This window comes from Desulfosporosinus cupriresistens, from assembly GCF_001707885.1.
In the GTDB taxonomy this organism is placed as follows: domain Bacteria; phylum Bacillota; class Desulfitobacteriia; order Desulfitobacteriales; family Desulfitobacteriaceae; genus Desulfosporosinus.
The window spans coordinates 1-99248 of the sequence record NZ_MASS01000012.1; the positions used below are offsets into that span (position 1 = coordinate 1).

109 protein-coding genes are annotated in these 99248 nt (G+C 44.8%); 10 read left to right on the forward strand and 99 right to left on the reverse strand.

Going from position 1 to position 99248, the window contains the following annotated elements; translation table 11 throughout:
- The 3 genes from DSBG_RS06690 to DSBG_RS06700 form a co-directional block, all read right to left on the reverse strand.
- A partial coding sequence (locus DSBG_RS06690) for an exodeoxyribonuclease VII large subunit (RefSeq protein WP_176716202.1) occupies positions 1-417 on the reverse strand: 417 nt, incomplete at its 3' end.
- A 251-nt stretch (positions 418-668) separates the two neighbouring features.
- Positions 669-1304 (reverse strand): cyclodeaminase/cyclohydrolase family protein, encoded by a 636-nt coding sequence (locus DSBG_RS06695; RefSeq protein ID WP_068963409.1) that lies wholly within the window; start codon positions 1302-1304, stop codon positions 669-671.
- Complete coding sequence (locus DSBG_RS06700; protein ID WP_009624077.1) at positions 1304-2155, reverse strand: bifunctional 5,10-methylenetetrahydrofolate dehydrogenase/5,10-methenyltetrahydrofolate cyclohydrolase; 852 nt, start codon at positions 2153-2155, stop codon at positions 1304-1306. Before DSBG_RS06700 ends, DSBG_RS06695 begins: the two co-directional genes overlap by 1 nt.
- Positions 2156-2347: 192 nt before the next feature.
- Between DSBG_RS06700 and DSBG_RS22960 the strand changes: the two genes are divergently transcribed.
- Complete coding sequence (locus tag DSBG_RS22960) at positions 2348-2521, forward strand: hypothetical protein (RefSeq protein ID WP_176716203.1); 174 nt, start codon at positions 2348-2350, stop codon at positions 2519-2521.
- A gap of 446 nt (positions 2522-2967) precedes the next feature.
- Here DSBG_RS22960 and nusB read toward each other — a convergent pair whose 3' ends face one another.
- From nusB to DSBG_RS06910, 42 genes are all read right to left on the reverse strand, one after another.
- Positions 2968-3390, reverse strand: coding sequence for a transcription antitermination factor NusB (gene nusB, locus DSBG_RS06705; RefSeq protein WP_068963410.1), 423 nt, complete (start codon positions 3388-3390; stop codon positions 2968-2970).
- A gap of 11 nt (positions 3391-3401) precedes the next feature.
- Positions 3402-3650: a DUF2273 domain-containing protein gene (locus DSBG_RS06710; RefSeq protein ID WP_040413377.1), complete on the reverse strand. Its 249-nt coding sequence runs from the start codon at positions 3648-3650 to the stop codon at positions 3402-3404.
- The gene (gene amaP / locus DSBG_RS06715) at positions 3647-4162 is read right to left on the reverse strand and encodes an alkaline shock response membrane anchor protein AmaP (RefSeq protein WP_068963411.1); all 516 of its coding nucleotides are present in this window, start codon (positions 4160-4162) and stop codon (positions 3647-3649) included. Before amaP ends, DSBG_RS06710 begins: the two co-directional genes overlap by 4 nt.
- Positions 4163-4215: 53 nt before the next feature.
- Positions 4216-4611, reverse strand: a complete 396-nt coding sequence (locus tag DSBG_RS06720; RefSeq protein WP_009624073.1) for an Asp23/Gls24 family envelope stress response protein — start codon at positions 4609-4611, stop codon at positions 4216-4218.
- Between the two features lie 270 nt (positions 4612-4881).
- Positions 4882-6228, reverse strand: coding sequence for an acetyl-CoA carboxylase biotin carboxylase subunit (accC, locus tag DSBG_RS06725; protein ID WP_068963412.1), 1347 nt, complete (start codon positions 6226-6228; stop codon positions 4882-4884).
- Positions 6229-6239: 11 nt separating this feature from the next.
- A complete protein-coding gene (gene accB, locus DSBG_RS06730; protein ID WP_068963413.1) occupies positions 6240-8171 on the reverse strand; it encodes an acetyl-CoA carboxylase biotin carboxyl carrier protein in 1932 nt (643 codons plus the stop codon).
- Positions 8172-8430: 259 nt separating this feature from the next.
- Positions 8431-8790, reverse strand: coding sequence for a response regulator (locus tag DSBG_RS06735; protein ID WP_009624070.1), 360 nt, complete (start codon positions 8788-8790; stop codon positions 8431-8433).
- A 151-nt stretch (positions 8791-8941) separates the two neighbouring features.
- A complete protein-coding gene (locus DSBG_RS06740; RefSeq protein ID WP_068963414.1) occupies positions 8942-9520 on the reverse strand; it encodes a SpoIIIAH-like family protein in 579 nt (192 codons plus the stop codon).
- The gene (locus DSBG_RS06745; protein ID WP_083236760.1) at positions 9520-10083 is read right to left on the reverse strand and encodes a SpoIIIAG-related protein; all 564 of its coding nucleotides are present in this window, start codon (positions 10081-10083) and stop codon (positions 9520-9522) included. The genes DSBG_RS06740 and DSBG_RS06745 overlap by 1 nt, the downstream gene beginning before the upstream one ends.
- Before the next feature lie 32 nt (positions 10084-10115).
- On the reverse strand, positions 10116-10697 hold the full coding sequence (locus DSBG_RS06750; protein WP_068963415.1) for a stage III sporulation protein AF: 582 nt from the start codon (positions 10695-10697) through the stop codon (positions 10116-10118).
- A gap of 13 nt (positions 10698-10710) precedes the next feature.
- The gene (spoIIIAE, locus tag DSBG_RS06755) at positions 10711-11883 is read right to left on the reverse strand and encodes a stage III sporulation protein AE (RefSeq protein WP_068963416.1); all 1173 of its coding nucleotides are present in this window, start codon (positions 11881-11883) and stop codon (positions 10711-10713) included.
- Positions 11884-11893: 10 nt separating this feature from the next.
- Entirely contained in the window at positions 11894-12280 is a 387-nt protein-coding gene (gene spoIIIAD, locus DSBG_RS06760) for a stage III sporulation protein AD (protein WP_068963417.1), read from the reverse strand.
- An 11-nt stretch (positions 12281-12291) separates the two neighbouring features.
- A complete protein-coding gene (gene spoIIIAC, locus DSBG_RS06765) occupies positions 12292-12489 on the reverse strand; it encodes a stage III sporulation protein AC (protein ID WP_009624064.1) in 198 nt (65 codons plus the stop codon).
- Between the two features lie 20 nt (positions 12490-12509).
- Positions 12510-13019 carry a stage III sporulation protein AB gene (locus tag DSBG_RS06770; protein ID WP_068963418.1) on the reverse strand — a complete coding sequence of 170 codons (510 nt, stop codon included), beginning with the start codon at positions 13017-13019 and terminating at the stop codon, positions 12510-12512.
- The gene (spoIIIAA, locus tag DSBG_RS06775) at positions 13019-14083 is read right to left on the reverse strand and encodes a stage III sporulation protein AA (protein ID WP_068963419.1); all 1065 of its coding nucleotides are present in this window, start codon (positions 14081-14083) and stop codon (positions 13019-13021) included. The genes DSBG_RS06770 and spoIIIAA overlap by 1 nt, the downstream gene beginning before the upstream one ends.
- Before the next feature lie 109 nt (positions 14084-14192).
- Positions 14193-16505: a sensor domain-containing protein gene (locus DSBG_RS06780; protein WP_068963420.1), complete on the reverse strand. Its 2313-nt coding sequence runs from the start codon at positions 16503-16505 to the stop codon at positions 14193-14195.
- A gap of 191 nt (positions 16506-16696) precedes the next feature.
- Positions 16697-18373 carry a ribonuclease J gene (locus tag DSBG_RS06785; protein ID WP_068963421.1) on the reverse strand — a complete coding sequence of 559 codons (1677 nt, stop codon included), beginning with the start codon at positions 18371-18373 and terminating at the stop codon, positions 16697-16699.
- A 75-nt stretch (positions 18374-18448) separates the two neighbouring features.
- On the reverse strand, positions 18449-19006 hold the full coding sequence (efp, locus tag DSBG_RS06790) for an elongation factor P (protein WP_068963422.1): 558 nt from the start codon (positions 19004-19006) through the stop codon (positions 18449-18451).
- A gap of 81 nt (positions 19007-19087) precedes the next feature.
- Complete coding sequence (locus DSBG_RS06795; protein WP_068963423.1) at positions 19088-20149, reverse strand: M24 family metallopeptidase; 1062 nt, start codon at positions 20147-20149, stop codon at positions 19088-19090.
- Between the two features lie 16 nt (positions 20150-20165).
- Positions 20166-20612 (reverse strand): type II 3-dehydroquinate dehydratase, encoded by a 447-nt coding sequence (aroQ, locus tag DSBG_RS06800; protein WP_009616304.1) that lies wholly within the window; start codon positions 20610-20612, stop codon positions 20166-20168.
- Positions 20613-20752: 140 nt separating this feature from the next.
- A complete protein-coding gene (locus tag DSBG_RS06805; RefSeq protein WP_083236764.1) occupies positions 20753-21430 on the reverse strand; it encodes a LysM peptidoglycan-binding domain-containing protein in 678 nt (225 codons plus the stop codon).
- Between the two features lie 138 nt (positions 21431-21568).
- Complete coding sequence (locus DSBG_RS06810) at positions 21569-22126, reverse strand: hypothetical protein (protein WP_068963424.1); 558 nt, start codon at positions 22124-22126, stop codon at positions 21569-21571.
- Positions 22127-22129: 3 nt separating this feature from the next.
- Positions 22130-23662, reverse strand: a complete 1533-nt coding sequence (locus DSBG_RS06815; protein ID WP_068963425.1) for a type IV pilus biogenesis protein PilM — start codon at positions 23660-23662, stop codon at positions 22130-22132.
- Between the two features lie 124 nt (positions 23663-23786).
- A complete protein-coding gene (locus DSBG_RS06820; protein WP_068963426.1) occupies positions 23787-24545 on the reverse strand; it encodes a prepilin peptidase in 759 nt (252 codons plus the stop codon).
- A 62-nt stretch (positions 24546-24607) separates the two neighbouring features.
- Complete coding sequence (locus tag DSBG_RS06825) at positions 24608-25096, reverse strand: type II secretion system protein (RefSeq protein ID WP_068963427.1); 489 nt, start codon at positions 25094-25096, stop codon at positions 24608-24610.
- Between the two features lie 34 nt (positions 25097-25130).
- Positions 25131-26333: a type II secretion system F family protein gene (locus tag DSBG_RS06830; protein ID WP_068963428.1), complete on the reverse strand. Its 1203-nt coding sequence runs from the start codon at positions 26331-26333 to the stop codon at positions 25131-25133.
- Entirely contained in the window at positions 26330-27376 is a 1047-nt protein-coding gene (locus tag DSBG_RS06835; RefSeq protein ID WP_068963429.1) for a type IV pilus twitching motility protein PilT, read from the reverse strand. The genes DSBG_RS06830 and DSBG_RS06835 overlap by 4 nt, the downstream gene beginning before the upstream one ends.
- 15 nt (positions 27377-27391) lie before the next feature.
- Positions 27392-29077 (reverse strand): GspE/PulE family protein, encoded by a 1686-nt coding sequence (locus tag DSBG_RS06840; protein WP_068963430.1) that lies wholly within the window; start codon positions 29075-29077, stop codon positions 27392-27394.
- On the reverse strand, positions 29074-29442 hold the full coding sequence (locus tag DSBG_RS06845) for a hypothetical protein (protein ID WP_068963431.1): 369 nt from the start codon (positions 29440-29442) through the stop codon (positions 29074-29076). The genes DSBG_RS06840 and DSBG_RS06845 overlap by 4 nt, the downstream gene beginning before the upstream one ends.
- Positions 29406-29969: a prepilin-type N-terminal cleavage/methylation domain-containing protein gene (locus DSBG_RS06850; protein ID WP_176716204.1), complete on the reverse strand. Its 564-nt coding sequence runs from the start codon at positions 29967-29969 to the stop codon at positions 29406-29408. Before DSBG_RS06850 ends, DSBG_RS06845 begins: the two co-directional genes overlap by 37 nt.
- A complete protein-coding gene (locus tag DSBG_RS06855) occupies positions 29956-30381 on the reverse strand; it encodes a hypothetical protein (protein ID WP_491005713.1) in 426 nt (141 codons plus the stop codon). Before DSBG_RS06855 ends, DSBG_RS06850 begins: the two co-directional genes overlap by 14 nt.
- Positions 30382-30431: 50 nt before the next feature.
- Positions 30432-30770, reverse strand: a complete 339-nt coding sequence (locus DSBG_RS06860; RefSeq protein WP_242877450.1) for a type II secretion system protein GspG — start codon at positions 30768-30770, stop codon at positions 30432-30434.
- A 479-nt stretch (positions 30771-31249) separates the two neighbouring features.
- The gene (gene aroB, locus DSBG_RS06865) at positions 31250-32341 is read right to left on the reverse strand and encodes a 3-dehydroquinate synthase (protein ID WP_068963433.1); all 1092 of its coding nucleotides are present in this window, start codon (positions 32339-32341) and stop codon (positions 31250-31252) included.
- Entirely contained in the window at positions 32313-32846 is a 534-nt protein-coding gene (locus DSBG_RS06870) for a shikimate kinase (RefSeq protein ID WP_068963434.1), read from the reverse strand. Before DSBG_RS06870 ends, aroB begins: the two co-directional genes overlap by 29 nt.
- A gap of 18 nt (positions 32847-32864) precedes the next feature.
- Positions 32865-34010 (reverse strand): chorismate synthase, encoded by a 1146-nt coding sequence (gene aroC, locus DSBG_RS06875; RefSeq protein WP_068963435.1) that lies wholly within the window; start codon positions 34008-34010, stop codon positions 32865-32867.
- A 241-nt stretch (positions 34011-34251) separates the two neighbouring features.
- The gene (locus DSBG_RS06880; RefSeq protein ID WP_242877452.1) at positions 34252-34563 is read right to left on the reverse strand and encodes a prepilin-type N-terminal cleavage/methylation domain-containing protein; all 312 of its coding nucleotides are present in this window, start codon (positions 34561-34563) and stop codon (positions 34252-34254) included.
- Between the two features lie 18 nt (positions 34564-34581).
- Complete coding sequence (gene aroE, locus DSBG_RS06885) at positions 34582-35421, reverse strand: shikimate dehydrogenase (protein WP_068963485.1); 840 nt, start codon at positions 35419-35421, stop codon at positions 34582-34584.
- Positions 35422-35614: 193 nt separating this feature from the next.
- Positions 35615-36145: a YqeG family HAD IIIA-type phosphatase gene (locus DSBG_RS06890; RefSeq protein ID WP_009616331.1), complete on the reverse strand. Its 531-nt coding sequence runs from the start codon at positions 36143-36145 to the stop codon at positions 35615-35617.
- Positions 36146-36214: 69 nt separating this feature from the next.
- Positions 36215-36958, reverse strand: a complete 744-nt coding sequence (gene sigK, locus DSBG_RS06895) for an RNA polymerase sporulation sigma factor SigK (protein ID WP_068963436.1) — start codon at positions 36956-36958, stop codon at positions 36215-36217.
- A gap of 261 nt (positions 36959-37219) precedes the next feature.
- Positions 37220-37489, reverse strand: a complete 270-nt coding sequence (locus tag DSBG_RS06900) for a DUF4911 domain-containing protein (RefSeq protein ID WP_068963437.1) — start codon at positions 37487-37489, stop codon at positions 37220-37222.
- A 112-nt stretch (positions 37490-37601) separates the two neighbouring features.
- Complete coding sequence (locus DSBG_RS06905; RefSeq protein ID WP_068963438.1) at positions 37602-37841, reverse strand: DUF4911 domain-containing protein; 240 nt, start codon at positions 37839-37841, stop codon at positions 37602-37604.
- A gap of 21 nt (positions 37842-37862) precedes the next feature.
- Positions 37863-39122, reverse strand: coding sequence for a peptidase U32 family protein (locus DSBG_RS06910; protein WP_068963439.1), 1260 nt, complete (start codon positions 39120-39122; stop codon positions 37863-37865).
- 726 nt (positions 39123-39848) lie between these two features.
- On the opposite strand from DSBG_RS06910, the gene trpB reads away from it, so the two are divergent.
- Positions 39849-41018, forward strand: a complete 1170-nt coding sequence (gene trpB, locus DSBG_RS06915; RefSeq protein WP_068963440.1) for a tryptophan synthase subunit beta — start codon at positions 39849-39851, stop codon at positions 41016-41018.
- A gap of 177 nt (positions 41019-41195) precedes the next feature.
- On the opposite strand, the gene mltG is transcribed toward trpB, so the two are convergent.
- The 15 genes from mltG to DSBG_RS06985 all read right to left on the reverse strand — a co-directional run bounded on the left by mltG (position 41196) and on the right by DSBG_RS06985 (position 54507).
- Positions 41196-42242, reverse strand: a complete 1047-nt coding sequence (gene mltG, locus DSBG_RS06920; protein ID WP_348980963.1) for an endolytic transglycosylase MltG — start codon at positions 42240-42242, stop codon at positions 41196-41198.
- Between the two features lie 20 nt (positions 42243-42262).
- Entirely contained in the window at positions 42263-43606 is a 1344-nt protein-coding gene (locus DSBG_RS06925; RefSeq protein ID WP_068963442.1) for a VanW family protein, read from the reverse strand.
- Positions 43607-43758: 152 nt separating this feature from the next.
- On the reverse strand, positions 43759-44067 hold the full coding sequence (locus DSBG_RS06930; RefSeq protein WP_068963443.1) for a DUF1292 domain-containing protein: 309 nt from the start codon (positions 44065-44067) through the stop codon (positions 43759-43761).
- 62 nt (positions 44068-44129) lie between these two features.
- Entirely contained in the window at positions 44130-44552 is a 423-nt protein-coding gene (ruvX, locus tag DSBG_RS06935) for a Holliday junction resolvase RuvX (protein ID WP_068963444.1), read from the reverse strand.
- 50 nt (positions 44553-44602) lie between these two features.
- Positions 44603-45547 carry an aldo/keto reductase gene (locus tag DSBG_RS06940; protein ID WP_068963445.1) on the reverse strand — a complete coding sequence of 315 codons (945 nt, stop codon included), beginning with the start codon at positions 45545-45547 and terminating at the stop codon, positions 44603-44605.
- A gap of 98 nt (positions 45548-45645) precedes the next feature.
- Complete coding sequence (locus tag DSBG_RS06945; protein WP_009616400.1) at positions 45646-45900, reverse strand: IreB family regulatory phosphoprotein; 255 nt, start codon at positions 45898-45900, stop codon at positions 45646-45648.
- Between the two features lie 72 nt (positions 45901-45972).
- Positions 45973-48606: an alanine--tRNA ligase gene (gene alaS / locus DSBG_RS06950; protein ID WP_068963446.1), complete on the reverse strand. Its 2634-nt coding sequence runs from the start codon at positions 48604-48606 to the stop codon at positions 45973-45975.
- A gap of 263 nt (positions 48607-48869) precedes the next feature.
- Positions 48870-49901 (reverse strand): AI-2E family transporter, encoded by a 1032-nt coding sequence (locus DSBG_RS06955; RefSeq protein WP_068963447.1) that lies wholly within the window; start codon positions 49899-49901, stop codon positions 48870-48872.
- A gap of 317 nt (positions 49902-50218) precedes the next feature.
- Positions 50219-50341, reverse strand: a complete 123-nt coding sequence (locus DSBG_RS23985; protein WP_282434199.1) for a hypothetical protein — start codon at positions 50339-50341, stop codon at positions 50219-50221.
- Positions 50338-50544, reverse strand: coding sequence for a YrzR-like zinc ribbon domain (locus DSBG_RS06960; protein ID WP_068963448.1), 207 nt, complete (start codon positions 50542-50544; stop codon positions 50338-50340). The genes DSBG_RS23985 and DSBG_RS06960 overlap by 4 nt, the downstream gene beginning before the upstream one ends.
- Positions 50541-51035 (reverse strand): PRC-barrel domain-containing protein, encoded by a 495-nt coding sequence (locus DSBG_RS06965; protein ID WP_068963449.1) that lies wholly within the window; start codon positions 51033-51035, stop codon positions 50541-50543. Before DSBG_RS06965 ends, DSBG_RS06960 begins: the two co-directional genes overlap by 4 nt.
- A gap of 238 nt (positions 51036-51273) precedes the next feature.
- Positions 51274-52383, reverse strand: coding sequence for a tRNA 2-thiouridine(34) synthase MnmA (mnmA, locus tag DSBG_RS06970; protein ID WP_068963486.1), 1110 nt, complete (start codon positions 52381-52383; stop codon positions 51274-51276).
- A 6-nt stretch (positions 52384-52389) separates the two neighbouring features.
- Positions 52390-52767 (reverse strand): Fe-S cluster assembly scaffold protein NifU, encoded by a 378-nt coding sequence (gene nifU / locus DSBG_RS06975; protein ID WP_009616408.1) that lies wholly within the window; start codon positions 52765-52767, stop codon positions 52390-52392.
- 18 nt (positions 52768-52785) lie between these two features.
- Entirely contained in the window at positions 52786-53973 is a 1188-nt protein-coding gene (gene nifS, locus DSBG_RS06980; RefSeq protein ID WP_068963450.1) for a cysteine desulfurase NifS, read from the reverse strand.
- Positions 53974-54054: 81 nt separating this feature from the next.
- Positions 54055-54507 carry an RrF2 family transcriptional regulator gene (locus DSBG_RS06985; RefSeq protein ID WP_009616410.1) on the reverse strand — a complete coding sequence of 151 codons (453 nt, stop codon included), beginning with the start codon at positions 54505-54507 and terminating at the stop codon, positions 54055-54057.
- 429 nt (positions 54508-54936) lie between these two features.
- Between DSBG_RS06985 and DSBG_RS06990 the strand changes: the two genes are divergently transcribed.
- Positions 54937-56226: a replication-associated recombination protein A gene (locus DSBG_RS06990; protein WP_068963451.1), complete on the forward strand. Its 1290-nt coding sequence runs from the start codon at positions 54937-54939 to the stop codon at positions 56224-56226.
- On the opposite strand, the gene ltaE is transcribed toward DSBG_RS06990, so the two are convergent.
- The 11 genes from ltaE to DSBG_RS07045 all read right to left on the reverse strand — a co-directional run bounded on the left by ltaE (position 56213) and on the right by DSBG_RS07045 (position 68782).
- Complete coding sequence (gene ltaE / locus DSBG_RS06995; RefSeq protein ID WP_083236761.1) at positions 56213-57259, reverse strand: low-specificity L-threonine aldolase; 1047 nt, start codon at positions 57257-57259, stop codon at positions 56213-56215. The two genes, DSBG_RS06990 and ltaE, sit on opposite strands and share 14 nt — an antisense overlap.
- A gap of 261 nt (positions 57260-57520) precedes the next feature.
- The gene (gene trxA / locus DSBG_RS07000) at positions 57521-57850 is read right to left on the reverse strand and encodes a thioredoxin (protein ID WP_068963452.1); all 330 of its coding nucleotides are present in this window, start codon (positions 57848-57850) and stop codon (positions 57521-57523) included.
- Positions 57851-57880: 30 nt separating this feature from the next.
- Entirely contained in the window at positions 57881-58162 is a 282-nt protein-coding gene (locus DSBG_RS07005) for a metal-sensitive transcriptional regulator (protein ID WP_009616414.1), read from the reverse strand.
- 340 nt (positions 58163-58502) lie between these two features.
- On the reverse strand, positions 58503-60284 hold the full coding sequence (aspS, locus tag DSBG_RS07010; RefSeq protein ID WP_068963453.1) for an aspartate--tRNA ligase: 1782 nt from the start codon (positions 60282-60284) through the stop codon (positions 58503-58505).
- A gap of 483 nt (positions 60285-60767) precedes the next feature.
- Positions 60768-61388: an MBL fold metallo-hydrolase gene (locus tag DSBG_RS07015; protein ID WP_068963454.1), complete on the reverse strand. Its 621-nt coding sequence runs from the start codon at positions 61386-61388 to the stop codon at positions 60768-60770.
- A 13-nt stretch (positions 61389-61401) separates the two neighbouring features.
- Positions 61402-61851, reverse strand: coding sequence for a D-aminoacyl-tRNA deacylase (dtd, locus tag DSBG_RS07020; RefSeq protein WP_068963455.1), 450 nt, complete (start codon positions 61849-61851; stop codon positions 61402-61404).
- 1 nt (position 61852) lies between these two features.
- On the reverse strand, positions 61853-64060 hold the full coding sequence (locus DSBG_RS07025; protein ID WP_068963456.1) for a RelA/SpoT family protein: 2208 nt from the start codon (positions 64058-64060) through the stop codon (positions 61853-61855).
- A 42-nt stretch (positions 64061-64102) separates the two neighbouring features.
- On the reverse strand, positions 64103-64615 hold the full coding sequence (locus DSBG_RS07030) for an adenine phosphoribosyltransferase (RefSeq protein WP_068963457.1): 513 nt from the start codon (positions 64613-64615) through the stop codon (positions 64103-64105).
- A gap of 18 nt (positions 64616-64633) precedes the next feature.
- Positions 64634-67099, reverse strand: coding sequence for a single-stranded-DNA-specific exonuclease RecJ (gene recJ / locus DSBG_RS07035; RefSeq protein ID WP_141694255.1), 2466 nt, complete (start codon positions 67097-67099; stop codon positions 64634-64636).
- 71 nt (positions 67100-67170) lie between these two features.
- Positions 67171-68145, reverse strand: a complete 975-nt coding sequence (locus DSBG_RS07040; RefSeq protein WP_083236762.1) for a cation diffusion facilitator family transporter — start codon at positions 68143-68145, stop codon at positions 67171-67173.
- A gap of 190 nt (positions 68146-68335) precedes the next feature.
- The gene (locus tag DSBG_RS07045; protein ID WP_068963490.1) at positions 68336-68782 is read right to left on the reverse strand and encodes a hypothetical protein; all 447 of its coding nucleotides are present in this window, start codon (positions 68780-68782) and stop codon (positions 68336-68338) included.
- Between the two features lie 127 nt (positions 68783-68909).
- On the opposite strand from DSBG_RS07045, the gene DSBG_RS24195 reads away from it, so the two are divergent.
- Positions 68910-69782, forward strand: coding sequence for a peptidoglycan binding domain-containing protein (locus DSBG_RS24195; RefSeq protein ID WP_348980964.1), 873 nt, complete (start codon positions 68910-68912; stop codon positions 69780-69782).
- Entirely contained in the window at positions 69773-70069 is a 297-nt protein-coding gene (locus DSBG_RS24200; RefSeq protein ID WP_348980965.1) for a VanW family protein, read from the forward strand. Before DSBG_RS24195 ends, DSBG_RS24200 begins: the two co-directional genes overlap by 10 nt.
- 756 nt (positions 70070-70825) lie before the next feature.
- Here DSBG_RS24200 and DSBG_RS22965 read toward each other — a convergent pair.
- The 23 genes from DSBG_RS22965 to hypF all read right to left on the reverse strand — a co-directional run bounded on the left by DSBG_RS22965 (position 70826) and on the right by hypF (position 89637).
- On the reverse strand, positions 70826-70978 hold the full coding sequence (locus DSBG_RS22965; protein ID WP_176716205.1) for a hypothetical protein: 153 nt from the start codon (positions 70976-70978) through the stop codon (positions 70826-70828).
- A gap of 46 nt (positions 70979-71024) precedes the next feature.
- Entirely contained in the window at positions 71025-71147 is a 123-nt protein-coding gene (locus DSBG_RS23990) for a hypothetical protein (RefSeq protein WP_282434200.1), read from the reverse strand.
- A gap of 205 nt (positions 71148-71352) precedes the next feature.
- Entirely contained in the window at positions 71353-71511 is a 159-nt protein-coding gene (locus DSBG_RS22970; RefSeq protein ID WP_009616438.1) for a hypothetical protein, read from the reverse strand.
- Between the two features lie 48 nt (positions 71512-71559).
- A complete protein-coding gene (locus DSBG_RS23995; RefSeq protein ID WP_009616440.1) occupies positions 71560-71691 on the reverse strand; it encodes a hypothetical protein in 132 nt (43 codons plus the stop codon).
- A gap of 230 nt (positions 71692-71921) precedes the next feature.
- Positions 71922-72866, reverse strand: coding sequence for a protein translocase subunit SecF (gene secF, locus DSBG_RS07055; protein ID WP_068963458.1), 945 nt, complete (start codon positions 72864-72866; stop codon positions 71922-71924).
- The gene (gene secD, locus DSBG_RS07060; RefSeq protein WP_068963459.1) at positions 72866-74098 is read right to left on the reverse strand and encodes a protein translocase subunit SecD; all 1233 of its coding nucleotides are present in this window, start codon (positions 74096-74098) and stop codon (positions 72866-72868) included. The genes secF and secD overlap by 1 nt, the downstream gene beginning before the upstream one ends.
- An 89-nt stretch (positions 74099-74187) precedes the next feature.
- Complete coding sequence (locus DSBG_RS07065) at positions 74188-74850, reverse strand: HD domain-containing protein (protein WP_009616446.1); 663 nt, start codon at positions 74848-74850, stop codon at positions 74188-74190.
- Complete coding sequence (locus DSBG_RS07070; protein WP_068963460.1) at positions 74822-75619, reverse strand: EcsC family protein; 798 nt, start codon at positions 75617-75619, stop codon at positions 74822-74824. The genes DSBG_RS07065 and DSBG_RS07070 overlap by 29 nt, the downstream gene beginning before the upstream one ends.
- Before the next feature lie 168 nt (positions 75620-75787).
- Positions 75788-76132, reverse strand: coding sequence for a preprotein translocase subunit YajC (yajC, locus tag DSBG_RS07075; RefSeq protein WP_068963461.1), 345 nt, complete (start codon positions 76130-76132; stop codon positions 75788-75790).
- A 126-nt stretch (positions 76133-76258) separates the two neighbouring features.
- On the reverse strand, positions 76259-77377 hold the full coding sequence (gene tgt / locus DSBG_RS07080; RefSeq protein WP_068963462.1) for a tRNA guanosine(34) transglycosylase Tgt: 1119 nt from the start codon (positions 77375-77377) through the stop codon (positions 76259-76261).
- A gap of 86 nt (positions 77378-77463) precedes the next feature.
- Entirely contained in the window at positions 77464-78486 is a 1023-nt protein-coding gene (queA, locus tag DSBG_RS07085) for a tRNA preQ1(34) S-adenosylmethionine ribosyltransferase-isomerase QueA (protein WP_068963463.1), read from the reverse strand.
- A 49-nt stretch (positions 78487-78535) separates the two neighbouring features.
- Positions 78536-79876: a SpoIID/LytB domain-containing protein gene (locus DSBG_RS07090; protein WP_083236763.1), complete on the reverse strand. Its 1341-nt coding sequence runs from the start codon at positions 79874-79876 to the stop codon at positions 78536-78538.
- Positions 79877-79959: 83 nt separating this feature from the next.
- Entirely contained in the window at positions 79960-80994 is a 1035-nt protein-coding gene (ruvB, locus tag DSBG_RS07095; protein ID WP_068963465.1) for a Holliday junction branch migration DNA helicase RuvB, read from the reverse strand.
- Positions 80995-81044: 50 nt separating this feature from the next.
- Complete coding sequence (gene ruvA / locus DSBG_RS07100; protein WP_068963466.1) at positions 81045-81644, reverse strand: Holliday junction branch migration protein RuvA; 600 nt, start codon at positions 81642-81644, stop codon at positions 81045-81047.
- Positions 81641-82138, reverse strand: a complete 498-nt coding sequence (gene ruvC, locus DSBG_RS07105; protein WP_068963467.1) for a crossover junction endodeoxyribonuclease RuvC — start codon at positions 82136-82138, stop codon at positions 81641-81643. The genes ruvA and ruvC overlap by 4 nt, the downstream gene beginning before the upstream one ends.
- Before the next feature lie 74 nt (positions 82139-82212).
- Positions 82213-82596: a hypothetical protein gene (locus DSBG_RS07110; RefSeq protein WP_068963468.1), complete on the reverse strand. Its 384-nt coding sequence runs from the start codon at positions 82594-82596 to the stop codon at positions 82213-82215.
- 90 nt (positions 82597-82686) lie between these two features.
- Positions 82687-83439: a YebC/PmpR family DNA-binding transcriptional regulator gene (locus DSBG_RS07115; protein ID WP_068963469.1), complete on the reverse strand. Its 753-nt coding sequence runs from the start codon at positions 83437-83439 to the stop codon at positions 82687-82689.
- Between the two features lie 173 nt (positions 83440-83612).
- Entirely contained in the window at positions 83613-84536 is a 924-nt protein-coding gene (gene cysK / locus DSBG_RS07120) for a cysteine synthase A (protein WP_068963470.1), read from the reverse strand.
- A 77-nt stretch (positions 84537-84613) separates the two neighbouring features.
- Positions 84614-85024 carry a DUF3842 family protein gene (locus DSBG_RS07125; protein WP_068963471.1) on the reverse strand — a complete coding sequence of 137 codons (411 nt, stop codon included), beginning with the start codon at positions 85022-85024 and terminating at the stop codon, positions 84614-84616.
- 20 nt (positions 85025-85044) lie between these two features.
- Positions 85045-86037: a hydrogenase expression/formation protein HypE gene (gene hypE / locus DSBG_RS07130; protein ID WP_068963472.1), complete on the reverse strand. Its 993-nt coding sequence runs from the start codon at positions 86035-86037 to the stop codon at positions 85045-85047.
- Complete coding sequence (hypD, locus tag DSBG_RS07135; RefSeq protein WP_068963473.1) at positions 86037-87131, reverse strand: hydrogenase formation protein HypD; 1095 nt, start codon at positions 87129-87131, stop codon at positions 86037-86039. Before hypD ends, hypE begins: the two co-directional genes overlap by 1 nt.
- The gene (locus DSBG_RS07140) at positions 87112-87339 is read right to left on the reverse strand and encodes a HypC/HybG/HupF family hydrogenase formation chaperone (RefSeq protein WP_068963474.1); all 228 of its coding nucleotides are present in this window, start codon (positions 87337-87339) and stop codon (positions 87112-87114) included. The genes hypD and DSBG_RS07140 overlap by 20 nt, the downstream gene beginning before the upstream one ends.
- The gene (gene hypF / locus DSBG_RS07145; RefSeq protein WP_068963491.1) at positions 87340-89637 is read right to left on the reverse strand and encodes a carbamoyltransferase HypF; all 2298 of its coding nucleotides are present in this window, start codon (positions 89635-89637) and stop codon (positions 87340-87342) included.
- A 331-nt stretch (positions 89638-89968) separates the two neighbouring features.
- Between hypF and DSBG_RS07150 the strand changes: the two genes are divergently transcribed.
- The 4 genes from DSBG_RS07150 to DSBG_RS07165 are packed head-to-tail and all read left to right on the forward strand — an operon-like array spanning position 89969 to position 93721.
- Positions 89969-91057: a hydrogenase small subunit gene (locus tag DSBG_RS07150; RefSeq protein WP_068963475.1), complete on the forward strand. Its 1089-nt coding sequence runs from the start codon at positions 89969-89971 to the stop codon at positions 91055-91057.
- The gene (locus DSBG_RS07155; protein ID WP_068963476.1) at positions 91058-92620 is read left to right on the forward strand and encodes a nickel-dependent hydrogenase large subunit; all 1563 of its coding nucleotides are present in this window, start codon (positions 91058-91060) and stop codon (positions 92618-92620) included.
- A gap of 16 nt (positions 92621-92636) precedes the next feature.
- On the forward strand, positions 92637-93221 hold the full coding sequence (gene cybH, locus DSBG_RS07160) for a Ni/Fe-hydrogenase, b-type cytochrome subunit (RefSeq protein WP_068963477.1): 585 nt from the start codon (positions 92637-92639) through the stop codon (positions 93219-93221).
- A gap of 2 nt (positions 93222-93223) precedes the next feature.
- The gene (locus DSBG_RS07165) at positions 93224-93721 is read left to right on the forward strand and encodes a HyaD/HybD family hydrogenase maturation endopeptidase (protein WP_068963478.1); all 498 of its coding nucleotides are present in this window, start codon (positions 93224-93226) and stop codon (positions 93719-93721) included.
- A gap of 209 nt (positions 93722-93930) precedes the next feature.
- On the opposite strand, the gene hypB is transcribed toward DSBG_RS07165, so the two are convergent.
- The gene (hypB, locus tag DSBG_RS07170; protein WP_068963479.1) at positions 93931-94611 is read right to left on the reverse strand and encodes a hydrogenase nickel incorporation protein HypB; all 681 of its coding nucleotides are present in this window, start codon (positions 94609-94611) and stop codon (positions 93931-93933) included.
- Positions 94612-94953 carry a hydrogenase maturation nickel metallochaperone HypA gene (gene hypA / locus DSBG_RS07175; protein ID WP_068963480.1) on the reverse strand — a complete coding sequence of 114 codons (342 nt, stop codon included), beginning with the start codon at positions 94951-94953 and terminating at the stop codon, positions 94612-94614.
- Positions 94954-95317: 364 nt separating this feature from the next.
- Between hypA and DSBG_RS07180 the strand changes: the two genes are divergently transcribed.
- The gene (locus tag DSBG_RS07180) at positions 95318-95539 is read left to right on the forward strand and encodes an alpha/beta-type small acid-soluble spore protein (protein WP_009616494.1); all 222 of its coding nucleotides are present in this window, start codon (positions 95318-95320) and stop codon (positions 95537-95539) included.
- Between the two features lie 388 nt (positions 95540-95927).
- On the opposite strand, the gene larA is transcribed toward DSBG_RS07180, so the two are convergent.
- The 3 genes from larA to DSBG_RS22370 all read right to left on the reverse strand — a co-directional run bounded on the left by larA (position 95928) and on the right by DSBG_RS22370 (position 99029).
- The gene (gene larA / locus DSBG_RS07185) at positions 95928-97190 is read right to left on the reverse strand and encodes a nickel-dependent lactate racemase (RefSeq protein WP_068963481.1); all 1263 of its coding nucleotides are present in this window, start codon (positions 97188-97190) and stop codon (positions 95928-95930) included.
- Between the two features lie 113 nt (positions 97191-97303).
- Positions 97304-98167, reverse strand: a complete 864-nt coding sequence (locus DSBG_RS07190; RefSeq protein WP_068963492.1) for a sugar diacid recognition domain-containing protein — start codon at positions 98165-98167, stop codon at positions 97304-97306.
- A gap of 595 nt (positions 98168-98762) precedes the next feature.
- Complete coding sequence (locus DSBG_RS22370; protein WP_141694257.1) at positions 98763-99029, reverse strand: hypothetical protein; 267 nt, start codon at positions 99027-99029, stop codon at positions 98763-98765.
- Positions 99030-99248: the final 219 nt, after the last annotated feature.

The window sequence follows — 99248 nt, forward strand, 5'->3', positions numbered from 1 at the left end:
ACACTGCGGAAAACGGGGAATTTCTTTTTTCAGGATCGGATCAAATAACCCTTCTTCAGCAAGCTTTTTTTTGAGTTGCTCAAAAGCCAAATAGAGTTGACCGAGCCCGCTAGGTTCCATCTCTTCGGCATAGAATTGAATCGTCCCCTCCCGTTCATACATACGGATGTTTCCGCGAATCATAACCTTTAATCCATCTGTTGGGACAAAACGCGCACGTTCTGACCGGCTTCTAAACATGACCCCCTTAAGGCTGGAGGACTCATCTTTCAGGGTAAAATACCAGTGCCCAGATGCACGATGGTTCCTAAAGTTCGAAAGTTCACCACTGATCCAACAATTTTGTAAATCCATTTGATCCTGCAGGACTTCGCCGATTTGACCTACAATCTCGGATACCGTCCAAATTTTCGGCACAAACTTCACCTCATAGCCTATCATAACATATAGAAAAGGAGGGAAGAAATAATTCCTCCCCCCTTTTCTATATCGATGCGCGAAGCCCAAAGCGCTAAGATCAAATCTGGAACTTCACGCTTTGAGCGTACAACTCTATATAAATCCACAAAATTCAATTGAAGCTTATGTTTCATTTAAGCGAATTTCCATAGTTCATGAATAGCCGCTACTAATTACAAACACCATAAATGGGACCTCATGCCTTGCACTTATAGTCGACTTTGTACGACAGCAATTGTCTCCGCACAAATAACAGCCGCTTGTTCGAATAGTCTTGTTCGTTCAGCCAGAACCCGTTCTTTATACCCTTCATCTTTAATCTGAGGGAGGTTGATATCTACGCTCAGCATCGCAGATTTCAGTGCACTCTCCGCTAAATAGGCAGCTACGCCTGCATCACTGATCGCTCCCGTGTTACCAATCGGCGCTAACTCCTGGGCCAATTGCAGAACTTTGAAACAATTCTGAGCAATCCCAAGCGGAGTATTCGTAGCAGAAACTAAAACCTCTTGCAATTTCCCTGTACGCACAGCTTTTTCTTCATCTGTGCCTTTTGGTAATTTTAAGGCCGCCATAAAATGCGAGAATTCAGCGATGTCCTGACTCAATCCAGATTTTAAAGCGTCCAATGTTGCTTCTGCCTGAGTCAAGATCTCTTTTACTTGGGGTTCTACATCTTTATATTTCTCCTTACCAATCGTAAGGTTAGCAACCATACAGGTCATTGATGCAGCTAATGCTCCAACATAAGCAGAAACACTACCACCGCCCGGTGTCGGTGCCGAACTAGCTGATACTGTCAGAAATTCTTCTGTCGTCCATTCCCAAACCTTATTCATATCCATTAACGTGTTCCCCCTTGGAGAACAATTCCTTTCAGAACATTCCGCATAATCAATGCAGTGGTCAAAGAACCAACTCCACCCGGTACTGGAGAAATCAACGAGGCCACTTCTTGGACAGCTTCAAAATCCACATCTCCGCAAATTCCCCCTGGAATTTCGTTGATCCCTGCATCAACAACAATCACACCTGGTTTGACCATATCTTTTTTGATCATCTTAGCACGACCCACAGCCGCAATCAAAATATCAGCCTGCCGAGTAAATGATCCTAAGTCCTTTGTTTTGGAGTGACAAATGGTCACAGTAGCGTTATGCTTCAAGATGAGAAAAACAAGGGGTTTACCCACGGTTTCACCACGACCGACAATAACGACATGTTTTCCACCAATCTCAACACCTGAGCGCAAAAGCAACTCGATACAACTTTGGGGAGTAGCCGGAAAAAGTCCGTCCTCACCGCTTAAAATATAGCCTCGATTAATGGGATGTACACCATCTACATCCTTTTCTGGTAGTACTGCCGCCATGATCTTTTCTTTCGAAAGTCCTTTAGGAAGAGGAAGTTCAATCATAATGCCATGAACTGCCTGATCACGATTTAGGCCATCAATCCGCTCTAATACATCGGCTTCTTTAGAATCTGCTGGCATCACGAAAAGTTCAAAGGCCATACCCATGCCCTCAGCCACTTTTTGCTTTGACCGTGCATAAACTACCGAAGCCGGATCATCTCCAACAAGAATTACCGCAAGTTTAGGCTGCACCCCTTTTTCTTTCCACTGCGCAATTTCCTGAGTAACTTCTTCCTTAAGAATCTTTGACACCGCTTTACCATCTAATAGTTGAGCCAATTGACACACTCCTTTCAATAATACCGATCTAATTATGTAAGTTGCCTGCAACCCTACACCAAGATCCAATCAAATTACTAGCTATACATTAATTGTTCGAGATGGTTATGCATTTTCCTTCTCAAATTATAGGAAAATAAATAGAAAAATAAGAAAATTGCATACATAGGGGAGGAAGTTTCTTAGCATCCTATGCCGGAAGGTATTTCTATAGGGATCACGGCTTCGGCGATACTCTATCCTACGCCGGTAAGAATTCCTCTAGGGATCACGGCTTCGGCGATACTCTCCACTGGAGACTATCGTACTGGAGACTATCGTGATCGCACACGCTTCATTTGCTATTCGCTTGTCGCTAAGACTTAAACGCAAAACCTCTGGGCTATTCTGCATGTCCGCCGCTCCTTGCCATCCTGCAAGAAGGCTAATACGTGCGAAGACAGTGTCTTCGGGCACCGCGGCATCAGTCCATCCATGGACAAGTCCCGTTGCGTTTCTTCACGCCTTATCGTCTGCGCTCATTGACGCAATTCCGCTAAAGCGCTCTCTAAGCTAAGAAACTTCCTCTGGCTTGAATTTCTCGCCTGCAAATATCAAGAAACGCCAAAACTAAGTTTTGACGTTTCTTGAATGTCTCCTCATCTAGACGAGATAGCAGATAAGTGAGCCACAAATGAAGTTCGGTTCACATGCAGAAATGCCCAGAGGTTCGGACGCGCTCGCGAACCGTCCAGCGAGCCAGCGGCGGAACTCGCAGACGCGTGCAGAAAATCGGTCCTCCCCAGAGCAAATCCAAAGAGGGAACCTCGGTTCTATTTTTGCTCTACTTTCGAGACACTGTCAACGATCCGATCAAGAATACCATTGACGAACTTTGCTGATTCTTCTCCTCCAAAACGTTTCGCTAGTTCGATCGCTTCGTTGAGACTTACTCGACCTGGAATATCCGGTCGGAAAAGAATCTCGTAGGTGGCTAATCGCATCACATTCCGATCCACATTTGCCATACGGCTAATGGTCCATTCCTGCGCAAAGGCCGCAATCTTTAGATCAATTTCATTCTGATGGGCTATTGTCCCATCTACTAGTTCCTGAGTAAAGGGTATACTGGCCTCAGGGACTGAAAACTCTGCGGCCCAACGTTGCACAGCTTCTGCAGCAATCAACGGTTCTTTCGTTAAGTCCCTTTGAAAAAGCACTTGTAATGCTGTTTCACGGGCTAATCTTCGACTCAATGGAATTCCTCCTAGTATCTGTGTAAAATTCTTTCCAACCAAGCTGTAATAATATTATGATCATCTTGACTCTTTCCTAAGACGAATCCTAAGACAGTAACCATGGTTAAAACCAGTGTCCGCCAAAAACCAAGCGTCACTATCAATATACCCAACAAAAACCCAACGGATGTTCCGATGAGCTTGCCCGGATGATTGCCGATGGCCCAAACCAGAAACCGTGAAATCTGCTCTTCAATTTTCAGCCACAACCCACTCATCGGACGCGTGCCAAACGGGCCTTTTCCAGACTACGCACGAGCACTTTCACCTCAGTCACTAGAATTCCTGTGTAAAGCTCGACATCCTGTTTGACCTTTGCTTTAAGTTCTGCGGAAATTTGGGGAATCAGAACATCTTGCTCAAATTGGCAAGAGACCATAATCTGAAGCCCGGTTTCACGCTCCCTTAGGCTTGATTGAACCTGGAGTACGCCGGGCAATACCATTGCACTGCGAGCTATTATTTCCTGCAAAGCATCCTGAGAAATGCGGACGTCGCCTCCTTTTGAAGACGTCAAAAACGAACGCTCCGTACTTTTTCGCGGTCGGACAAACAAAAGCAAACCTAACATAAGCAAGAATGCAGCCAGAACAATACTTTCCCAAGGGTTCGCTTTTAACCAATCAAGCCCTTGAACAATAAGGAGATAGGGAAGCCCCCACCCTGTGGACATTGCTAATATCCAAAGTGCCCCAAAGATAAGAAGGCATCCCAAAACATAGGCTAACATTTATCGTCCCCTCTTTCAGAAGCCCCCCCTGGCATTTCCAGGGGGGGCCAACTCTACTTCAGACGAAAGTCTTCTTCTTTGGTTTCCGGTAAAGGTTTAAAATTTACCCCTTGTACATGAACATTTGCTTCGACTACCTTGAGTCCAGTCATGCTTTCAATGGCTTCCTTCACTGATTCCTGCACCCTCAAGGCAACTCCCGGAATCGATACGCCATATTCCACCACAATAAAGAGGTCCACGGCAACTTCATGCTCGCCGACTTCCACCTTAACCCCTTTAGATAGGTTTTTATTTCTCCCTAACATGTGTGCAAGATCTCCTACAAGACCTCCACTCATGCCTGTTACACCCTCCACTTCAGAAGCAGCTAATCCAGCAATAACTTCTACAACTTCATCAGCGATTCGAATAGAACCGAGGGAATTCTCCATTCCCAAGCTTTCCATGTCTTCACCCCCAAATCGTGGTTCGATATTCGTGGTTCGTGGTTCGATATCGAACATCGCGTCACGCACTAAGCACCTGCATAAGTTTAACAAATCATCAGATGGAGTTTATAACTCCATCTGATGTAGGTTTCCTTTATCCAAGTATTGTTGCTATTATAACAAATCAAGGCTGATCTGGCAAAGGCTACTATTCGATTTTCGTGGTTCTTAATCAAAACTCGTAGTTCGTAATTCGAACAACAACACTGCGAACACCTAACTGCGAGTCTATTCTCCTAAAATTCGACGCTGGATAAAATTCGTGTAGACCTCTCCACGTCGGTAAAAGGCATTGTCTAATACCTTTAGTTGGAATGGGATTGTTGTATAAATTCCTTCGATGACGAATTCCTCAAGGGCCCGCTTCATCCGAGCAATAGCTTCTTGCCTTGTGGCACCCCAGACAATCAATTTTCCAACCATCGAGTCATAGTAGGGTGGAACCGTATATCCCTGATAAACTGCACTGTCAACCCGTACTCCCGGGCCGCCTGGTACATGATAAATTTTGATTGTTCCTGGGGAAGGCATAAAGTTCTTATCCGAATTTTCTGCATTGATTCTGCACTCAATTGACCAGCCATTTATTTGAATATCCCTTTGCGTAAAGCCCAACGGTTCACCCGCTGCTAAACGAATTTGTTCTTTGACTAAATCCAGCCCCGTTACCATCTCGGTGACTGGATGTTCAACCTGTATCCTGGTGTTCATTTCAATAAAATAAAAGTTTCCATGACGATCCAACAAGAACTCAATTGTCCCTGCATTTGAATAGTTGGCTGATTTAGCCGCTTTGACTGCTACAGCTCCCATTTTCGTCCTTAACTCAGGAGTCAAAGCACTTGAAGGTGCTTCTTCTAAAAGTTTTTGATGGCGACGTTGCAAAGAACAATCCCGTTCGCCCAAATGTACGACATTACCATACTTGTCTCCTAAGATCTGAAACTCTATGTGTCGAGGTTCTTCAACATATTTTTCCAGATAAACCTCAGAGTTACCAAAGGCAGCCTGAGCTTCATTTTGAGCGGCTTGAATGGAACTTCTCAATTCCTTGGAATTTTGGGCAACCCGCATCCCTTTGCCTCCGCCACCGGCCGACGCTTTAATCAAAACAGGATACCCAATGTCTTCCGCAATTGCGGCAGCCGTTTCTTCATCTTTAATAATCTCTTTAGAACCCGGCACTACTGGGACACCGGCTTCAATCATGGTTTTACGTGCTTTAGCCTTATCTCCCATCGTTTCGATAGCTTGTGGAGATGGTCCGATAAAGGTAATACCACACGATTCACATATCTCAGCAAAACGGGCGTTTTCAGATAAAAAACCGTATCCGGGATGAATTGCATCAACACCTGTTAATTCAGCAGCGCTAATTATATTCGGAATATTGAGATAACTTTTGGCGCTTGCTACCGGTCCGATACATACTGCTTCATCAGCAGCCTTCACGTGCAAAGCTTCCCGATCCCCCTCAGAAAAAACAGCGACCGTCTGAATATCAAGTTCACGACATGCTCGAATGACGCGTAAAGCAATTTCTCCCCGATTCGCAATCAGGACTTTCTTAAACATGCAATTTCTCCTTATTTTTGAATGATGAACAGTGGTTGGCCGTATTCAACGGGTTGCCCGTTCTCTACTAAAATTTGAATGATCTTGCCTTCTACTTCAGATTCAATCTCATTCATCAGTTTCATGGCCTCCAGAATGCAAACTGGCTGCCCTACTTTGACTAGTTGACCCAACTCCACATAAGGAGGTGCATCAGGAGCCGGCGATTGATAAAACGTCCCCACCATAGGAGAAACAATCGATTCCGTGTTTTCTAAAACAATGGGTTCCGGTGCTGCTGTTGTGGCTAAAGGCGCCTCGACAATAGGTGCTTGAACCACAGGTTTAGCAGCAACTTGAGCTATAGCAGGTTGTTGATGAGTGGGGGCCATGACTGGAACTCCAGTAACCACACTTGGTCCTTTACGAATGGCTACTTTTACTCCATCACTTTCGAGATTTAATTCACTTATTTCAGTTTCATCTATAAGCTTTATCAATTCTTTAATTTCTTTCAAATTCATTTTTGAATCCTCCTTAGATAACCAAGCGGCGCCTGTTTTGGTCGTTTCCACTGTCTCCTTTGTCTCCTTTGTTACCTTGGCTACTTTTGGCTCTTCTCTTGGGATGACACCTATTTCTCGTCCCTCAAAAAACTTCTTGGCAACTTGAGGGAACATGGCATAACTAATGACATCTTCTGGGGAACGAGCTAAGCCTGCACTTTCCCGTTCTGCCTTAGGCATTCCGGGTTCTAGTTTATCTGCTGGACGCACGGTCAACGGTTCTTCATCCCCAATGATTTTCTTCTGGACTTCAGGATCAATCGGAGCCGGGGGACGTCCATATAAACCACGGACATACGCTTTTACTTCACCCGGTATTAATTTATATCTTGCCCCACTCAGAACATTTAATACGGCCTGTGTTCCAACAATTTGGCTGGCGGGAGTTACCAACGGAGGATAGCCTAACTCAGCTCGAACCTTGGGAATCTCATCTAACACATCATGAATGCGATCCAAAGCCTTTTGTTCTTCTAGTTGCGATACAAGGTTGGAAATCATTCCTCCTGGAACCTGATGATCAAACACTCTCATGTCCGTAATCCGAGTCACACCGCGGTCAAACCCACGGCTTTTGCGCAGGGCTTCAAAATACTTTGCTATATGAAACAAATCACGTAGATTTAGACCTGAATCATATTCCGTTTCTTGAAACGCTCGAACAACTGTTTCGACCGGTGGTTGGCTTGCCCCAAAAGCTATCGGAACACTGGCGGTGTCAATAACGTCCACCCCTGCTTCTGCAGCCTTTAAGTACGCCCCGACGGCCATTCCACCAATGTAATGGCTATGCAAATGGATCATAATTCCTAATTCTTTTTTCAGTAACGTAACCAACTCAAAAGCCTTAAACGGAGTGAGCAAACCAGCCATATCCTTGATACAAATGGAATCGGCGCCGAGCTTCACCAGTGCCGTGGCTGTTTCCAAGTAGTGTTCAGTCGTATGAACGGGACTAATTGTATAAACAACCGAGGCCTGAACATGCGCTCCTGCCGCTTTAGCCGCTTCCATGGGAACGACCATATTTCTAACATCATTTAACGCATCAAAAATACGGATAATATCAATCCCATTTTTCACACTTAGTGACACAAATTCCCGTACTACATCATCCGGGTAATGAGTATACCCGACTAAAGACTGGCCTCTGAGCAACATTTGCAACGGCGTTTTTTTGACGTAGCTCTTGATCAGTCGCAACCGTTCCCAAGGATCCTCACCCAAGAAACGCAAACAGACATCAAAAGTGGCTCCTCCCCATACTTCCAATGAGAAGAACCCTACCTCATCCAACTCTGTCAGGATCGGCAGCATATCTTCCGTACGCATCCGCGTAGCCCAAAGGCTCTGATGTGCATCCCTCAAGGTGGTATCCGTAATCTTGACTGGTTTCACTGCCATTACCCCTCTCTGTATTCTCCCCATCTTTAAGAAATTCCTGCAATGAATGTTTTTCATTTGTCTTTCCACTCAGGAGAGACAATAGTCCTCATGAATATATATGGTACCATTATATGGGGCAGTGATACCTTTATCAACGCAATGAGCTTAAGTATACAGTATTTCAGAACAAATTAAAAAAGCTGTCGCACGATTCCGAGCAACAGCCTCATAACTAAGTGAAGCCTTTGATTACGAAAATAACACTATTTTTTTAGCTCAAATGCTTGCTAACTATCCTTAAAAGCCCTTCTGGCCGAAAAGGTTTAGTAACAAAGTCAACCGCACCCCGTTTTAAAGCATCTTGAACCATACTTTCGTGGGCAACTGCACTACACATAACCACCTTTGCCAATGGATCAATTGCCAATATTTCTGCTAGCGCTGCCAATCCGTCGAGTTCTGGCATAGTAATATCCATAAATGTCAGGTCAGGTTTGTCAGATATAAAACGTTCTACGGCTTGCCGACCGTTTTCAGCCTCTATGACGTTCGTCAAACCCTTGCGGGCGAGAATCTGACAAATCATCAGACGCATAAAACTTGCATCATCGGCAATAAGAATTTTGCTCATTCTCGGTGTCCTTACCCTTCTATATCGAGGTGCGAGGCACGAGATCCGATTCGAACCTCGCGCATTCTTAACCACGACTATTTATACTTTAATTCGTGCCGGTACTGTTGTTTTCCTGCAACATTAAGAACTTTTTACAGAAGTGATCAACCTATTTTTTGGTTGTTATAGTTATTTTATCCATTCTGACTTTTGTTACTCTGACAACGATGTCTTGAATAATACTTACTTCATTGGGTGTTAAACTAGGGGCATAAACAATCACAGTGACGTTTTCCACAAAAACATCAGCCACGGCATCTTGAAACCCTTTAATTTTGAGCAGATTCTCGATTTCTTCTTCGTTTTGTATTTTCATACTTAGTTCAAGCCATTTTTCCTGTGCTTGCTCTTTAGTCTTCATCACGGTAGAGTTTAGCAACTCCGCTAACATTGCCTTCGTCTCCTGGCGAAACTGTTCTCGTTTTAAGCGGTAATTCACAAAATAGTTTTCTCCCGAGAGGTCCGGTTTTACTGCTTCAACTTGAAATTGAATTGAAGATCCATCCATCGCTGCAACACTTACTGGTAAACTCGGTTGGGCCGAAAAATCGGTATGTGAAATATCCGCCATCGCCCCTACCCCAAGTGCTCCAAGAATCAATGCTAATACCGCGAATCCTCCTAGCCATAACCTCGATTTGTGACCAATTAACATCACGACCGGTCGCTTTTTTTTACGGTTAAACATTATACTCCACCCATTGGTACTACAGTAATTCTGGCGCTCGGGATATTCAGAAGCGTCTGGATCGCTGTATGAATGCCTTCTCTCACTTTTGGATCTCTAGCCCCCTCAGCAATAACCAAAACCCCAGCTACTTCTGGACGATCTTCCATCACCATAACTGGCTGAGATGAGCCATTGGGCATGACCACTTGGTTATTTTCCGTGACTTCCGTCGTTTCTCGAGTTCCTCCGCTCTTATCCGTTTCCTTTGAGGTTCTTCTCGTAACATTTTGATTGCGAGCATACTCATTTTTCAAACCCGTGGAAAAACTAACTGAAACTTGTACTTTGCCTACACCGTCCATCTGTAGGATATTGACTTGTAATTTATTCTCTAGTTCTTTTTCTAGTGCACCAATTTTTGTATTTGTTGTTGATACACTCGTTGACGTAGACTTAGCCTGCATACTCTGGACTGGATTTTCAGATCCTTTCCCCAAGTAAATGAAGGACATCCCAACCGCGATGAGCGCTACGAGACCAATTATCATTTTGTCCGACGAAATCAGTTTCAACAACTTCACGATTCTAATACCTCCTTGAAAATTAGTTATTTTTAACTTTCTTGAACGAGAATCTTTTCTTTTGCCAAACTCATAAATGTTGCAATTTTTTCTCGCACTGCTTCAGCTCTTGCGGACTGCGGTTTCGGATCGAGAGGAGACTGCCCGATGATAATAGGTTGAATAGGCTCCACCTCTCCTTTGGCAGAAGTCAAGGTAACAACAACCCCAATAATCTTGGGCTGATCTGTTACTCCCCCCGCTCCCTCTTCAAACTTAATGTCTACCGACGCAGCCTCGACTCCGTTAGTACCTACAGCGAGTGCTTCGATCTGGTGTGCCAGAATCTGACGGTATTGCTCTTGGACAGCATCCCGCCCAACTTTAACCCCCTGCCCTTCTGAGGCTATGGCAGGTAAATCTTGGGGGGTTGTGACTGTCCAAGCTGGAATTTCCATTGCCAAAGGGGTATGCAAAAAAGTTGTAACTGGAGTGAGAACGGCTGAAATTACAAACAACCCCATGACCATTTGGACAAACCCACGCATAGATTTATTAGGTAGAAGCATCTCGAGAAAGGTTGCCAATAGAAGAATTATCGCCAAATTACGTACAAGAGTCTGTAACGTCTGCACAATGTTCTCCTCCTTAGTGCAACATCACTGAAAAGGTTCCCGTACCTACGACCACGGCAACAGTTATAAAAAACATTATTGCAACGGACGCGACCGTTACTAATATATTAATTAAACTCTTTGACATATCCTGTAGGCTTTCTGCAAGGGCCTTTTCACCAATTGGTTCGATGAGGGCCGCTGAAATACGAAAGACAAAAATCATCGCTAGAATTTTTACCAAAGGACCTAAACAAATCACAATAATGGCAAGCAACGTAATAATACCGACGGCATTTTTCAGCAGTAAGCCGGACGTGATTACAAGTTCGACGGCATCTTTAAAGAATTTACCCACGACTGGAACAAGATCCGCAGAATACTTGGCTGTGCGAAAAACTACGCTATCCGCAACCCCTCCGGTCACCCCTTGAACCGTCATGACTCCGATAAACACAGTCATAATCACGCCTAAAGAAAGTTTGCCAGCGAATTCCAAAAGTCCGGCGAGCTTACTGAGCTTGAACTGTTCTGAGATATGATTAAATAGTCTAAGTATGGCAGCAAGAAAGTAAAGGGGTAGCACAACTGTTTTGATAATAGTTGCTAAAACAGTCAGACTGCCCATGATGAGCGGTTTAAATAAGGCTGCGCTGGTCAGACTCCCCATGGAAATCAATAAAGTCAACATCACCGGAAATAATGTTTGCATTAGGCCAACCATTTGATCAATCGTCCCCGTGGCAACACTCAGCGCCTCCCGAAAAGAAGTAAGGGCTAAACTTAACAGAACAAGATAAGTCATAACCTGAGCTGTTTTGCCAACACTTCCCCCAAAAGCAACCTGAAGTTGCCCTAACACGGCACCAAGCACGGCTAACATAAGCAATTTGCCTATTAACGGAGCACTGCCTAAAACTTCCCGCCCTAGTATCGCTAGTAAGGTTTGCCCTAAATTTTCTGGTCGTAGATCTAACTTCCCAGTCTTCAAATTGTCAAAGATACGCGTTAAAGAGAAACCAGGCATTGTCTTTTCTACATCACTATCCAGTTGATCCAAAAAGCCTCGCATTTGACTCAGATCAACCTCTTGCAAAAGGTCTACCTTCTCCGGCGGTTGAGAGGCAGCCTCCTCGGCAAGGACAGGGGAAGTTGTCCCACCCAGTAAGATGACAAAAATAAATAAACTGACGAGAAATCGCCTCAAATAATTCACCTCACGGAACGAGTCTTACCAGTGACTCTGTAATGGCTGCAATTATGGGAATCGCTAGGACAATAACCCCAACTTTCGCGGCAAGTTCAATTTTAGTAGCTAAGGCGCCTTCGCCCGCATCTCGGCAGATTTGAGCACCAAACTCAGCAAGATAGGCAACACCCACAATCTTCAAAACAATGAGTAAGTAATATGAACTGATATTAGCTTGATCTGCCAGAGTCTGAAGCAAATCGACGATGACTTTAATTTTGCTTAAGATAAGAATAAAGATCGCAGCACCCGCTAAAATTGAAAGTTGTAACGCAATTTCAGGTCGGATTTGCTTTAGAACAACACAAAAAACCGTAACAATCAGGGCTAGCCCTACGATTTGCCAGATATCCACGTTTTAGCCCCCTAATAAAGGTTAAAAACACTCTTAACCAGGGTAAATAATTCTGAAATAGACTGGACTACTATATAGAGAACCACGATTACACCCATAATTGTGACACCCTGAGCCATTTCACTGCGACCGGATTGATTCAGCACGGACGCTAATACTCCGACCAAAATTCCAATTCCTGCTACAGTTATGATAAGGTTGAAGCTCATTCCCCCGACTCCTTCCCTGGTTAAATTAAAATGAGCACTCCCGCGATCCCACAGAGGAAACCTAAATAAGTCCACATCTTGGCCTGTTTTTCAGACCAGATTCCGGCTTGCTCCTTCATTAAAGTGAGTTGATGCTGAACAAGTTCCAATTGTTTGTGCTGTTCTTGACTGTCCGATCGTCCTAATCCTTTGCCAACGTCACGGATCACTTGCCAGTCTTGTTGTTTCAAACAAAAATGTTTATATTGAGTTGAAATTGTATCTTTCCAAGCCGAGCTTGCTGACTCGCCCCGTTGCAAACGTTCCTGAAGTTCCGCAAAAAACTCTTGCCAGGGTAGATCCGTACGTTCCTTCACGATACAAAATGCCTCCGGCAAAGGGGTTACTCCCCAAACGATTTCCGTATCCAGAAGTGCCAAAGCCATTAAACATTCTCGTAATTCTGCCGGTCTCCGCCGGATTCGATTAGCCAACCATAATCCTAAGCTCCCGCAACCGGCGATAAGTGCGACACATCCAAGTATGAGCATTACAGGATCCTCCCAGTTTTAAGATCATAAACCTCTTCAACCGTTCCCGGTCCATGTCTTCTGCTTAACACGACCAGACGTTCAAACGCTCCTTGATCCAATAAATGAGCTAGGATCGGTCGATTGCGTGCTTCTTCTATAGAACTAGCATGGGCTGTACTAAGAATCCGAACCCCTGTGCGCAAGGCATCCATCAAGGCATTAACATCATCGGCATGGCCGAGCTCATCCATCGCGATAACTTGCGGCGCCATAGATCGAACTATCATGTTCATCCCAGTGGCTTTTGGACAACCATCTAAAACGTCCGTGCGATACCCCAAATTGTAGGTGGGTACCCCTTGCCACATTCCGGCAAGTTCTCCACGTTCGTCTACCACACCGACAGTCAAGCCCATTAACCCTAATTGAGGGACTCCATTACTGATTAGACGGATAAGATCCCTAAGAAGAGTTGTTTTGCCGGCCCGAGGCGGTGAAATCAAAAGCGTGTGGGCAAACGTTCCGTCAGCTCCTAAAAGCAAGGGTAAGATTTTTAAACCTCGTCCTGGAATATCTCGGGCAATACGAAGATTTAAAGAAGAAATATGCTTCATCATTTGGATTTGACCGTGCTGGGAGATTACCTCTCCCGTTATTCCGACTCGGTTTCCTCCCGGAAGAGTTAGAAAGCCTTGTTTGAGATCCTCTTCAACCGCATAAACTGAACTATGAGTCATCCGTTCTAGAGCACAGGCCAGGTCTTCCCGCTTGATGAAGTAAGCATTGTTTGCGCTCGTTACTCCCCCTTCTCTGTTTAAAAAAAAATCCTTGTTTGATGTACGAACCAAGAGCGGTTGACCTACTCTCAAACGTAGTTCTTCAACCTTGTGATAGGCGACTCCGCTGATATTGTCTAAAATCGAACGGATATCGTTGCCAAACCATTTGGCTATATCCGCCCACAAAGCCGCACTCTGATCCGGTCCGATAGGGCTCGCCTCCGTTTGAGAGGCTGAAGGCTTAGATAATTTCGGCATCACTTTAGGAGCCTGAACAACAGATAGCGTGTAGTGTAGCGACACGTCATTGCCCCCCCTTGATAGATGGTATGTCCCTCAATAAAATTTTAGAACGCAAAGAAAACCGGGCACATGACTGAGCATGTACCCGGTTTTCGTTGACAAAGCGATTCTATTTCTTTAAGAACTTCACAAACAACCTTTCTATTTCTTCAGAGGTAACTGCCTGGCTAAAGAGGAAGCCCTGCATTTCATTACACTGCTTGTTCTTGAGAAAAGAGCATTGTGTATTCGTTTCCACTCCTTCGGCGATCACTTTTAAACGAAGGTTTTTAGCGAGCTGGATAATGGCCGTAACTACTTCCTCGCCATTTTCACCGGTGCTGATATCTTGAATAAAGGACTGATCTATTTTCAACGTATCAATAGGCATACGCCGTAAATAATTAAGTGAAGAAAATCCGGTTCCAAAATCATCAATAGAAATCCGAATACCTAACTCTTTAAAAGAACTTAGCATTTCAACCGAAGCTTCGCCGTTTTCCATGGCAATGCTTTCCGTAATCTCAAGTTCCAGCCATTGAGGGTCCATGCCAATTTCTTGCAAGATTCCCTCCACTGCCTTAATAAAATTTGGTTCGCGAAATTGCCGCGCTGAGATATTGACTGCCATACGCAAAAACGGATACCCCTGTTCTTGCCAAACCACATTCTGAGCGCAAGCGGTCCTTAGAACCCATTCCCCTATCGGTACAATCAAACCAGTTTCCTCCGCTATAGGAATAAACACTGCCGGGGAAACCATTCCCCGATCGTTTGCATTCCAGCGAATCAAGGCCTCCATACCTACTATAAAACCGCTTTCCAAATCCACCTGGGGTTGATAATGAAGGACAAACTCTCCCCGCTCTAAAGCCTTACGAAGACTGTTTTCAATTGAAAGCCGGTCGTTGGCCTTTATATTAAGCCCTGTCATGAAGAACTGATAATTGTTTCGCCCTTGTTCCTTCGCATAGTACATCGCCGTATCTGCCTGTTTCACCAAGGTTTCCAAATCGCTGCCATCGCTCGGATAAAGGCTGATCCCAATACTCGTGCTCATGTAAACTTCATTACCATCCAGCATTAAAGGGTGAGCAAATACGCCCAAAATTCGTTCTGAAACCTTGACTGCTTCATGTTCATTACTAATCTCAGCGAGGAGAATCAAAAATTCATCCCCACCTTGTCTGGCAAGTGTATCTCCTTCGCGCAGAATTTCACGAATGCGCTCTGCTACGACATTAAGCAGTAGGTCACCGAGACTATGTCCCATCGTATCATTAATGAGTTTGAAGCGGTCCAAGTCTAAGAACAAAACTGCCAGCTTACCCTGCTTGCGTCTCGCATGTGACAAGGCCAGATTTAAATGTTCATTAAAAAGGAGACGATTCGGAAGCCCAGTTAGGGCATCATGATGAGCTTGATACGCCATTTCTTTCATAAGATTTCGTTTGTCGCTAACATCGTGAAAAACTAGTACTGCTCCGATCACCGCCCTGTTGCGGTCGCGAATCGGAGCAGCCGAGTCCTCAATGGCGATGGTATGGCCCATACGACTGATCAAGACGGTATGGTTTGCCAGACCGACAATACGCCCTTCTTTGAGACACCTAATAATCGGACTTTCAACTGGTTCACGTGTTTCTTCATTAACTATCTGAAATACCTCTTCTAAGGAAAGGCCAGCAGCTTCCGTATTTTTCCACCCAGTTAATGTCTCAGCAATCGGATTCAGATACTCCACATTCCCATAAACGTCCGTGGTGATCACCGCATCCCCGATGGACTCCAGAGTGACTTGGGCCCGTTCTTTCTCCAGCCAAATCGCTGCCTCTGCATTTTTCCTTTTTGTAATATCTCGAATTAAGCTTATAATGATAGGATTGCCATTTGAAGTTGCACCCTTTGCGCTAATTTCGATCGGAAAAACACTGCCATCTTTGCAAACATGTTGGAGCTCAAGCTGGAGGCCTTTCTGTGCCTTTTGCAGAAAGTTTGGCACAGTTAGCTGATCCTCAGGCAAACGCAAATTGTGAACATACATCTGGGTTAATTCCTCTCGGGTATAGCCATAACGCTTCACTGCTGCTTCGTTGGCATCGATAATCTGTCCATCTGGACTGATAAAGATAATCAAATCCAGAACATTCTCTGCCAAAAGACGATAGCGCTCTAAGTATTCTTGTTCCTTTTGCAGAATTTCCTCAGAATGGAGAAGGGAGTTATATCCCCATTGAAACAGAAAATAGAGCACGATCGCCATCACAGCAACATAGAACCACCCTTTAACTATCGATATCTGGAGGAGCAACTGATGATCCGTCACGATGGCGCCTAATAAACGATCTGAGAAGAGGATCCATACTCCGCTAATCAGTGCGTAAAGAATGACCATCCGCATTGGAGTGACCCGGCTTAAATTTAATTTCATTTTATACTTCATTTTGCAAGGCCTCCTCCCTTGCAGGTGTATTCTCCAACAATCTTTATATTCCTTTATGATTTTAGAAAATTTTCATCAGAAAATAATAAATTATATTATAGCGTCGTTTTTTGTAGAATTGTGGGTAGTGCCACGGGGTCAAGTCAGAACATCCGTAGCACTCGATCTATAAATTAGTCCCTAAATTCAATCTAATATTGCAATAACACTGGCAATATCATCGGCCGACGTCGAGTTTTTTCCCACAGATAGTTGTTTAGGCTTTCACGAAGAGCAGACTTCAGGACGCTCCATTCAATTTGATCTTTTTTCAGCTGAATTTCCAATGTGCTCCCTACGACTTTCTTAGCTCCATCAACCAATTCTCCTGCCTCTTTCATAAACGTAAATCCTCTCGAAATAATATCCGGCCCAGATAAAAGTCGGTAGGGCTTTGTTTTGGAAAGTGCCGCAATAACCACGACCACACCATCTTGCGCCAATTGTTGACGATCGCGCAGGACAATATGTCCTACATCTCCAACACCCAGTCCATCAATGTAAACGCTTCCTGCTTCCACACGCTCTCCAAACTCCATTCGATCCGGGGTAAGCTCGACGCGAGACCCCAGTTGGGTTAAGGCGATGTCCTGGTCTGAATAGCCTAGCGTATGCCCAATCCTTCGTAAAGCAGCCTGATGTCGTATTTCTCCGTGATGCGGTATGAGAAAACGAGGGCGGGCGAGACGAATCACGAGCTTAATCTCTTCTTGGTTAGCGTGTCCTGACACGTGAACTTGTCCCATTTCTTTAGTGACAACTTCCGCCCCAATTTGATAAAGATGATTTATCGTCTTCCCGACCAATTTCTCATTTCCAGGTATAGGCGTAGCCGCAATAATAACCATATCCCCCACGAGGACATTAATTTGTCGATGACTGCTTGTAGCCATCCGTGTTAAGGCGGCTAACGGCTCACCTTGACTCCCGGTGGTAAGTACCAACAACTGTTTCGGCGGAATGTTTCCAACTTCAGAGCTTTCAACGAGGATGTCCTCATTAGGTAGCTTCAAATATCCTAACTCAATCGCTGTACGCACCACATTCTCCATACTTCTTCCCACTACACAAACCTTGCGTCCGATATCAGCCGCTGCATTAATTGCTTGTTGAATTCGATGTACGTTCGAGGCGAACGATGCCATTATGATTTTCCCTTCGGCTCGCTCAAACCACTCCCGCAGAGTTTTTCCTACAGCCATTTCTGACATCGTAACACCTGGGCGTTCAGCATTCGTAGAGTCGCAGAGTAAGGCCAATATCCCTTCCTCTCCCCAAGCCGCTAGTTTTCCAAGGTCCATGTTTTGACCGTCGATCGGTGTATAGTCGACCTTAAAGTCCCCAGTATAGACAACTCGACCAACCGGGGTGAGCAAGGAATATCCAACAGCATCTGGAATACTATGGGTTACGCGAAACGCTTCTATTTCAAAAGCTCCAGCCTGGATGCGTTCGCCCGGCTCTATAATATGCACTAAGGATTCAGGGTAAGGAGTTCTTTCCTGGAGCTTAACTTGAACTAATCCTAAGGTCAATTTTGTTCCATAAATCGGAACATTTAATTTGGGCAAAATGAAAGGGAGACCTCCAATATGGTCTTCATGCCCATGCGTAATAAAAATCCCTTTAATTCGCTCCCGATTTTTTTCCAAATAAGATATATCGGGTATCACCAAATCGATGCCTAATAGCTCTTCATCAGGGAACTTTACTCCCCCATCAATGACCACAATCGAATCTTCGTATTCAAAGACTAGTAAGTTCTTCCCGATTTCTCCGGTTCCCCCAAGAGGAATCACACTGAGCTTTGACGTTTTTGGGTATAACATAAAAAATCACCTCCTATGGTAGCAACTAAAACTAGTTTGCCCCATAAGAGGTGATATCATGTCGTCAAGAATTAATTAAGCCCTTTGAACATAACTTCCCGTCCGAGTGTCGATGATCAACACGTCACCTTCATTAACAAAGAAAGGAACTTGAACCACTGCACCTGTCTCCAACGTTGCTGGTTTTGTGCCTCCGGTCGCTGTATCGCCTTTAACTCCCGGCTCAGTGGCCGCAACGGTAAGCTGGACAGAATTTGGCACATCAACTCCAATAACCTCTACATCATAGAAAAGTACCCCTAGAGTCATGTTCTCTTTAAGCCATTTGACACCGTCCCCGATTTGCCCCTCCGTTAAAGAAGTTTGCTCATATGTTTCTTTGTCCATAACCACAAAATGTTCTCCGTCTTTATAAAGATAATCCATTTCACGACGTTCAACGTGGGCCTTCTCCACTTTTTCTCCGGCATTAAATCTCCGCTCTACGACTCCACCCGTCTTGACGTTCTTCAATTTGGTACGAACAAAAGCTGCTCCTTTTCCTGGCTTAACATGTTGGAACTCAACTACTGCGAATACATCACCATCTAATTCAATGGTAAGACCTGTTTTAAAATCATTTGTTGAAATCATAAATGTCTTTTTCCCCCTAAAAATTCTTGTATAGTTAGTTTGTCCCTTTCTAAAGTTAAATACTTAGAAAGTCCACAAACTTTACTCTAAGATAATGAATTCTTTCGGTGCCTGTGTCAATACTTCGCACCCGTTTTCAGTCACTAAAACAATATCTTCAATCCGGACGCCGCCCCAATCCGGGATATAAATACCCGGTTCGACGGTAACGACCATGCCCGGTTCAAGCACCCGTTCTTCTCGAATATTGAGATTGGGTCCTTCATGGATAGCCAACCCCACGGAGTGTCCTAAGCCGTGTCCAAAGTAATCACCATAACCGGCCTCGTCAATTAGTTTGCGAGCTACCGCATCCACTTCTTTTCCGGTCCGCCCTGGTTCAACCGCCTTAATCCCTGCCCGTTGAGCTGCCAAGACAGTCTCGTAAACTTTCCGGTGCTTGTCTCCCGGATCGCCCAAGAAAACTGTTCGTGTGATATCTGAACAGTAGCCCTGATAGATCGCTCCAAAATCCATCGTCAGGAACTCACCCAATTGAATTCGCTTCGAACTAGCCGTCCCGTGAGGCATCGCTGAACGGACGCCAGAAGCAATAATAAAATCAAAAGAACCTCCGCTTGCCCCAGCGCGGCGCATAGAAAATTCTAAGTTTAGGCCAATTTCTTCTTCCGTCTGCCCAATTTCGATGCTCTTTAAGGTTTCAGCAAAAGCACCATCTGCAATTCGTACGGCTTGCCGAATCAACTCAATCTCTGACTTATCTTTCACCGAACGCAAATGACTAACAAGGTTCGGTAGAGACAGAAGTTCAGCTTGTCTAAAGGCATCTTTCAGTTGTCCGTAGTCAACATAGGTGATAAAATCCCCTTCAAAGCCAACCCGTTGGGCATTAAGCCCAATTTCTTCTAAGAAAGCGAAATGGTCTTGGCCCGTCTTAATAACTTCGAACTCAGGAGCCTGGGCCTTGGCCTGTTCTATGTAACGAAAATCAGTCAGCAAAAAAGCCTTTTCTAGAGTAATATAGAGGGTTGCCTCTCCTCCGGAAAATCCACTAAGATACCGTCCATTCTCAGGGCGGATAACCACATACGCATCGATTTTTTCTTCGAGCATCTGTTGGCGCATCCGTTTTAACCGACTCATGATGAAAATCCCCTTTTTATTCTTTTTCTCGACGACCTTGGTAGTCGAGGGCATAACGCATTGCTAAAACATAACCATCTGCTCCCAAACCTGAAACTTGTCCGATACAGACCGGAGCAATAACGGAATTGGCTCGAAACGCTTCACGCGCATGAATGTTGGAAAGATGAACTTCGAGTGTAGGAACCCTTACCGCACGAATGGCATCCCGGATCGCATAACTTGTATGCGTCCAAGCACCAGGATTTAGAATCAGAAAATCGGCAGGGGTTAAAGCTTGAATCCAATCCAAGAGATCTCCCTCATGATTCGTTTGCCGACATTCCGCGGCTATTCCTACCTGATTCGCTACCGCTAACACTTCCTGATTAATCTCTGCCAAGGTGCGTGACCCGTAATGTTCCGGTTCACGTAACCCTAATAAATTCAAATTAGGCCCATGAAATACCCATATACTTGCCAATTTATCACTTCCTCATCACTTACCCAAAATTTTATCACAATTTCGTACTGTAGCATAGTATTTTCAATTGAAGACCATCTCAAACGCAAAACCTCCGTTGAAACGGAGGTTTTGTACAGCTACTCAGAAAGCACAAGTTATCAACGCTGATTAAATGGAAACGTCATCCGCCAGCGCTGTTGTTCCGGCATCTGCCCAAAGCCTTGTGACAGTTCTGATGCAGGTTGCATTCCCTGGCCATATTGCGGAGTTGCATTGAATGGCGTTTCTTGCATTTGAGCTTGCGGAGTTTGTTGTGTTGGAAACTGCTGCTGTTGAGACATTTGCTGCCCTTGGGCTGGGGCTTGAGTTTGGGTTGCTGGTGCATGTTTTCCCTGCTCTATGGTATCCCCATTACCGCTCACTAAACGAGGGGAGAGTACCACGTCTAAATTACTGAGCATAATTTGCACTTCACACGGCCCACCTTCCCCTGCTGGTTGAATTTTACGGATCTCAGTACGCGGAAGAATAAAGTGAATCTCGTGGGGAGTTTTGGGTTCACCGACGCGTCGCAAACGAAGACGAACTCCTTCAACTTCCATTTCTACATCATCAAGATAATCGCCCACAAACTCTTGTCCGCGATTCGCACTAATATCTGCATATTGTTCTTGCCCTTTAGGTAGCCCCTTAAATTCTGGCAGAACAATTTTTTGTCCAATTTGAAGTTTCAGAGGATCAACACTCGGATTGACCTGGAGGAAATCGTCACAAGTCCCTCCCCAGCGTTGTGCCAAACAATGAAAATTATCCCCGGGTTGAATGCTGTATACCATACCCACCCTACATCCCCTCCTCTCCCTAACCTATGAAAGAAAGGGAATGTCTTGTTCCAATAATTACCAATAAAATTATTTAATCCTCCCTCCGTTGACCGTTAAGGTCAGATCAATGTTTTTTGCCAAAAATATAATTTACCCTCCCGTACAGAAATAGATCTGGAGAAGGGCCTCCCCACCCTCAGCATCTAAAACTACTTCTTGAAGATGTATGTTGCCCACTGATGTTTCCTCAAGTAGTTTGAGTGACGTGACAATCCCCTCCCAGTTGCCCCGTAAGTGGAAGCGAACGAGACTATAATCTAAGCCGACTCCCTTGCCTGTTTCTCGCCGCTCGCCAAATCGCTCAACATTTAAGGTAACAACGTCCACCCTCTCTTTATCAAACTCACCTTGACACCGCTCTATAATATCAGGCAACTGGTCCATTGTGGGCATGATGTCGGCTTTGGTTTGCAGTTTGGTAATCACACTACCCGTCCTCAATACCTGTTGCCAATAAGTTTTCTCCTTTTGTAACGAGCGCCAGTGCAGATAAGCCGGTTGCCAGAACAAAAGAAATCCCAAGACCGTGCCGAACAAAAATACTCCAGTGATTCCCTTTACCCTACGCACTGAGAGGCTCTGAAGAAAGGGGCTCGCTGTAGGTTTTACCAAACGTTGAAAATTAATTTCACCGGGAGAATAAGCCATATTTCACCCTTCCTCTTCTAAGGATGCGCCTGTGTTTGTCAGCGTATTCTCCGCCGAGTTCTCGATCGTGTTGACTGGTTCCGTACCAGCTTGCCCCCGTTTAGCACTAAGAGAAAACTCGACGTTGTTAACTGTTGTCAATTTATACCTCGTTAAAGTAGGTTGTTCCCAGCCCATAGTCCGTAAGGTACGGATCAGGGTTTCGACACTTCTAGCTTCCTTGGCACTTCCACTTAAAGACATGCTGCCTTGTTTGTAAACCACTTGTTCAATTTTCAGTTCCGTGCCCGCCAAAACTTGTAGGCCTTGAATCTGAGCTAAACCCGCTCCTACTCTTGTCGAGTGCATTACCTTATGCCAAGCGATTTCGAGATCTTTCTGGTCTTTGGCCTGGGCCACGATCTCAGTACCTTCGCGAGAAAGTAATTGAACCTCTTCTTGGAGGGGCAGAGCCATTTGACAAAGTGAAAACCAAATTATTGTTCCAATCATAAAAAGCACCAATAAGAGCAACGCCATCCTGTGATACCTGCGTTGAACTGTCTGAGCTCTACTCGGTTGACGCCAAAGATTAAGCACCGGAAGATGTGCTGAAATCCGTATCCCATAGCCAACAGCCACCTCGCCCCACGAACTAATTCCCTCAAAAACCTCTTGCCAGGAACCAGGAACGTTCCTTAGCTTGGCCTTCTCTACGGTTGAGACATGATTTGAAGCCAGTAAACCAAGCGCCAGGACCTCTACCACAGAGTCTCCGCTCCAAACCAAGCGCCTCAATTCGAGATCCTGATGTTGTGTTCTGTAATACAAGAGAAAACGCCGAATCTCCTTTGCCCACTCTTCTGGCTGCACGGCCACCCTTCCCTCATTTTTCTCAGTTGAAGAAAGGGAAAGCGTTCGCTCAAGAGAAGGCAAAGAGCGTACGTTTTCCGGGACCGTTCCACGAAACAATGCCATTTGCACAGAATCAAACGCTCCCTGAAGGTATAGGACACCTTCGTTTGGTTCAAATCCTAAGGCTTGCCCTAAGATAGAAAAAGAAAAGTCAACGCCCTTTACCTTAAAACCTGCTTGATCCAAAATAAAAACATACCGTTCCAGTAAACTCTGTCGGGTTGCGCCCAGCAACACTTGTAGATTTTTGTGTTTTTCTTCGGATAGCACAAGGAAATCAAAGAGTAAATCCGATCTGACAATGGAAATTTCTTCATCGATCAGCAGAGAGATCGCCGATTTCCTGTCGCGCTTAGGAATCCAAGGCAACGAATACGAGCGAATAAATCCTTGTTGCAGAGGGATTGCCAAATACGCGATTTGACTTTCACCCAAGTGCTGTGCCCTATACGATGTCAAAATATCGCTTAAAACATTTTCATTCCGCACATTTCCCTGTTCGATGACTCCAGCCGGTATTGGTATGCAGTCGAACTTGACATTAGCAGAACTATGACCCGGATTTCGAAACAAAGGGGCCGAAAACCAAAAAGCTCGAATTTCCGCATCCGTCAATTCAAAGACCACTGATCTTTTTCGCATAGAAACACCCCTTATCGTGGTTCGATATTCGTAGTTCGTGGTTCGAACAACGAATGAATACATTGTTTGTTATTCGTGGTTCATGGGTATCGATTCGTAGTCTGTTATCGAATATCGAAATCGATTAACCCCAGTACCAAGTGAAAATCTGTGTTCCCCATAATAACGTTAAGAATGCTCCCACGGCAAGAAAGGGTCCAAAGGGAATCTGTTGACGAAAGCGCTGTCGACCTAACAAGAGGAGAAAAATCCCGGTGAACGCTCCTACAAAGCTTCCTATAAACACTGCAAGAAAGATAGCAGGAAAACCTAAGAAGGCACCCAGCGCAGCAACCAGCTTGACATCTCCAAGTCCCATTCCTTGGGGATAAATTCGGGCAATTCCCCAGAATATTCCCCCAGCACCCAAGGCGCTGAGCACGCTCTCCCATCCGCCCGGATCTCCCGGTATGAAAAAAGCTCCTAGTATTCCGATTCCTAATAGAGGAAACGTAAGGACATCCGGCAAACGAAACGTATCCAGATCAATAAAAGATAAGGCCACTAGTACGGCTACAAAGATTAAATTTAAAAGGAGTCTTACCGGATTAATCTCCATGCTCAATTTAAATGTAGCCGTAATATAGAAAAGAATCCCTGTGAGGAGTTCTACAAGGGGATACCTCCAAGAAATTTTCGCGTGACAACTACGGCACACTCCTTTCTGGAACAAAAAACTGAGCACTGGGATAATTTCCCAGAATCGAAGGGCATGTCTGCAAGTGGGACAGTGGGAACCGGGTGTAACAATGGATTCCCCACGAGGGACACGAAAAATGACTACGTTCAAAAAACTACCAATCAGGAGTCCGAAAAGCCCAATTGTTATATTTAATAAATACAATGACTGTCCTCATTTCCGGTGAGATCTCTATGCTTCAAGCAATGCTTAACTTAAAATCAAGGTTAATTAGCCGACGTCCAAAGAACATTGTCTAAACTTTCATCATACGCTCGGACCTCGGCTGCGAAGCCATCGCCAAATAAATAAATCATAATCGTATTAGTCTTAGTGTCAGGAATAACAATATCTGTGGGATCTGTAGCATCGGCCTTGATCTTAACTACACCAAATCCCTTGTTTTCCTCAGGGACAATTTGTTGAGTCGTCGATTTGTCCAACGTACTAATGTACTTGGGAATGAGTTTCGAACTAGTCACTGTTCCTTCAGTCACGGTCAAATCATCGTCCTTAGGATACATTCCTGTCTCGAGCTGAAAACGATCAAGCGCCGCTTTGACCTCGTGTGCTGTCGCAACATCCGCTTTTCGCCGCGCGTTTGCAGTGCTTGAACCCAATTTAGGAATTACTATAGCGCCCAAGACGCCGATAATAATGATCACCGCAAGCACTTCAATTAATGTAAATCCATTTTCTCTCTTGATATTATCCATCCCATTCAACCTCCATATCTTTAAATAATTGTAGTTATTCAAGATGTGAACTGAGATCAAAAATAGGAAGCATCACTCCTGCTGCTACTAGACCGATCAGTCCTGCTACAACGAGAATTAGTGCAGGTTCAATCATCCGTGTTAAACGATCAAGCTGATTTTCGAGTTCCTGGCGACACATTTGCGTGACAAACTGTAACATCCGTTCCAACTGTCCTGCTTCCTCAGCGACCGCGACCATTTCCGCACCCTCCTTGGGAAAAACCCGACTTGCACGCAACAACGGGGCCATGCGTTTTCCCTGACGAACAGATAGCACGAGCTGACTCGTTAACTCCAGCATCTCCGGGCTACGCAACGTGCCCACCGTTAAACGCAACGCTTCCAGCAAGGGAATTCCGGCAGATAACAAGCGCTCTAAAATATGGTTAAATTGAACCAAGTCTCGAAGATGATAAATTTTTCCGAGAAGGGGAAGACGACCGAATAAATATTCAAGACGCATCTTCCAATGATCAGGACTCGTAAATCTTAGAACGATCAAACAGGTAGTGAGCAACCCAAGTCCGCTCCACAAAACTACTGGTAGTTTGCGACCACAGGCAAAGATGACCCTAGTCAAAAAAGGCAACTCCACGCCCATACCGATAAAAAGTTTTTGGTACATGGGAAGCACCCAAACAGAGAGGACGTAGAGTACAATTACCACGGCAAAAAACAAAAGTAACGGATAGGCTAGAGCAGCCTTAATTTTTTTCTGATAGACATATTCTTGATCTGACTCATCGGCCACTTCGCTGAGAACTTTCCCCATAGTTCCAGTATGTTCCCCGGCTTTGATCATGGAGAGAACAAACGCATTAGGGGGTGGGTTGAGAAGGGACATTGCCTCCGATAAGTCACTACCTTCTTCCACCCGTTCCTTGATACTCTTCCACTGTTCCAATTGAAAGGTTAATTTTGCTTCGTGAAAGCTCATTATCTCCAGAGCTTGAAGCAGGGGAATTCCGGCTTCAAGAAGAGTCGCTAACCTCCGGGCGAATTGGCCCCACTGGAAATTCCTACTGTATGGTAAAAAAAAGCTTTGCCAATTTCGACTTGGGCGGATAACCACCGGAAAGTACCCTGCATTCCTGAGGCGCGTTTGGATCTCTGAAAGTTCATTTCCTACCCAAACTCCACGCTGAATTATGCCATTCGCGTCGACAGCTTTCCATCTAAAACGTTGGCTGCTCATCTCCTTAAACTATCGGGGCTCTGCAACTTTTCCTGGGCAACATCGTACGAAATAAGACCCTTTTGAACTAAATCCATGATAGCTTTGTCCATGGTTTGCATGCCTAGTTTAGCATTAGTCTGGATAACGGTAGGTAGTTGATGCGTTTTTCCCTCACGTATTAGACTACGAACTGCAGGGGTAGCTAACATAACTTCAATAGCTGCTACACGCCCTTTGCGATCGGCTCTAGGGAACAATTGCTGGGACAATATCCCTTGTAAAACAGCAGCCAGCTGCATGCGAATTTGCTGTTGTTGATGCGTTGGAAAAACATCAATCATTCGATCCACCGATTGGGTTGCATCATTCGTATGTAGCGTACTTAAAACTAAATGCCCCGTTTCAGCGGCCGTCACAGCGGTAGCTATCGTTTCTAAATCTCGCATCTCTCCCACTAAAATCACATCAGGATCTTGCCGAAGTACGGCGCGTAACGCATTAGAAAATGACTGGGTATCGTTTCCTACTTCCCGCTGATTTACCAAGCTCAATTTATGTCGATGCAAATATTCAATGGGGTCTTCGATTGTTACTATATGACAAGCCCGCGTAGTGTTTATGTAGTTTATTAACGAAGCCAAGGTTGTTGATTTACCGCTGCCAGTCGGGCCGGTCACCAATACTAACCCTTTGTGTAGCTTAGCTAATTCAATACTCACCGACGGAAGCCCTAAGCTTTCTGGAGTAGGAATGACAAAGGGAATCAAACGAATTACAACTCCAATGGATCCCCGCTGGCGAAAAGCGTTGACTCGATATCTCCCAACTCCTGGCAAGCTGTACGATAAATCAAGTTCCCCATATTCGGCAACTCGTTTAGCTTGTTGATCAGTCAAAAGGGAATGGACAAATGTTTCTAAATCACCCTGAGAAAGTTTTTCCGTTTTAACTTGAACCATTGAGCCATCAATACGCAGAACTGGTGGACTCTCAACTGTCAAATGGATATCCGAAGCCTTCTGTTCGCCAGCTAAATGTAAAAGTTTTTCAAGTGAAACCATCTCTTTCCTCTCCTCTTACCCTTCAATTCCAGAAACAGCATGTAGTACCTCTTCTACTGTCGTCAACCCTTGAACCACCTTCAACAGCCCATCTTCAAAGACTGTGAGCATTCCTGAAACCATCGCCTGTTGCTCAATGTCTTTAGCATTATGCCGGGAAAGTACGAGTTTCTTGATCTCGGGATTATATATTAAAAACTCATGAATCCCAATCCTGCCTCGAAACCCAGTTCCAAGACATTGTGGGCATCCGTTAGAACGATAGAGCAGGGTAATAGATGCTGGCAACCGGAATGCTCTTTTCTCCGCCTCAGATACTCTAAATGACGTCTTACAATGTTCACATAAGCGGCGAACCAAGCGTTGAGATAAAACCCCACTAACAGCCGATGCAAGGAGATATGGTTCAATCCCCATATCCATAAGTCGAGCTAATGCTTCAGCAGCTGTATTAGTATGGAGCGTAGATAAAACCAAATGTCCTGTGAGCGAAGCGGTGATAGCAATTCTGGCTGTTTCTTGATCACGAATTTCGCCGATCATGATCACATCTGGATCTTGCCGCAAAATATGCCTCAATCCCACAGCGAAACTAAGTCCAGCAGGGAGATTGACTTGAACCTGGTTTACCCCTGGAAGTTGGTATTCTACTGGCTCTTCAATCGAAATGACGTTTTGCTCTTCGGCATTAAGTTCTCTGAGCAAGGCATAAAGGGTTGTGGTTTTCCCACTGCCTGTTGGCCCTACAACTAAGATTAAACCGTTCGTTCGTTTTAACAAGATTTGTATCCCTGATTCAACCTCTGAGCGCATACCAAGGCCATTAAGTGGACGCTGAGCCATCTGGGGGTCTAGAATGCGCATCACAATTTTTTCTCCATAAACAGTAGGCATTGAGGACATCCGAACGTCTACACACCGAAGCCCAGCACTCAAGGTCATTCGACCATCTTGAGGAATCCGGCGTTCCGCAACATCCATTTGCGCCATAACTTTTAAACAGGAGATGATACTTCGCACTGCATTCGATGAGAGAACATGCTTCCTAATAAGTTTACCGTCTATGCGATAGCGAACCACAAAATCGTTTTTGCGAGGTTCCCAATGAATATCGCTTACCCCTTGCACGACCGCCTCGTGTAACACAGAATGGACCAACTTAAGTGTGGGCGCATCTTCTTCCTGAGAATCGACCTCTGTAGACTTGATTGACCAAACAGCTTGGTCTTCGAGGGTTCTGTTTTCAAGATGAGCAAGTTGAGCAACCGATTGTTCGACCGTTAAAAACTGTCTAATTGCAGTTTGGACTTCCTCAGCTTTGGCAAAAACCGGCTCGATCTCTAACCCAGTGAACATTCGTACATCTCGGAGAGCACGTTCATTGGTTGGGTCTAACATGGCGACTCTTAAAATCCCCAGACTTCGTTCAAAAGGAATGAGGGTATAGCGAAGAGCTATTTCTTCAGGAATTAACCCTGCTACCTCAGAGTCAATAATGACTTGGGTCAGAGAAATCTCTGGGATACCTAGATATCTACGAACAGCTTCCGCTAACCTGGCTTTGGGCACCACTCCCATCCGCACCAGAACCTCACTGATTGATTCGCCACTTTCCAGAGCAACTTCCAATCCCTCTGCCAATTCCTCAGCGTTGATATAGCTATGAGTGAGTAAAAACTGACCGAATTCATTTTTGTTCATCTATGCAGTTCCTGATAGCTGGTCATAACCCATTTTCCGTCATCAAATTGAAGTAATTCCTCAATTTTTCGAATGGCTAAACCGGTATGTCCCTGAGCAGTCACCTTATATCCTCCTTCTATAGGCTCAATTACGACGTCAACACGCCCAGTAGCCAACGCTAAACTTCCCTGCCGCAATTCGGAGTTGACAAGCAGATGGGCCTTCGCCCACTCAATTCCTCCTTCAGCCACGTAAAGGGCCTGTTGGCTTTGGGCGACACGTCTTACCATTCGATTCTCCACGTTGGCCTTCAGATATTCTTCCATTCCCAGTCCTGACAAGGTCGTCAAAAGAACGAGGACGAGCAGGCTGACATAACCCATTGCCCTGCGCCTATTTGAGATACTGGAGAATAGGTCCGCCTCCGAACGCTCCCTCTCCACGTCACGATTTGACCATCGACATTGGCTTCTAAGCAAACGTCCCACAACCCCTGTTCCACCTCCGCACATTCCCATCTTGTGATATAACTCGCAACTGGCTGAGAAACGCCCAAGTGTCTCCAATACAGATCCTTTATTCCATCCCGATCTAAGTCATCAACGAAATAAGAATCGAGAGTGGGTACTAGATTGGTTTCATCTGGCATCGGCAAAACTTTAAGTACTGTTGTATTGTTAACCCATTCCACGGTTTTCGCCGTGCGAATCACATCTGAGATTGTTTTTCCTGACGTCATCACTGCATAGTGAGCTTCCAAATAATTTTTAAGGCTACGCGCGCCTCGCCACTGATCTGTTAAAAAGCGCATCGCTATGACCAGAAAAATTCCGGAGATTAACAAGGCAATTAAAACTTCTAGGAGCGTTAAACCACGTTCAGCATAAAACACACCTCTATTCAACCGCATAAAGGCTCTCTAGTTTGTAAATATTAGGGTATCCTCGTTCGCTCCAACGCACTTCCACCCTGACTCTTAGAAGCTGGGGCAGATCATCCCAACTCGACACTATTAGCCAATGAAAATTCTCTTCATTGCCCTCCACTGTTCCACCGGGAATACAAACCTGCCGATCAATGTTGTCATCCCAAGCATGAACTGCTAGTTGATCCATTTTTTTCTGGGCAAGGTTCGCTCCCTCCATGAGTGTCGCCGCTTGCCGAGCTTCGGAAACCGCTCCCTCTGTTAAACCAAAGAGAACAGCAAACCCTAAAGAAAAAAGGAACACAGCAAGCAACACATCTAGAAGTACATAGCCTTGTATGTTCTTTTTCGTAATCTCTCCTCCCTTATATTTTTTCCTATCATAGGCACGATGCAAGTACTCCCACGAAATCCTCTTTTCTCAGTGCCTATGACCCGCCCTTACGTCTATTTGACTTGCCCAAAAGCATCAATCTGGTAGCCTTCAGTAGAATCGAAAGGGTCTATTGGAATCTCACTTAAGTAAGGACCACGCCATCTACTCACTCCCCTAGGGGCTTGGGCCAAATCCTGAACACTCGGCGGATAGGCTCCGACATCTATCCTGTAAAGTTGGGCAGCTCCCTCAATCTTCTGTATGTTAGCTAGATCGACCTGGACTAAAACTTGGTTTGACGCTGAACCGAAATGAGGAATAACTGAAGTCAGAAGAACCCCCATCAGAAAGAGAACCAGCAGGAGTTCCCATAAAGTAAAACCTGATTGCAAATTTCTCTCTATCAGCAACCCCTTGCTCCTACTTTCAATAATCTTCACCACCATGTCTAAGATATAGTTTTATTACCTCATTTTTCCTTTTTCATCTTCTCTATTCACTCTGAAACTCCTGCTTCGTCGACGTATCTTTATTAGAAATACAATCTTTAGCTATTCTCTCTAAGAAAATCTCAGTTTTTCCCTATTTATGCTATAATTTGATGTCCATAGAGAACTTGGCTAGCACCTAACCTAGACAGAGGCGGCACCAAAATTACACTTATGCGCTCCACGGATGGCCGAGTGTCCCTGTAGCCCGCGAAGACACGGTCTTCGCACGTATTAACCTTCTTGCAGGATGGCGAGAAGGGACCCTTCAAATAGTATGAAAAGCTTACTAAATAAAAAAAATAAGGGCACGTTGCATCGTACCCTTACTCTTTAACAAAGTCCCTCATCCTCGTCAGACTCCGTTTGTAATTGATCCTTCATTTCGCAAATGTCCTTAACTATTTAATAACTTGTTTCCAGGCGTCCAAGATCTCCGAATCTGCGCAATCCCTGGAAATAACTGCTTGCCCAATCCCTTGAGGGAGAATTAGAATTTTCCGTCCCCCCTGGTTTTTCTTATCTGCTTGCATAAGTTGCAACAAAACCTGTGGGTCTTGGTCTTTAATCTCAGTCGGCAAACCAAAGGTGTTTAACAAATGTTTGATTCGCTCAACCTCTTGCGTGGTTATGAGCCCTTTGGCGTTCGCCAGATACGCGGCAGCTACCAGGCCAATGCTGACCCCTTGCCCATGGGTCACTCCATGATAGTTCATCACTGTTTCTAAAGCATGCCCAAAACTATGTCCTAGATTCAGTAAGGCACGTAACCCCTGTTCTCGTTCATCCTGGGAAACAATTCTCACTTTGACCGTTGACGACCGAGTCACCATTTCACGCCAGATCATTGTATCCCGTTGCTTAATGCCCTCTTGCTGAGTTTCAAAAAAATCGAGGAGACTCACATCGGCAATTAAGGCATGCTTTATACTTTCAGCTAAACCGTTTTCAACTTCTTCCCACGGCAAACTTTCTAACGTCGTAAAATCTGTCCAAACCGCAAGCGGAGGATAAAAGGCACCAATAATATTCTTTCCAGCTGGATGATTCACTGCAACTTTCCCACCAATGCTACTGTCCACTTGAGCTAATAACGTGGTAGGGACTTGGATCAAACGAATCCCACGCATGAAGACACTGGCAAAAAACCCAGACAAATCCCCAATAACACCACCTCCCATTGCAATTACAAGGGAATGGCGGTCTGCTCCGCAGCGCAGAGCTGCTGTCGTGAGCTGACTTAAGCGCTCCAATGACTTTTCTGTTTCTCCAGCAGGGACTGTCAATAAATTCACCCGATAGTCAAGCAGTCCTTTCTTAAGCCGTTCGGCGTAAAGATCTGCGATTGCCTGATTGGTAATAATCAGAATATGCTCCACATCTTTAAGATGAGCCTGGACGTATTTTCCTAACTCTTCAAGCTGTGCACCTAACAATACTGGGTACGGTCTCCCCGCCGTTACTTCAATCTTTTGCAACTCCGCTAAACTCATTATTATTCCGCCTCCCCAGCCGTGCCAAAATCTCGTTTACCACTTCGTCTATACTTTTTTCAGTCGTGTCAACTGTGAAATCAGCTTGCGCGTAACATTCCTGGCGTTCAGACCATAATTTCTCAATCGCTTCTTTGGAGCCCTTGAGCAGCGGCCGGTCATTTTTATGTCCAATTCGGCTGATAATCGCTTCAAGCGAGGCATGAAGAGCGATCACAATCCCATTCTGGGCTAAAGCTTCCCAGTTAAGCGGGTTTAACACGGTCCCTCCGCCCGTTGCGATCACGATTTGCTCCTGCTGACTAAGCCGTGCAACCACTATTCTTTCCTCTGAACGAAAACGAGTCTCCCCATGACGTCGGAAAATCTCAGTCACACTCAAGTTTGTAACTTCTCCAATTTCACAGTCTGTATCGACAAAGTCCCAAGCCAGCGACTGAGCCAGGCGCTTACCAACTGTACTTTTGCCTGTTCCCATAAATCCAATGAGAACTATGTTTCGCATGGAGATCACCTCTCTATGTTAAAGTCTTAAATACGCTCGATAAGCTTCCCAAGCTGTTTGTAATTCTATAAAACTATCCGCAGGGAATTTCTCAAGCACTGCTTCAGCGATCACCCAAGCCACCACATGTTCTAAAACAACTAAGGCGGCTGGTACTGCACAAACATCGGAACGCTCTACACTTGCCTTAACCACCTCTTTAGTTGCTAGATGCACTGTGTCTAGTGGTTGGTACAGCGTAGGAATGGGTTTCATGACCGCTTGAAGGACTATGGATTCTCCGTTACTCATGCCCCCTTCGATCCCTCCGGCATGATTAGAACCTCTTTTAAAGCCTTGACCCTGACTATAATGGATCGGATCATGAACCAACGATCCCATTCGTTCGCCCGCTTCAAACCCTAAGCCAAAGGAGACTCCTTTAATCGCTTGCACCGAAAGAACCGCTTGAGCTAGTTTTCCATCTAACTTACGATCCCACTGCACATGAGATCCTAAGCCTGCAGGAACACTAAGAACTTGCACTTCTAATAGTCCCCCAAGGGATTCACCTTGCTCCCGAGCTGAGATGAGTCGTTCTCCCATTTGTTGTTCAGCAATAGGATCCCCTACAGACCACTCCGATTGTTTTACACGTTGCCAATAGTCTTCTCCGTCCGTATATTCCGCATGGACACCACCTACCGCGCGGACATGCCCTTTAATCTCCACCCCTAGGGCAGACAACCCTTGTCTAACAATACTGCCGATCGCGACTCGCATAGCCGTTTCTCGGGCACTTGCTCGTTCGAGGATATTCCGGACTTCAGTACGATATTTAAGAGCCCCAGTTAAGTCAGCATGCCCTGGACGAGGTGTCATTACTTTACGACTCTCTAAATCAGCCTCTTCTCCCGAAGCCATGATTTTTTCCCAGTTTTCCCAATCACGATTAACAATTTCCAAGGCAACCGGAGCTCCCGTACTTAACCCTGCCCTTACTCCAGAAATAAGCTGAACCTCATCTTGTTCTATGGCCATTCGACCGCCGCGCCCAGGACCTTGTTGACGCTGTCTCAAGGCCTTATCAATACTCTCTTTGGAAATCTTCATTCCTGAAGGAAGACCTTCAATAATGCCCACTAATTTCTGACCGTGTGATTCCCCTGCCGTCAAAAAACGCACTTTTTGTCCCTTCTCTCTGACCCATAGTAATTTAAGAAATGAAATATAAATTATTGCAGTCAACTTATCAAGAGATTTTTAAAAGAAATAGTCTAATATTTAACCTTTTGAAGCTTACTTTTCTCTAATACGCATTCCCACTGGGGCAACAACAACGCTCTTGAGCTCACCCGCTGAATTCTTTAAAGCGATGGTTGTGCCCACACTTCGCCCTGAAGCATTAAAAGTTAAATTACCCGGTTTATCCGCGAACTGGATCCCATCCTTTAAATGAATATCTTTTACCCTGTGTGCCTTGACAGAAAACCTGATAATGATGATCCCCTTTCTGAGGATAAAATTTGATCTCATACCAACAATTCTCCGCCAAAGCGGCCTGCCGGGCATCTCGAATTTCCTCCAGTAATTGAGTAGCTGCAAAAGCAAGGTTTTCCTTCTCAAAGTGGATAGGAAGCTTAATGAGGAGCACAAAACCTGCACCAGACAAAAGAATCAACACCAACAATATTTCCAGGAGAGTAAATCCTCTCTCTTCATCTCTTGCCTCGCTCATGTCTCTCTTCCTTTTCACCTATGCTTTAGATGACATCCTCGGTGAGAGTTGTTCTTGCAAGGCTTTGCGCATCGCCTCGACAGGAGCTTGTCCACCGAGCCAGAACTCCCATGCCAATGCCCCTTGGTAAAGAAGCATACCCAGTCCATTAAGCGTATGACACCCCTGTTGCTTCGCTTCTTGTAGAAAAGATGTTTCCCAGGGGTTAAAGATTATATCGACGACGAGCGCTTGCTCAGAAATCCCTTGCACTGAAAACGGAAACGGTTCACCGTGTAATCCCGCCGAGGTTGTCTGCACCAAAAGGTCGACATCCCAAAGCCACTCTCCCGGAGCAAACACTCCCGAAGTGGCCGTTCCTCCCTCTCGTTGGATCACTTGAACAAGAGCCTCCGCCTTATCCGTCGTTCGATTAAGAATATGCAAGTGCATCCCCTGCTCAGCCAGTGCTATGGCGATCCCTTTGGAGGCTCCACCCGCTCCAAGAAGGACGGCTTTTTTTCCTTTAAATCCGTTGAGTCCTCCCTCTATCGAACGAACAAACCCATCACCATCTGTATTATGACCAATTTTCTGTCCTTCATGGATTTTCACAGTATTAACTGCACCAGCGCGCCTAGCTTGGGGCGTAAGAGTATCGAGGAGAGAAATAATATTTTCCTTATGCGGAAGAGTCACGTTCCAACCAGAAAAGCCCAATGCCCAAAGGCCGTCTACCGCCTCAATTAAACGGTCAGGCTCTACATGAAATCGTTGGTACTCTATGTCTAGCCCTAATGCTTGATACCCTGCATTATGCATCGCAGGAGAGAGCGAATGCTCGATTGGATGCCCAATAACGGCATAATGTTTCTCCATTTTGTAACATTCCTTTACATGTTCGTCCGCTGGCCCACGAAAACACTGTTTTCGCACGGATTACCCTTCTAACAGACACTGTCTTCGCACGTATTAACCTTCTTGCAGGATGGCAAGGCGCCGTGATGGCGAGAAGGGACTTCCGACTTTTTTAGAATAGAGAAAAAGGAATGGCAGGCCATTCCCTTAAAGCTTAATGTATTTTTGGGCTAAAGGGTTTTGCCGGAGCAAACCGCTTCATCAGCCAAACAAGTAACTTCTCCATTTGGCGCAAAATACGGGTTCCTATAAACTCATTTTCATTAATCGGGGTGACTAAAATCGTATAGAGACCAAGTCTATTTCCACCCAGGATATCTGTAAACAACTGATCTCCAATGACAGCAGTATCCTTGTGCCCTGTTCCCAAACGATTCATTCCTGCTCGAAACGCCCTGCCTCGTGGCTTAGTCGCTCGAAAAACAAAAGGAATTCCTAATCGTTCAGCAACAACGGCTACACGCTGGCGCTTTTTATTGTTTGACACAACACACGCACGAATTCCAGCGGTCTTAACTTTGATAAACCACTCTGCCACTTTAGGACCCACTTCGACAGCATTCCATGGGGTCATAGTATTATCCAAATCGATAATGAGCCCTCTGATCCCGTCCTGAACAAGTTGTTCAACCGAAATAAGATCTAGTGAAGGCGCTTGAAGTGTCGGTCGAAAATACTCAAACATTGAACCCTCCAAAGTGCAGAACTTTTCATAATTATACCTTAGAGGACACCATTAGAGCAAGTAACGCACTTACTTATTTGAATTAATCTTCCCCATCTCTTCCATCAATTTTTGAATTGCTTTCTTCTCAATACGCGAAACATAGGATCTTGAAATCTCCAAAGCCTTTGCGATTTCCCGTTGAGTTCGCTTCGGACTGTTCATCAAGCCATAACGTAACTGGAGAACTAATTTTTCTCTCCGATTTAATTTTTTTACAAGTTCGAGCAAAGCCTTTTGCTCAGACTCGTTTTCAACTTTTATAGAGATATCCTCTTCGTTCGAACCAAGTACATCGATGAGTGAAATCTCATTGCCTTCTTTGTCCATCCCAATTGGATCGTATATCGAAACTTCTCCCCTTGATTTTTTTAATGACCGTAAATGCATCAGAATCTCATTTTCAATACAGCGCGCTGCATAGGTAGCCAGCTTAGTTCCTTTATTGGGATCAAATGTATTGATCCCTTTGATTAAACCAATCGTACCGATGGAGATTAAATCGTCGCCGTCTTCTCCAGTTCCGTCGAATTTCTTTACGAGATGGGCCACCAAACGCAAATTATGCTCTACTAAGGTATTGCGCGCTTGCTCGACCTCACGGGTAAGGGTAAATGGTTCTGTTTTACTTTCGCTAAGGATTCTCAAGTAACGAGCTTCATCTTGCTCACTCAAAGGCTGGGGAAAGGCATTGTTGTTAATATACGAGACCAGTAATGAAACTCCCTTAAGAACAGAGAGTGCAATACTAACAAAAAATAGTTCTGTAAACATTATCTCAACTCCTTTCGCACCGTGTTGTATGTTCTAATAACTATGCTGAAAAGAAGGAGATTTTGCTTATCCACATAAATTTTAAAAATCCGCTCTCCCATATTTTATGAAAGGCGGATTCTAGATTGCTCTATAATACTGATTTAAGAACAAATGGCGCTATCACTAAAAGCATTCCAATGATCACAGAAGTAACCAAATATCATATCTACAACTCTTTTCTAAGTTATTAGATTTTAAGCGTATACTTCCAGTTGAAGTTCAATGTTCACTACATTGTAAAAATTCTATCTCCAATGGCATATTCTCTATGGCTTTCTTCAACTCCGGCCAACAATCCTTCGTCGTTTGGAGCATTACTTCTCCTAACTCTTTGTTCGTTGTCGTTACAATGCCTAGATGCCCTAAACCCTCAACAAGTTTACATAATATTTGAATTTCCGAACGGTTTATGTGTGCTTTAATGATAAGATCAGTATTGGTATGCTTAGAGTTCACTTGAGGGTCGTTATGTACTTCTAGATTGTTCATCAGCTATTCTCCCTCATATTAAAATTTTCAAAGTTCAAGCAGATAGAATCAAAAAGAGTTCTTTCATTAAAATAGATAATTAAGCAAAAGGATAAATAAATAGATAGATTAATCAAATGAACTCTATCTCGAACGGCATATTTTCTATGGCTTCCTTCAAATCCGGCCAACATTGTTTCGTCGTTTGAATCATAACTTCTCCCAATGCTTTATTCGTCGTCGTTACTATGCCGAGATGGCCTAAACCTTCGACCAGCTTATCTAACATCTGCATTTCTACTCGTTCTAAGCGGGCTTTAACAATAACACCTGCTTCCGCAAACTCAGAACTTACTTGTTCTAAGGGATTCATTTCATCGTCCCCTTAATCAACTTATTTTTTCTCTCTTTTCGCCCTTCGAAGAATACTATACTGTTGTATCTCCTTCGGTACTGTCATTCTGATCTTTTGTTGGGCATGGCGAGCCACTTCTATTGGTGTCCCTTCAATATCCCACATTTCCTTAATCTCGAAAGACCAAGAGACGCCATGCGGAGTTAAAACTTCTAAAATTTCGCCTAACTTAAAATGGTTCCTTTGCTCAATCCAGACTGAATTTTCATCCGACAAAATTGGAAGAGTTTCAATCTCTTCATTACTTAATGTCACCCCAACAAAATCATAATCCCGAACATAATGCGAAGTCTCCAAGTTATGCGACTTAGCTCCTGGTTTACCAAACAAAAATCCTGCAGAGTAGTCTCGATGACTTACTTTATCCATCTCTTCCAGCCACCCCGGCAGCTTAGCTTGAAAAACTTCCTCCCCTTCTTCCCACAACGTATCAATTGCCTCTCGATAAACCTTTACTGTACTCGCAACATATTGAACGCTCTTCATCCGTCCTTCGATCTTAAAACTGTCAATATTGATCGGTTTTAACAAAGGCAGGTACGGCAAAAGACATAAGTCATGAGAGTTAAAGACGTAAGTGCCACGTTCATCTTCCTCGATCGGAAAAACAACTCCTGGTCGTTTTTCTTCCACCAAGGCGTATCCCCAACGACAAGGCTGCGTACATTCACCCCGATTGGCATCCCTACCTGTCAAATAGTTACTCAGTAAACACCGGCCAGAATAGGACATACACATCGCTCCATGGATAAAGATCTCTAACCCGCCCACCACTTTGGCACGCATTTCCCTTAGCTCCTCAAGCGTCAGTTCGCGCGCAAGCACAACTCGTTCGATCCCTTGCTTCAACCAAAATCGTACAGAATACGAATTCGTGTTATTCGCTTGAGTGCTTAAATGTAGCGGCAGATGAGGAGCAACTTCTTGAGCTATCCCAATAACTCCTGGATCAGAGACTATAGCGCCGTCTACGCCGAGTGCTTCTAATTGCTTTAGATAAGCTGGAAGTTCCTCAAAATCCGTTTCATGAGCAAAAATATTCACAGTGACATAAATCTTTTTCCCCAGCTCATGCGTCCAACGAACGGCTTTCTCCATTTCATCCGAGCCGAAATTTCCGGCGTAAGCTCGCAACCCAAAAGCTTGACCACCCATATAAATCGCATCTGCACCATAAGCCAGCGCATATGTTAATTTTTCCCAGTCCCCTGCAGGAGCCAGTAACTCAGGTTTCTTCATAAAAATACCCCTAACTTTTTAACTTCATACTATCCTTATATCAAACATATACAATTATGCTGCACAACCGTAAATCATCGCTTATAACACAACCCAATCTTCACTATTAGAGTCCCAAGTTTCAACTCTCCCTCATATACTATACCCTAAAAACAAGTGCTTGTCCTCTTTCTTCCAAGGGCGTGCTTGTTCTAATTCGGAATTAATCTCAAGAAATTTTCCCGTATAATGTGACGTTCAGCGCGCAGCGACGGAGTTTCGGATGAATGTGCAAAACCATCTCGCTCCAACGACCCGTGATTTTAACAAATTACCCCTTGACGTCCAGCCTCTGCCATATTACAATACAGGAAAATATTACAAGACAATGATGAGAAATAGTAAGTCTTTGCGGAATGTTTAAGCGAGTCAGAGAAGGTGAAAGTCTGATACACTTCCCGTAGATCGAATGGATCTCAGAGTCGTAATCCGAACGCTTTAGAGTCAGTAGGTGCTACCGGGGGTTTCCCGTTACAGAAACACGGATATCGAGAGGTCGACTCTCCGCATCTGCTTATAATTATGCATGAGAATACACTCCTACTCCGTATCTAAGCTTGAAGTATAGGATTCTACTTTGTGGATCTGTACAAAAAAGGTGGCATAATGGAAATTAACTTTCCGTCCTTTCTAAGGGCGGAAAGTTTTTTTATTTTTAAAACATTATAAAACTGGAGGAATCTTATTATGGAAAAAGGTTATTTTGGTGAATATGGCGGAAGTTTTGTCCCACCTCAATTACAAAATGCACTAGATCAATTGGATGATGCCTTCGAAAAGTATAAGGATGATCCTGCTTTCAATGAGGAACTTGACTATTATCTTCGCCAATATGTTGGGCGCCCAAACCCCCTCTACTATGCCGAAAAACTTTCTAAACAATTAGGGGGCGCAAAGATCTACCTTAAACGTGAAGATCTAAATCATACTGGCGCACATAAGATCAACAATGTCCTTGGGCAAGCCCTGCTTGCCAAGCGTATGGGGGTCAAACGGGTAATCGCCGAAACAGGAGCCGGTCAACACGGCGTAGCTACTGCAACGGCCTGTGCGCTCTTTGACATGGAATGTGTTATTTATATGGGAGAAGAAGATACTAAGCGCCAATCCCTAAATGTTTTCCGCATGGAACTGTTAGGAGCTAAAGTAATCTCCGTCACATCCGGAACACGCACGCTTAAAGATGCCGTGGATGCAGCTCTTGGAGACTTCGCCACCAACTTCGAAAACACATTTTATATGCTGGGGTCTGCTGTCGGTCCTCATCCCTTCCCAACACTGGTCAAACACTTCCAGGCAATCATATCTCGAGAAGCACGTCAACAAATACTGGAAGCTGAAGGTAAACTCCCCGATGCAGTCATGGCCTGCGTCGGTGGCGGAAGCAATGCTATTGGTATGTTTGCTAACTTTATCCCTGACTCGAGTGTTAAACTTATTGGAGTTGAACCAGCGGGTTTAGGTTTAGAAACAGGAAAACATGCCGCTCCCCTCACAGCCGGCGCACCTGGAATCGTACACGGCTTCAAATGTTACGTCATGGCGGATGAAAAAGGCGAGCCCCTCGCCACTCATTCTATTTCAGCAGGCTTAGACTATCCCGGTGTTGGACCCGAGCACAGCTACTTGAAAGATATCGGTCGTGCTGAATATGTAAGCGTAACTGATGAAGAATCCCTTGCAGCATTCCACAAGCTCTCTGAATGTGAAGGCATCATCCCAGCACTGGAAAGCGCCCACGCTGTCGCCTATGCGCTTAAACTTGCTCCTAGTATGACTTCAGACCAAATCCTCATTGTCAATCTTTCCGGCCGCGGGGACAAAGACGTTCAACAAATTCAAGAGATGTCTAAATAACCCCAATATTGGTCCCTATTCCTGCAATGCAAAACCATCTCCAAAGACCCCATACCTAGCCCCTATTCCCCAAAGCAGAGATGGATTTTGCAAAGTGAATCCCGTCAAACGGAGTTGCGTCCAGTGCACAGCAACGGAGTTTCGGGTGAACGTGCAAAATCCATCTTGCTTAAATTCTCACTGATAAAGTTTTATATTTCTCAAATGTTCAGCATACGTCTTAGCAAATGCATGATAACCATCTTTTTTGGCCACATAGTATAGAAAATCCGTTTGGGCCGGATGCAATACCGCTTGCAAGGAGGCCTCTCCAGGATTGGCAATCGGCCCCGGCGGTAGCCCTTGGTGAAGATAGGTATTATACGGTGAAGGAATCTGAAGGTCCTTGTTATAAAGTTTCGGCTTTGGGGTACCCAGTATAAATTGGATAGTGGCATCCACTTGAAGGGGTTGGTTAATCTTTAATCGATTCATTAGCACTGACGCAATTAGAGGACGATCCGTTGCTTTAACCGCCTCTTTTTCAATCAAAGAGCCTAAGGTAACCCAGTCAGAAATTGAGAGCTTCATTGAAACAAGTTGCTTCTGTACCTCTGGCGTTAGTTCCTTGGCAAACTGTTGAAGAAATATATCAATTACAACATGTGGTTTTGATTTCAAATTGATATAATAGGTGTCCGGAAATAAATACCCTTCTAAGCGGTGAATCCCTTTGGGGGCACCCTGTAAAAAGGGATAAGGAAACGTATCGTCTGTAATAACCTTCGTAAATTCTTCTTGACTCCCAATCCCCTTTTGGACTAAAAGTGAGATAATTTGCTCAGTATTGTACCCTTCTGGAATAGTCACATGACTAATATCTGTGAGTTCGGGGCCATTAAGCAATTCATTAATTATTTCGTCAGGAGACATTGTTGGTGCCAATTTATAATTCCCAACATACAGCTTGAAATTAGCTTCTCGTGACTTTGCCAACCATTTAAACACCCAAGCACTGCGGATGAGATGACGTTGTTGCAATTCCCCTCCGAGTTGATCTGCTGTTGTTCCAGGAGCAATTGTGACCTTCTCACTATTACCTGTAAGAGCGTAAGGCTTTGTCGCCCATGACCACCACGACAAGAATCCAAAGCCCCCGACTAAGAGAACAAGAATAACACCCCTAAAGCTCTTCCACTGTCTTTTTTTTCTTTTTGGGGACATATTCCCACGCTCTCTTTCCACTAACTTTTCACGAACCCATTCTAACTTCCAACGCGCAGAATTCGATTAGCTGGGGCATACGAGTCGCGACCGAGGAACTGCTTGGTTTCGGTTCCACTAGCATCTCGAATGATCTTCCAGGTATTTACAACAATCCCCTTAGAACCGAATTGCTCCTGAACAGTACGACCTGCGGGTAGTTTAGAATCCAGTCGTCTTTCCGTCTTATAGGCTATTGTCTTCACTACCTGTCTTTCAATGCGTACGGATTTCTCCGTCTTCTTACCCCAGATCCGAAGGGTCAGAGCACCCGGTTTAACATCTGCCCGTATATATACCAATGAAGTGGTATCATTCTTAAATTTAAAATCAGTATTAGGATAGTTGACCGTTGCATCTTGACCGGCAGGCACATAACTTACAGCTACCTCATGGGGAGCCCTTTCCACAACTCCTAAATTACTTAGAAGCACAGCATTATAGAGGGTTGAGGAAACTTGGCATATACCTCCACCAGTACCTTTGACATATTCGCCGTTAATTATAATGTAAGCATCTTTATACCCAGTACTTGGTTCACGAGGACCAACTGTATCATTGAAGGAAAATGTCTCTCCTGGACGAAGGATTTTTCGATCAATAGCTTTAGCCGCAACAGTCAAATTTGCAGAACGATTTTTCTCATTAACTGAGAATTTAGTCGAGTACTCTCCAATAACGGTATCAAAAGCTAAGTTTTGTACAGTCTCAGCGGTAACTGCAGCGGGCACGTCTTTCATCGGAATATCTATCCGTTCCGGTACCTTAGATAGTGGTATCTTTTGAATATCGCTAATCAGTCGATCTAAGTCAACTGTCCGACCACTCTGCGCCGGAGTTATAACAACCTTGTCATTAGCGATCTTATAAGAGGCGTCTTTTGCAGGTCGGGTAAATTTTTTCAGTTTTTCGTCAAGTGCCTGACTTGCTTTCAATGAATCGACTTTAAGTACAGTCGGCAGAACTGTTCCGGGGGCAATCTGGGTCCCTTCTATTGTCTTCTGCGTATCCAAATCAATACCTATGTCTTTTAAGGTTATCGGAATCTCGATTTCATTGTACAACAGTACACGCGTTTCTTCCAGCTGGCCCTTTGCCCATTCCTCTATTTTTATTGGTGCATCAGAAACGGGCGTGCCACTTAAATCCAAACTTTCAATTTTTGTTCCCTCACGAATGATCTGATTTTTAGCTCCAACACCTGAATTCTCTGAAGTTTGAGTGGAAGGGTTATTAGGCTCAATCATGTGGTTAGTAGGGAAGCATCCTCCGATAAGCAATGTCGAAAAAAAAAGAGCTAGAGCTTTATAAAGAGCCAAAATCAATGTTTGTCTTATGTGCTTCATAACCAACACCTCCACTTTTGTCAACGTTAGTATCTCCGTAGAATTGCAGGTTTATTGTTGAATTTTTTCCCTTTTACTTCAATAAATAAGAAGAACTCGCTGAGATGATAATCTCAACGAGTTCTTCTTATTTTCCTATGTAGATGTCAGGATTATTCATCTTCGGATTCAACTAGGTTTTCCCAAGCATCCGCCACTTTTTCCCACTCTTCATCGTCTTCGATGTCAAGCAGCATTTCGCCACCTTCAGCATCTTTGCCTAGTTTAAGGATAATAGCCTCATCAGCTTCCTCATCTTCGGATTCATCCTCCGAAATAGGCATCAGGACAAAATATGTCGAGCCTTCAAGTTCCAAGGTATCAAGATGGAGAAATTCATGGTCTTTTCCCTCATCATCTGTTAGCACAACTGTGTCAAATTCCTCAGCGTCATGCTCATGGTCATGATCATGTTCAGTCATATAATTCACCTCTTATCAAAGATATGGTCATTGTACTATTGTAGGTAATGATTGTCAAATACTCACACCGGAATATTTTTGTTCTGCCTACGATCCAGATAACCCTGAAGAATAAAAACAGCTGCCATCTTATCAATCACGAGCTTCCGTTTCGAGCGCGACACATCCGCTTCCAGAAGGGTCCGCTGCGCTGCTACCGTGCTTAGACGCTCATCCCATAACTCCACTAGAAGCCCAAACTCCGAACGTAAAAGTTCAGCAAACTCAGAGGTTGCTTCACAACGCGGCCCCAGTGTTCCATTCATATTCTTCGGATAGCCTATGACGATCTCATTTACCTCATACTCACGGATGAGTTCACGCAACTCATCGATCTCCTTCTTCGAGCGCCTAATCGTCTTAACCCCCTGGGCCGTCCAAAAAAAAGCATCGCTCACCGCCACGCCAATCGTCTTCGACCCAAAATCCAATCCCATAATTCGCATAATATCCCCTCCCAGCCAACCTACCCCTAGTATAAGAAACGATTTAGTTATTATACGATCTTAAGGCAAAAATGCGAGCAAACTCTCCCACAATACCCACAAAGCACACACGCCTCAGTATCCACCACTGCCACCATGTCTTCAAGGTGCAATGCACCCTGCGGGCAGGCTTCCAAACAACGCCCACACCCTTGGCACCAATCAGCAATATAGAGTTTCCGCTCTCTATGTTTAACTTTTTCCTGCAAGTCTTGCGGAATAACCTTCTCTGCTAACAAAAGAAGGTTATAATCCACCTCTTCCCGGCTAGACATTCCTAAAGCCATGGCCTGTACACCTTTAATACTTCGAATAAAGGCCACAGCTTTTTCCGGATCATGGGTTAAATGCCCACCACCAAAAACCTTCATGGCATATATTCCAATTCCTAAATCTGCGGCAAACGAAATGGCCTCGAGCATATTGCTTAAATTCCCATCGATAATCCCTAACCCTTGGTAATTCAAGATTGGATGAATCACATCAAGACCCGGTTGGAGCGCTCCAGCCCGGACTCCGGCAACAGCATGCGTCGAAATGCCAATCCAGCGGACGATGCCCTTTTCCTTGGCCTTCAGAAGTTCTTCCCAAGCGCCTGAATGCCCTTTGAGGGTATGGGCGCTTTCTTGTTCATGAAGCAAAAAATAATCAAGTGTTTCTCTCTTGAGAGCAGTTCGCGCCTTTTCCAAGCTCTGGCGCATTTCTACGGCAGTGACGGAATATGATTTACTTATAATGCGCACGTCGGGATAACCCTTTGTCGCTGCAGCAATTTGCTCATAGTTATCATAAATTTCCGCAGTATCAATCCAATTTACCCCTCGCTCAAGGGCATGCTTCAGAACTAAAGTCCCTTCTTCTTCCGTTACACGTCCTTGTAGCGGGGATATGGCCAAGCTTCCGAAGCACACCTCCGAAACTTGCGGCCCCCATAAACCTAGTTTAACTTGGCGCATATCTACTCTCCTTTCGCCAGGTTCGAGGCATTATTCCTCGCGCCTCGCCTAAAGTCGGAAACCCTCACCACGTCCAGTGAGGGTTTAATCTATCTCAATTATTTGGCATTCAAATAGGTTCTGACCAGCTCTTCAATCAGCTCAAAACGTTCAAGTTTACGAATCATCGCCCTCGCCTGATTATGACTGGTAATATATACAGGGTCTCCGGACATGAGATAGCCAACCATCTGGTTTATCGGGTCATACCCTTTTTCCTGCAAAGCAGCATACACCTTCTGTAAAACATCGTGGGCAGAAACAACTTCCTCTCCCACGGCCTTAAACATCATGGTTTCTTCCATTCGATCCATTTGCCATCCCCCTTTCGACTTCCACTGTCTAAGCTACACTAGAGAGATTCTTGGTTTCTCGATGTTTTCCCTCTATTTTTTAATAAATCCTCGAAGAATTGTTGGAACTCGATCAATTGCTTCACCCAATTTGCTGGGATCTTTTCCACCAGCTTGGGCCATGTCTGGACGACCACCACCACTGCCACCCGTTATTTTAGCCACTTCTTTTATAATGTGTCCGGCATGAAGCCCACTTAAACCTGTTGGAGTGACAACCGTTACGAAGTTAACCTTTCCTTCACTTACCGCACCCAAGACAATGACCCCGGCTTTGAGCTTAACTCGTAATAGATCCACCATTTGACGAAGGCCCTCCATGTCTGAGACATGGACTTGGGCAGCTATTACCTGAATTCCTTCAATATCTGCAACACGGTTTAATAACCCCTCAGCTTCATTCTTGCCAAGTTTTGCCTGAAGTTGTGCGATTTCCCGCTCAAGGTCTTTCACCTGGCTCGCCAGCCCATTGACACGCTTACCCACTTCTAAAGGTTGAGCTTTGAGGATTTGGGCAACTTCCATTACCTGCTCATCAAGGGCACGGAGATAAGCTAAAGCTTCTAATCCAGCCACCGCTTCAATCCGGCGTAGGCCTGCTCCAATTCCACCCTCACTTAAAATTTTAACTAATCCAATCTCCCCAGTGTTTTTGACATGGGTTCCCCCGCACAACTCTTGACTGAACCTTCCCATTCGAACAACGCGGACGGTCTCGCCATATTTTTCTCCAAATAGAGCCGTTGCTCCGCTATTTTTCGCTTCATTTAATGACATCTCGGTCGCTTCTACTGGCATATTCTTTAACACGGCTTCGTTAATAAGACCCTCTACAGCTTTCAGTGCATCCGGTGTCAACGGTGAAAAATGAGTAAAGTCAAAGCGCAAGCGTTCCGGCGTAACCAAAGAACCAGCTTGTTGTACATGTTCCCCTAAAACGGAGCGTAGAGCAGCTTGTAAGAGATGAGTCGCACTATGATGACGTGTCGTAGCTTGGTGAGAAAAGTTGTCGATTTCAGCTTCCACTGTTTCTCCAACATGTAAAACCCCTGTCGTAACCTTAACGCGGTGATAGATAGTACCTGTTACACCCTTTTTCACTTCCAGCACTCTGGCCTCAGCCCGAGGGGTTTTTAGTACTCCACTGTCTGACACCTGACCTCCGCTTTCTGCATAAAACGGAGTCTCAGCAAGGAAGACCATGACCTCTTCTCCTGTTCCAGCATCCAGCATCTCTGTACCGTCGACAAACAGTCCTGCGATCTGAGTCACTGCCGAAACCTGTTCATATCCAACAAAGGGTGTAGCTCCTAATTGCTTTGCTTTTTCAATGAGTTCCGGGCTTTCAGCTACAGCACGCATTTGTTGAGATTGTTCTTTAGCCTGGAGACGATGCACCTCCGCAGCCGTTTTGTAAGACTCCATATCAATCGACAGACCTTGTTCTTCAAGAATTTCTTCGGTCAACTCCGCTGGGAAACCATAAGTTTCGTAAAGATAAAAAGCATCCTGTCCAGTTAACACGGTCTCTCCCTGTTTGACGATCTCTTTGATTTTTTCTTGCAATAGTTGAGTACCTTGCTCCAGCGTTGCTTGAAAATTCTTTTCTTCTAAATTCAAATGGTTAAGGATAAAATTCTCGTTTTCCTTGAGTTCTGGATAAGCTTGAGCATAATCCCTTTGAATGATCCGAAAGACAGATTCCAAGAACGGTTTATCAATCCCTAAGAGTTTGGCATATCTAATTGCACGGCGCAAAATCCTACGGAGGACATATCCTCTCCCCTCATTATTCGGCCGAATTCCGTCTGCTAGCATAAACGATACCGATCGAACGTGATCTGCCACCACCTTCAGCGCAAGATCACTTTTAGGGTTATCCCTATACTTAATTCCCCCCAGTTCGGCCACATAGTCAATAATGGGTCGGAATAGATCGGTATCAAAATTAGTCTCCACCCCTTGCATGACCGAGGCAATCCGTTCTAGACCCATGCCCGTATCAATGTTTTGTTTCGGGAGAGGAGTTAATACACCCGCCTCATCACGATTGAATTGCATAAAAACCAAATTCCAAATTTCTAAGTAACGATCACAATCGCAACTACCAGCGCCGCACTCCGGCTTGCCACACCCTCTCGTTTCTCCGAGGTCTACATAAATTTCTGAACAGGGGCCACAAGGCCCAGTCGGTCCGGCTGCCCAAAAGTTTTCCGGGTCTCCTATGATTCGTTCAGCCTTGACACCGGCTTTTTCCACCCATATCCTTTTCGCTTCCTCATCTTCTGGGTAAATTGTCACCCAAAGTTTTTCGGCAGGAATTTTCAATACTTCAGTGATATACTCCCAAGCCCAAGGAATCGCCTCATTTTTAAAGTAGTCCCCAAACGAAAAGTTTCCCAACATTTCGAAATAGGTATGATGGCGGGCTGTTTTGCCTACTTCTTCAAGGTCAGGGGTACGAACGCATTTTTGGGCAGTCGTGGCTCGTGGAAAGGGAGGCTCAACCCGACGTTGAAAATACGGTTTAAAGGGAACCATTCCGGCGACCGTTAATAAAAGAGTTGGATCATCCTTGGGAATGAGCGAAGCACTGGGCAAAATTTTATGACCTTTAGCCTCAAAATACTTAAGAAACATGTCCCTCAATTCATTGCCTGTATACATGTACAAACACTCCTTTAAAATTCATAAAGAAAGCTTTGCTTCTCCTAGCAAAACTTGACATAATAATTTAGCAAAAAAATAATCTCACCCTACATTATTATCAGGGACGAGATTTCTTCGCGGTTCCACCCTGCTTATCTTACGGGCTATCGATACTTTGTTAGTTTAAGTATGGAAAACTGGGCTATGTCTTACTTTCTGTCTAGACAAAATTCCCATTGTTTCTAGAGTATATACAGGGAATGTCTTTTTTGTCAACCACCTTAGACCTTTGTCGAAACAAGCCTAAAATAAATATGCTTAAAAACAACTCGAATCACTGCAGCCAAGGGAACAGCGAAGAGCATACCCCAAAATCCAGCAATTTCTCCACATGCCAATAGGGCAAACACGACCCAAAGAGGATGCAGCCCTACACTATCCCCCATAAGTTTAGGCGAAATAATATTTCCTTCAAGCTGTTGCACAATCAAAATAACCAGAGCAACTTTAAGAGCCATGCCCGGGGACTTGGTAAGCGCTAGCAATAGAGATGGCACCGCCCCAATCACAGGTCCGAAGTAAGGAATGAGGTCAAAAATTCCGCACATCAAGCCTATTAGCAGAGCATACTCCATGCCTACTATTTTTACACCAACCCCAATTAACACTCCTACAATCACCGCGATGACCAAATCTCCTCGCACAAATTGCCGGATTACATGGTTAATGTCTTGCCACAACCGTCGCCATTCCATCCGCCAACGCTGAGGGATAATTCGAAAAAAGCCATCCCCCAAACCTTTCCAATCAGCTAACAGATAGAGGGTGATAACCGGAGATAATATGTAAAGAGTGACCGTTGACAAGGCATTGGGCAAATTCGCTAAAAACAAGTTAAGTCGCTCGGCAATAATTACTTCCCCCTGCCCTAAATGTTGATCCAAGACAAGTGCAACACGACTGGGCAAACCTGTAGCCTTAAACTGCTCTCGGAAACCTTCTATCCTCTCTGTGACCGACTGAATTGTATTCGGTAAGATCACCGCTAATTTGCTAAGTTCATTATAGATTATTGGGAGAATGATAAAAATAATGATCGCCAAGACAGCGATTATTCCAGTGAAAACAATTGCGATCGACTTATTTCGGCTAATCCGGTGCCGTTCTAACCCATCAACTAGAGGATTCAAGAGATAAGCAAGTACAAAAGCTAGGAAAAACGGGCCCAGTATTGTCCTCACCTTGAAAAGGAGCAAAACCCCTAAGAGTAGACAAGTTCCCATGAAAATCCATTTCCAATACTTGTATTTCATCTTCATCCCCCTTCACAAGGCCCTTTGGGTCTAATAAAACCCGTGAATTTTATACTATTAGATTGATCATAAAGAAAAGCGCACAATGCGCGCTTTTTTCGGTAATATAAACATTTTAGTGTTTTCAGTTACCTCTAAGCCCGGGACGCAGTATGACACAGGCGCGACGTCTTTACGTAAGCAGAATAGCAAACTGACACTCGGCCATCCTGCAAGAAGGCTAATTCGTGCGAAGACAGTGTCTTCGGGCCAGCGGATGTGCACTGCCGCCAATGCGCCAAGGATGGCGCTTTTGGCACGATAGTCTCCAGTGGAGATTATCGCCGTAGGCGGTTCTTTAAAAGAATACTATCGCCGAAGGATGAACCCCGCTCCCCAAAGCCGGAGGCTTGAACGGTTAGTTTGCTCTTCGTCGTAAGAAGCACCAAGCGCTGTGTCACACAAGTCCTTCAGCGCTGGAAGCACCTCCATCACGCACATCCAGACTTAGATCATCCCAAGCCACCAGAGAACCATCTTCTGCTAAATCATAAATGACGACTTTGTCTGTTTGGGTCGTGAATTCGACGCAACAATCCCAACAATAGAATTGCTCTACGCCCACTTTCCCAATGGCACGTCCTGAGCATACCGGACAATTCATGATCGTAAACCCCCTTCATTTGCTTGATCCAAGGGGGATACTTGGTTATCAACAATTAAAATATCTTTCCCATTGATCATGACATGCGGTCTAAGAATCGTTCCCCGGCCATGCAGAAGATCAGCAAAAAGTCCATCAGAAACCTCGAATCCCACAATTTCTTCGACGGAATCATCGAGGAAAACATCTTCAATCGTGCCTCTTGCGTCTCCACCCTGGGTATAAACTTCGTTCCCTACTTTGTCAGACCACCTTGTCCCCTTAAGTTCTACTATCGTTTTTTCTTTAACGGTTATAGCATCCTTCCCAATCGCAACAATTGCTTGCCTGGGAATTCCTTTTGACGACTGGAAGAAACGCCCACCTTCTAAGAGAATTCCAACAACCTCATCTCGGTCATTGTCAAGGATCAGATCCTGTACCCAACCAATCGAGTCCCCACTTTTTAAGTCCAAAACGGGAAGCCCAATAATCTCTCGAGTGCGTCGCATTTAATCTGCCACCTTGCTAAAATAATTCCTTTTTGTACTATGCCCTGAAGTTCTATGATTTATGCATGCGAGTGTCTCAGTAGTCAAGACTGGAACAGGACGTTCGAAGTTAGAGCATCGCCATTAATGGCTGGAAACTTACTTTAGTTCAGCAAAAGTTTTACTCCTTCTAAAATCAGTTAATGCGTATTTATTCAGGGGGTAAATAAGCCGCACAATCCAGATGTTGGAACCTCTGTTATCGTCGCCCTCGAGGATCAGAAATAATCTTTCCTCCTCCAACTACTATGTTTCCTTGATAAAAAACAACGGCTTGTCCTGGAGTCACCGCACGCTGCGGTTCGTCAAAACGAACCATAACGCTATCGTCCACTCCGATTTCACCTGGGTAAATTGTTGCGTGAGCTCCTGATGAGTTATAACGAATTTTGGCCTCGACTTTTATTGGTTCTTTTAATTCCGAAATGGATATCCAGTTCAAATCAATTGCCCACAAAGTATCCGTATACACATCTGGATCTTCTCCTAAAACAACCTCATTGTTAACTGGATTCAGACCCACTACAAACATTGGTTTACCAAAGGTAACCCCAAGGCCCTTGCGCTGGCCGACAGTGTAGTGAATAATCCCTCGGTGCTTGCCTAAATTTTTTCCTGCTAAGTCCACAAAATTCCCCGGTTTAATAGACTCTTCTGACCGTTTCTGAACAAACGAAGCATAGTCATCATTGGGAATAAAACAAATCTCCTGGCTATCCGGCTTATCACCTACCCCTAAGCCCCGTTCTCTCGCCATTTTTCGAATTTGCTCCTTCGGATAGTCAGCCAAAGGAAAAAGGGTATGGGCAAGCTGTTCCTGGGTTAACATGTACAAGGCATAGGTTTGATCTTTGCGTTCATCGGCACCCTTACTTAAAAGAAACCTGTCACTATCGGGATCCCGTAGCACTTGCGCGTAATGACCCGTTGCTATGTAATCGGCCCCCAGACCGCGGGCTTTACGAAGCATCTCACCAAATTTAACATACTTGTTACAGGCTAAACACGGATTTGGTGTTTCTCCTGTTAAATAGGACTGAGTGAAATAATCTACCACAGTCTCCTCAAAATAGGAACGAAAGTTCAGAACATAATGAGGGATTCCTAACAAAAAAGCAACCCGCCTGGCGTCATCAATGGCCGAAATAGAGCAACAGCCCCCTTCCACCTCTGGACCCGCTGATTCCCAAATCTGCAAGGTAACCCCGACCACATCATACCCCTGTTCTTGAAGTAAAGCGGCGGCCATGGAACTATCCACACCGCCGCTCATACCTACCACTACTTTAGGCTTTGTTATCTGAGCCATACTCACCTATTCCTTTTTCTCCTGTTTTTCGCGATAATTTACAATTGCTGCATGGAGTGCATCCGCAGCCAAGTTTGAACAGTGCATTTTTGCTGGAGGGAGTCCCCCTAAAGCCTCAGCTACAGCAGCATTCGAAATGACCATAGCTTCGTCAAGGGTCTTGCCTTTGACCATTTCCGTAACCATACTGCTGGTGGCGACGGCCGCGCCGCAACCAAACGTTTTAAACTTAACATCTTTAATAATGTCTCCCTCGACATCTAAATAAATACGCATAATATCTCCGCATTTGGCGTTCCCGACTTCACCAACCCCATCTGGGTTTTCGATTTCGCCAACATTACGCGGATTCGTAAAATGATCCATTACTTTTTCTGTATACATCTCTAATTCCACTCCTTTTTATTGCGCTTCTTTAATATGCATGACTTGATCATAAAGCGGAGACATCATTCGCAAACGCTCTACAATCTTCGGTAATTGTTCAAGGACATAATCAATTTCTTCTTCAGTATTTTGGCGCCCTAAGGTAAAGCGAAGTGATCCGTGGGCAATCTCATGGACAAGCCCCATGGCCAGCAACACATGAGAGGGATCAAGAGATCCTGAAGTGCAAGCTGAGCCGCTTGAAGCGGAGATTCCAAGCATATCCAAGGATAGTAACAGTGATTCTCCTTCGACGAATCGGATACTGACATTCACATTATTCGGTAAGCGCTTATCTCCCATAGGCCCGTTTACTTTCACGTGATCAATGCTCTGCAGAATTCCATTGATAAGTTTATCGCGTAGTTTCGTATGGTGTTCAGCATCTTCAGCCATCCGTTGCCCAGCTAGTTGACAGGCCTTGCCAAATCCGATAATTCCCGGTGTATTTTCCGTACCCGAGCGTCGCTTCTTTTCTTGGCCTCCCCCGTGAACCAAAGGCACAACTCGCACTCCTTTACGAACGTAAAGTGCTCCAACCCCTTTTGGTCCGTAAATTTTATGACTAGATACTGTCAACAGGTCTACATTCATCTCGTTAACATCAATGGGGATCTTTCCAAGAGACTGGACTGCGTCGACATGGAATGTAATCCCATGTTCCTTCGCTAATTTGCCAATTTCAGCAATTGGCTGGATCGACCCGACCTCATTATTGGCGTGCATTACGCTAATCAAAATAGTATCTGGCCGAATGACCTTACGAACGTCTTCAACTGAGAGAATGCCTTCTTCATCAACTGGTATTACCGTTAGATCGAATCCGTTTTTTTCTAAGTATTCACAGGTTTCCAGGACTGCATGGTGTTCAATACTAGAGGTAATAATATGTTTGCCTTTTTTGCGCAGTGCTTCTGCAGTTCCTAGAATCGCCAAATTATCTGCTTCCGTTCCACCGCTGGTAAAGGTCACCTCCGAAGGAGTGGCACCGATCAGCTCTGCCACTTGTTTTCGAGCCTCCTCTAAGGCTTGTTTAGCCTCTCTACCAAAACTGTGAACACTTGACGGGTTTCCGTATTTCTCGGTATAATACGTCATCATTAAGGAAGCAACTTCCACATCAACTGGAGTCGTTGCACTATGGTCTAAATAAACTCGCCTCATGAGGCTCCCTCCCTTATGATTTATTTTGATAAGTATCCTTAGGTTTTTATCCTTGGGAAACTCTTTATTGTGCTCGTATGGTTAAATATAATACATATATAAGCTGCGCTCCGATTCAAGCTTATTGGCATCTTCGAGCATCGTTTCAAGGGTGATAGAGTCAAGAACATCTGCAATGGAGTCTCTGACTTTCTCCCAGATTGTCCTAGTCACGCAAAATTCTGCTTTAGCACAACATTCCGGGTCTTCCTCAGATACACAATCAACCGGAGCAATGGGACCTTCTAACACACGGATGATATCTCCAATTTTTATTTTACCTGGTTCTCTTCCCAATATATAGCCGCCCTGCGCGCCTCGAACACTCTTTACAAGCCCCGATTTGCGCAAACCAGAAATGAGTTGTTCCAGATAATGTTCGGAGATGCCCTGCCTCTCTGCAATACTTTTCAAAGAAGTCGGACCCTCACCCACATGTTGAGCTAAATCAAACATGGCTCTCACGCCATATCGACCTTTGGTCGAGAGCTTCAACACCCTCACCTCTTTTCCAAGACTAAAAATCCTTATTAAATTTTCTAAAGATCTTTCATTGATATCTTATTAAAACAGTCGGGATTTGTCAAGTATATATCCAACTAATTTACTATTGTTTTGAGCACTAAACTATTGCCCTCAATATTATGTGCATTATTTCCATTTTTATTTAACTAGGTTCATCTTCATGCAGTGATAAGGCTTGCATGTTATAATCAAAGCACAAAATTAAACTTCCTTCATCCAAGGAGTGACACACATGCGACGGAACAGGGATGTTCCTAGTGTCGAATGCGCCAAGGATGGCATAGCATTCGACCAGAAAGCCCTGAGGTTTTGAGTTTTAGCCTTAGCGTCAAGCGAATAGCAATGCAGCTTGTGCGAAAGGGCTAAGAACTTTCTCCCCCCTAGAAAGGAACATTAACTATGGATCTTTTTTCTGCAACCTACGATCAACATCAAGTCGCACCTCTAGCAGAGCGTATGCGTCCAAGAGCCCTTGATGAATATATTGGCCAAAGTCATATTCTCGGTAGTGGAAAACTCCTCAGACGAGCCATTGAAGCAGACCGTATTTCTTCCCTAATTCTCTATGGCCCGCCAGGAACAGGTAAGACTTCTTTGGCGCAAGTCATCGCAACCAAAACCACTTCACGCTTCGTCCGCATTAATGCCGTTACATCAGGTGTTAAAGACATTCGTGAAATTATTAAACAAGCCTCGGATGACCTACATTTATACGGGAAACGTACCGTGGTTTTCTGTGATGAAGTTCACCGCTTTAATAAAGGGCAACAGGACGCACTCCTGCCTGCGGTTGAAGACGGTACCATTACTTTTATTGGAGCGACGACAGAGAATCCCTTCTTTGAACTTAATTCCGCGCTTCTTAGCCGTTCCACACTTTTCCGTTTAGAGCTTCTCATCCCTTCAGAGATCCGTCTTGGACTTGAATACGCCCTGAAGGACTCAGAACGCGGCCTTGGCCGTTATCAGGTGAATATCACCCCTGAAGCATGGGAGCACTGGATTAATTATGCCAATGGAGATCTACGACGCGCCCTTAATGCCTTAGAGTTGGCTGTTCTCACCACCCCACCTGAAAATGGGATTCGCCATATTTCTCTCGAAATTGCAGAAGAATCGATACAACAACGAGCCATTCGATTCGATAAAGCAGGAGATAATCACTATGACATCATTTCCGCATTGATCAAGAGCATGCGAGGCTCAGACCCGGATGCCGCACTTTATTGGTTAGCCGTCCTATTAGAGGCTGGAGAGGACCCTCGTTTCATCATGCGCCGAATTATCGTCCATGCGTCTGAAGATGTTGGCCTTGCTGATCCAACGGTCATGCTTCAAGCTCATGCTGCCGCCAATGCCCTCGAATGGCTTGGCCTTCCTGAAGCACGAATCCCCATTGCACAAGCTGTTTTGGCCATCACAACTGCTCCCAAAAGCAATAGCGCCGTTGCGAGCATCGACCGCGCCTTGGCTTATGTAAAGAAACGTCCAACTGGGGAAGTCCCTGCCCACCTAAAAGACGCCCACTACCCTGATGCAGAAAAGCTAGGACACGGACAGGGGTACCTCTACCCTCACGCTTATCCCAACCACTGGGTCGAACAAGCTTATCTCCCCCAAAGCGTTCAGGGGGAAACCTTTTACATCCCCTCGAAAATGGGGAAGGAAGGTAAGATTAGCCCTCCATGATTCGCTTCAGCGTATCAATAAGTTTGGCAGCATCAAGTTCCCCAACGTCCTTATGAGTCACAAACCGCACAGTCTGAGGGCCGGAAGCTCCAGCCAAGATCTCTTCTTTTTCTAATGCCTGTACAAGCATTTCCGCTGTGCCCCAAGCCGGGTCAACCTTGACAAGGATAATATTTGTCTTTAAACGATCCAAATCAATGCTTAAATTCTCTATATTCGAAAGTGCCTGCCCGATTTTTAAAGCTAACGTATGATCGTCTGCCAATCGCTCGGTCATATTTTCCAGAGCAACAATCCCCGCAGCTGCCAAAACTCCCGCTTGACGCATCCCTCCGCCCAGCATTTTACGATACTTTCTGGCTCGATTAATGAATTCTGCGTTCCCGGCAAGGATGGACCCGACTGGGGCTCCCAGTCCTTTGGATAGGCAAAACATCACAGAATCAACTGGAGCCACCAGTTCTGAAACACTACAGTTCTGAGCAATCGCCGCATTGAACACACGGGCACCATCCATGTGAACGTGAAGCTCACGTTCTTTGGCAACCTTTACAACAGCTTTTATTTGCTCAGAGGTCCAAATCGCTCCCCCAGCTCGGTTATGAGAGTTTTCTATACAGAGTAACGAAGGAGTTGGAAAATGGATATTTTCTCCTCGCAAAACATTACGCAAGGCATCAGGAGTTATTACCCCGGCACTCCCTTGAATGAGACGGGGAATCACACCACCTAAAACCGCAATTCCTCCAACTTCGTAATAATAAATGTGTGCTTCTGACTCCATGAGCACTTCGTCCCCACGTTTAGTATGCGTTAAGACAGCAACTAGGTTTCCTTGAGTACCACTTGTCACGAAAAGAGCCGCCTCTTTACCCACTTTCTCCGCTGCTAAATGCTCCAGATGCTGTATGGATGGATCTTCTCCTAAAACATCATCCCCCACTTCAGCCTTGTACATAGCTTCGCGCATTTCCTGAGTTGGCACGGTTACCGTGTCACTGCGAAAATCGAATCTTTTGTATAAATGGTCCACATCCTTCTCCCTTTCTCTTTTGCCTATTTTTAAAAACAATTATAAAGAAAACTTGGCTGGCGCCCACTCGAAGACACTGTCTTCGCACATATGAGCCTTCTCTTGTTAGCCTCGGCAAAGGCGGCAGCCTAGTTGCCCTTATACTTTCTGACAGTATAAGAAAGCGATGCCCTCATTTTGGGGCATCGCTTTTTGTTCTATTTTCACCGCAAACGGCTTGAATGAACGGACGGGTATCAGATGACCCATCGTAATAAACTTTTAAAGCTGTCCTTCGATCATTTTTACTAGATCTGCTTTGCCACGGAAACCGGTGATTATGTCAACCACTTTGCCGCCTTTAAAAATTGCAAGTGTTGGAATACTCATGACGGAATATTGGGCAGCGATTGGGCCATTCTCATCAACATTGACTTTCCCTATGACAATTCGACCGGCATACTCATCAGCAAGTTCATCGACAACGGGAGCAACCATACGACATGGACTGCACCACGGAGCCCAAAAATCCACCAAAACCGCTTGCTCAGACTTCAGAACATCCGACTCAAAGTTTGCAGTAGTAAAGGTCTTAACATTTGCACCTGCCATTAAAATTCCTCCTAATTAATCGAATTTGATCTACTTAATGAATTTGGTAAGCACCCCGATAAGCTCTTCAATCGCGGCTTCTTGGTCACGGCTTTCAACGGCATTTCGCATACATCCCCGTGAATGGTGTTCAAAGACAATGGTGCCAACTTTGTTAATCGCGGCACGGACTGCTGCTACTTGAATTAATACGTCAACACAATACTTGTCGCTTTCTACCATACGTTGAATCCCTTTGACTTGGCCTTCGATTTTTTTCAACCTGCGAATGAGATCTTCTTTGGATTCTGAATAAGGGGTTGAATTAGTCATGCCATATATTCCTCCGATACCCTAAGGGGGTAGCTATAGTGTTATTATAGCTAATAACACCCTCCCCTGTCAAACGGTTCCGGAAAAAATAAGTGAGGAGGAAGTTTCTTAACGCCTTATCGTCTGCACTCATTGACGCCACCAAAGCGCTCTCGTAGGGGCAATTCGTGAATTACCCCCTACACCCCGGGCTTGTGTCGCCGGAGGGATTAGGTACGACTTAGGTACACCGTGGGTCTGTTTGCGTACATTACGCAAATGGCTTTGCATATTCTAAGGTTTGGAGCGCTAGCTAGCAAGCAACATACGAACCGCTACGAGAGTTGTGTGAACATGCAATTTACTTTACATTTATCTCGATATTCGTCTTTATGTGCAATTCCTTTAATTGCTTGTCCGCCACAGTGGAAGGAGCTTGAACCATCAAATCTGAAGCACTTTGTGTTTTCGGGAAGGCGATCACGTCTCGAATGTTATCTTTACCAGTTAAAAGCATTATCATCCGGTCAAGCCCGAAAGCAACTCCACCATGAGGTGGGGTGCCGTATTCAAAGGCTTCCAAAAGATACCCGAATTTGGCAATCGCTTCTTCCTTGGATAGTCCCAGCAAACTGAAGATCTGTTCCTGAACCCTACGACGGTGAATCCGGATACTTCCGCCTCCAAGCTCAGTGCCATTAAGTACCATATCATACGCTTTAGCCCGAACTTTAAGAGGTTCCGTCTCCATGAGCTGCAAGTCTTCATCCATAGGAGCTGTGAACATATGGTGAATGGCAACATGGCGTTTTTCTTCCTCATCGTATTCTAAAAGTGGGAATTCTGTGACCCATAAGAAGTTAAGCGCATCCTCCGGAATAAGGCCTAATCGTTTTGCTAATTCCAAACGGAGATGTCCGAGTGCATCACAGACGATTGAATACTTATCAGCGACAAAGAACAAGATATCACCGATTTCAGCCCGCATGCGTTCAATTAAGGCCTTCATCTCTTCTTCCGTAAAGAACTTAGCAATGGGGGACTTTATCCCTTCTTCTGCCAGAACAATCCAGGCTAGGCCTTTCGCCCGATAAGTACTAACAAATTTCCCTAAGTCATCGATCTCACGGCGCGGCAATCCGGCACACCCTTTGGCACAGATGCATTTTACACTCCCACCGCCTGCCACCACATTGGCAAATACTTTAAATCCAGTCTGACCCACAAGATCACCCACATCGATGAGTTCCATTCCGAAACGCGTATCTGGTTTATCCGACCCGTAACGTTCCATAGCTTCCTTATAGGTTAGACGTGGGAAGGGGAGGGCTAGGGACGCCCCAATCGTTTCCGAGAAAATCCGCGCCATTAATTGTTCCATCATAGGCAGGATGTCTTCCACTTCGACAAAAGACATCTCGACATCAAGTTGGGTAAATTCCGGTTGCCGATCCGCTCTGAGATCTTCATCTCGGAAACACCGAGCAATTTGAAAATACTTTTCCATGCCCCCGACCATGAGGAGCTGCTTAAATATTTGAGGTGATTGGGGCAAGGCATAAAATTCACCTGGATGAACACGACTTGGGACGAGATAATCTCGAGCCCCTTCAGGTGAGGATTTAATGAGCATTGGCGTTTCAATTTCATAGAACCCTTGGCTATCGAAAAAGGTACGCATAATTTGCATAACCTGATGCCGAATTTTGAACACAGCCTGCATCTCAGGTCGGCGTAAATCTAAATAGCGATGTTTTAGGCGCACTGTTTCGTCCACATCGACTTGATCGACAATGTAGTACGGAGGAGTTTTAGCTCCATTTAATATCTCAAGAGACTCAGCAATGATTTCGATCTCTCCAGTTGCTAAGTTTGGATTAATCATCCCTTGAGGTCGCGCGATTACTTGACCTAAGATAGAAACGACATACTCAGAACGAAGGCTTTCCGCAACGGGAAACCCTCCTCCCATTTTCTCCGGATCAAAGACAACCTGAACAATACCGGAACGATCCCGCAAATCGACAAATATCAGCCCACCGTGGTCACGGCGCCGCTGAACCCAGCCCAGTAACCGGACAACCTCTCCAACCTTACCTAACCCTAACTCTCCATTTTCAACACGTTCTGAAAATATCGTCATGCTAAAACACCTCTCTAGATACTTCTTTTTCATTACCACGAATCCATCAATAAGTCTTACCGTATTTTTCCTTAGGCTGTCATTGCCCGACTATACTTGGCAACAGATCCTGCATCTCCTTGAGACGCTGCAATCACTCTCGTTCTCTGAGCCTAGATTTTTTGTAGAAAAAAGTTCTCGTTCCTTGCTTCGCAAGGGACGAGAACTTCTCGTGGTGCCACCCTAATTGACGGAATTTTCCGCCCACTTTCCAGTCGTTAACGAGACCATCCGTTGCAAAAATACTCCCTTTAGGGCGTTCTTACCGAGTCTCTCTCAGGCTAGTTCCAGTCTTGCTAGCCCTCCCTGAAGAAAGAGTAACGCGGAATTTTCCAAAAGGTATCGCGAATATTTTACATACTTAATTAATATTCACCTAATATATTATCAAATCTAAAAACCATTTGTCAACAAAACGATCTTTTCCTCACGCAAATCCAACATTTAGAGCAAATAGGGATTATCCCTTTTTTCCTCTGCGATAGTCGTCGCCTCACCATGACCTGGATAAACCTTAGTATTTTCTGCAAGGACTAGAAGTTTTTCCTTCACTCCTTTAAGCAATTGATCCAACGATCCTCCCGGAAAATCTGTCCGACCTATCGACCCGGCAAAAAGAGTGTCTCCGCTAAATAGCCCTTCGGCGCTTAGAAAACATACACACCCTGGAGAGTGACCAGGCGTTGAGATCACTCTTAAGCGTTGTTTTCCAATGGAAAGTTCTTGTCCATCCTGAAGCAAGAAATCCGCACTTTGCAGTACAACATTCGAACCCAGATAACTAGAAAGGTTTTTCTTTGCATTGGTAAGCATCTCCGCATCACCAGCATGAATCCCCACTGAGACCTCTCCTATAAGGCCTCTAAGTTCGTCCACAGCTCCGATGTGATCTACATGCCCGTGGGTAAGCAGAATATAGTTTACCTTAAGTCCCTTTTCTAACACCCAGTTGTAAATTCTTTTTCCATCAGCTCCGGGATCAATGATCACGGCTTGCTTACTTTCCATACAGGCGTACAGGTAACAATTCGCTCCCATGGCTCCCATAGCTCGCCCCTCAATCATTTTACATTCCCTCCTAGAACTTCTTCTCACTGTCTATTAGTAACGTCACCGGTCCATCGTTAATCAGCTCCACATCCATCTGCGCTTGAAAAATTCCCGTTTCCACCTTCAAGCCATAGCTGCGAATCTTTTCCGCGGTCCGATCATACAAGGCCTTGGCTTGCTCGGGCGCTGCAGCAGTCGTAAAACTGGGGCGCTTTCCACTCCGACAATCACCATAGAGGGTAAATTGGGAAACCATAAGGATTTCTCCGCTCACATCCTGTACGGAACGGTTCATTTTCCCTTCTTGGTCTTCGAAAATCCGCAGGCCCACGAGTTTATCAACCATCCAGTTTAGATCGCTCTCACCGTCTTCTTGTCCGACACCTAAGAGGATCAACAATCCGGCAGAAATTTTCCCTACGCTTTCTCCATTGACGCTTACCGATGCGCTTTTAACGCGTTGAACCACACTGCGCATTTTACTTTCCTCCTGAGTAAATCCGCTTGACCTCCGTAATGTCTTTGACCCTACGAATTTTATGCATCACCATTTTAAGTTGTTCAAGGTTCCGTATTTCAATCCGCAGCTGAATATGGGCGATACTATCTTTTCCTACCTTGGCGTTGATTCCCAAAATATGAGTACGTGTATCTAAGACGGTATTCATGACCTCCGTTACTAAGCGCGGCTTATCCCTCCCATAGATTTGAATATCAACAGGATAGGTCGAATCCATCTGTTCGGCCCACATAACCTCTACGATCCGATCACCCTCTTCTTGAAAGTGACTAAGGATATTACTGCAGTCCCCGCGATGAATGGAAACCCCACGCCCTCTGGTAATATATCCAATAATAGCATCACCCGGAAGCGGATTACAACACTGGGCAAAACGCACCAACACGTTATCAACCCCTTTAACTCGCACCCCGTGAGAGGCTTTGCCATAAGAGCTCGGTGATGATGTTTTCCCTTCCCCTTGCTGTTGAAGGGCCGCGAGCTGCAGCTTCTCTCGTTCTTCTTTCGTTAGATCCTCACGCAAACGCATGAGGACTTTATTTGAGGTTATTACGCCATCTCCTATGGCAGCATATAAATCCTCCACGCCTGCGAAGTTTTGACTCTTGCCGAAGGCATAAAGGCTTTCCGATCTCAAGACACTTGCCGGGTCGAGTCCGAGCTTACGGACCTCCCGTTCCAAGCTTTCACGACCACGGGCGATGTTATCCTCCCGCTGCTCTTTCTTAAACCATTGCCGAATCCTGTTCTTGGCTTGTGACGTTTGGACAAAGGACAACCAATCCCTGCTGGGCCCGCCGCCTTGCTTCGAGGTAAGAATTTCAAGAATGTCACCGTTGTTCAGTTTTGTATCAAGTGGAACTATCCGGGCGTTAATCTTGGCACCAATACAACGGTGCCCTACATCTGTATGGACACGATAAGCAAAGTCAATCGGACAGGAACCTGCTGGTAGTTCAACCACATCCCCTTTAGGAGTGAACACAAAGACGGTATCGGCAAATAAGTCAATCTTTAACGATTCCATGAATTCTCCGGCATCCCGGGAATCATGTTGCCATTCCAGCAGTTGACGCAGCCAAGCAAGTTTTTTATCGAAGTTTACTTCTGCAGCTTTGTTACCACCTTCTTTGTTGCCACCTTCTTTGTACTTCCAATGCGCGGCAATACCGTATTCCGACGTTCTGTTCATATCACAGGTCCGGATTTGAATTTCAAAAGGTTCTGCATGAACTCCAATCAACGTAGTATGGAGTGATTGATACATATTGGGTTTAGGCATGGCAATATAGTCTTTAAAACGCCCCGGTATTGGCTTCCACATCGTGTGGATAATTCCTAAGGCTCCATAACAATCATTAACCGATTCAACAACCACTCGAATCGCCATCAGGTCATAAATTTCACTCAGCTCTTTGTGCTGAGTGGTCATCTTACGGTAAATACTGTAAAAGTGCTTCGGCCGTCCAGCAATGTCTGCGTAAATCTCTACTTCATTCAAGCGTTCACGCATTTGCACAATAACTTCGTTGATATAGGCTTCACGTTCTCGCCGTTTCAGGGCAATTCCTTCAACTAAATCGTAGTACTCCTGAGGCTTAAGATACCGAAATGAAAGATCTTCTAACTCCCATTTAATTCGAAATATTCCGAGACGGTTAGCCAGAGGGGCGAAAATCTCCAGAGTTTCCTGAGCGATTTCCTTTTGTTTTTGGACCGAATGATATTTCAAAGTTCGCATGTTGTGGAGACGATCAGCCAGTTTAATAAGAATAACACGGATATCCTTAGCCATGGCTAAGAACATCTTGCGCAAATTCTCCACCTGTTGCTCCATCTTACTCTTGTACTCAAGCCGTCCGAGCTTGGTCACTCCATCAACAAGCAAAGCGATTTCCGAACCAAATTCCTTCTCAATATCCACAATGGTAAAATCAGTATCTTCCACAACATCATGAAGCAGAGCGGCCGCAATGGTTGCCTCATCCATTTCCAGTTCGACCAAAATTTGCGCGACTTCCAGAGGATGTAGAATATAATCCTCCCCTGAGTTGCGTAGTTGGTTCCTATGTGCCACTTCAGCAAATTGATAGGCCTTGTCCACAATGGCTAAACTTGCCTGTGGGAATGTCTTTTGCAGTTTTACCCTTAACTCCGCGAAGGACATTGCCGAACTCCTCTCATACGCAGTATAACGCTTGGTTTATGCTTAATATTGAACCAAAGAAAAAACAGAGTAATCGTTCAGCTTTTCTCTTCCATTTAAGGATGTCAATTCAATTAAAAAGCCGATCCCTCGCATTTCTGCTCCGATCTTTCTTATTAGATTAGCAGTCGCTAGCATCGTTCCGCCAGTGGCCAACAAATCATCAACGACAACTACCCGTTCCCCAAGGCCAATGGCATCCGCATGGACTTCTAACGTATCTGTACCATATTCTAAAGCATAGGTTTCACTGATGGTTTTAGCAGGTAACTTACCCGGTTTGCGAACTGGAACAAAACCGATTCCCAAGGCATAGGCGACCGGGGCGCCCAGTAAAAAGCCACGGGCTTCCGGACCGACGATCACGTCCGGCTGCCAGGGTTTAATCTTTTCTACCAGAGCATCTATAGTCGCTCGATAGATCTCGCCATTTTTGAGCAAAGTCGTTATATCTTTGTACGAAATCCCTTCCTTGGGAAAACCAGAAATCACGCGAATATGATCTTTCAAGTCCATTGATCGTTCCGCCCTTCTCTATACGTCTTTCCATTCTAATCCATTTCTATCCAACGGTACCTCTAATAGTTTGTGTTGAAATCTTATTGCCCTGCCCAGCCATTCCTTCGCATTCCGATAGCGCAAAGAAGTGTCCAGATCTAACTTACTCTGTGCTGGAATCCACTCTAAGGCGAACTCATCCGTTCCTCCGAGACAACGGATGAGTCCCAATTCCTCAAAAACTTTAAGGGCAATTTGCCTGTTACCTGTAATCTTCGAATCAGACCCAAAGCGAAAAGGGTTACCCTTTTTAGCCCGGGTTGACAGATCCCTGTATATCTGAATAAGCTCTTCACGCGCTAAAGACCCACATCGCTGACGAACCCTTTCTTCATGTACAGTTTGAAATCCTGCAAATGCAATACGGCATATGCCTATTTGTCGCAGTTTCTCGAGCCCTTCCCTCAAATCTTCTTCTGTGAGTGGGAGGCCAAGAATTAAACCCAGGCTTTCTTCCTCATCCTGAATCTTATTCGCACTCACATTCAATGTTGCTAGCTCTTCCCCAGGATTTCCCTCCTCGGGACATTCCTTATCCAGAAAGTCGTTCCAACGCTGAAGGCATGGCTCGCACCCGGTCGTATTCCAAACCCAAATTCGTCCTTTGTTACTAGGCAAGGGCCACTCTTCAGGCTGTAATTTACGCCAGTCCAACCACTCCAGCTCCGGCTCATCCAATGCAGCCGCAACCTCCTGATAAACGTCCCTGCTTTTTTCTCCTTCAGTTATAGGACGTTCGCGCCAATCCGCTTCAACTTGGATATCTTTGATCATTAATTGAACGTCTTCTGGCCCTCTAAAGGTGTTCCAATCTAAACTGAACGCAGCATCTAATCTTGCTTCACTGTTTAACTCTTGCAAACGTTCTCCTAGGCGAAAAGCAATCCCTTCCTTTTCTCCCTGAGATCCGAAACGAAATTTAATATGACTGCGTTCTTTACCGACGACGCTGACGGAGTGAACCGGAATCCCTTTACAGGCCAGAATAGGCCCAGGGTTTCCAAAACCAAACGGAGCCATCTGTTCAAGTTCGTGGAGCAAACGTCCAGTAACCATTTCCAAAGAAACGTGACGATCAATTTTTAACTCTTCTAGAAAAAGAGTTTCCTCAAAAACCAAGGCTTGTTCATTCAGCCCTACTCTAAACATTTCAACAGCTTCTGTCCGAAGAGAAAATCCTGCAGCCGCCTTATGCCCTCCAAACTTGGTTAATAGATGTGCTTGAGTACTTAGCTGCTCCAAGACAGGATAACCAGAAATTCCTCGGGCCGAACCCTTAGCTTCTTCCCCTTCTTCGGCAATCATAAAGACAGGACGATAATAACGTTCCACAAGGCGAGACGCCACAATCCCAATTACCCCATGGTGCCAATGGTTTGACGAAAGCACAATAACTCTCGGTATAGGTTCTCTCTCCACTAAAGCAATCGCTTCAGCCAGAATCTCTTTCTCTGTTTCCTGACGCGACAGGTTTTCCTTAGTTAAGAGACGTGCCAGTTCACTCGCTCGCTCAGAGTCCTCCGTCAGGAGAAGCTCCAGGCCTACTCGAGCACTGTCCATACGTCCAACTGCGTTAATCCGTGGCGCGACCAGAAAACCGATTTGACCCGCTTTGAGAGGTTTGTGCTTTAGCCCACACTCCTCCAAAAGAGCACTTAGTCCAGGGTGATGGGTCTCCTTCATCTGGTAGAGCCCATGATGGACAAAAATCCGATTTTCGCCAATCAGTGGAACTAAATCTGCAATCGTCCCCAAGGCTACCAAATCCAATAACTCGATTTCAGAATGGATACCCACTTCACTATTTCCTAGCGATTGTAATAAGGCCTGGGCTAACTTGAACGCCACGCCTACTCCCGCTAAATCACGAAAAGGATAGCCCGAATCTCGGATCTTAGGATTTAATATGGCAAAAGCTTCCGGCAATATTTCAGGCGCTTCATGGTGATCTGTGATGATCACATCGATCCCGAGTGTTTGAGCAAATCCTACCTCAGAAACTGAGGTAACCCCGCAATCGACTGTAATAAGAACCTTCACACCCGCCTTAGCAGCACGTTCAATAGCTTCGGAATGTAATCCATATCCTTCATCTTGACGATGAGGAATATAGGTTACTGCTTGAAAACCCAGATCAGTAAGAACTTTGTATAATAGAGCGGTACTTGTCACTCCGTCTACATCGTAATCTCCATAGACTAGTACCTTTTCTTTTTGTTCCAGGGCTAGAGACAAGCGATCGATAACTCGAAACATATTGCGAAAACAAAACGGTGAGCACAGGTTCAAAAGAGTGGGGCGCAAAAACTCGATAGCCTCTTCAGGTCGGCGGAAACCTCTTTGAGCCAAAATATCCGCGACAACCGGAGAAATTCCCAAGGTTTCGCGGAGAGTTTCTGATGTTTGTCCGAAAGGTTGTTGCATTGACCATATTCGTTTCACTTATATTCCCCCAGACTTTCATTATAAGGCAGAGTGAAAAGAGCAGCAACCCTTACTCGATATTCAATATCTTACTTGTCATCCATCATCTGACCTCTGGCATCTGACTTCTGTACTCGGCAGCGCTGGCAGGAAGAAGCGAGCCCTGCCTCAACGGGACATTCCACGTCGCGGTTGCTGCAGGGTTCCGCATGAATCAAAACATGAGTACCCTGTAGTTCCTTTTCAATTTCCTGCTCGATCCTGTCACATAGTTCATGAACGTCAAGGACAGGAGTGTATTTCGCAACGACTAGATGTAAATCAACATGCCTCTCCGCTCCGGCCTTCCGAGTCCGAAGTTTATGGAATCCTACAAATTCAGCCTCATGGAGTAGTAGAATTCCGGCAATAACTTCACGTTCCTCCTCGGGCAAGCTGACATCAACCAATGGCGCAAATGCTTGCTTCGTTAGGTCAAACGAAGCCTTGATGATCATTAAAGCGACACAGAGTGCAATGATCGGATCTAAGATGGCCCAACCAGTAATTTGGATCAAAAAAAGACCAATAAAAACACCTGCTGATGTATAAACGTCTGTCCGTAAATGTAAGGCATCTGCCTTAAGTGCTACAGAGTCGGTTTTTTTCGCGACCTTCATTAGGCGGGTCGAGACAATCAAGTTCATGATCGCCGAAAATCCCATAACGATTAAGCCCAAGCCTAAATCTCCGACATGCGCTCCTTCACCGTCAAAGATCTTCTGGATCTTCTGAATCGCTTCAACAATAATCATAATGGCCGCAACGAATATCAAGGCAGCTTCGATTGTGCCCGAAACATTTTCGATTTTTCCATGCCCATAGGCATGACAAGAATCCGCAGGTTTTCCCGACTCCCTTACCGCAAAAAATGCAATGAAAGCTGCTATCAGGTCAATACCAGAATGAATCCCCTCTGACAAGATACTAACTGAACCACTGACTAATCCAATCACAACTTTGATTAATGTTAAAAAAATATTGGATATGACAGATAATGAGGCCACTCTCGCCTTTTCATCCACGATTTTACCCCTCCTCACCTTGCATAGAAACCTTGTCTAATGTACACAAAAATAGGACTCCTCGTTAAAAGGAAGTCCCACGGATCTCTCCGCTGCCTCAGTTCAATGAGGCCCAGCTATCCAGCCTGACAATGATAGTTTATGTATAAGATACCAAATATTGCCCCTGAAAGCAAGGTTTTTATTCAGTCTAGAGCGTTAAGATGTTTCCGTAGATAATCCATACGAGCCCTAATATTAAACGCAAAATTGTTGGCGCAACGCTCCATAGCACCTGACTTTTTTTGTTTTTAGGAATAATACCAGTTCCAATTACCAACGCCCACAGGATTATGGCCACAATTGGCGTGATAAATGCGCCAAAGAGAACTAAACTGATCAGCCCTCCGACCAAGCCGGTCACAACTTGGCTCTTGTTGGCTATTCGTCCTACTATAAGTAGGAGTATCATTCCTCCCATTCCCCAGAACAAGAGAGGTATCTCCCATCTCCAAAACTGAGTTAGATCATGCATAAAAAGATTGATCCCACTTAAAGCAACGGTTGCCGCAACGGTTCCCCAAATCCCTCCAAAGAAAATCATACCTGCGGAAAGAAGAAGCACCCCTTCAAGTAAAACCAGTTGAACGAATCCCAATCGACCTCTCTCCCCCGCCAGTACTTTTCTGCTAGTATAGCCCAAAATTTCCAATCTAATCCGTACGAAGAATTCTCTCCTTCTCGCATATAGTTAAACGTTACTAAGTTAGAAGGGAGATTTTAGTGTGGAAGAGGACGCTAGCCTAGCAGTAAATTCAAGTAACCCGAATCTGCTAAAACGGTATAAAGCACGGATGATTACTTTAGGGGTAGTGATCATCCTACTTGGAGTCCTTACCGTTGCCTTCGCTATTTACACCAAGGACAGCGGGGAAATCGCCAACGGTATCGTACTAGAAATCCCCTTAGGGAAGCTCAATATTGAAGATGCCCAATCAAAACTTGAGCAAAAGAGAAAGGAAATTCTAGACTCACTCGTCCATTTCACAGCGACAGGAACTAACATTTCAATTAACATGAAAGAACTTGGTCTGAACTATAACTACGATACGGCACTTCAACAGGCCTATCTCATTGGCCGAAAAGGAAGCATCTTTGAGAAAGCAATCAGCAGATTCAAAGCGAGCAGGGGAATCACACTTAATCCAGAGTATCAATGGAATGATCAATTACTTGCGGAAGCTTTAAATAAATACCTCTTAACCTTGAACACTCCCGCCGAAGATGCCAGGTTTAAGATTAAACCAGATAATACATTGGAAATAATCTCTGAAAAGAGCGGTAGATCAGTGGATATCGCTTCGCTCAGCGCGAGTGTGAAAAAGTTTACCCTTAACCAGATTGAGCCTGAGCCGATCCCTATCCCTTTTAACGAGATCTCCCCAACCATCACAAAAAAGGAACTTGAGAGCTTGAACATGACAACTCTCCTATCTAACTATGCTACTCACTTTAACCCAAACCAGACAGGGCGAACAGAAAATATCAAGCTCGCAGCCAAAGCCATTGATGGCACAGTATTAAAACCAAAACAGGAGTTCTCTTTTACCAGATCGTTGGACCGCGAACCACCGAGGCAGGGTATCAGATGGCTGTGATCATTGAAGGAAATGAATTCGTACCCGGTTTAGGGGGGGGCATATGTCAAGTTTCCAGCACACTTTATAATGCCGTTCAGCTTGCTGCTCTAAGTGTTAGCGAACGATCACGCCATAGTTTGGCAGTCACTTACGTTCCGCCAGGCCAGGATGCAACAGTGGCTTATCCCAACCTGGACTTCAAGTTCATAAATGATTCGGGTAACTTTCTGCTCATCCGTTGTATCGTCGATGATGATACTTTGACCTTTTATTTATATGGTCCGCTTACAAAGGAAAAATATTAAGTTGGCTTTGGAATATATTTACATAATTGTATCAATACCCCTGTCGAATTCATACTCTATATTAGGTACTGAACGCTACAAAACAAAAATCGGAAGATGATAATCAAAGGAGGTTTTCTCTATGTGGTGGGGTCGTTGGGGTTTCCCTTGGTGGGGTGGTTTCGGCGGTTTTGGATTTGGCCCCTGGTGGGGTTTTGGCCCAGGATGGGGCTTTCGCCGCTGGTGGTGGTAAGTCTATACGCAAATGAGTCTTAAATCTTTTTATTCTGAACTTCCATTTAATCTTAATCTCAATCCTAGAATATTGGTCGATATTGTCATTACAGCCTAAAAGGGTCGCTGGATTTTTCATGCCGGCGTCCCTTTTCTATATTACTAGAAATGACTATTTACGGAGTAAAGCCTACATTTCTTTGTGTCCGAACACATAAAGAGGATCCGGCAAAGGATCCTCTAAAGAGTGAATTTATAAAACTGATTTAGAAGATAACTCCCAAGGCGATCAGAATCAACACTGCAATAGCAATAACCCCGACGCCGGCACATCCTCCGCCAAATCCTGCACCATATCCGTACATAAACTCACCTCCAAATATTACTTTTTAATTCGTCCCTTAAAATACGATTCCCAAGGCTATGAGCAACAGAATAATCACAACGACAATCGCGATTCCTGCGCCAACTCCAGTTCCACATCCAGCTCCACCTGCTCCAAACATAGCTTTGACCTCCCTCTATTCTACATTTTGTAGCAACTTAGAATATAACCCCTAATGCAATTAAGATCAGAATTGCGATAGCGATAATGCCTACACCTACGCAGCAGCCAGCGCCGACCGGTGCGACTGGTGCACAACAAGCTGCGCCATAACCGCCAACATTTCCAGCTCCATATCCGTATCCGTACATGGTATACCCTCCTTTAGATTTAATCTCGTGTCATGAAAGACCTTAGTTAAAAAACTATTCCCATTGCGATTAACAAAAGGATAATCACAACCACTACTGCGATTCCTGGTAGAAAGTTCGGTCCACATCCACATCCGGCTCCCTCAACAGCACCTATGCCATATGCCATACTAAACAACCTCCTACTTAAAACTTAAAGATAATATAATTTTTCGGGCTAACTGATTTTGCAATGACTTAGAATTTAGAATACGATTCCCAATGCGATGAGCAAAAGAATAATCACGACAACAATTGCGATTCCTGCGCCAACTCCGGTTCCTGCTCCACCAAACATAGTTTTGCCCTCCCTTTATTCAACTCTTCTTCGTAGCTTAAAATATAACTCCTAAAGCAATCAAGATCAGAATTGCGATAGCAATAATTCCAACGCCTACGCCACAACCCACACCGACTGGTGCAACTGGTGCACACACTGGTGGGCAACAACCTGCTCCATAACCACCGACATTCCCTACTCCATATCCGTACATGTTATTTCCTCCTTTACATCTCTAATCATAAGAATGAATTAACCTTAGTTAAAAAACTATTCCCATTGCGATTAACAGAAGGATAATCACAACCACTACTGCAATTCCTGGTAAAAAGTTCGGTCCACACCCACATCCAGCTCCGTCAACACCGTCAACAGCACCTACGCCATATGCCATACAAAACAACCTCCCATTCCAAAATATTGTAATTTGTTGGGCTCACTGTAAGATATGTTAAAATGGTAGAAATGTTAATATTTAGCAAATATTTTTTCTTGATGATTCGATACAAAGATAAGTGATTTTACACAAAGCCCTCTCTGAGTGAACAGAGAGGGCTAAAAACATAGAGACCCCGAGAATAAATCTCGGGATCTCTCTATTTAAACCAAAGCTAATATTTGGACTTAAGCACGAACCGTTTTTCCACCTCTACGCGGGTTTTTCATGTGCTTTTTGATTTCCACGAGGATTTGACTAGCATTAAAAATCGAAGAGTAAGCTCCACTGAATACTCCAAGTAACATTGCCAAAGAGAAGACCTTAGTCGATTCTCCACCTAATATATATACCGAGAACAAAGCGATCAATACCGTAACAACGGTATTAACGGATCGGCGCATCGTCTGCCAAACAGACTTATCCACCATGTCCTCATAACTGTCTCCACGCCTCATCTTTGCCTCATTCTCGCGAATCCGGTCAAAGATAACCACCGTGTCGTTAATAGAGTATCCGAAGATTGTCAACACTGCCGCCACAAACGACGAGTCAATCTGCCATTGAAAGATTGAAAAAAGGCCAACAACTACTAAGACATCGTGTAATAATGCAATTATCCCAGAGATAGCAAAGACAAACTGAAACCGAAACGAAATATAGGCGATCATTAAACCCATAGCAATACCTAAGGCCAAAAAGGCATTTCTCGTAAGTTCTTGTCCCATCGCCGGGCCTACTTTATCCTCTTTGAGAGTCGTTTTGTCATACTCTCCGACCTTGGTTTGCAAAGCAGTTAACAATTCATTTCGTTTTGTTTCTTCAAGTGCCTCTGTTCGGATCAAAGCACTTGTATTCCCATTGGACAATTGCACCGGGCCATCAAGTCCAACTGATTTCATAGTATCCGTAATCGCAGTCTGCGTCACTGCCTTTTTGAACGTGACATCAATCATCGTGCCGCCTTTAAAATCAATCCCTAAATTCAGCCCCTGCATGAAGAGAGAAATAATGCCGGGAACAATTACCAATAAGGAAATGGCAAACCACCAATACCGTTTCTTCACAATATTAAAATAGAGCGGATGTATTTTTTGTACTTCTTCGTAAGTGGCTGGATGTCCTTTTTCCATTATACCTCCCTCCTTACACCAAACCAGGTTGTTTTAATTTTTGAACTCGTTCCCACAATTAAACGTAACACAAGTCGTGTAAACGTAATCGCGGTAAACAAGCTGGCGATGATTCCAACGCCTAAGGTCAACGCAAATCCTCTGATGGAACCACTTCCGAAGTAATAGAGAGTCATTGCGGCTATGAACGTCGTCACGTGGGCATCAATAACTGTAATGAAAGCCCTGCTAAATCCAGCTTCCACACCAGCCCTCAGGGATTTTCCAGCTCGAACTTCCTCTTTAACCCGCTCGTAGATAATAATATTAAAGTCCACAGCCATCCCAATGGAGAGGATGAAACCAGCGATGCCCGGAAGGGTTAGGACAACTCGGAACATCCAGAAAATCCAAAGAACTATTAAGCCATACACGATCAGCGAAAAATCTGCTACAACACCGGGTAATCGATAGAAAACCAGCATAAAAAGAAAGATAAAGATTAGACCGTAAAGTCCAGCTTTAATGCTTTTGTGTAAGGAGTCAATTCCCAACGATGCTCCCACCTGACGCTTTTCAGCGATAGTCATGCTCACAGGTAAGGAACCAGAACGCATAAGGACAGCACTATTGGCTGCTTCTTCTAAAGTTGCATACCCCGTGATCTCAGCTTGTCCGTTGAGAATGGGTGTGTTAACCGTTGGATTCGTTAAAAGTTTATCATCCAGATAGATACCAATTCTTTGACCGATATATTTAGTCGTCAAATCACCGAACTTCTTGGCCCCGTCCGATGAAAAGGTTAAATTAACAACGTAGCCTTGGTCCTGGCCTTGCCCGCCCTTGGCATCTTTTAGTTCATCCCCTTGTAACACAACTGTTCCTTGGGGGTCTCTAAATGTTAACTTTGCGGTAGTTTTCAGGATATCCACGGCTTTATCGGGATCCGTAACCCCCGCTAAATCAATAACCATTCGTTTCTTATCATAGTCTGCCTGGACAATAGGTTCCGATACCCCCAGATCATTGACCCGCTTCGAGATAATCGCTTTAGCTTTGTCCATGTCATCGTTAGTGATCGGAGCACCGTTTTTATTAGGCTCGGCTTGTAACACTAAGTGTACTCCACCGCGTAAGTCAAGGCCCAACGGGATACCTTTCACGGGGTCCACAAGAGGTTTAATCGATAGTGCTACGGCTGCCGCCACAAGTAACACAAGCGTCACCAGTTTGATGATGTTTGCCCGTCTCATCTGCTTTCCTCCCTTTTATTATGCTGGGACTTGCCCATGCCAATCCTCATTATAAAACTTTCAGGATTATAATGTCAATCTAACACTTATCAGAGTAATTTAACGTCATTTATCTTCAGTTCAAATTTTGTCTGCAAGAATTCCGCCGCCTTTCGACATAGCAGCATGCGCGCTAGAAAGATCTCGAAGTACTCCATAACTGGGCAAATCTCAGTGTCAATCGTGAGCTCCAAAGCAACCCGTTCTTTAGGATAGACTCTAAGAAAGGAACGTTTGACCGCATAATTGACCCGGTCATGAATATCAAACGTTGCCAGATCAGAATTACGGACTCGTGAGCGATGAACGTCAGATTTATCAGCCAAGATCAAGGCTGCAGAAATGTTATTGACCGGATTACCATCAAGTTCGTCATGATTGCCGATAGCGCCAATAACGCTCGCAATATCCTCCGGAAACATACCTAGTCGTTCTAAAATTCCTGCAGCGAGAATCGCTCCTGTCTGAGCATGAGAAATACGATTAACGGCATTTCCAATGTCATGTAGATAACCCGCAATCGAGGCCAACTCACACTCCTTTACGGGATGGCCCATCTTTTCTAGGATATTTGAAGCGATATGGGCTACCAGACCCACATGCCTAAATCCATGCTCTGTATAACCGATAGCTGCTAGATGACGATTCCCTGCTTCAATGAGTGCCTGAACATAAGGATCTGTTTTAATAGCGTTTAGGGTGATCGTTTTCAAGATAAACTCCTCCTGCAATTCGTAACCGAAAGCAATTCATTCCAACGGTCCCTAAGTCATCCACCAGCCCGTAATTCGCCCATGCGCCAATAATGGCTCCTAAACCTGGTATAAGTTGAAGTGTTTTTCGAAAATCAATGGCATCTCGGTACTCTCGTTGAAACTGGTCCCAATCAATCTGTTGTTCATACCTTTCCTCAACTGGCCAACTGCCAATGTTCTCTTCCCAGTTTAGGATAACCTTAAATAATTCAGGACGTTTCTCTTGACTAGAAAAGGCTAACTGAAACACATAGAGCAAAAACAAACGCTCTCGATAATCTTTAGTAGAAAATCCATAAATATGCGCCAATTCAAAGAGAAATTTCATTTTAATCACAATGAGCGCCGGAAAATCGGCTACGCCCATTGTAAAACCGCCTAGGCCTGTCCCTGCTCCCTCTGCAGCTGCAATCTTCTTGTATTTTGCAAGGGCTCTCTCAGCCAACTGATCACGCTTTTGCAGTGAAACTTCATAAAGTGGTGGGCTTTTGGGAATAAAATCAAGTCCGATAACTACAGCTTTAATTAACCCTTTGACAGCTACTGTGATCACTGTATGAACTCTCTTAGGAACTATCTTATCATTGAATTTATTTTGCATCGCTTTCGAAGCTCGTTCTATTAATCCCGGCCGTCGTAATAATCTTCTTACCCAGCGGTTCAATTCAGCTCGCACATGCTGATCATAGGTTTGATCTTCAGAAATTGAATCTTTATACAAGGGCACTGGCGATCACCCCCCAGCTCTTTTTCCTTCTCACGGTAAGATAATCTTAAAAGCAAGTGGACTGTACCACTTGCTTTTAAGAAGAGTTATCCTCCGTGTCACCTATGTAACTACCTACTGAATCTCTGAAAGATATCACTAAAGTTTTTTTGAATTCTAAGCTTTAGGTTAAGACTCTGCTGAGACTTCATTTTCATCTTTATCGAGTTTTACTTTATCATTCTTCTTATCCTTTTCGACGACGACATCACGATTTTCCACGCTGACAATTCCTGATTTAGCCACTTCAATCTCGACTTTATCAGCAATAAGTAACATAACAGAGTTATCCTTCACTTTTGTGATTTTACCATAGATTCCTCCGGCAGTGATTACCCGATCCTTTGCACGAAGACTGCTGAGCAAAGCCTTCCGTTGTTTAGCTTGCTTCTGTTGGGGCCGTATCATGAGAAAATACATAATGCCAAAAAAAACCGCAAAATATAGGACCATGGACAATGTCGTTTGATTCATATTAAATCCCCCTTTTTTTATCCCTAAACTATTCCTCACATTGTGGCAAAAATCCTTCTAGGCCACTTACTTTTCTGCTGAAGAAACTCTTATATCTGGCCTCTGGCATCTGACTCCCGACCTCTGTTAAATGTACCCGTAATCTTCAAAACACTTTTTACGGTACTCTGGCAAACGATTTTCTTTGATTGCCTCTCGGATTTCTCGCATTAAGTTCTGGAGATAACGCAAATTATGGATAGTCATCAAACGAAGACCTAAAATCTCATCAGCCTTGATCAAATGCCGGATATACGCCCGCGAATAATTGCGACACGTATAGCAATCGCAGGTTGCATCAATCGGTCCAAAATCATGTGCACACCCAGCGTTGCGAACCGTCACCTTGCCGTAACGGGTCATCGCTGTCCCATTGCGAGCAATCCGCGTCGGAAGCACGCAGTCAAACATATCAATTCCTCGCATAACCCCTTCAATGAGAGCGTCTGGTGAACCTACTCCCATAAGATAACGGGGTTTTTCTCTGGGGAGCAAGGGTACAGTATAATCTAAGACTTCAAACATCATTTCTTTCGGTTCTCCAACACTTAACCCACCGACAGCATAACCCGGTAAGTCTAGTTCTGTAACCTCGGCAGCACTTTGACGACGCAGGTCTTCATACATACCTCCCTGCACAATTCCAAACAAGGCTTGGGTGTCCGTCGTGGTCAAAGTCTCCTTACACCGTTTGAGCCAACGCGTAGTCCGTTCTAAAGAATCTTTAGCGTACTCGTGGGTACAAGGATACGGTGCACACTCATCAAAGGCCATCACAATATCGGATCCCAGAGCCATCTGGACCTGAGTCGCAATTTCCGGGCTTAAAAATTGGAGTGAACCGTCGATATGAGATCTGAATTCTACGCCGCTCTCTTTAATCTTCCGCAGATCTCCTAAGCTAAACACTTGAAATCCACCACTGTCCGTCAAGATTGCTCCGTCCCAGTTCATAAAACGATGCAGCCCACCTGCTTCGCAAATTAACTCCTGCCCTGGTCTTAAGAAAAGATGGTATGTGTTACTTAAGATGATCCCGGCCCCAATCTCTTTGATCTCCTCTGGCGTGATTGTTTTAACAGTCGCTTGTGTCCCAACGGGCATGAACACAGGTGTATCAATCACACCATGCGGTGTATGCAACTTTCCTAGACGTGCTTTTGTCCGAGAATCTTCTTTAATTATTTCCAAATGAACTGCGTTCAAACCCTTCACTTCCTTCTTTTATCGATGCACGATGCTCGAAGTCCAAAACCCAAAGCCCGAATGTCGCGCATCGTGCCTCGCGCTTCTCATATAATGAGCATGGCATCTCCAAAGCTATAGAACCGATACCTCTCCCTTACGGCAACCTCATAGGCTTGTAAAATAAGTTTGCGCCCTGCCAAAGCACTTACCAACATGACTAAGGTTGACTTTGGGAAGTGGAAGTTTGTCAGGAGAGCATCTACAATTTTAAAGGAATAACCCGGGTAGATAAAGATATCCGTCCACCCATCTCCAGGAACAACCCGCCCGTGATCAACCGCGGATTCTAAGGTTCGGGCTGCTGTTGTCCCTACAGCGATGACTCGGCGGCCTTCTTGTTTTGCTTGATTAATTCGCTCGGCAGCTTCCAAGTCCACACGATAATACTCTGAATGCATGGCATGTTCACGGATATCATCCACTTTAACCGGGCGGAAGGTTCCTAAGCCCACGTGAAGCAGGATCTCCACAATTTGGACACCCATTTTTTGCAGTTCGCTTAAAAGTTCCGGCGTAAAATGTAGCCCCGCTGTCGGCGCAGCTACTGAACCCCGCTCTTTAGCATATACTGTCTGGTAACGTTCTTGATCCTCCAACTGAGCTGTAATATACGGTGGAAGAGGCATCTGTCCAAGCTGGTCGAGTATTGTTTCAAAAAGACCAGAATAGGAGAAATGGATCCTGCGGTTGCCATTCTCTAGAATATCTTGAAGAACACCGGTCAGAATTCCTTGACCGAAGGACACTTTCTGCCCCACCTTAAGACGTTTTCCAGGCTTCACTAAAGCCTCCCAAACATCAAGTTCAAGTCTTCTTAAAAGTAGGACCTCAATCTTGGCCTCAGTACCTTCTTTTTCCCCTATCAAACGGGCGGGAATGACGCGAGTGTTATTAAGCACAAGCACATCGCCCGTTTTTAGAAAGGACACAAGATCCCTGAACGTATGATGTTCTATCCCACCACTGTCACGCTTGACAACCATTAAGCGTGAAGCATCTCTAGGCTCCACCGGATGTTGGGCAATCAACGTTTCTGGCAAATCAAAGTCAAACTCCGAAAGGTTCAATATATCCTTCTCCTTTAAATCACACGTGGTTATCTGATCATGAATTTCATCATTGAATAAGGGTGTTATTGTAGTAAAACGATAGTATTTCTTTATAAGTATACCCTATTTGAGCCATATGATAAGCTCCCCATTGGGACATCCCCACACCGTGCCCCCAACCTTGGCCTTCAAAGATAAAGACCCCGAACGGCTGGGACGTGGCACTCGTTCCTAACGATGAACTGAGAACCTTAGTGAGCAAAGGGCCTTGCTCCTTTTGAGCCGAACTAGTCCCTGAAACTAAGGGAGCTTCAGTGCTTAGAAACACAGATAAGCCTGATTTTCCGTACAAATCAAGTTGGGGCGCAATTGTCTGTGCTTCAAACAGACTTCCTAAGAAGGCGGCTGTTCTAATTGGTTGCCCAAAAGGATAAAATGCTTTGACAAATGTACGCCCAGTAACGGTCTGGGAATGTCCAAATCCATCTTCCATCCTTACACTTTTAACCCTACCCGAGGGAAATTTGTCAAGCTCAACATTTCGGACTGGTCCTACCCCAAACGTTGAACCTAGGAGCGGTGCAGAGACAATAAACCGCCAATTCGCAACCGCACCGCCAACTCCTTCTGAATAAGGATCTGGATGAGATACATTGTGAATATCCGTAGTTCCCCAAACATTTTTAGCGTCTTCAGTATATCCCCCGCTATGTGACGAATAAAGTGCTTCGATTGGTTGCTTGCTCTGGGTGTCCACTAAAATTTGCCCTCGGGTAGCGTCGACTGCTGCCGAAGCTTCTCCTTCCACGAACTTTCCCGCATAGGCCTGATCGATATCAGGAGAGTCGGTAATCGTCTTTTGGCCATTCTCTGTATGTCTAACAAGAAAGGTTCGGGCAGCCACGGCTTGAGCCTTGAGCGCTTCTATCCCTCCATGAGCCCATTCATTGCTCATTTCGATAGGCACAACGCCTTTAAGGTAGTCTTCACTGTCCACTCGATTAATTAACCGCCAATGACCATTTTCCCAATTCAGTTGTAATCCTCCGCGATAAACAACATCATTGCCCTCCGGAGTTTTAACACGCAGACAGCCCAAGTTATTCCCCCTCAGCTCTAAAACAGATCCTTGGGAAACTTGATAATCTTCCTGGTTAATTCGCAAAATAGGAGTCCAGCCACCCCAACCTAACTGGAGGGTAGAACCTGTTGGAAACTTATGAATCGTTGTCTCCACAATGAGTTGATAATCACCTTGTTCAACATCTATTTCAACCCATGAAGCCTGGCCTAACTTCCAAACAAGCTCAACTGAAATCTCGTTTGCTTGACACGGAGTGGCCGGACTCAACACGAGTATGAATAAAGCCATACACAAACAGAGGAACCGATACACAATCTGAAGCATGCTCAACACCACCTTCATGTTCAGATTGCCCTTTTTCCTTGGCTTATATGTCGTCATTCCCTTGGGATAATGTGGTTATAATTCTATGGTTTCTCTTCCGCGAAAAGTCCGCTGTCAGACCGATTCTGAGGTAGTGAATATCCGAAATGCTGATAGGCTCTTACTGTGGCCATGCGTCCACGAGGAGTACGTTGAAGGAATCCCATTTGGAGTAAAAATGGTTCGACAACATCTTCAAGCGTTACTGACTCTTCCCCGATAGTTGCCGCGAGCGTATCTAAACCAACTGGGCCTCCAGTAAAGGTTTCAATGATCGTCTTTAATGCTTTTTGGTCGATCTGATCCAATCCTAACGGGTCAACCTCCAAGCGATTGAGCGCTTCTCGGGCTATTGATTGGGTGACGACGCCATCTTCCCAGACCAAGGCAAAATCCCTAACTCGTTTCAACAAGCGATTGCCAATTCTTGGTGTGCCACGAGAGCGACAGGCAATCTCTTCCGCACCATCATCCGTTATATCCAATCTCAAGATACTTGCTGCCCGAAGCACAATTTCTTTTAAATCCTTAACCTCATAGAATTCCAGACGACTAATGACCCCAAAACGATCACGTAAGGGAGAGGTTAACTGTCCGGCTCTTGTGGTGGCCCCTACCAACGTAAACGGAGGCAGGGACAAGCGAATTGAACGGGCACTGGGCCCTTTTCCGATCATGATGTCTAGACACCCATCTTCCATGGCTGAATAAAGGATTTCTTCTGTCGTCGAGTTTAAGCGGTGGATTTCATCGATAAAAAGCACATCACGAGGCTCTAAGGCCGTTAGAATAGCCGCTAAATCGCCTGGCCGTTCAATCGCCGGACCAGAAGTGGTGCGAATACTCACGCCCATTTCTGCCGCAATAATATTCGCCAGTGTCGTCTTCCCTAAACCGGGCGGTCCATATAATAAGACGTGATCCAGCGCTTCTCCACGGGTGGATGCCGCTTGGATAAAGATACTCAGATTTTCTTTAATTTTTCTCTGCCCAATATAATCACCCATCCGATTGGGTCGAAGCGCTTCCCCTTCGTGATCTGCAGGTTGTTCTTGGGGCGCAACCAAACGCTCTTCCATTTCCAGCCCTCCTCTCGTCTGCCTTTAAATTATTAAGCTCTCTGTTTAGTTTATCCGCCCGCAAGCAAACGCAGAGCTTTTTTCACCTGCTCTTCCGTTGTTAATTCCCCACTGTCTTTAACGGCATGTCCCAGGGCTTGTCTCGCCTCTTCCAAACCAAAACCCAGAGCTAATAATGTTTGTAGTGCTTCGGAGTGCGTATGGGGAGAGGTCGCTGAAAATGATTCCCCACCGGTTGGGAGAGAAACGTGTCCTTTGAATTTTTCTTTCAGTTCCAAAATAAGTCGTTGGGCTGTTTTTTTACCGATCCCTGGAACTTTGGTCAATAAATTAAGATTTTCACTAACAATGGCACTTCGAATCTGAACTGCTCCAAAGGTTGAAAGTAGTGAGATGGCAGCTTTAGGTCCAATACCTGAAACACTCAACATTTCCAGAAAGAGTTGTTTTTCTTCTAAGGAAGAGAAACCATATAAGGATAAATCATCTTCGCGCATCACCACATGGGTGTACACAACAAGTTCTTGCCCCAGCGAAGACTTCGCCAAGAGCCCATAGGGCACTGTAAGTAAATACCCAACCCCTTGCACATCAAGCACCAAACGTTCAGATTGGATTTCCCAGACCTTGCCTCGCAACATCCCAATCATCGGAATTCCTCCATTCTCCGATTCAAGGCAAAACTATGGGCATGACAGATTGCAATGGCTAAAGCATCAGCTGTATCGTCTGGTTTGGGAATTTCGTCCAACTTTAATAATCCTTTGACCATTTGTTGAACCTGCGTTTTCTCGGCCTTTCCATATCCTACAACCGCTTGCTTAACCTGTAGCGGAGTATATTCATAAATCGGGATGCCATGCTGGGCCCCGGCCAGTAAGACGACACCTCGAGCATGTCCCACTGCTAGGGCGGTTGTGGTATTGCGATTAAAGAAAAGCTCTTCAACCGCCATGTGATCTGGAGGGTGCTCCCGAAGAAACGGGTCAATTTGTTGATATAACATTAACAAACGCACCGCCAGAGGTGTGTGAGCAGGCGTTCGCCAACAAGAATAAGCAAGTGGGCTTAAATGACTTCCTTTTTGTTCAATTAATCCATACCCCATAATCGCCGTTCCAGGGTCAATCCCTAAAATAATCATACGCACGTCTTCCTTTCAACATAGTAGATTTCGACAGAAGACGGACGATACCCTTTCTCCTATAAAATACCTTTCTACTCTTGCCACAGAGGTTCATTGACCGTATCGATAAACGACTGAACCTCATCTAAGGAATAGAATTCTACCTTAGGGGCAATATCCAGCATTTCCTTTGGCCAAGCTTGGACATTTAATCCAGTCACGATGACCCTACCGTTCACTCCCGGAGTCCCTTCGATTACAGATAGCACCCCATCCTCCAAACCAAAATGATAGGTAACACTAGGCGAAGCACCATTAGCCAACGTATCCAACGATGGAGTAGTTTCCGAGCTGATTGAATTAAAGGCGCTATCAGCACGATTTATATTGTCCCACCAAGACATTGCTGTAGGTACAATGCTGCCAATTCCTAAACCAATAATAAGGACGAGACTCATTACAATACATCTGGACATAATGAAAAACCCTCCTGACATGTCTTCTTACCTCTAGTCTTGCCAGGAGGGCATGGTTTAATCGTTATGATGTTCGAAACTTAGTCTTGTCTAAAAATCTTCATCCGACAAGGCTTCCGCCAATTCAAAATTAGAATACACCCCTTGAGTATCGTCATGATCCTCAAGGATATCCATCAAACGTACAATCTTCCGTGCCTGGTCTGCATCCGTTATTTCGATGGTGTTTTGAGGAATAGGGCTAATCACAGACTCTTCCACTGAAATTTTTTGATCTACAAGCGCCTGACGAACACTTTCCAGAGCGTCTGGAGCGGTGTAGACTACAAAACCATCTTCATCAATATCTAAGTCCTCAGCTCCTGCGTCTAAGACCATCATCATCAAATCATCGTCGTTTAACTTAAGCCCCTCACGTATGATTCTCAGTTGACCTTTTTCTTCAAACATCCAGCTGACGCAACCGGTCTCACCCATGTTGCCACCATTCTTAGAAAAAATATGGCGGACCTCACCAGCCGAACGGTTGCGATTGTCCGTTAGAATATCAATCATTACGGCTACACCGCCAGGACCGTACCCCTCATAACGCAGTTCTTCATAAGCTGCGCCTTCTAGGCCGCCGATCCCTTTCAGAATTGCTCGTTGGATATTTTCATTGGGCACATTTTCCGCTTTAGCGTTTTCAATGGCAATTTTTAATCGAAAGTTGTTAACGTCTCCCCCACATGCCCGGGAGGCAACGACTAACTCCCGACCCAGTTTGGTAAACATTTTCCCTTTATGGGCATCTGCCTTGCCTTTTTTATGTTTAATGTTTGCCCACTTTGAATGTCCCGACATGACAAACTCCTCCTTGTGCTAATTGACTATTAAACAGTTTAGCATAGGGTAAATTCCCTTGTAAAGAAATATATAGAAAAACTAAACTCTTAATGGAGTTACTATCTCCACTAAAAGTTTAGTTTGGAAACTTATTCAAAGCTTTCTGGGGCATCGAACCCACGAACATCGAATCAGCTTTGGCTGGTAAAAAGTTCAGTGCTCAAGTAACGCTCCCCTGTATCGGGAGCAATGACAACAACGTTTTTGCCCTCTCCCAAGGTCGCGGCTACCTGAAGTGCCGCACTTACAGCAGCCCCAGAAGAAATACCTACCAAAAGTCCTTCTTCACGTGCTAGACGCCGCGTTGTGTCAAAAGCATCCTCATTACTTACTTGAATGAGTTGATCCATAACTGTTTGGTTTAAAACTGCAGGGACAAACCCAGCGCCAATCCCTTGGATTTTATGCGACCCTGGTTTGCCACCAGAGATGACCGGCGACGAGGCAGGCTCAACCCCAATGATCTTTACTTCCGGCAGACGGGCTTTCAAAATCTCACCCACCCCCGTTATTGTCCCTCCAGTACCAATTCCGGCGACAAAAGCATCAATACCGCTCAACTGATCAAGAAGTTCTAAGGCGGTGCTCTGTCGATGTGCTTCTGGGTTAGCAGGATTTTCAAATTGCTGAGGCATAAAATAATCTGGGTTTTCGCGGAGCAAACGTTTTGCCTCTTCAATCGCGCCGTTCATTCCTGCTGCTCCAGGCGTTAACACAAATTCAGCGCCATAGGCGGCCATTAGCATCCGCCGCTCAACGCTCATCGTATCCGGCAGAACGACAATTAAACGATAACCTCGAGCGGCTGCAATCATCGCCAGCCCTATACCCGTGTTCCCACTTGTCGGCTCAACAATAGTCCCCCCCGGTTGCAGAACCCCTCGTTCCTCAGCATCCCGTATCATCCCCAAGGCTATCCGATCTTTGATACTTCCGCCTGGATTGAAAGCTTCAGCCTTGACATAAACATTAGCCATGCCAGGCTTCACCACTCGCTGTAGACGGATCAAAGGGGTCTGCCCTATCAAATCCGCAATAGAATCAACAACTCTCATGTTCAATTCCCCCAATTCATATCAAATTAGTATGGATTAATAGTAACAACTATTAATCCATTTGTCAAATAGAACTATTAGCCCTTGAGTCGTTCCTCCACTTCAGTAACTAAAGCTTCAATCTGGTGGGGTAAAGGGATTCGGACAACTCCTATGAGTTGAATATTCCCACGTTGGATTGGGAGCAGCAATTTGTCTGCCCTACTGGCAGAAATAGCCGTAGCCATAGCCGGAGTAATTTCTCCCAATAGACCATAAACCATCATTACCGCAATCGATCCGACAATAATGTCGACACGATCAGAATTAAAACAAATCGCCGATTCCCCCGAAGCACCCTCTGTAGCCCCTGCACGCAACATTGCTCCGGTAGCAAGGGCATTCGTTCCCAGAGCAAGAATATCCAACTCGGGCATTCGTTTACGTAACTGCTCAACAATATGTTTGCCAATACCGCCGCCCTGCCCATCAATGACTGCTATCCGCATAATACCCTCTTCCTTCCTTCTCAACATATCCGGGGAAGATGCTCACCTTCAAGCATGCCAACAATACGTTTTCCCCCCAGAGGGGTTTCTAACAAGACGAGTCCTGGCTTTTCCTCATGAACTTGCCCGATGCGTGCCGCATAGCGTCCCAGGGGGTGGGCCTGTATTCTTTGCAGAACATCGTCCGCGACTTCTGGGGCAACAATTACCAAGGCTTTCCCCTCATTCGCTAAATAAAGGGGCTCTAAGCCTAACATTTCGCATGCCCCTTCAACACTCGGAGAAAGTGGCAATAGTTTTTCATTTAAGAGAATGCTTACTCCAGCTTGCCCGGCCAATTCATTAAGCGTCGTCGCCACGCCACCACGGGTAGGGTCTCTCATACATTTAACTCCTGGCAAATAAAAGGCATCAATAAGTCCATTTAAGGGCGCGCAGTCACTAACCACTGGGGTTTGAAATTCAAGTCCTTCTCGCTCAGACAAAATTGCAATCCCATGATCTCCAATCGTCCCAGTAATCAGAATTTCGTCGCCGGGCCGAATTTGTTCTGGGCCGACTAAACGATTGGTAATATACCCGATCCCCGTTGTGTTTATGAAAATTTTATCTACGCTTCCGCGTTCGACAACTTTCGTATCCCCACATACGATGGAGACACCTGCTTCCGATGCTGTTTCGGCGACACTCTCAATGATCCGCTCTAAGTCAGCCAAGGGCAAGCCTTCTTCTAAAATAAGCGCCAGCGTTAAAAACTTAGGCGTCGCTCCACTCACTGCTAGGTCATTGATGGTACCACATACGGCAAGTTTACCGATATTTCCGCCGCGGAAAAACAAGGGTGAAACCACGAAAGAGTCAGTGGTTACTGCAATTTGCTCTCGTCCCGGTAATATGCTCGCATCATTCATCTGATCTAGGTAGGGATTGCCTAAATACTTCTGGAAAAGGGTACGAATTAATTCATGACTTAAACGTCCACCACTTCCATGAGCCATCATAATACGTTCCATTAATCCCCACTCCTTTGTGCGTATCGGTAATAAGCGGCACATGACCCTTCTGAAGACACCATACAAGGTCCAACAGGTTTCATAGGTGTACAAAAACGGGCAAACAAAGAACATTGGGTTGGATAAATTCGACCTTTCAAGACATCCCCGCAACGGCAACCGGGGGTTTCCTCGGAATGAAAAATCGGCAACGAGAATTTCTTGGCCGCATCCCATAAGCTGTATTGTTCTCGAATACCCAAGCCACTTTGGGGAATTAATCCTATACCCCTCCAGGATGCCTCAACCGGCTCAAAGACTTGTTCGATGAACATTCTGGCTCGAGGGTTCCCTTCTGGTTTGGCGACCCGTTTATATTGGATTTCAATTTCTGAACGCCCTTCCTCACGCTGACGAAGAAGCATAACAATGGCTTCTAATATATCAAGGGCTTCAAATCCGGTCACAACGCCAGGTTTGCCATAATCCTTAGCCATAAAACAAATGGGTTCTATGCCGATAATCGAGCAGACATGCCCTGGATCAAGGAAAGCATCAACAACCAATTCAGCGTCTTCAGCTAACAGTCTTAACACTGGCGGAACGACCTTGTGCATAGATAGCACGCTATAATTTTTTATTCCTTCATGTTTTGCTGTTTCTAAACTTACGGCTACAGTAGGAACTGTCGTCTCGAACCCAATTCCCAGAAAGACTACCTCTTTATCCCGGTTTTTTCGGGCTAACTCTAAAGCATCTTGGGTCGAATAAACAATTCGAACATCTGCCCCTTCTGCTCTTAAAACTTGCAAGTTTTTCTCTGTCCCCGGCACCCGAATCATGTCTCCGAACGTAGCCGTAATCACGTTTGGTTGGGCAGCTAAATAAAGGTAGCGATCAATATCACTGCTATCAGTCACACAAACTGGACAACCTGGTCCTGATATTAAGCGAACCGTCTCCGGCAACAACTCTCGAAGCGCATTTTTAGCGATGGCTACGGTATGTGTTCCACACACCTCCATAATTGTAAACGTACTTTGGGCTAAGGCCTGGATTTCCGCAAGATAGTCAGCCGCCTTAGTCAAAAGCTCCTTACTCTTCTTCATAGGCATTGGCTACCTCCAACAAAAGCTCTTCAGTCTCTTTTGCGCTCTCATCGTCGATGATTCCAATGGCAAAGCCCGCGTGAACCAAAACATATTCACCGATTTTGACCTCAGGAACCAAGTCAATACTGACAACCCGTTCATTCCCCATCATATCCACTTTGGCAATCGAACCATCCATCGAAACAACTTTAGCAGGAATAGCTAAACACATTTACAACACCTCATTTGCAATTAATAGTTGTCCGAAGGCAAGCCCGCCGTCTCCGGGAGGGAGCACTTTAGAGCGCAAGACTTCAATTTTGTGTTCTCGACAAAGATTAAGGATGATTTCTGTCAAAAGTTTATTTTGGAAGACCCCTCCGCTCAAAACCAAAGGATCTGCCGCTACTCTTAATTGTAACACAAGATCTACGATAGCCTGAGCAATGGTTCGGTGAAAACGATACGCGATTTCTCCCCGACTCACGCCAAGAATAATGTCCTGGACGAGTCCTTCAAAGAGCGGTTTTACCCCAAGGATGTATACCGCTCGTTCTATTCTAACCTCATAAGGATATAGTAATCGTAACTTATCTACCTTATGCTCTGCAACTTCAGCACTTCGTTTCTGCCAAAAGCTCGTTGCCAGACTTTCCAACTCGATAGCCGCTTGTCCTTCGTAGGTTACCTTTGTACAAACACCAAGCAACCCGCTCACTGCGTCAAAGAGCCTCCCTGCACTCGATGTTTGGAAGATTTGAACCCCTGTTTCAAGTTGGCGATCTAAGATTTGACGTTCATTGACCGAAAGTGTTGTCCAAAAAGGTTCCGTCTTTTGCCAAGTCTCACTGGTAAGAAGCGTTTTAAGATAAGCATAAGCGATACGCAAAGGACGTTTTGCAGCCGCATCGCCCGATGGAAGTGGCAAATACTCCAGATGTGCCTTGCGTTCATATCCTGAAGCATTACCGTATATAAATTCAAATCCCCAAATGCACTGATCTTCTCCGAGGCCAGTCCCATCACAGATAACCCCCAGAGTCGGGTCTGAGCGATCCCATTCTCCCAACACGCTGACTAAATGCGCATGATGATGCTGCACTGAAAGTTTCGACCAAGGCCGTTCCAGGGCAAATCGGGTCAGCTGGTAGTTCGGATGTTTATCGTAAGCAATCGCCAACGGCGAAATATTGACAACTCGCTGAAAGGATTTAAGTTCCTGGTGAAACCGTTGGAGATTTTCATAGCCTTGCATATCTCCAAGGTACTGACTTACAAAAGCCCGCTGGCCGGAGGCGAGGCAAAAAGCATTTTTTAGATCTCCACCTACACCTAGTAATGGGGTCTTGACATGAATTGATGACATCAAAATCGGTAAAGGGACCTGACCGCGAGCCCGCCTCAAAAAAACTGCTTCATCTCCGATAACTTGAACAACCGAGTCATCACAGGGATGATAAATATCCCGGTTATGCATCAAAAAATAATCGGCTATTCCCTGTAATTCTTCGAAGGCCTCATCATTGGTATAAACAAGAGGGCGGCCGCTGAGATTGGCACTCGTCATGACTAGCAAATCATACGGTCCTTCAAACAAAAGATGATGAAGGGGAGTATAAGGAAGCATGATTCCTAACGTATGAATTCCCGGCGTTATGTCCTCTGGTAAAGAATCAGTTAGTCCAACCTTACGTTCAAGTACAACGATAGGAGCGGCTGAACTTCGTAACAGTTCCTCCTCCTTGGGGGAAATAACAACTTCTTTTCGCGCTCGTGCTACCGTCCGAACCATTACTGCAAAAGGCTTGGCTCCTCGTTCTTTTCGCTCACGCAGGCGCCGTACTGCTTGCACATTTTGAGCATCACAAACAAGATGGAAACCACCTAATCCTTTTACTGCAATAATCTTACCTTGGGACAGTTGATCTACGCCAATGCCAGGGAGCACGCGACCCACATCATTTCTGAGTTCGACCATCGGCCCACACTCTTTACAGGCCACTGGTTGAGCATGGAAACGCCGATCTCTTGGATTTCTATACTCAACTGCACAGCCTTTGCACATTGGGAACCCTGACATGGTCGTTTGTGCCCGATCATAAGGTACATCACGGATAATCGTATAGCGAGGGCCACAATTCGTGCAATTTGTGAAAGGATATCGGTAATGCCGATCCTCAGGATCGGCCACTTCTTTAAGACAATCTCCACACGTTGCTACGTCGGGCGAAATTAAGACATCTACTTCTTGCCCCGCCTCACTCTCAACAATTTCAAACGTCGCATAATTTTCCAACTCAGCCCCAACGGATTGCGCTGTCACAATTTTAGCCAAAGGCGGGGCCTCTTCTAGCAAACGATGATAAAACAACTCCAGCTTAGCACCTTCTGCATGTATCGTCACACCATGGCTTGAGTTATTCACCCACCCTTTAATACCTAGTTCTTCTGCGAGCTTGAAAACAAACGGCCGAAACCCCACCCCTTGAACAATCCCATTAAAGTAAATAGTCTTTGCTTCAAGATTCATATGATACAACAACCAGCTTTCAATAGCTTTCTTGATTCTTCCTGTTCTAAGACGCTGCTTCTATAAAATGAGCGTTCAATTCATGACAGAAATCCTATTAACTTCCTTATATTGTACACGCCAATCTCTATTTTCTTCAAGAGGATGATAAGACTATTAAATTTCGACAAATTCAGAGGAATTAATAAATAGATTTTAAATAATAATTAAAATTTTTAGATTCTTCTAAAATATAAGGAGGAATAGAATAGTTCGAGTCGAATACATATTCTAGGTATAAATATTTCTGATTACAAGAGATGAGCATATTACAGGAGGTGTTCTGAAAATTATGGGAAATTTTGATTTGCTCAAAGCAAAAGGTGTTTCTCGGCGAGATTTTATGAAGTTAGTAGCTGCAACGACCGCGGCACTTGGCTTACCTGAACTTTTTGTTCCCCAAGCAGCCTCGGCTCTAGAACAAGCTCTTAAGAAGCCACCTGTTATATGGTTGGAAGGTATGGACTGTACAGGATGTACTGAGTCAGCCATAGCCACCTTAAACCCTTCGCCCGCTGAACTCGTTCTAGACATGCTCTCAATTCGCTATCATGAAACGATCATGGCCGGGTCCGGTCAAACATCCGAGGAAGCCTACCAATCAGCTCTGAAAGAAAACTTCGTTCTCATCGTAGAGGGTGCTTGCCCAGCTAAAGAGGAGTATGACCGTTTCTGTATGGTTGGAGGGAAGCCATTCCGCACAACCCTCATTGAAGCTGCCCGCAAAGCTCAGGCGATTATCGCCATAGGTAGTTGCGCATCCGAAGGGGCTGGTATTCCGGGCGCTTGTGCTTCTGGTGCCGTTGGGGTAGGAGAAATCCTTAGAACTGCCGGAATTTCCACACCGCTTATCAATCTTCCTTGTTGCCCCGTTAAACCCACAACCTTAATTGGTACTATCGTCTATTATTTAACTTATCATAAAGCTCCTCCCCTTGATTCGCAAAATCGACCTCTAGCATTCTATGGCACATTATTACACGATAACTGCCCACGCCGCGGCCATTTTGAAAATGGCGAATTTCTCACAGATTGGAACGATCCTCTCCAGAAGCAGTATTGTCTTATGTTAAAAGGCTGCAAAGGCCCGCAAACCTACACAGACTGTGCTCAAGTATGGTGGAATGATAACGCTAACTTCTGTATTAACGCCGGATCACCTTGTTCTGGGTGTTCAGAGAAAAGCTTTTATAAAGAATTTAGCCCTTTATATGCAAAACAAGAAATGTTTAAGCTACCGGGCATCGGCCAGATTAATGCCGATACCGTCGGGGCCGTTATCGGAGGAGCAGCAGCAGTTGGCCTTGGTGCCCACTTGATTGCAACTGCAGCCAGCGGCAGATTGAGCAGTAAGGATCATGATCGTAAGGAGGATATGTAGATGGCGAAAGTAGTTGTTGATCCTTTAACACGCATTGAAGGGCATTTAAGGATTGAAGTTGAAGTCGAGAATGGTAAAGTTGTTGAAGCACATGTCATCGGGACCATGTACCGTGGGATTGAAGCTATGCTGCGCGGTCGCGATCCTCGGGATGCTACGTATGTTACAGAACGTGTCTGCGGAGTTTGCGCAGGTTCTCATGGTTGGGCATCCTCAATGGCCCTAGACAAAGCTTTTGGGGCGAACGTTCCTGCTGGTGGTCGGATTATCCGCAACTTGATCATTGGGGCTATGTTTTTACATGACCATCCGCTGCATTTCTATCATCTAAGTGCACTAGACTACTTAGATGTCATGGCTGTCGCCAAGTATCAAGGAAAAGACCCTGGACTTCTGGCTGTTAAAGATAAAATTGTGAAGCTCGTTGTCGCCGGAGATACTGCTCCTTTAACCCCTCGCTACAAACCGGATGCCTTCAGTGTCAATGATCCAGAGTTAGTGACAATGGCCGTCGCCCACTACCTTAAAGCTTTGGAAATGCAAGCAAAGGCCAAGAAAATGTCCGCTTTGTTTGCCGGAAAACAGCCCCACCAATCTTCCATAGTTGTTGGTGGTGTTACTATGCTTCCCAATATTGAAGTAATTGAACAATTCCGCTCGATGCTTTCTGAGCAGCTTGATTTTATTGAAAAGATCTATCTCCAAGATGTTTTAACCTTCGGTACTGGTCCGTTGCTCCCCTTGGCTCAAGCAGGAGTTGGTGGCGGGGCTCTCAACTACATGTCTTATGGCGGTTTCGCCCGAGATAATGAGAGTAAAGATTTATTCTTCAAAGCGGGTTTGATCATGAATGGGGATCTAAGCAATATCTTACCTGTGGATGAAAAGAAAATTACGGAGGATGTTCAATATTCTTGGTATAAAGCCAGCGCAAATGGTAAAACACCCTATACTGAGGATACAATACCCGATCTCGATAAGAAGGGTGCCTACACCTTTGTTAAAGCTCCTCGCTATGATGATAAACCTATCGAAGTTGGGCCTCTCGCCCGGATGCTTGTCATGCAACCAAAAGGTCTTCTGGACATTATCGCCAAAAATAATATCAAACCAGGTGCTGTCGCCCGTCATGCAGCCCGTGCTTATGAAACTCTCCTTCTGGTCAAGGATATGTTCACTTGGTTAGATGCTTTAGAGAAAGAAATGGGATCCAAGGATTTCCGCATTCATGATACCGAGCACTGGGAAGCTCCGGCAACTGGGCAAGGGGCAGGCATGACCGAAGTACCCCGCGGCTCACTTGGCCACTTTGTCAAGGTCGCCGATCATAAGATTGAGAACTATCAAATGGTTGTTCCGACTACCTGGAATTTCTCACCCCGTGATGACAATGGAGTACGTGGCCCGGTTGAACAAGCTTTAATCGGCGTCCCAGTTCCCGACCTCGAAAACCCGGTCAATATCGTACGAGTAGTTCGTTCCTATGACCCATGCCTAGCATGTGCAATTCACCTCATCGATCCAGTAACCAACGACATTAAAAAATTCCGGATTGGCTGGTAGAAAAGGAGGAAAGGACATGGTTGACCCACTTGACCACCCATTATTCCAGCGTGTAAGCCACTGGATAAATCTAATTAATTTTCTGATGTTAGGCCTCACGGGTTGGTTTATACACTCCCCTTATCCTGGAATGCCCATGAATCTAGTCCGCAACTTACACTTTATCTTTATGTATTCTTTAATTATTAATGGAATTGTACGTTTCTACTATTCCTTTTTTGGAAAGCATAAGGATTATGGTCATATTTTACTCAATACCCAAGATCTTAAAACTATCTGGCCTCAAATTAAGTATTATCTGTTCATCGGCAAACACCCAAAAGTAGGGAAGTATAATCCTCTTCAGAAAATGGCCTATATCGCTCTGCCAATAATGGCTGTCGCCCAAGCAATTACTGGAGCCATACTCTACAAGCCGGAACAGCTGGCAAATCTCGCAGGCTATTTTGGCGGTTTAGCTGCTGTTCGTGGACTTCACTACGTCTTTATGTGGTTATTTATAGCAGTCGTTGGCATTCATATTTATCTTGTCTTTACAGCAGCCTATGAACAGTTTCTATTCATGTTCTTTGGCAAAATGAGAAATGAGAAGGGAATCTAATCATGCATTCACCAAAAATTATGGTGATGGGGGTAGGCAACATCCTCTTATCCGATGAAGGTTTAGGCGTCCGTTTTTTGGACGAGATGGCTAAAATGCCACTTCCTGATAACGTGGAGCTCCTTGAAGGGGGCACAGCCGGACTTGAACTGGTTCACCTCATACAAGAAGTCGATTTTCTAATTATTATTGATGCCATAGACGCCAAAGATGAACCCGGGGCATTATTTCGCTTCACACCGGAAGATATTCAGATCTTCCCGGAAAAGTTCGAGGTTTCATTTCATCAAATCGGGATCATTGAGGTGCTTGCCATGGCTAATGTATTGGGGCAAGCTCCTCAAACTTTAATTTTTGGCCTTCAACCCAAAAGTTTGGAATGGGGAATGGACATCAGCCCAGAGATCCAAGCGCTCTTTCCCCGTCTTAGAGAATTCGTTCTCCAAGAAATTGACTCCATTCAGCATGAAGGGAAATTTGCTTCGACCTTGACGACTTGATGAGTCTAAAAACGTACCCCTCATGGAAAATCAGAATAAAACAGACTTATAAGGTTCATATAACGAATGCACCTTATAAGTCTGTTTTATTTACTTCAGCCTTTCTTTTCCTAGCTAAAAGTTTCTGACGATATTTAGATATCAATCATGGTATTTACATAATAGATAAAGTTTTCGGGCACGATGCGTCGTGCCCCTTTGTATAGAAATTACGCTATGTTTTGCTGATAGACCTTGACTTCTTGCTTTAACCAGCTTGTCCAAGCTATAAGACCATTCCCTGAGCGACAAGATACCTCGAAGATCTTAATTTCAGGATTAATGCTCAGGATATCTTGTTTCATAGTCTCCATATTCACATCAGTTAACTGCTCAAGGTCCATTTTATTGAGAACAACTGCTTTGGCATTGCGGAAGATCACAGGGTACTTTGATGGCTTGTCATCTCCTTCGACGATACTTAAAACAATGACCTTAAACGCTTCCCCTAGATCAAAATCAGCTGGACAAACTAGATTTCCGACATTTTCAATAATCATGAGATCCGTTGCCTGCCAATCAAATTCCGGCAAAACTTTATTAACCATCTTACTATCAAGATGGCAACCTCCGCCAGTATTAATTTGAATGACTGGAATCTCGTGAATGGCGATGCGATCAGCATCTTTACTGGTAAAGATATCTCCCTCGATAACCCCCACATGGAGATCCAAGGTTAAATGAGGCAACGTCTTTTCCAACAGCGTCGTTTTCCCTGCTCCTGGCGAGCCTATGACATTAATGGCTAAACAATTATTCTTGCGGAAGTGGGTACGGTTTACTTCAGCCTGCATATCATTAGCACTAAGTAAATTTGCCATCACTTCAATTTCACGGCGAGTATGATCCATCTATTCAACCTCCAGACTTTCAAGTAAAAGTTCCTCTCCCTGAATCACTTCAATGCCCGTATTTTGACAATTTGGACAAAGAAAAAACATAGTTTTTACGGCAAACAAATGTTGACAATTCCTGCATCGAGCGCGTATAGGAACACGCTCTATAATTAGCTCTGCCCCCTCACATATGGTATCCTTGCTATATGCTTCAAACGCCATGTCCAAAGCATCTGGTTCTGCATTCGTAAGCTCTCCAACTTTTAGTTTAACCTGAAGTACGCGCTTAACTTCATGTAAAGAAAGGGTCTGTTCGATGACCTCAAATACTCCCCCCATTAAAGACATCTCGTGCAAATCATCACCCCTTCGTATTATGAAGTAACTATCCCAATTCTAAGTGTCCTGTTCCTGTTGTACTTCTCGGTCATAGGTGAACTTCTGAGCATTTGAGCGGATACATTGATACTATGTCTAAATTCGACAGGAGAAGCAAATATCCCTTTGTGAGGTGGAGGTCAAACTCTTCCAAGTGCAGGCACTCTTTGAACCCCACATTATAAATTCTTGGCACTCAACACCAAATCTACTGTATCCTTTCCTTGGTATTCTTTACTTAAAATCTGTATAATTATGTGTATTATAAACGTGTATAGAGTCGACCGAGATGGATAATATAATAATGAGTTCACTAAAACAACTGAAAAAGGAGGATGGTTAAATGAGCCGTAATACACCTGAAGTTCCTGAATCCGAAGGACAGTTGGATAAACTAAAGTGGGAAGTAGCTGAAGAACTTCATTTAGATGATGATATTCAAGAAAAAGGGTTCGCAAATATGACTACCCGTGAAGTAGGTCAAATCGGCGGAAACATGGTCAAAAAGATGGTTACTTTTGCTGAAAAAGAAATGGCAGAACAGGGTGCCGATATAATGGACTAACTATTATAGAAAACTGTCGTCCAGCACAATACTATTTTTTACAAATATGAGTTTATTCCATCCAAACTTATATTCACTCAAAACCTATTTTTCTAATATGCCCACAACGGGACGATCGTACACAAACGTTCGTTCCGTTTCTTATTTGTATGAATAATAGTTTGTTTGTTATTTTTGTTGTTTTTTGATTTTTGTTTTCTTGTTTTTTTGTTTTCTTTCTTGTTTATTCTATCTCTTTCATATCATATCTTTACTAGTTTTTTCTCTTGGCCACTTATTTACCAAAAATAAAGAGCGGGCACTCTATTTAAAGAAATAGACACCCGCTCAGATACCTATAGCTTTACTATAGAATATCCCCAGTATAACTGACTACGGCCTTACAATTTTATTCTTCTACATAGGGAATCGTTAGGGGACCAAGTGGTAATACTGCAATACTCATCTTCTCGCCATATTTATCTGTAAGTTCTCTCAAGGTTTGTTCAATACTCTTAATCGGTGTCAGTTTGGCTATTTTAACAGACTCATCCGGCAACGTTGAAAAGATATGGACATCCGCCCATTCCTGAATCATTGCCAGTCTTTGAGCTTCCCATTGGTCAAACATTTGAAAAGATGGTTCATTAATCATTTCTAAGAGTTCGCTTGGCGTGTCACGCATGTCTAAGATCTTAACAAAATTGCCATGCTCAGGCATACCCTCGATACATTCTGCTGCACAAATAATAGTCCCCCCCTGTTTGACAATCTTTTGAGCAGCATTCATACCTTTTACAGCTTGATATAAGTTTTGATCAAGCGGATAGCCAGAATTCGTCGTAATAACGACATCAAAGCGTTGATCGCACTTAATCATAGCATGTTCTTTAACATAAGCACACCCTGTTGCATGAGCTGCAGCTAACTCGCCCGCAAATACATTCGTAATCTCTTTTTTGCCATTCAGAGCAACATTTAAAAGGAAATCCGGTTTGCAGAAGGTGTTAACTTCTCTAGTCATCTCTTGGAGGGGATTATTCTCCAAGACCCCCCAAGTAGCCATTGGATGCCCAATCATCTTGGCGTTATGAAATGTAAGAATGGTTTCAATACCCGCAATCCCTGGCATAATCCCCTTTGGCCCTCCAGAAAATCCCGCAAAAAAATGAGGTTCAATGAATCCTGTGACAATTCTAAAGTCAGCTTCAACATATTCTTTGTTAAGGTATACCTCGCAGCCGAAACGGCTTGTTCCGAGATGCGTTAGCTCAGACTTATCGTGACAGTGATGATTGATAATTCGAACGGTATCTACAACCGTTTCCCCTAACATCTCAACAAATTCTTCTCTCGTTTGGTCACGATGGGTAGCTGTCCCGTTAATGATCGTAACATTCTCTAAAGGGACATGAGGAAGTTCCTCAAGTATCCAGGGAATCAATTTATGATTTGGCGTCGGTCTGGTAATATCACTAATCACAATGACAACACGATCACTGGATTTGACCATTTCTTTTAAGGATTTGGTGCCGATAGGGTTGCGCAGAGCATTCAATACAACTTCATGATCATCCTCTGGTGGCTGCTGGTGGGTTGGTTCAATAATTTTCGAATTTTCAGGAACGTTAACCTTCAATCCATTTTTTCCATAAGCCAAACTAACTTCCATTGTGACATCTCCTTAATCATTATTTATTATAAGTAAAGATTCTTCCCAATTAACAAAGTTTTTATAGTTTTTTAGTTTTTCTAAAACACACTTGGAAAAATTTGTATTAGGGGTCATAAATTAGCAGCCAAAGTTTGTAATTCACGACTCACTTGTTGTACCCCGTCAACCAAAATAGCTATTTCCTGATTGGCCTGCGCCTGCTCTAGAGTAACTGCACGGTTACGTTGAGAGCTCTCCGTAATTTTACTGATTATGACTCGAAATTGCTGCAAAATCCCACTTATCTCATTGGCTGAGCGATTACTCTCTTCCGCCAATTTGCGTACTTCTCCTGCGACCACCGAAAAACCACGACCTTGTTCCCCTGATCGGGCAGCTTCGATTGCGGCATTCAATCCCAACAGATTAGTTTGTTTAGCAACTTTTCGTATAAGCTCTAATATACTCGAAGTATACTGAAGATGATTGTTTCCTTCCTGAGCTTCCTCTGCGATCGAATTGCTAATAGAAACCACCTCTTGGGCAGAAGCAGCAGTTTGTTGCACTGCACTAACCGCTTGTTCCAGCGAAGTGCTTAGTATATCGACCTGCTTGCGAATGACAACTTTCAATTCTTCATCCCTTAACATCATAACGACCATGCCAGCTGCGATCTTCGCAACTGGCTTAACAATTGCCAACGGTCCCGCGATTCCAAATGTACCAATCTTTATGCCGTCCGCTTTAATTGCTAAACTAATCCCTTCCTTAAGTCGACCCCCGGATGCTTCAGCGTCTGAATCTGTAACAATAGCAGAATCACTAGTAGTCGCTAATATTTGTTTGCTCCCATTATGCTGCATACCTATTCTCGTTCGGGCAGAATCAGCAATAATCGTCCCGGTCCCATCGCAGACAATAACAGCATAGCCACATTGTCCATTAATAAATTCTACTATTTTTTGAGCAATATTTTCACTAAGCTTCCACACCATACTCTGGCTCTCCATTTCAAGTAAGCTGTCTCCTCATATCATACCATATCGTCTGATGGTCTGACCAGTTACATTATAGGTTTACAGGAGGAAAATACCAAAATATTTAGTTTTTTTTATGATCGTCCCAATTCCTTTGAATTGTAGTAATATCCTCTGAGCTGCAGGATGTATATGGATGTTGTCAACAATCAATTCACAATATACTTCCGAACTACACATCGCTGCCCCAACAATTCCCGGCTCCCGATGGTTTAGAGTGGTTATTGCATTAAAAGTATGGGTAATGCTTCGTGCACCGTTTTTATTGCATCTTCATAGGTTCCGCAGCTATGCCCTAGAGAGATAACGATGTCGCTAGCTATCCACACATTTTCTTATGAAACACTCTGCATTTTCAAGCTCTGGAGCTATTGTGACCACCTTAATAAGCTTCTTATAATTTCTCAACAGCTCAAAATCTGGATGCCCCCCAAGTGTTCTCTGCCCCGTACGTCTCAACTTCCGTGTTCAGTATACGAAAAGCACGATAGTCTCCAGTAACGATAGTGTCCGGTGGACACTATCGCCGAAAGCGCATAACCTTTCACGCATACTATTGCGCTGAAGGATTAGCATCGCCGAACCACCACTCTAAAGGAACGCTTTGAGGCGAAGGGAGCTTTTCGCCACACGGCGTCCCCAGACGCATACTCCAGCCGTGTGAAGTCGACGAGTCTTTCGCCACATTGCGACTCGTCACGCAAACTCCAGCAAAGTGACGATAAGTGGACGAGCTTATCGCCACACTGCATCCCGAAACAAATTCTCCTGCAGTGTGGATCCCAAACGGGTGGAACCACGGCCCATTCGTTCCATTCATTGCATAAATCTTACTTTCATGAACACAGAAAAGACTACCTCGTTAGAGATAGTCTTTTCGCTTGTTACCTGGCGATACGAAAGGCGGACGAGCTTTTCGCCACACTGCATCCCGAAACGCATACTCCAGCAGTGTGACGAAAGTCGGACGAGACTTTCGCCACATTGCGACTCGTAACGCAAACTCCAGCAATGTGGATCCCGAACGGGTGGAACCCCA

What these genes read in the sequence shown, in the direction of transcription:
- DSBG_RS06695 (WP_068963409.1), bottom strand. Translation starts at nt 1,304, where the DNA reads ATGGATATGAATAAGGTTTGGGAATGGACGACAGAAGAATTTCTGACA.
- DSBG_RS22960 (WP_176716203.1), top strand. Translation starts at nt 2,348, where the DNA reads ATGCCGGAAGGTATTTCTATAGGGATCACGGCTTCGGCGATACTCTAT.
- DSBG_RS06710 (WP_040413377.1), bottom strand. Translation starts at nt 3,650, where the DNA reads ATGAGTGGGTTGTGGCTGAAAATTGAAGAGCAGATTTCACGGTTTCTG.
- amaP (WP_068963411.1), bottom strand. Translation starts at nt 4,162, where the DNA reads ATGTTAGCCTATGTTTTGGGATGCCTTCTTATCTTTGGGGCACTTTGG.
- DSBG_RS06720 (WP_009624073.1), bottom strand. Translation starts at nt 4,611, where the DNA reads ATGGAAAGCTTGGGAATGGAGAATTCCCTCGGTTCTATTCGAATCGCT.
- accC (WP_068963412.1), bottom strand. Translation starts at nt 6,228, where the DNA reads ATGTTTAAGAAAGTCCTGATTGCGAATCGGGGAGAAATTGCTTTACGC.
- DSBG_RS06735 (WP_009624070.1), bottom strand. Translation starts at nt 8,790, where the DNA reads ATGAGCAAAATTCTTATTGCCGATGATGCAAGTTTTATGCGTCTGATG.
- DSBG_RS06740 (WP_068963414.1), bottom strand. Translation starts at nt 9,520, where the DNA reads ATGTTTAACCGTAAAAAAAAGCGACCGGTCGTGATGTTAATTGGTCAC.
- spoIIIAC (WP_009624064.1), bottom strand. Translation starts at nt 12,489, where the DNA reads ATGAGCTTCAACCTTATCATAACTGTAGCAGGAATTGGAATTTTGGTC.
- DSBG_RS06770 (WP_068963418.1), bottom strand. Translation starts at nt 13,019, where the DNA reads ATGCTCATACTTGGATGTGTCGCACTTATCGCCGGTTGCGGGAGCTTA.
- DSBG_RS06780 (WP_068963420.1), bottom strand. Translation starts at nt 16,505, where the DNA reads ATGAAGTATAAAATGAAATTAAATTTAAGCCGGGTCACTCCAATGCGG.
- DSBG_RS06785 (WP_068963421.1), bottom strand. Translation starts at nt 18,373, where the DNA reads ATGTTATACCCAAAAACGTCAAAGCTCAGTGTGATTCCTCTTGGGGGA.
- efp (WP_068963422.1), bottom strand. Translation starts at nt 19,006, where the DNA reads ATGATTTCAACAAATGATTTTAAAACAGGTCTTACCATTGAATTAGAT.
- DSBG_RS06795 (WP_068963423.1), bottom strand. Translation starts at nt 20,149, where the DNA reads ATGAGTCGGTTAAAACGGATGCGCCAACAGATGCTCGAAGAAAAAATC.
- DSBG_RS06805 (WP_083236764.1), bottom strand. Translation starts at nt 21,430, where the DNA reads ATGGTATACAGCATTCAACCCGGGGATAATTTTCATTGTTTGGCACAA.
- DSBG_RS06810 (WP_068963424.1), bottom strand. Translation starts at nt 22,126, where the DNA reads ATGGCTTATTCTCCCGGTGAAATTAATTTTCAACGTTTGGTAAAACCT.
- DSBG_RS06815 (WP_068963425.1), bottom strand. Translation starts at nt 23,662, where the DNA reads ATGCGAAAAAGATCAGTGGTCTTTGAATTGACGGATGCGGAAATTCGA.
- DSBG_RS06825 (WP_068963427.1), bottom strand. Translation starts at nt 25,096, where the DNA reads ATGGATAATATCAAGAGAGAAAATGGATTTACATTAATTGAAGTGCTT.
- DSBG_RS06830 (WP_068963428.1), bottom strand. Translation starts at nt 26,333, where the DNA reads ATGAGCAGCCAACGTTTTAGATGGAAAGCTGTCGACGCGAATGGCATA.
- DSBG_RS06835 (WP_068963429.1), bottom strand. Translation starts at nt 27,376, where the DNA reads ATGGTTTCACTTGAAAAACTTTTACATTTAGCTGGCGAACAGAAGGCT.
- DSBG_RS06840 (WP_068963430.1), bottom strand. Translation starts at nt 29,077, where the DNA reads ATGAACAAAAATGAATTCGGTCAGTTTTTACTCACTCATAGCTATATC.
- DSBG_RS06845 (WP_068963431.1), bottom strand. Translation starts at nt 29,442, where the DNA reads ATGGGTTATGTCAGCCTGCTCGTCCTCGTTCTTTTGACGACCTTGTCA.
- DSBG_RS06850 (WP_176716204.1), bottom strand. Translation starts at nt 29,969, where the DNA reads ATGCGGTTGAATAGAGGTGTGTTTTATGCTGAACGTGGTTTAACGCTC.
- aroB (WP_068963433.1), bottom strand. Translation starts at nt 32,341, where the DNA reads ATGAGTTTAGCGGAGTTGCAAAAGATTGAAGTAACGGCGGGGAGACCG.
- DSBG_RS06870 (WP_068963434.1), bottom strand. Translation starts at nt 32,846, where the DNA reads ATGCGAAACATAGTTCTCATTGGATTTATGGGAACAGGCAAAAGTACA.
- DSBG_RS06880 (WP_242877452.1), bottom strand. Translation starts at nt 34,563, where the DNA reads ATGAGCGAGGCAAGAGATGAAGAGAGAGGATTTACTCTCCTGGAAATA.
- aroE (WP_068963485.1), bottom strand. Translation starts at nt 35,421, where the DNA reads ATGGAGAAACATTATGCCGTTATTGGGCATCCAATCGAGCATTCGCTC.
- DSBG_RS06890 (WP_009616331.1), bottom strand. Translation starts at nt 36,145, where the DNA reads ATGTTTGAGTATTTTCGACCGACACTTCAAGCGCCTTCACTAGATCTT.
- sigK (WP_068963436.1), bottom strand. Translation starts at nt 36,958, where the DNA reads ATGTTTACAGAACTATTTTTTGTTAGTATTGCACTCTCTGTTCTTAAG.
- DSBG_RS06900 (WP_068963437.1), bottom strand. Translation starts at nt 37,489, where the DNA reads ATGAACAATCTAGAAGTACATAACGACCCTCAAGTGAACTCTAAGCAT.
- DSBG_RS06905 (WP_068963438.1), bottom strand. Translation starts at nt 37,841, where the DNA reads ATGAATCCCTTAGAACAAGTAAGTTCTGAGTTTGCGGAAGCAGGTGTT.
- DSBG_RS06910 (WP_068963439.1), bottom strand. Translation starts at nt 39,122, where the DNA reads ATGAAGAAACCTGAGTTACTGGCTCCTGCAGGGGACTGGGAAAAATTA.
- trpB (WP_068963440.1), top strand. Translation starts at nt 39,849, where the DNA reads ATGGAAAAAGGTTATTTTGGTGAATATGGCGGAAGTTTTGTCCCACCT.
- DSBG_RS06925 (WP_068963442.1), bottom strand. Translation starts at nt 43,606, where the DNA reads ATGAAGCACATAAGACAAACATTGATTTTGGCTCTTTATAAAGCTCTA.
- DSBG_RS06930 (WP_068963443.1), bottom strand. Translation starts at nt 44,067, where the DNA reads ATGACTGAACATGATCATGACCATGAGCATGACGCTGAGGAATTTGAC.
- ruvX (WP_068963444.1), bottom strand. Translation starts at nt 44,552, where the DNA reads ATGCGAATTATGGGATTGGATTTTGGGTCGAAGACGATTGGCGTGGCG.
- DSBG_RS06940 (WP_068963445.1), bottom strand. Translation starts at nt 45,547, where the DNA reads ATGCGCCAAGTTAAACTAGGTTTATGGGGGCCGCAAGTTTCGGAGGTG.
- DSBG_RS06945 (WP_009616400.1), bottom strand. Translation starts at nt 45,900, where the DNA reads ATGGATCGAATGGAAGAAACCATGATGTTTAAGGCCGTGGGAGAGGAA.
- alaS (WP_068963446.1), bottom strand. Translation starts at nt 48,606, where the DNA reads ATGTATACAGGCAATGAATTGAGGGACATGTTTCTTAAGTATTTTGAG.
- DSBG_RS06955 (WP_068963447.1), bottom strand. Translation starts at nt 49,901, where the DNA reads ATGAAATACAAGTATTGGAAATGGATTTTCATGGGAACTTGTCTACTC.
- DSBG_RS06960 (WP_068963448.1), bottom strand. Translation starts at nt 50,544, where the DNA reads ATGAATTGTCCGGTATGCTCAGGACGTGCCATTGGGAAAGTGGGCGTA.
- DSBG_RS06965 (WP_068963449.1), bottom strand. Translation starts at nt 51,035, where the DNA reads ATGCGACGCACTCGAGAGATTATTGGGCTTCCCGTTTTGGACTTAAAA.
- mnmA (WP_068963486.1), bottom strand. Translation starts at nt 52,383, where the DNA reads ATGGCTCAGATAACAAAGCCTAAAGTAGTGGTAGGTATGAGCGGCGGT.
- nifU (WP_009616408.1), bottom strand. Translation starts at nt 52,767, where the DNA reads ATGTATACAGAAAAAGTAATGGATCATTTTACGAATCCGCGTAATGTT.
- nifS (WP_068963450.1), bottom strand. Translation starts at nt 53,973, where the DNA reads ATGAGGCGAGTTTATTTAGACCATAGTGCAACGACTCCAGTTGATGTG.
- DSBG_RS06990 (WP_068963451.1), top strand. Translation starts at nt 54,937, where the DNA reads ATGGATCTTTTTTCTGCAACCTACGATCAACATCAAGTCGCACCTCTA.
- trxA (WP_068963452.1), bottom strand. Translation starts at nt 57,850, where the DNA reads ATGGCAGGTGCAAATGTTAAGACCTTTACTACTGCAAACTTTGAGTCG.
- DSBG_RS07005 (WP_009616414.1), bottom strand. Translation starts at nt 58,162, where the DNA reads ATGACTAATTCAACCCCTTATTCAGAATCCAAAGAAGATCTCATTCGC.
- aspS (WP_068963453.1), bottom strand. Translation starts at nt 60,284, where the DNA reads ATGACGATATTTTCAGAACGTGTTGAAAATGGAGAGTTAGGGTTAGGT.
- DSBG_RS07015 (WP_068963454.1), bottom strand. Translation starts at nt 61,388, where the DNA reads ATGATTGAGGGGCGAGCTATGGGAGCCATGGGAGCGAATTGTTACCTG.
- dtd (WP_068963455.1), bottom strand. Translation starts at nt 61,851, where the DNA reads ATGCGCAGTGTGGTTCAACGCGTTAAAAGCGCATCGGTAAGCGTCAAT.
- DSBG_RS07025 (WP_068963456.1), bottom strand. Translation starts at nt 64,060, where the DNA reads ATGTCCTTCGCGGAGTTAAGGGTAAAACTGCAAAAGACATTCCCACAG.
- DSBG_RS07030 (WP_068963457.1), bottom strand. Translation starts at nt 64,615, where the DNA reads ATGGACTTGAAAGATCATATTCGCGTGATTTCTGGTTTTCCCAAGGAA.
- DSBG_RS24200 (WP_348980965.1), top strand. Translation starts at nt 69,773, where the DNA reads ATGGCTGTGATCATTGAAGGAAATGAATTCGTACCCGGTTTAGGGGGG.
- DSBG_RS22965 (WP_176716205.1), bottom strand. Translation starts at nt 70,978, where the DNA reads ATGTACGGATACGGATATGGAGCTGGAAATGTTGGCGGTTATGGCGCA.
- DSBG_RS23990 (WP_282434200.1), bottom strand. Translation starts at nt 71,147, where the DNA reads ATGGCATATGGCATAGGTGCTGTTGAGGGAGCCGGATGTGGATGTGGA.
- DSBG_RS22970 (WP_009616438.1), bottom strand. Translation starts at nt 71,511, where the DNA reads ATGTACGGATATGGAGTAGGGAATGTCGGTGGTTATGGAGCAGGTTGT.
- DSBG_RS23995 (WP_009616440.1), bottom strand. Translation starts at nt 71,691, where the DNA reads ATGGCATATGGCGTAGGTGCTGTTGACGGTGTTGACGGAGCTGGATGT.
- secF (WP_068963458.1), bottom strand. Translation starts at nt 72,866, where the DNA reads ATGGAAAAAGGACATCCAGCCACTTACGAAGAAGTACAAAAAATACAT.
- secD (WP_068963459.1), bottom strand. Translation starts at nt 74,098, where the DNA reads ATGAGACGGGCAAACATCATCAAACTGGTGACGCTTGTGTTACTTGTG.
- yajC (WP_068963461.1), bottom strand. Translation starts at nt 76,132, where the DNA reads ATGAATCAAACGACATTGTCCATGGTCCTATATTTTGCGGTTTTTTTT.
- DSBG_RS07090 (WP_083236763.1), bottom strand. Translation starts at nt 79,876, where the DNA reads ATGCTTCAGATTGTGTATCGGTTCCTCTGTTTGTGTATGGCTTTATTC.
- ruvB (WP_068963465.1), bottom strand. Translation starts at nt 80,994, where the DNA reads ATGGAAGAGCGTTTGGTTGCGCCCCAAGAACAACCTGCAGATCACGAA.
- ruvA (WP_068963466.1), bottom strand. Translation starts at nt 81,644, where the DNA reads ATGATTGGGATGTTGCGAGGCAAGGTCTGGGAAATCCAATCTGAACGT.
- ruvC (WP_068963467.1), bottom strand. Translation starts at nt 82,138, where the DNA reads ATGATTATTTTAGGGATTGACCCTGGAACGGCGATTATGGGGTATGGA.
- DSBG_RS07110 (WP_068963468.1), bottom strand. Translation starts at nt 82,596, where the DNA reads ATGTCCAGATGTATTGTAATGAGTCTCGTCCTTATTATTGGTTTAGGA.
- DSBG_RS07115 (WP_068963469.1), bottom strand. Translation starts at nt 83,439, where the DNA reads ATGTCGGGACATTCAAAGTGGGCAAACATTAAACATAAAAAAGGCAAG.
- cysK (WP_068963470.1), bottom strand. Translation starts at nt 84,536, where the DNA reads ATGAGAGTTGTTGATTCTATTGCGGATTTGATAGGGCAGACCCCTTTG.
- DSBG_RS07125 (WP_068963471.1), bottom strand. Translation starts at nt 85,024, where the DNA reads ATGCGGATAGCAGTCATTGATGGGCAGGGCGGCGGTATTGGCAAACAT.
- hypE (WP_068963472.1), bottom strand. Translation starts at nt 86,037, where the DNA reads ATGGAACGTATTATGATGGCTCATGGAAGTGGTGGACGTTTAAGTCAT.
- hypD (WP_068963473.1), bottom strand. Translation starts at nt 87,131, where the DNA reads ATGCCTATGAAGAAGAGTAAGGAGCTTTTGACTAAGGCGGCTGACTAT.
- DSBG_RS07140 (WP_068963474.1), bottom strand. Translation starts at nt 87,339, where the DNA reads ATGTGTTTAGCTATTCCTGCTAAAGTTGTTTCGATGGATGGTTCGATT.
- hypF (WP_068963491.1), bottom strand. Translation starts at nt 89,637, where the DNA reads ATGAATCTTGAAGCAAAGACTATTTACTTTAATGGGATTGTTCAAGGG.
- DSBG_RS07150 (WP_068963475.1), top strand. Translation starts at nt 89,969, where the DNA reads ATGGGAAATTTTGATTTGCTCAAAGCAAAAGGTGTTTCTCGGCGAGAT.
- DSBG_RS07155 (WP_068963476.1), top strand. Translation starts at nt 91,058, where the DNA reads ATGGCGAAAGTAGTTGTTGATCCTTTAACACGCATTGAAGGGCATTTA.
- cybH (WP_068963477.1), top strand. Translation starts at nt 92,637, where the DNA reads ATGGTTGACCCACTTGACCACCCATTATTCCAGCGTGTAAGCCACTGG.
- DSBG_RS07165 (WP_068963478.1), top strand. Translation starts at nt 93,224, where the DNA reads ATGCATTCACCAAAAATTATGGTGATGGGGGTAGGCAACATCCTCTTA.
- hypB (WP_068963479.1), bottom strand. Translation starts at nt 94,611, where the DNA reads ATGGATCATACTCGCCGTGAAATTGAAGTGATGGCAAATTTACTTAGT.
- DSBG_RS07180 (WP_009616494.1), top strand. Translation starts at nt 95,318, where the DNA reads ATGAGCCGTAATACACCTGAAGTTCCTGAATCCGAAGGACAGTTGGAT.
- larA (WP_068963481.1), bottom strand. Translation starts at nt 97,190, where the DNA reads ATGGAAGTTAGTTTGGCTTATGGAAAAAATGGATTGAAGGTTAACGTT.
- DSBG_RS07190 (WP_068963492.1), bottom strand. Translation starts at nt 98,167, where the DNA reads ATGGTGTGGAAGCTTAGTGAAAATATTGCTCAAAAAATAGTAGAATTT.
- DSBG_RS22370 (WP_141694257.1), bottom strand. Translation starts at nt 99,029, where the DNA reads ATGAATGGAACGAATGGGCCGTGGTTCCACCCGTTTGGGATCCACACT.